This window comes from Mesorhizobium sp. M0848 (assembly GCF_040319805.1).
In the GTDB taxonomy this organism is placed as follows: domain Bacteria; phylum Pseudomonadota; class Alphaproteobacteria; order Rhizobiales; family Rhizobiaceae; genus Mesorhizobium.
On the sequence record NZ_JAMYOM010000012.1, the window covers coordinates 1 to 113314 of the forward strand.

At 62.9% G+C, this 113314-nt stretch carries 111 protein-coding genes, 1 tRNA gene and 1 pseudogene (1 of these 113 cut by a window edge); 47 read left to right on the top strand and 66 right to left on the bottom strand.

Going from position 1 to position 113314, the window contains the following annotated elements:
- Window positions 1–146: 146 nt before the first annotated feature.
- The 3 genes from NKH95_RS15300 to NKH95_RS15310 all read right to left on the bottom strand — a co-directional run bounded on the left by NKH95_RS15300 (window position 147) and on the right by NKH95_RS15310 (window position 2618).
- A complete protein-coding gene (locus NKH95_RS15300) occupies window positions 147–1580 on the bottom strand; it encodes an aldehyde dehydrogenase family protein (RefSeq protein WP_023809331.1) in 1434 nt (477 codons plus the stop codon).
- Between the two features lie 159 nt (window positions 1581–1739).
- The gene (locus tag NKH95_RS15305) at window positions 1740–2123 is read right to left on the bottom strand and encodes an ACT domain-containing protein (RefSeq protein ID WP_023809332.1); all 384 of its coding nucleotides are present in this window, start codon (window positions 2121–2123) and stop codon (window positions 1740–1742) included.
- Window positions 2124–2138: 15 nt separating this feature from the next.
- Complete coding sequence (locus NKH95_RS15310; protein WP_023809333.1) at window positions 2139–2618, bottom strand: GNAT family N-acetyltransferase; 480 nt, start codon at window positions 2616–2618, stop codon at window positions 2139–2141.
- A gap of 313 nt (window positions 2619–2931) precedes the next feature.
- Here NKH95_RS15310 and NKH95_RS15315 point away from each other — a divergent pair.
- The 3 genes and pseudogenes from NKH95_RS15315 to NKH95_RS15325 form a co-directional block, all read left to right on the top strand.
- Window positions 2932–3048, top strand: a pseudogene (locus NKH95_RS15315) (cation transporter); the annotation flags it as partial.
- A 394-nt stretch (window positions 3049–3442) separates the two neighbouring features.
- Window positions 3443–3820, top strand: coding sequence for an ester cyclase (locus tag NKH95_RS15320; RefSeq protein ID WP_023809335.1), 378 nt, complete (start codon window positions 3443–3445; stop codon window positions 3818–3820).
- A gap of 139 nt (window positions 3821–3959) precedes the next feature.
- A complete protein-coding gene (locus NKH95_RS15325) occupies window positions 3960–5015 on the top strand; it encodes a YeiH family protein (RefSeq protein ID WP_023809336.1) in 1056 nt (351 codons plus the stop codon).
- 12 nt (window positions 5016–5027) lie between these two features.
- Here NKH95_RS15325 and msrC read toward each other — a convergent pair whose 3' ends face one another.
- From msrC to NKH95_RS15340, 3 genes are all read right to left on the bottom strand, one after another.
- Window positions 5028–5525, bottom strand: coding sequence for a free L-methionine (R)-S-oxide reductase MsrC (gene msrC / locus NKH95_RS15330; RefSeq protein WP_023809337.1), 498 nt, complete (start codon window positions 5523–5525; stop codon window positions 5028–5030).
- 256 nt (window positions 5526–5781) lie between these two features.
- Complete coding sequence (gene groL, locus NKH95_RS15335) at window positions 5782–7407, bottom strand: chaperonin GroEL (RefSeq protein WP_023809339.1); 1626 nt, start codon at window positions 7405–7407, stop codon at window positions 5782–5784.
- A gap of 33 nt (window positions 7408–7440) precedes the next feature.
- A complete protein-coding gene (locus NKH95_RS15340) occupies window positions 7441–7803 on the bottom strand; it encodes a co-chaperone GroES (protein ID WP_023809340.1) in 363 nt (120 codons plus the stop codon).
- 250 nt (window positions 7804–8053) lie between these two features.
- Between NKH95_RS15340 and NKH95_RS15345 the strand changes: the two genes are divergently transcribed.
- Together NKH95_RS15345 and NKH95_RS15350 are read left to right on the top strand one after the other, a co-directional pair.
- Window positions 8054–8302: a hypothetical protein gene (locus NKH95_RS15345; protein ID WP_352891937.1), complete on the top strand. Its 249-nt coding sequence runs from the start codon at window positions 8054–8056 to the stop codon at window positions 8300–8302.
- Window positions 8299–8565, top strand: coding sequence for a DUF1488 family protein (locus NKH95_RS15350; RefSeq protein WP_023809341.1), 267 nt, complete (start codon window positions 8299–8301; stop codon window positions 8563–8565). The genes NKH95_RS15345 and NKH95_RS15350 overlap by 4 nt, the downstream gene beginning before the upstream one ends.
- Before the next feature lie 28 nt (window positions 8566–8593).
- On the opposite strand, the gene NKH95_RS15355 is transcribed toward NKH95_RS15350, so the two are convergent.
- From NKH95_RS15355 to NKH95_RS15365, 3 genes are all read right to left on the bottom strand, one after another.
- The gene (locus NKH95_RS15355) at window positions 8594–8785 is read right to left on the bottom strand and encodes a hypothetical protein (protein WP_024503908.1); all 192 of its coding nucleotides are present in this window, start codon (window positions 8783–8785) and stop codon (window positions 8594–8596) included.
- Between the two features lie 5 nt (window positions 8786–8790).
- Window positions 8791–8994 (bottom strand): hypothetical protein, encoded by a 204-nt coding sequence (locus NKH95_RS15360; RefSeq protein ID WP_023809343.1) that lies wholly within the window; start codon window positions 8992–8994, stop codon window positions 8791–8793.
- A gap of 190 nt (window positions 8995–9184) precedes the next feature.
- Window positions 9185–9260: transfer RNA gene (locus NKH95_RS15365), tRNA-Cys, on the bottom strand.
- Window positions 9261–9683: 423 nt separating this feature from the next.
- Here NKH95_RS15365 and NKH95_RS15370 point away from each other — a divergent pair.
- From NKH95_RS15370 to NKH95_RS15390, 5 genes are all read left to right on the top strand, one after another.
- Window positions 9684–10727, top strand: coding sequence for a LacI family DNA-binding transcriptional regulator (locus NKH95_RS15370; RefSeq protein WP_127414486.1), 1044 nt, complete (start codon window positions 9684–9686; stop codon window positions 10725–10727).
- Window positions 10728–10790: 63 nt separating this feature from the next.
- Window positions 10791–12038, top strand: a complete 1248-nt coding sequence (locus NKH95_RS15375; protein WP_352891941.1) for an ABC transporter substrate-binding protein — start codon at window positions 10791–10793, stop codon at window positions 12036–12038.
- 176 nt (window positions 12039–12214) lie between these two features.
- Entirely contained in the window at window positions 12215–13138 is a 924-nt protein-coding gene (locus tag NKH95_RS15380; RefSeq protein ID WP_352891943.1) for a carbohydrate ABC transporter permease, read from the top strand.
- Window positions 13138–13995 carry a carbohydrate ABC transporter permease gene (locus NKH95_RS15385; RefSeq protein WP_352891944.1) on the top strand — a complete coding sequence of 286 codons (858 nt, stop codon included), beginning with the start codon at window positions 13138–13140 and terminating at the stop codon, window positions 13993–13995. The genes NKH95_RS15380 and NKH95_RS15385 overlap by 1 nt, the downstream gene beginning before the upstream one ends.
- Window positions 13996–14018: 23 nt before the next feature.
- Window positions 14019–15998, top strand: a complete 1980-nt coding sequence (locus NKH95_RS15390; RefSeq protein WP_023809348.1) for a glycoside hydrolase family 127 protein — start codon at window positions 14019–14021, stop codon at window positions 15996–15998.
- On the opposite strand, the gene NKH95_RS15395 is transcribed toward NKH95_RS15390, so the two are convergent.
- Together NKH95_RS15395 and NKH95_RS15400 are read right to left on the bottom strand one after the other, a co-directional pair.
- Window positions 15985–17136: an acyltransferase family protein gene (locus tag NKH95_RS15395; protein WP_352891945.1), complete on the bottom strand. Its 1152-nt coding sequence runs from the start codon at window positions 17134–17136 to the stop codon at window positions 15985–15987. The genes NKH95_RS15390 and NKH95_RS15395 overlap by 14 nt on opposite strands.
- 196 nt (window positions 17137–17332) lie before the next feature.
- Complete coding sequence (locus tag NKH95_RS15400; protein ID WP_352441773.1) at window positions 17333–18061, bottom strand: gamma-glutamylcyclotransferase; 729 nt, start codon at window positions 18059–18061, stop codon at window positions 17333–17335.
- A gap of 117 nt (window positions 18062–18178) precedes the next feature.
- On the opposite strand from NKH95_RS15400, the gene NKH95_RS15405 reads away from it, so the two are divergent.
- Window positions 18179–18871 carry a DUF2270 domain-containing protein gene (locus tag NKH95_RS15405; protein ID WP_023809351.1) on the top strand — a complete coding sequence of 231 codons (693 nt, stop codon included), beginning with the start codon at window positions 18179–18181 and terminating at the stop codon, window positions 18869–18871.
- A 105-nt stretch (window positions 18872–18976) separates the two neighbouring features.
- On the opposite strand, the gene NKH95_RS15410 is transcribed toward NKH95_RS15405, so the two are convergent.
- Window positions 18977–19120: a hypothetical protein gene (locus tag NKH95_RS15410; protein ID WP_023809352.1), complete on the bottom strand. Its 144-nt coding sequence runs from the start codon at window positions 19118–19120 to the stop codon at window positions 18977–18979.
- Between the two features lie 439 nt (window positions 19121–19559).
- On the opposite strand from NKH95_RS15410, the gene NKH95_RS15415 reads away from it, so the two are divergent.
- From NKH95_RS15415 to NKH95_RS15425, 3 genes are all read left to right on the top strand, one after another.
- Window positions 19560–20003, top strand: coding sequence for an SRPBCC family protein (locus tag NKH95_RS15415; RefSeq protein ID WP_023809353.1), 444 nt, complete (start codon window positions 19560–19562; stop codon window positions 20001–20003).
- Between the two features lie 163 nt (window positions 20004–20166).
- Window positions 20167–21315 (top strand): amidohydrolase, encoded by a 1149-nt coding sequence (locus NKH95_RS15420; RefSeq protein WP_352891946.1) that lies wholly within the window; start codon window positions 20167–20169, stop codon window positions 21313–21315.
- Window positions 21316–21358: 43 nt separating this feature from the next.
- The gene (locus tag NKH95_RS15425) at window positions 21359–21832 is read left to right on the top strand and encodes a VOC family protein (RefSeq protein WP_174800353.1); all 474 of its coding nucleotides are present in this window, start codon (window positions 21359–21361) and stop codon (window positions 21830–21832) included.
- A gap of 20 nt (window positions 21833–21852) precedes the next feature.
- Here the strand turns inward: NKH95_RS15425 and NKH95_RS15430 are convergent, their stop codons facing one another.
- Together NKH95_RS15430 and NKH95_RS15435 are read right to left on the bottom strand one after the other, a co-directional pair.
- Entirely contained in the window at window positions 21853–22854 is a 1002-nt protein-coding gene (locus tag NKH95_RS15430; RefSeq protein ID WP_023809356.1) for an NADP-dependent oxidoreductase, read from the bottom strand.
- A 66-nt stretch (window positions 22855–22920) separates the two neighbouring features.
- Complete coding sequence (locus NKH95_RS15435; RefSeq protein WP_023809358.1) at window positions 22921–23736, bottom strand: oxidoreductase; 816 nt, start codon at window positions 23734–23736, stop codon at window positions 22921–22923.
- A 103-nt stretch (window positions 23737–23839) separates the two neighbouring features.
- On the opposite strand from NKH95_RS15435, the gene NKH95_RS15440 reads away from it, so the two are divergent.
- A complete protein-coding gene (locus tag NKH95_RS15440) occupies window positions 23840–24403 on the top strand; it encodes a TetR/AcrR family transcriptional regulator (RefSeq protein WP_352891947.1) in 564 nt (187 codons plus the stop codon).
- A 110-nt stretch (window positions 24404–24513) separates the two neighbouring features.
- Here the strand turns inward: NKH95_RS15440 and NKH95_RS15445 are convergent, their stop codons facing one another.
- The 6 genes from NKH95_RS15445 to NKH95_RS15470 all read right to left on the bottom strand — a co-directional run bounded on the left by NKH95_RS15445 (window position 24514) and on the right by NKH95_RS15470 (window position 31327).
- Complete coding sequence (locus NKH95_RS15445; protein WP_352773593.1) at window positions 24514–26145, bottom strand: ABC transporter ATP-binding protein; 1632 nt, start codon at window positions 26143–26145, stop codon at window positions 24514–24516.
- Entirely contained in the window at window positions 26135–27019 is an 885-nt protein-coding gene (locus tag NKH95_RS15450) for an ABC transporter permease (protein WP_128306093.1), read from the bottom strand. Before NKH95_RS15450 ends, NKH95_RS15445 begins: the two co-directional genes overlap by 11 nt.
- Window positions 27016–28062 (bottom strand): ABC transporter permease, encoded by a 1047-nt coding sequence (locus NKH95_RS15455; protein WP_128306095.1) that lies wholly within the window; start codon window positions 28060–28062, stop codon window positions 27016–27018. The genes NKH95_RS15450 and NKH95_RS15455 overlap by 4 nt, the downstream gene beginning before the upstream one ends.
- Window positions 28063–28150: 88 nt before the next feature.
- Window positions 28151–29758: an ABC transporter substrate-binding protein gene (locus NKH95_RS15460; protein WP_352891948.1), complete on the bottom strand. Its 1608-nt coding sequence runs from the start codon at window positions 29756–29758 to the stop codon at window positions 28151–28153.
- Between the two features lie 121 nt (window positions 29759–29879).
- Window positions 29880–30233 carry a Rieske (2Fe-2S) protein gene (locus tag NKH95_RS15465; RefSeq protein ID WP_023809364.1) on the bottom strand — a complete coding sequence of 118 codons (354 nt, stop codon included), beginning with the start codon at window positions 30231–30233 and terminating at the stop codon, window positions 29880–29882.
- An 11-nt stretch (window positions 30234–30244) separates the two neighbouring features.
- Window positions 30245–31327 (bottom strand): amidohydrolase family protein, encoded by a 1083-nt coding sequence (locus tag NKH95_RS15470; protein WP_023809365.1) that lies wholly within the window; start codon window positions 31325–31327, stop codon window positions 30245–30247.
- 134 nt (window positions 31328–31461) lie between these two features.
- Here NKH95_RS15470 and NKH95_RS15475 point away from each other — a divergent pair, with 134 nt between their 5' ends.
- Together NKH95_RS15475 and NKH95_RS15480 are read left to right on the top strand one after the other, a co-directional pair.
- Window positions 31462–32319: a LysR family transcriptional regulator gene (locus NKH95_RS15475; protein WP_023809366.1), complete on the top strand. Its 858-nt coding sequence runs from the start codon at window positions 31462–31464 to the stop codon at window positions 32317–32319.
- 211 nt (window positions 32320–32530) lie between these two features.
- On the top strand, window positions 32531–33487 hold the full coding sequence (locus tag NKH95_RS15480) for an FAD-binding oxidoreductase (RefSeq protein WP_352891949.1): 957 nt from the start codon (window positions 32531–32533) through the stop codon (window positions 33485–33487).
- A gap of 107 nt (window positions 33488–33594) precedes the next feature.
- On the opposite strand, the gene NKH95_RS15485 is transcribed toward NKH95_RS15480, so the two are convergent.
- Window positions 33595–33792 (bottom strand): hypothetical protein, encoded by a 198-nt coding sequence (locus tag NKH95_RS15485; RefSeq protein WP_023809368.1) that lies wholly within the window; start codon window positions 33790–33792, stop codon window positions 33595–33597.
- A 120-nt stretch (window positions 33793–33912) separates the two neighbouring features.
- Window positions 33913–34146, bottom strand: coding sequence for a hypothetical protein (locus tag NKH95_RS15490; protein ID WP_352891951.1), 234 nt, complete (start codon window positions 34144–34146; stop codon window positions 33913–33915).
- A gap of 405 nt (window positions 34147–34551) precedes the next feature.
- On the opposite strand from NKH95_RS15490, the gene NKH95_RS15495 reads away from it, so the two are divergent.
- The 4 genes from NKH95_RS15495 to NKH95_RS15510 are packed head-to-tail and all read left to right on the top strand — an operon-like array spanning window position 34552 to window position 38440.
- Window positions 34552–35556 (top strand): sugar ABC transporter substrate-binding protein, encoded by a 1005-nt coding sequence (locus NKH95_RS15495; RefSeq protein WP_352551472.1) that lies wholly within the window; start codon window positions 34552–34554, stop codon window positions 35554–35556.
- Window positions 35553–36554 (top strand): ABC transporter permease, encoded by a 1002-nt coding sequence (locus NKH95_RS15500; RefSeq protein ID WP_023809371.1) that lies wholly within the window; start codon window positions 35553–35555, stop codon window positions 36552–36554. The genes NKH95_RS15495 and NKH95_RS15500 overlap by 4 nt, the downstream gene beginning before the upstream one ends.
- On the top strand, window positions 36551–37315 hold the full coding sequence (locus NKH95_RS15505; RefSeq protein ID WP_352891953.1) for an ATP-binding cassette domain-containing protein: 765 nt from the start codon (window positions 36551–36553) through the stop codon (window positions 37313–37315). Before NKH95_RS15500 ends, NKH95_RS15505 begins: the two co-directional genes overlap by 4 nt.
- 39 nt (window positions 37316–37354) lie before the next feature.
- Window positions 37355–38440 carry a Gfo/Idh/MocA family protein gene (locus tag NKH95_RS15510; protein WP_352441781.1) on the top strand — a complete coding sequence of 362 codons (1086 nt, stop codon included), beginning with the start codon at window positions 37355–37357 and terminating at the stop codon, window positions 38438–38440.
- A 15-nt stretch (window positions 38441–38455) separates the two neighbouring features.
- Here NKH95_RS15510 and NKH95_RS15515 read toward each other — a convergent pair whose 3' ends face one another.
- A complete protein-coding gene (locus NKH95_RS15515; RefSeq protein WP_023809374.1) occupies window positions 38456–38731 on the bottom strand; it encodes a hypothetical protein in 276 nt (91 codons plus the stop codon).
- A gap of 146 nt (window positions 38732–38877) precedes the next feature.
- On the opposite strand from NKH95_RS15515, the gene NKH95_RS15520 reads away from it, so the two are divergent.
- Window positions 38878–40899: an amidase gene (locus tag NKH95_RS15520; RefSeq protein WP_352891954.1), complete on the top strand. Its 2022-nt coding sequence runs from the start codon at window positions 38878–38880 to the stop codon at window positions 40897–40899.
- Between the two features lie 341 nt (window positions 40900–41240).
- Here NKH95_RS15520 and frp read toward each other — a convergent pair whose 3' ends face one another.
- The 8 genes from frp to NKH95_RS15560 all read right to left on the bottom strand — a co-directional run bounded on the left by frp (window position 41241) and on the right by NKH95_RS15560 (window position 49109).
- Window positions 41241–41585 carry a fluorescence recovery protein gene (gene frp, locus NKH95_RS15525; protein WP_023809376.1) on the bottom strand — a complete coding sequence of 115 codons (345 nt, stop codon included), beginning with the start codon at window positions 41583–41585 and terminating at the stop codon, window positions 41241–41243.
- A 61-nt stretch (window positions 41586–41646) separates the two neighbouring features.
- Window positions 41647–42294 (bottom strand): ThuA domain-containing protein, encoded by a 648-nt coding sequence (locus tag NKH95_RS15530; RefSeq protein ID WP_023809377.1) that lies wholly within the window; start codon window positions 42292–42294, stop codon window positions 41647–41649.
- A gap of 42 nt (window positions 42295–42336) precedes the next feature.
- Complete coding sequence (locus NKH95_RS15535; protein WP_023809378.1) at window positions 42337–43359, bottom strand: LLM class flavin-dependent oxidoreductase; 1023 nt, start codon at window positions 43357–43359, stop codon at window positions 42337–42339.
- Between the two features lie 70 nt (window positions 43360–43429).
- Complete coding sequence (locus NKH95_RS15540; protein WP_023809379.1) at window positions 43430–44317, bottom strand: ABC transporter permease; 888 nt, start codon at window positions 44315–44317, stop codon at window positions 43430–43432.
- On the bottom strand, window positions 44314–45273 hold the full coding sequence (locus NKH95_RS15545) for an ABC transporter permease (protein WP_023809380.1): 960 nt from the start codon (window positions 45271–45273) through the stop codon (window positions 44314–44316). Before NKH95_RS15545 ends, NKH95_RS15540 begins: the two co-directional genes overlap by 4 nt.
- 7 nt (window positions 45274–45280) lie before the next feature.
- Entirely contained in the window at window positions 45281–46918 is a 1638-nt protein-coding gene (locus NKH95_RS15550) for an ABC transporter substrate-binding protein (RefSeq protein WP_023809381.1), read from the bottom strand.
- Between the two features lie 34 nt (window positions 46919–46952).
- Entirely contained in the window at window positions 46953–47729 is a 777-nt protein-coding gene (locus tag NKH95_RS15555) for a DUF427 domain-containing protein (protein WP_023809382.1), read from the bottom strand.
- A gap of 21 nt (window positions 47730–47750) precedes the next feature.
- The gene (locus tag NKH95_RS15560; RefSeq protein WP_023809383.1) at window positions 47751–49109 is read right to left on the bottom strand and encodes an LLM class flavin-dependent oxidoreductase; all 1359 of its coding nucleotides are present in this window, start codon (window positions 49107–49109) and stop codon (window positions 47751–47753) included.
- A 190-nt stretch (window positions 49110–49299) separates the two neighbouring features.
- Here NKH95_RS15560 and NKH95_RS15565 point away from each other — a divergent pair, with 190 nt between their 5' ends.
- The 5 genes from NKH95_RS15565 to NKH95_RS15585 all read left to right on the top strand — a co-directional run bounded on the left by NKH95_RS15565 (window position 49300) and on the right by NKH95_RS15585 (window position 54293).
- On the top strand, window positions 49300–51108 hold the full coding sequence (locus tag NKH95_RS15565) for a dipeptide ABC transporter ATP-binding protein (RefSeq protein WP_352441998.1): 1809 nt from the start codon (window positions 49300–49302) through the stop codon (window positions 51106–51108).
- A 163-nt stretch (window positions 51109–51271) separates the two neighbouring features.
- Entirely contained in the window at window positions 51272–51634 is a 363-nt protein-coding gene (locus NKH95_RS15570; protein WP_245273081.1) for a hypothetical protein, read from the top strand.
- Between the two features lie 222 nt (window positions 51635–51856).
- Window positions 51857–53203, top strand: coding sequence for a multicopper oxidase family protein (locus NKH95_RS15575; protein WP_245273082.1), 1347 nt, complete (start codon window positions 51857–51859; stop codon window positions 53201–53203).
- 41 nt (window positions 53204–53244) lie between these two features.
- Window positions 53245–53685 carry a DUF411 domain-containing protein gene (locus NKH95_RS15580; protein WP_023809387.1) on the top strand — a complete coding sequence of 147 codons (441 nt, stop codon included), beginning with the start codon at window positions 53245–53247 and terminating at the stop codon, window positions 53683–53685.
- 161 nt (window positions 53686–53846) lie between these two features.
- Window positions 53847–54293: a hypothetical protein gene (locus tag NKH95_RS15585; protein WP_245273084.1), complete on the top strand. Its 447-nt coding sequence runs from the start codon at window positions 53847–53849 to the stop codon at window positions 54291–54293.
- 105 nt (window positions 54294–54398) lie between these two features.
- Here NKH95_RS15585 and NKH95_RS15590 read toward each other — a convergent pair whose 3' ends face one another.
- The 8 genes from NKH95_RS15590 to NKH95_RS15625 form a co-directional block, all read right to left on the bottom strand.
- Entirely contained in the window at window positions 54399–55181 is a 783-nt protein-coding gene (locus NKH95_RS15590; RefSeq protein ID WP_023809389.1) for an ABC transporter ATP-binding protein, read from the bottom strand.
- Between the two features lie 10 nt (window positions 55182–55191).
- Complete coding sequence (locus NKH95_RS15595; RefSeq protein WP_031212557.1) at window positions 55192–55959, bottom strand: ABC transporter permease; 768 nt, start codon at window positions 55957–55959, stop codon at window positions 55192–55194.
- 100 nt (window positions 55960–56059) lie between these two features.
- Complete coding sequence (locus NKH95_RS15600) at window positions 56060–57067, bottom strand: ABC transporter substrate-binding protein (protein ID WP_031212560.1); 1008 nt, start codon at window positions 57065–57067, stop codon at window positions 56060–56062.
- Window positions 57068–57267: 200 nt separating this feature from the next.
- On the bottom strand, window positions 57268–58566 hold the full coding sequence (locus NKH95_RS15605) for a hypothetical protein (protein ID WP_352891956.1): 1299 nt from the start codon (window positions 58564–58566) through the stop codon (window positions 57268–57270).
- Between the two features lie 109 nt (window positions 58567–58675).
- Entirely contained in the window at window positions 58676–59407 is a 732-nt protein-coding gene (gene hutC / locus NKH95_RS15610; RefSeq protein ID WP_023809393.1) for a histidine utilization transcriptional repressor HutC, read from the bottom strand.
- A gap of 32 nt (window positions 59408–59439) precedes the next feature.
- Complete coding sequence (locus tag NKH95_RS15615; RefSeq protein ID WP_023809394.1) at window positions 59440–60465, bottom strand: zinc-dependent alcohol dehydrogenase; 1026 nt, start codon at window positions 60463–60465, stop codon at window positions 59440–59442.
- 15 nt (window positions 60466–60480) lie between these two features.
- Window positions 60481–61803 (bottom strand): histidinol dehydrogenase, encoded by a 1323-nt coding sequence (gene hisD / locus NKH95_RS15620; RefSeq protein WP_023809395.1) that lies wholly within the window; start codon window positions 61801–61803, stop codon window positions 60481–60483.
- 207 nt (window positions 61804–62010) lie between these two features.
- Window positions 62011–62784, bottom strand: a complete 774-nt coding sequence (locus NKH95_RS15625) for an SDR family NAD(P)-dependent oxidoreductase (protein WP_023809396.1) — start codon at window positions 62782–62784, stop codon at window positions 62011–62013.
- 130 nt (window positions 62785–62914) lie between these two features.
- Here NKH95_RS15625 and NKH95_RS15630 point away from each other — a divergent pair, with 130 nt between their 5' ends.
- Window positions 62915–64018, top strand: coding sequence for a histidinol-phosphate transaminase (locus NKH95_RS15630; RefSeq protein ID WP_352891959.1), 1104 nt, complete (start codon window positions 62915–62917; stop codon window positions 64016–64018).
- Window positions 64019–64126: 108 nt separating this feature from the next.
- Complete coding sequence (locus NKH95_RS15635) at window positions 64127–64498, top strand: hypothetical protein (RefSeq protein WP_245273087.1); 372 nt, start codon at window positions 64127–64129, stop codon at window positions 64496–64498.
- Window positions 64499–64645: 147 nt separating this feature from the next.
- Here the strand turns inward: NKH95_RS15635 and NKH95_RS15640 are convergent, their stop codons facing one another.
- The 5 genes from NKH95_RS15640 to NKH95_RS15660 all read right to left on the bottom strand — a co-directional run bounded on the left by NKH95_RS15640 (window position 64646) and on the right by NKH95_RS15660 (window position 69996).
- Complete coding sequence (locus NKH95_RS15640) at window positions 64646–65329, bottom strand: SGNH/GDSL hydrolase family protein (RefSeq protein ID WP_023809399.1); 684 nt, start codon at window positions 65327–65329, stop codon at window positions 64646–64648.
- Between the two features lie 64 nt (window positions 65330–65393).
- Window positions 65394–66347 carry an ABC transporter permease gene (locus NKH95_RS15645; RefSeq protein ID WP_352891961.1) on the bottom strand — a complete coding sequence of 318 codons (954 nt, stop codon included), beginning with the start codon at window positions 66345–66347 and terminating at the stop codon, window positions 65394–65396.
- 3 nt (window positions 66348–66350) lie between these two features.
- Window positions 66351–67313 (bottom strand): ABC transporter permease, encoded by a 963-nt coding sequence (locus NKH95_RS15650; protein ID WP_023809401.1) that lies wholly within the window; start codon window positions 67311–67313, stop codon window positions 66351–66353.
- 10 nt (window positions 67314–67323) lie between these two features.
- Window positions 67324–68835 (bottom strand): sugar ABC transporter ATP-binding protein, encoded by a 1512-nt coding sequence (locus tag NKH95_RS15655; RefSeq protein WP_352891963.1) that lies wholly within the window; start codon window positions 68833–68835, stop codon window positions 67324–67326.
- 81 nt (window positions 68836–68916) lie between these two features.
- A complete protein-coding gene (locus NKH95_RS15660; RefSeq protein ID WP_023809403.1) occupies window positions 68917–69996 on the bottom strand; it encodes a substrate-binding domain-containing protein in 1080 nt (359 codons plus the stop codon).
- Window positions 69997–70338: 342 nt separating this feature from the next.
- Between NKH95_RS15660 and NKH95_RS15665 the strand changes: the two genes are divergently transcribed.
- The 9 genes from NKH95_RS15665 to NKH95_RS15705 all read left to right on the top strand — a co-directional run bounded on the left by NKH95_RS15665 (window position 70339) and on the right by NKH95_RS15705 (window position 78659).
- Window positions 70339–70989 carry an SGNH/GDSL hydrolase family protein gene (locus tag NKH95_RS15665; RefSeq protein ID WP_023809404.1) on the top strand — a complete coding sequence of 217 codons (651 nt, stop codon included), beginning with the start codon at window positions 70339–70341 and terminating at the stop codon, window positions 70987–70989.
- A 57-nt stretch (window positions 70990–71046) separates the two neighbouring features.
- Window positions 71047–72141 carry an ROK family transcriptional regulator gene (locus NKH95_RS15670; RefSeq protein ID WP_352441996.1) on the top strand — a complete coding sequence of 365 codons (1095 nt, stop codon included), beginning with the start codon at window positions 71047–71049 and terminating at the stop codon, window positions 72139–72141.
- A 135-nt stretch (window positions 72142–72276) separates the two neighbouring features.
- Window positions 72277–72969 (top strand): helix-turn-helix domain-containing protein, encoded by a 693-nt coding sequence (locus NKH95_RS15675; protein ID WP_352732807.1) that lies wholly within the window; start codon window positions 72277–72279, stop codon window positions 72967–72969.
- Window positions 72970–72972: 3 nt separating this feature from the next.
- Window positions 72973–74052, top strand: a complete 1080-nt coding sequence (locus tag NKH95_RS15680) for an extracellular solute-binding protein (RefSeq protein ID WP_023809407.1) — start codon at window positions 72973–72975, stop codon at window positions 74050–74052.
- A gap of 24 nt (window positions 74053–74076) precedes the next feature.
- A complete protein-coding gene (locus NKH95_RS15685) occupies window positions 74077–74985 on the top strand; it encodes an ABC transporter permease (protein WP_352441994.1) in 909 nt (302 codons plus the stop codon).
- The gene (locus NKH95_RS15690) at window positions 74982–75770 is read left to right on the top strand and encodes an ABC transporter permease (RefSeq protein ID WP_023809409.1); all 789 of its coding nucleotides are present in this window, start codon (window positions 74982–74984) and stop codon (window positions 75768–75770) included. Before NKH95_RS15685 ends, NKH95_RS15690 begins: the two co-directional genes overlap by 4 nt.
- Before the next feature lies 1 nt (window position 75771).
- Window positions 75772–76881, top strand: coding sequence for an ABC transporter ATP-binding protein (locus NKH95_RS15695; RefSeq protein WP_023809410.1), 1110 nt, complete (start codon window positions 75772–75774; stop codon window positions 76879–76881).
- A 29-nt stretch (window positions 76882–76910) separates the two neighbouring features.
- Window positions 76911–78293, top strand: coding sequence for an NAD(P)/FAD-dependent oxidoreductase (locus NKH95_RS15700; RefSeq protein ID WP_352441993.1), 1383 nt, complete (start codon window positions 76911–76913; stop codon window positions 78291–78293).
- Window positions 78294–78302: 9 nt separating this feature from the next.
- Window positions 78303–78659 carry a cupin domain-containing protein gene (locus NKH95_RS15705; protein WP_023809412.1) on the top strand — a complete coding sequence of 119 codons (357 nt, stop codon included), beginning with the start codon at window positions 78303–78305 and terminating at the stop codon, window positions 78657–78659.
- A 17-nt stretch (window positions 78660–78676) separates the two neighbouring features.
- On the opposite strand, the gene NKH95_RS15710 is transcribed toward NKH95_RS15705, so the two are convergent.
- From NKH95_RS15710 to NKH95_RS15755, 10 genes are all read right to left on the bottom strand, one after another.
- Window positions 78677–78943: a BrnA antitoxin family protein gene (locus NKH95_RS15710; protein ID WP_023809413.1), complete on the bottom strand. Its 267-nt coding sequence runs from the start codon at window positions 78941–78943 to the stop codon at window positions 78677–78679.
- A gap of 99 nt (window positions 78944–79042) precedes the next feature.
- A complete protein-coding gene (locus tag NKH95_RS15715; RefSeq protein WP_352891966.1) occupies window positions 79043–81919 on the bottom strand; it encodes a nitrate reductase in 2877 nt (958 codons plus the stop codon).
- A 4-nt stretch (window positions 81920–81923) separates the two neighbouring features.
- Window positions 81924–82253 carry a nitrite reductase small subunit NirD gene (nirD, locus tag NKH95_RS15720; protein ID WP_023809415.1) on the bottom strand — a complete coding sequence of 110 codons (330 nt, stop codon included), beginning with the start codon at window positions 82251–82253 and terminating at the stop codon, window positions 81924–81926.
- Between the two features lie 62 nt (window positions 82254–82315).
- A complete protein-coding gene (nirB, locus tag NKH95_RS15725) occupies window positions 82316–84766 on the bottom strand; it encodes a nitrite reductase large subunit NirB (RefSeq protein ID WP_023809416.1) in 2451 nt (816 codons plus the stop codon).
- A 4-nt stretch (window positions 84767–84770) separates the two neighbouring features.
- On the bottom strand, window positions 84771–85568 hold the full coding sequence (locus NKH95_RS15730) for an ABC transporter ATP-binding protein (RefSeq protein WP_023809417.1): 798 nt from the start codon (window positions 85566–85568) through the stop codon (window positions 84771–84773).
- 10 nt (window positions 85569–85578) lie between these two features.
- On the bottom strand, window positions 85579–86469 hold the full coding sequence (ntrB, locus tag NKH95_RS15735; protein ID WP_352610876.1) for a nitrate ABC transporter permease: 891 nt from the start codon (window positions 86467–86469) through the stop codon (window positions 85579–85581).
- A gap of 67 nt (window positions 86470–86536) precedes the next feature.
- Window positions 86537–87853, bottom strand: a complete 1317-nt coding sequence (locus NKH95_RS15740; protein WP_023809419.1) for a CmpA/NrtA family ABC transporter substrate-binding protein — start codon at window positions 87851–87853, stop codon at window positions 86537–86539.
- 356 nt (window positions 87854–88209) lie between these two features.
- The gene (locus NKH95_RS15745) at window positions 88210–89448 is read right to left on the bottom strand and encodes a CmpA/NrtA family ABC transporter substrate-binding protein (protein ID WP_352721191.1); all 1239 of its coding nucleotides are present in this window, start codon (window positions 89446–89448) and stop codon (window positions 88210–88212) included.
- Between the two features lie 2 nt (window positions 89449–89450).
- Entirely contained in the window at window positions 89451–90053 is a 603-nt protein-coding gene (locus NKH95_RS15750; protein WP_013530455.1) for an ANTAR domain-containing response regulator, read from the bottom strand.
- A gap of 82 nt (window positions 90054–90135) precedes the next feature.
- Entirely contained in the window at window positions 90136–92205 is a 2070-nt protein-coding gene (locus tag NKH95_RS15755; RefSeq protein ID WP_023809421.1) for an oxidoreductase, read from the bottom strand.
- Window positions 92206–92485: 280 nt separating this feature from the next.
- Here NKH95_RS15755 and argE point away from each other — a divergent pair, with 280 nt between their 5' ends.
- Window positions 92486–93646 carry an acetylornithine deacetylase gene (gene argE, locus NKH95_RS15760; protein WP_352891968.1) on the top strand — a complete coding sequence of 387 codons (1161 nt, stop codon included), beginning with the start codon at window positions 92486–92488 and terminating at the stop codon, window positions 93644–93646.
- Between the two features lie 6 nt (window positions 93647–93652).
- Here argE and NKH95_RS15765 read toward each other — a convergent pair whose 3' ends face one another.
- The 9 genes from NKH95_RS15765 to NKH95_RS15805 all read right to left on the bottom strand — a co-directional run bounded on the left by NKH95_RS15765 (window position 93653) and on the right by NKH95_RS15805 (window position 102466).
- On the bottom strand, window positions 93653–94609 hold the full coding sequence (locus NKH95_RS15765) for a LysR family transcriptional regulator (RefSeq protein WP_023809423.1): 957 nt from the start codon (window positions 94607–94609) through the stop codon (window positions 93653–93655).
- Window positions 94610–94760: 151 nt separating this feature from the next.
- Window positions 94761–96251: an aldehyde dehydrogenase gene (locus NKH95_RS15770; RefSeq protein ID WP_352891970.1), complete on the bottom strand. Its 1491-nt coding sequence runs from the start codon at window positions 96249–96251 to the stop codon at window positions 94761–94763.
- Window positions 96252–96272: 21 nt separating this feature from the next.
- Window positions 96273–96947, bottom strand: a complete 675-nt coding sequence (locus NKH95_RS15775; RefSeq protein WP_352794379.1) for a DUF1028 domain-containing protein — start codon at window positions 96945–96947, stop codon at window positions 96273–96275.
- A 5-nt stretch (window positions 96948–96952) separates the two neighbouring features.
- Window positions 96953–97369 carry a RidA family protein gene (locus NKH95_RS15780; RefSeq protein ID WP_352794381.1) on the bottom strand — a complete coding sequence of 139 codons (417 nt, stop codon included), beginning with the start codon at window positions 97367–97369 and terminating at the stop codon, window positions 96953–96955.
- A 49-nt stretch (window positions 97370–97418) separates the two neighbouring features.
- Window positions 97419–98693, bottom strand: a complete 1275-nt coding sequence (locus NKH95_RS15785; RefSeq protein WP_352794383.1) for a flavin-containing monooxygenase — start codon at window positions 98691–98693, stop codon at window positions 97419–97421.
- A 202-nt stretch (window positions 98694–98895) separates the two neighbouring features.
- On the bottom strand, window positions 98896–99597 hold the full coding sequence (locus tag NKH95_RS15790; RefSeq protein ID WP_352794384.1) for an ABC transporter ATP-binding protein: 702 nt from the start codon (window positions 99595–99597) through the stop codon (window positions 98896–98898).
- Window positions 99590–100375: an ABC transporter ATP-binding protein gene (locus NKH95_RS15795; protein WP_236382713.1), complete on the bottom strand. Its 786-nt coding sequence runs from the start codon at window positions 100373–100375 to the stop codon at window positions 99590–99592. The genes NKH95_RS15790 and NKH95_RS15795 overlap by 8 nt, the downstream gene beginning before the upstream one ends.
- Window positions 100372–101547 carry a branched-chain amino acid ABC transporter permease gene (locus NKH95_RS15800; RefSeq protein WP_023809430.1) on the bottom strand — a complete coding sequence of 392 codons (1176 nt, stop codon included), beginning with the start codon at window positions 101545–101547 and terminating at the stop codon, window positions 100372–100374. Before NKH95_RS15800 ends, NKH95_RS15795 begins: the two co-directional genes overlap by 4 nt.
- A 1-nt stretch (window position 101548) precedes the next feature.
- Window positions 101549–102466, bottom strand: a complete 918-nt coding sequence (locus NKH95_RS15805) for a branched-chain amino acid ABC transporter permease (RefSeq protein WP_023809431.1) — start codon at window positions 102464–102466, stop codon at window positions 101549–101551.
- Between the two features lie 193 nt (window positions 102467–102659).
- On the opposite strand from NKH95_RS15805, the gene NKH95_RS15810 reads away from it, so the two are divergent.
- From NKH95_RS15810 to NKH95_RS15845, 8 genes are all read left to right on the top strand, one after another.
- Complete coding sequence (locus NKH95_RS15810) at window positions 102660–103790, top strand: branched-chain amino acid ABC transporter substrate-binding protein (protein ID WP_352891974.1); 1131 nt, start codon at window positions 102660–102662, stop codon at window positions 103788–103790.
- A gap of 93 nt (window positions 103791–103883) precedes the next feature.
- A complete protein-coding gene (locus tag NKH95_RS15815; RefSeq protein WP_352610894.1) occupies window positions 103884–104978 on the top strand; it encodes an ABC transporter ATP-binding protein in 1095 nt (364 codons plus the stop codon).
- Window positions 104975–105874 carry an ABC transporter permease gene (locus NKH95_RS15820; RefSeq protein ID WP_031212568.1) on the top strand — a complete coding sequence of 300 codons (900 nt, stop codon included), beginning with the start codon at window positions 104975–104977 and terminating at the stop codon, window positions 105872–105874. The genes NKH95_RS15815 and NKH95_RS15820 overlap by 4 nt, the downstream gene beginning before the upstream one ends.
- Window positions 105871–106659 (top strand): ABC transporter permease, encoded by a 789-nt coding sequence (locus NKH95_RS15825; RefSeq protein WP_352610896.1) that lies wholly within the window; start codon window positions 105871–105873, stop codon window positions 106657–106659. The genes NKH95_RS15820 and NKH95_RS15825 overlap by 4 nt, the downstream gene beginning before the upstream one ends.
- A gap of 104 nt (window positions 106660–106763) precedes the next feature.
- On the top strand, window positions 106764–107795 hold the full coding sequence (locus NKH95_RS15830; RefSeq protein WP_352610898.1) for an extracellular solute-binding protein: 1032 nt from the start codon (window positions 106764–106766) through the stop codon (window positions 107793–107795).
- Between the two features lie 56 nt (window positions 107796–107851).
- A complete protein-coding gene (locus tag NKH95_RS15835) occupies window positions 107852–109462 on the top strand; it encodes a GMC family oxidoreductase (protein WP_352610900.1) in 1611 nt (536 codons plus the stop codon).
- Window positions 109463–109543: 81 nt separating this feature from the next.
- Complete coding sequence (locus NKH95_RS15840) at window positions 109544–109933, top strand: hypothetical protein (protein ID WP_155930552.1); 390 nt, start codon at window positions 109544–109546, stop codon at window positions 109931–109933.
- A gap of 176 nt (window positions 109934–110109) precedes the next feature.
- A complete protein-coding gene (locus NKH95_RS15845; protein ID WP_128303908.1) occupies window positions 110110–111237 on the top strand; it encodes an NAD(P)/FAD-dependent oxidoreductase in 1128 nt (375 codons plus the stop codon).
- Here the strand turns inward: NKH95_RS15845 and NKH95_RS15850 are convergent.
- The 3 genes in view from NKH95_RS15850 to NKH95_RS15860 are tightly spaced (at most 56 nt apart) and all read right to left on the bottom strand, a layout consistent with a single transcriptional unit that may run on beyond the window.
- Window positions 111227–112048, bottom strand: coding sequence for a carbohydrate ABC transporter permease (locus tag NKH95_RS15850; protein WP_023809440.1), 822 nt, complete (start codon window positions 112046–112048; stop codon window positions 111227–111229). The two genes, NKH95_RS15845 and NKH95_RS15850, sit on opposite strands and share 11 nt — an antisense overlap.
- 2 nt (window positions 112049–112050) lie before the next feature.
- A complete protein-coding gene (locus tag NKH95_RS15855) occupies window positions 112051–112917 on the bottom strand; it encodes a carbohydrate ABC transporter permease (RefSeq protein ID WP_023809441.1) in 867 nt (288 codons plus the stop codon).
- A gap of 56 nt (window positions 112918–112973) precedes the next feature.
- A protein-coding gene (locus tag NKH95_RS15860; RefSeq protein WP_245273091.1) for an ABC transporter substrate-binding protein crosses the window boundary here: on the bottom strand, window positions 112974–113314 show its 3' portion. It continues 955 nt past the right edge of the window; the window shows 341 of its 1296 coding nt (coding positions 956–1296); its start codon lies off the right edge, out of view; the stop codon is at window positions 112974–112976.

A 113314-nucleotide genomic window follows, 5' to 3' on the forward strand; every position in this document is an offset into this window, starting at 1 on the left:
ACTTTTTTTTTGCCAATTTCCAAATATATCCCCACCCCCTTGTTGTGGGCATCGGGGGGGGGGCCGGGGCGGGGGGGGGGGCCCCCCCCCCCCCGTTAGGGGGGGGGGAGGAACCCAAGTCCTGAAAGTCGCCGCCAGTACCCCGTCTACTCTGCCGCCTCATACCCTGCGATGCCCTTGATCTCGAGGAAATCCTCGAGCCCGTATTCGGCATATTCGCGGCCATTGCCCGACTGCTTGTAGCCGCCGAACGGCAGGCCGGCGTCCCACTGCGGATAATTGATGTAGACATTGCCGGTGCGCATGCGCGCCGCGACTTCGCGCGCCTTCTTCATGTCCTTGGCCTGGATGTAGGAGGCAAGGCCATAGACGGTGTCGTTGGCGGTCTCGACCACCTCGTCGACGCTGTCGTAGGGCATGATCGCCAGCACCGGCCCAAAGATCTCCTCGCGCGCGATGCGCATGTCGTGGGTGACGTCGGCGAACACCGTCGGCCTGACATAGTAGCCGCGGTTAAGCTCGGCCGGCCGGCCTGGGCCGCCCGCCACCAGCGTCGCACCTTCATCGATGCCGGCCTGGATCAGGTCCTGGATCTTGTCGAACTGGACCTGGCTGACGACCGGGCCAAGCTTGGTGCCGGCGGCGTCAGCGGGGCCGACGGTGAACTTTTCCGCCGCGGCCTTGGCATAGCCGGCCGCCTCTTCATGGCGGTCGCGCGGCACGAACATGCGCGTCGGCGCGTTGCAGGACTGGCCGCTGTTGCTGAAGCAGCCGGCGACGCCCTTGCTGACGGCGCTTGCGAGGTCGACATCCCCGAACAGGATGTTGGCCGACTTGCCGCCAAGCTCCTGATGCACGCGCTTGACCGTGTCGGCGGCGGCCTTGGCCACCAGGATGCCGGCACGGGTCGAGCCGGTGAACGACACCATGTCGATGTCGGGATGGCTGGACAGCGCCTGGCCGACGCCGGGACCGTCGCCATTGACGAGGTTGAAGACGCCCTTCGGCACGCCGGCCTCGTCCAGGATTTCGGCGAAGATGATGGCGTCGAGCGGCGCGATCTCGGAGGGCTTCAGCACCATCGTGCAGCCAGCAGCAAGCGCCGGACCGACCTTGCAGGTGATCTGGTTGAGCGGCCAGTTCCACGGCGTGATCAGCCCGACGACGCCGATCGGCTCCTTGACCACCAGATGGTTGCCCTTCACGTGGCGGAATTCGAAAGTCTTCAGCGTCTCGGCCATTTTGGTCAGATGCGCCAGCCCAATGCCGACCTGGCTGTCCAACGCCATCTGGCGCGGCGCGCCCATCTCGCGTGACACAGCGACGGCAAGATCGCCACTGCGCTTCTTGTAGACCGCGATGATGCGGTTCAGCAGGTCGAGCCGCTCACCAACCTCTGTAAAACCAAAGCTGTTGAAGGCGCGCTTGGCGGCAGCCACCGCCTTGTCGACATCGGCCTTGGAGCCTAGCGAAATCTGCGCAAAGGCGTCCTCATTCGAGGGATCTATGACGTCCAATGTGTTGGGCACAACAGGATCGACCCACGCGCCATCGATATAGAATTGCAGATTGTGTGACATGGTTTTCTCCTTGGCCGCATGGCCGCGCCGGGCCGTCATATCTGGCTGGAGATAACGATGCACAAACGCCGCTGTCAAACGCAACCCCCGAAGTCGTTGAGCCAGTGCGGCAGTGATTGAGCCAGAGCGGTTGGGCCAGCGAGTAGTGGTGAGGATGGACTACAGCAAGATATGCCCGGCCTCGACCAGAAACCGCCTCGCGGCGGCCTGATCCGTCGCTTTCACCAACAGATGGTCACCATCGAAAGTGGACACCAGGAAGATGCCCAACCCGTTTTCCGACAACGGCCTGATAACCGACAGCACGATACCGGTTTCATCGAAGGCAAACGGGCCCTCGAGTTTGAAGGCCACCCAGTCGATATCCTGCTTGACGGCATGCGGCACGCGGTCCTGCAAGCAAACGATCGAAAGCTCGTCGTCAGTCCTTGTGATGCTGACGAAGCCTGGCCCGTCCGCCCAACCGGGAATGATCTCGCCCGCCTCCAGCCGGGAAACCGCGTAAAGCCCTAGGAGTTGCTTAAGCCTGACCCTGGCAGCCATTATCGAACTCCTTCGTCAGATTGCCGGTAATCCCGCGAGCCTCTTGCTCATATAGACCGTCATGCCGCCCATGAACGGCTCTTCCCGATCGATGACATAGCCCTGCCTCTTGTAGAGCGACACATTCGCCTCGAAGGCGCCATTGGTCAGCAGGCGAAGCTCGGCACGTCCTGCTTCGATTGCCTTGCGCTCGGCCAGCTCCAGCAACAGCCGGCCAATCCCTCTCCCCTGCGCATCCGGTGCCACGCAGACATTCTCGATCCAGAGGTGATCTGCGGCCAGGATGGTTTCGATCATCCCGACAATGCCGCCATCCTCGACGGCGAGATCGAACGGATGCTCGGCAACAGCCTTGTCGTAGTCGGCGCGCATAGGCAGCGGCTCGCGGCCGATCACCGGCACCCATTTGACATAGGCGGCACGAACGATATCCCGGATCGCGGTGGCGTCAGCGGGCTCGGCGGGCCGAAGCCGGATAGAAGAATTGGTGGTCATCAAAGTGCTCCAGATATGAAAAACCCCGCCGGCGGTGTCGCGGGCGGGGCTGGAAACGAACGAACCGGATCTATCCTGCCGGTCTTTGTCGTCGCGCAATCAGTCTGCCGCTCCGCACTGTGCAGGTGCGGCGTCGCTTGGTGTTGGTGGGCGCGAGGACGAACATGGCGCCAAGCTGGAACATGATGCGTGGCGCTGTCAAGGCGGCTGCTCGATCGGTAATGTCTCATGTCATGGAATCGCTGCGGGCCTTGCGATAAACGGCAATTGATCGATGGACAAAATATGACCGGAACGCTGAACAAGGGTGCGGATGGTTGCCATCCTGAACCTGGCCTATTTCGGGATCGAGTTTGCCGTAGCCGTCTGGATCGGATCGGCATCGCTGTTCGCGGACAGCATCGATTTTCTGGAGGACGCATCCGACAATCACCGCCGCCGACGGCCGGCTTTCGCCGTCGAGATGCAGGGACGCGCGGCAAGCAACAATTACTGGGCCAGTTTCTCCCTCCCCGCGCAACACAGCCTGACCGCGCCTTCGGGAATCGTTGCCCCCGGCGGCCGGTGGCGGCGCAATGCCCGGCCAATGGAACACCCTCCATCCCCGTCGCCGATATCCACACAAATCCGGCGGACCCGGCCCGGCCTTGGCGGCGGACGGCGCGGACGGGAATCTATCAGCCGCATCTGGTGGACGACGACCAGCGGAGCAACGACCGCGGCATGTTCTAGGCGGCGCGCCGGCAGGCGATGTCGCATCTGGACTGCACCCGCAGTCGTTCTATCTTTTTGCTCGACCCAGACCAAGCACCGGAGCCATCGCCGTGACCGTTACCGACCTCTATCGAGGCTACATCGCCTGCCTCAACAATCAGGATTGGCAAAATCTGCATCGCTTCGTCCATGACGAGGTCCACTACAATGGCGACCGCGTCAGGCTGGCGGGGTACCGCGAAATGCTGGAGCGCGATTTTCGGGAGATCCCAGACCTCTATTTCGACATCCAACTGCAAATCGCCGAACCGCCGTTCATAGCCAGCCGGCTCCAGTTCAACTGCACGCCGAAGGGAACCTTCTTCGGCCTGCCCATCAACGGCCGGAAGATCTCCTTCAGTGAGAACGTCTTCTATGAATTCCTCGACGACACAATCAGGAACGTCTGGTCGGTGATCGACAAGGCGGCGATCGAAGCGCAGCTTTAATCCAGGTCGGCCAGAAGATGACGCACAGCCAATGCCCGACCGATCGTTCGTAAAAACCGATCATTATGACGAAAATAATTCGTTGGAAAGATTATTTGAGGAATGACATTCTCCCCGCGTACTCGCCTGGAGCATTGCATTGTCTTCCGTTTCCCACTTCGCGAACGATATTCCGAAAAGCGCTTTTCCTGCTGATCTGACACCAAGGCGGAAATCCCTCAACTGGAATGGCATCGTCCCCGGCGTCGTCCTTGTCACGATGATCACGGCTGTTGCCTTCTCGGCCCGCAATGTCTCCGGCGTCGCCTTGTTCAGCCCGATGATCCTGGCCGTCGTTGCCGGCATGATCCACTCCAACGTGCTCGGCACACCGGTGCACGCCAAAGCCGGTATCGCATTCTCGCAAAAGCGCCTGTTGCGCTTCGCCATCGTGCTGCTCGGCTTCCAGCTGACGCTGGGCCAAGTCGTCTCGATCGGCGCCGGCGGCGTCGGCATTGTCGCGGCCACGCTTGGTGCCACCTTCGTTTTCACCATCACGCTCGGTCGGCTGATCGGCGTCGACGCCAAGCTGGCGCAGCTGATCGCCGCCGGCACCTCGATCTGCGGCGCCTCGGCTATCGTCGCCACCAACATCGTCACCGATGCGCGCGACGAGGACGTCACCTACGCCGTCGCCTCGATCACCTTGTTCGGCACCGTCGCCATGCTCGGCTTCCCGCTCATGGCGCCCATGCTCGGCCTCGACCAGCACGCTTTCGGCCTGTGGGCAGGCGCCTCGATCCATGAAGTGGCGCAAGTCATCGGCGCCGGCTTCCAGAACGGCACCCAGTCCGGCGAGATCGCCACCGTCGCCAAGCTGACCCGCGTCGCCATGCTGGCGCCGATGGTCGTCGCGCTCGGCCTGATGGCGCGCCGCAGGAGCAGCAGTGAGGTGGCGGCGCGGCCGCCCATGCCGTGGTTCGTCGCCGCCTTCGTCGCCATCGTGGCGCTGAACAGCCTCGTCACCGTGCCGGCCGAGGTGAAATCGGCAATGGCGCTCGCCACCACCATCATGCTGACCATGGGGCTGGCCGCCATGGGCCTGCAGGCCGACATCTCGCAGTTGCGCTCACGCGGCCTGCGCCCCTTGGCGCTCGCCTTCTCGGCCTTCCTGTTCATCGGCTGCTTCAGCCTGCTGCTGGTGAAATTCGCCTAGTCTAAACCGGGCCTAGTCCTCGAACGAACTCGCCGCGGCATAGATCGCCGCCAGCGTCTCGATGCCGGCCTGGTCGGCCTTGTCGAAGCGGCCGGGCAGCGGGCTGTCGAGATCGAGCACGCCGAAGACGCCTTCATCGTCCTCGAGCAGCACCACCAGTTCCGAGCGCGAGTCGGCATCGCAGGCGATGTGGCCGGGAAAATCATGCACGTCCTTGATCAGCATCGAGGTGCCGAGTTCGACCGCCGTTCCGCACACGCCCTTGCCGACGGCGATGCGCATACAGGCCGGCTTGCCCTGGAACGGCCCGAGCACCATTTCCTCGTCCGACTGCAGGAAATAGAACCCGGCCCAGTTGAGGTCCGGCACCATCTGGAAGATGAGTGCTGCGGTGTTGGCGGCGTTGGCGATCGAATCGCGCTCGCCGTCGAGCAGCGCCTTAAGCTGAGTGGCGAGGTCGCGGTAGAACGCGGCCTTGTCTGAGGTGTCGATGGCCTTGGCCGCAAACATGAACGTGTCTCCGTATCGAGGATAGCTGTTCGTCCGATCGCTTGCCAAAGTCGGCGAGCTCCGCGACCAGACGGCCGCCCGCACAGTCTAGCGTGGATTGCGTCCCCTCCGAAAGCCGCAAGATCAGGGGTGCCTCCCGGCGCTGAGCCGGACGGCAAGGCAGCTATGCGTAAACTTTGCGATCATCTTGAGAATCATGACGGCCCCGATCGGGGCCGTCATTCACCTCTCAAAGAGATCGGACAAGTCCCGGGTTTTAGTAGCCGCCCATACCGCCGCCGCCCGCCGGGGCAGCGTCTTTCGGCGGGATGTCGGTGATCATCGCTTCGGCGGTGATCAGAAGGGCTGCGATCGAACCGGCATCCTGCAGTGCGGTGCGCACCACTTTCGCCGGATCGACGATGCCTGCCTTGATCATGTCGACATAGACCTCGTTCTGGGCGTCAAAACCCTGATTGTGGTCCTTGCTGTCGGTGAGCTTGCCGACGACGATCGAGCCTTCAACGCCGGAATTCTCGGCGATCTGGCGGATCGGCGCTTCGAGCGCCCGCAGCACGATCGTGATGCCGGCCGTGACATCGGCATTGGCGCCGGTCAGGCCGCCAAGCACCGAGCGGGCACGCAGCAGAGCCACGCCGCCGCCGGGCACGATGCCTTCTTCAACCGCCGCGCGGGTGGCGTTCAGCGCATCGTCGATGCGGTCCTTCTTTTCCTTGACTTCCGACTCGGTGACGCCGCCGACGCGGATGACGGCAACGCCGCCGGCGAGCTTGGCCAGTCGCTCCTGCAGCTTCTCCTTGTCGTAGTCGGAGGTCGTCTCTTCGATCTGGCCCTTGATCTGGGCGACACGCGCCTGGATCGTCGCCTTGGTGCCGGCACCGTCGATGATCGTGGTGGTGTCTTTCTCGATCAGCACACGCTTGGCGCGGCCGAGCATCTCGATGGTGACGTTTTCAAGCTTGATGCCGAGGTCCTCGGAGATCATCTGGCCTGATGTCAGCACGGCGATGTCTTCCAGCATCGCCTTGCGGCGATCGCCGAAGCCCGGCGCCTTGACGGCCGCGACCTTGAGGCCGCCGCGCAGCTTGTTGACGACCAGCGTCGCCAGAGCCTCGCCCTCGACGTCCTCGGAGATGATCAGCAGCGGCCTGCCGCTCTGCACCACCGCTTCGAGGATCGGCAGCATCGCCTGCAGATTGCCGAGCTTCTTCTCGTGGATGAGGATGTAGGGCTCTTCCAGCTCGACGCGCATCTTGTCGGCATTGGTGACGAAATAGGGCGAGAGATAGCCGCGGTCGAACTGCATGCCTTCGACGACGTCGAGTTCGGTCTCTGCGGTCTTGGCTTCCTCGACTGTGATGACGCCGTCATTGCCGACCTTGTCCATCGCCTTGGCGATCATCTCGCCGACGCTGGCATCGCCATTGGCGGCGATGGTGCCGACCTGTGCGATCTCGGCCGACGACTTGACCTTCTTGGCGCGCGCCTGGATTTCCTTGACCACGGCGGAAACCGCCTGGTCGATGCCGCGCTTCAAATCCATGGGGTTCATGCCGGCGGCGACCAGCTTGGCGCCTTCGCGCAGGATCGAGGCGGCCAGCACCGTGGCGGTGGTGGTGCCGTCACCGGCGAGGTCGTTGGTCTTCGAGGCCACTTCGCGCACCATCTGGGCGCCCATGTTCTCGAACTTGTCGGCAAGCTCGATTTCCTTGGCGACGGTGACGCCGTCCTTGGTGATGCGCGGCGCGCCATAGGCCTTGTCGATGATGACGTTGCGGCCCTTGGGGCCGAGCGTGACCTTCACCGCATTGGTGAGGATCTCGACGCCGCGCAGCATGCGGTCGCGCGCATCGGTGGAGAATTTGATTTCCTTGGCAGACATGATTTTTATCCAGTTCGTTCGGAGAAAATGAGGTCAGGCAGCTTTCTTGGCGGCCACGGTCTTGTCGGTTGCAGCCGTCTCGCCCTTGTCGATGATCCCGGTCTCGCTCTTGTCGATGACGCCCATGATGTCGGCTTCCTTCATGATCAGAAGGTCCTCGCCGTCGATCTTGACCTCGGTGCCCGACCATTTGCCGAACAGGATGAAGTCGCCGGCCTTGACGTCGAGCGGAACAAGCGCGCCGTTTTCGTCGCGTGCGCCAGGGCCGACGGCGATGACTTCGCCCTCTTGCGGCTTTTCCTTGGCAGTGTCGGGGATGATGATCCCGCCCTTGGATTTGATATCGCCTTCGGCGCGACGAATGACGACGCGGTCGTGGAGTGGCCGAAATTTCATGGGAACTTTCTTTCTGGGGCCGGCACAGGCGGCCACGCCCCTCCTCTATAGACGCGTTGGCACTCGATAGATAGGAGTGCCAAAAATTATTCGCGGACCACATTAAATATTCAAAAGTATTATTTCAGCTGGCCGTTTCGTGATATCCGCAGAATGTCAAATAATTCAAAAGATTGAATTTTGCCGATCGAGTGCCTATTTATCGGACAAGTTCACTTTCACGATTTCAGGCACAAGGGAGATTTCTTCGATGGCCGAAGGCAATCAGACGATCATGGAAAAAGCTGAAGCCCGCTTTGTCGACAAGCAGAAGAAGACAGCGGAGAAAAACAAGGCGACCGCCGAATATATGTCCGAGGCAAGAGCCAGGGAGATCAAGACGGCAAGGCTGAGGGAGCTTCGGCTGGCCAAGGAAGAGGCCGATCGTGTCGCCGAGGCCCTCAATCCGACGCCGAAGAAGAAGCGGGTAACCAAGAAAGCCACGGAGGCCAAGGCATGAGCCTCACCTTTCCCAACCGCAGCCGCAGCTATGACGAAGCGGGCCAGCGCATTCGTTTCGTTGGCCATGACGGCATGTTCCAGATCTCGTTTTCCGTCGCTGCCGACGCCATGGCCAAGATGCGGCCGGGCACTGCTGCCGATGAAGCCGGTTATCTCCAGACATTCGACACCGAGAGCAGCGCCATCCGCGAGGTGGCGTCGAAGGCCTATGACCGCACCCGCAAGAGCATGTATGTGCTGACGGCGGCCGATTTCGGCTGAAATGGCGGCGAGTTGGCGCTGACCGCGATCAGGTCTTGCGCTCGGCCCTTTCGCGGCGTTTGACGTCGCGGACATTCATCTGCACGACCATGTCCTCGGCCTCGCGCGGCCCCATCCCGACCATCACCTTTTGCCGGACAACCGCAGGCTGGCCGGTGAAGACATCGATGATGCTCCAGCTCTGGGGAAGCTCCATGCGCAGCGTGTAGCGGTTGGCCATGGCGGTCAGCCTTGCATCGTGAAAAACACGGCGCCCAGGATCAGCACCGTCCAGGCGACGACCGACAGTTTCAGCACCATGCCGCCATGCACGGCCAGAAGCTTCCGCAGGTGCGGCACACCTGCCGACGAGACCGGTGCCGCCGCCAAGGCGACAGGGGCCTTGAGGCCAAGTTTTCCAAAGACGGGCAGCAGCGACGGTTCACGCACGAAAGGCCTCGAATGTCAGGGAAAAGCGAAGCAACTACGCTCGCACCCCTTCCATAGCACTCTTTTCGCGAGCGCCTGCATGCCAAATTCAAGACAGGACTGCTTTGACGGCCAGTCCGTACTGCCTTCGCAACACACAATCTATTCGTGGGAATTGACTGCGCCCGGGGCAGATTGGGACGCCAAATTTTGGAGGCCTCGCCTCGGGATCGAACCGAGGCTTCAGAGATTTGCCGTCTCCAGCGTAGCCGCTCCGCCACGAGGCCATGGCTGTGAAGTAGCGGCCAAATATTTACGGAAAGGTTAATCCCGAGGGATTGTTCAGAATTTTCGGGGTCGAGTTTCAGAGCGTTCGCCAGCCAACCTTGCCGGGTCTCGCTTCCGGCGCAGAGTTGCGATCCTTCACGCCCCAAGCGGCAGCCCGCCCCGTCTCGACCGAGGGCCTCCAGCACTGCGACTGACGTTCTTCCCCTGAGCTACGCGCTTCCGAGGCTGCTTTTACCCCGCGTTGCACTTCGGAGGAGAGGAGCGGAGGCCAACCAACTTTTTCCCTTGAACAGCGATTCGATCTGGCTTAGCTTCATCTGAGAAAAGGTTTTCCCAAGCAATCGTCGTCGGGCTCGGCCACCTGCCGGGCCTTATCCGGCTCGGTAAGAGAAAACCTTTTCCCAACCAAGGATCTCGGCGCGATGCCATCGGACGATCTGCCTGTTCCGGTCTTTTCCAAGCCAGTCACCTTGCGTGACGTGGCCGCCCAGGCCGGAGTCAGCGTCGCCACCGCATCCAAGGCACTCAACGGCCAGGGCCGGATGACAGCCGAGACGCGCGAACGCATTCGCGAGACCGCCCGGCGGCTCGGTTTCCGGCCCAACAGCCTGGCGCAAAGCCTGCTCCGGCGCCGCAGCTTCACCGTCGGCCTGCTCACCAACGATACCTATGGCCGCTTCTCGCTGCCGTTGATGTCGGGCATTTCGGACGCGCTGGTCGACAATGGCGTCTCGGTGTTCCTGTGCAATGTCGAGGAGGATCCGCGGCTGGGCCAGATGCATGTCGACGCCATGCTCGACAAGCGCGTGGACGGCATCATCGCCACCGGCAAGCGCATCGATCGCCATCTGCCCGTCGACCTCTCCAATCTGCGCGTCCCGGTGATCTATGCCTTCACGCAGCCAGATCCCGACGCCGTCGCCTTCGTCTCGGACGATGTTGGCGGCGCCCGGCTGGCCGTCGAGCATTTCTGCCGGCTTGGCCGCAAGCGCATCGCCCACGTCACCGGGCCAGCGAGCTTTGCCGTGGTGCACGCGCGCGTCCAGGCTTACCGCGACGTGCTCGTCGAAAACGGCCTCCCGGTCAGCGAGCCGCTGCTCGGCTCCTGGTCGGAAGCCTGGGGTCACCAGGCGGTTGCGCAACTGTTCGACGGCAAAAGCGAAAGGCCGGACGCGGTCTTCTGCGGCAACGACCAGATCGCGCGCGGCGTCATCGATGCTCTGCGCGAACGCGGGCTCGACGTCCCCAGTGATGTCGGCGTCATCGGTTTCGACAATTGGGAGATCGTGGCCGAGGCGACGCGCCCGCCGCTGACCTCTGTCGACATGAACCTGGTCGCGCTCGGGCGCGAGGCCGGGTTGACCCTGCTTTCGCTGGTCGGCGGCAAGCCCGCCGCGCCAGGCATTCGAAAACTGCCGTGCCGGCTGGTGGTGCGGCAGTCATGCGGCCATCCGCCGGGTGGCTGAAAGCGAAGCGCCGCGCAATCGGCGCCGAGCCGCGGACCGCGGCCAACCTTGGAGGAGGAGAACATGAGGAACCTGATTGCCAAACTGACTCTGGCCGCTGCCGTTTTGGGTGGCGGTCTCGGCACTGCCGCCGCCGAGACGGCCAACATTTGGGTGCGCGCCGACGGCTCGAATTTCATGCCGAGGATCGTCGATGCCTACAACAAGGCGCACACCAACCAGATCAAGCTCGACATCATTCCCAATGCCGAGATCATCCCGAAATACGGTGCCGCGGCCGCCGGCGGCACGGCGCCCGACGCCCTGTCGCTCGACCTGATCTACACGCCGTCCTTCGCCGCAGCCGGCCAATTGGAGGACATCACCGACTGGGCAAAGTCCCTGCCCTATTTTGCCAGCCTGTCGCCGGCGCATGTGAAGACCGGCACCTACAAGGATCACATCTATGGCCTGCCCTTCTCCGCCGACGCCTCGGTGCTGATCTGGAACAAGAAGCTGTTCAAGCAGGCCGGCCTCGACCCCGAAAAAGGTCCGGCCAACTGGGCCGAGATCGCGGCCGATGCCGAGAAGGTCAATGCGCTCGGCGGCAACATCAAGGGCTTCTACTTCTCCGGCAATTGCGGCGGCTGCAACATCTTCACCTTCACACCGCTGATCTGGGCGTCTGGCGGCGACATCCTGAGCGAAGACGGCTCTAAAGCGACGCTGGACAGCCCGCAGCTGCGCGGCGCCATCGATCTCTACCGCTCGATGGTCAAGAAGGATCTGGTGCCGGCGGGCGCGCAGACCGATACCGGCGCCAACTTCTTTGCGGCATTTGCCGCCGGCAATATCGGCATCTCGCCGTCCGGCGCCTTCGCCATTGGCGCGCTCAACACCCAGTATCCCGATATCGACTACGGCGTCACCTTCCTGCCGGGCAAGGACAGCGGCTGGTCGTCCTTTGCCGGCGGCGACAATTTCGTCGTCACCAAGGGCACCACCAAACTGCCCGTGGTGAAGGAGTTCCTCGACTTCGCCTATTCGCTCGAAGGCCAGACAATCCTTGCCAAATACGGCAGCCTGCCGGTGCGCGGCGACATCGCCAAGGAGGCACTGAAGGACCTCGATCCACGCTATCAGATCGCCGCCGAGGCCATGGCCAAGGGCAAGACGCCCTATTCGGTGGTGTTCAACGACCTGATCAACTCCGCCAACGGGCCGTGGACGCAGATGATCAACGAGGTCTTCTTCGGCGACGATGTCGATGGCGCCATCGCCAATGCGCAGGAGACGATGCAGTCGATCATCGACCAGGCGCCGCAGAAGTAGCGCCAACCCCACCTCCCCCTCGAGGGGAGGTCGGACCGCAGGTCCGGGTGGGGTCGCCTCGGCAGTGCTCGACGTTCCTTTTTGGTCGGCGCGCTCCGCGGAGGACCCCACCCCCGGCCTACGGCCGGACCCTCCCCTCGAGGGGAGGGGGACGCAGCGCTAGCGGAAGAGCAGCCATGGCTATCATCACAGCAGCAACCACAGCGCCGCCCAGCGCCCGCAAACGCGCCAGCCGCCGGCAGTGGATCGGCCTGCTCTATGTCGCGCCGGCTGTCGCGCTGGTCGTCGTCTTCTTCCTGATCCCGCTCGGCATGACGGCGTGGATGTCGCTGCACAACTGGCCGCTGATGGGCGAGCACAGCTTTATCGGCCTCGGCAATTACGTCGCCATCCTGCGCGACACCAGGTTCTGGAACGCGCTGCGCTTCACCGCCTTCTACACGGTGATCGTCACCATCGCGATCTTCGTGGTGGCCTTTCCGCTGGCGCTGTTCGTCGAAAGGCCGCGGCCGCTGACCAATCTCTACCGCACCATGTTCTTCATGCCGGCGGTTGTCGGCTTCGCCTCGGCCAGCCTGCTCTGGTCATGGCTCTTGAACGTCGATTCCGGCCTGTTCAGCCCGGCCGCCTACGACCTTGGCCTGATCGATAGGAAATTCAACCTCTTGGCCACCTTCCAGCCAGCCTTCTGGTCGATCATCGCCATGGTCGTCTGGAAGGTCGCCGGCTTCACCGTGATTATCCTGATGGCCGGCCTGCAATCGATCCCGCAGGACCTGCAGGAGGCGGCCGTCATCGACGGTGCCGGGCCTTTCGCCAGGTTCAGGGCGATCACCTTGCCGCTGATGCGCCGCACGCTGGCGCTGGCGCTGATCCTGTCAGTCGCCGGCTCGATCCTCGCCTTCGACCAATTCTACATCATCCTGCGCGGCGGCCCGCGCAACCAGACGCTGACGGCGGTCTACTGGATCTTCAACCAGTCCTTCGTGTCGTTCAAGCTCGGCTATGGCGCGGCACTTTCCATGGTGCTGCTGGTTATCCTGGTGGCGCTCAGCCTCGTCCAGCTGTGGCTGCTGCGCAAACCCGAGGGGCTCGACTGATGGCGCAGGCCGCCTCTCGTAGCCGCCGGCTCCTGAGCCGCGTCGCAGAGCATTCGACCGGCATCATCGCCTCGGTGCTGTTTGCCGCGCCGATTGTTTGGGCGGTGCTGTCGGCGTTCAAGCCGGCGGCCGAAGCACGCCTGCCGCCGCTGCCGCCCTGGCCGACGTCGGGGTTCTCGCTGGAGAACTATGCCACGCTCAACAGCTTCGGTGACGGGCTGTGGGCTTCGGCGCAAAACAGCATCTATGTCTCGGTGATGACCGTCGTGCTCTCGGTCGCCGTCAGCGTGCTGGCCGGCTACGGTTTTTCGCGCTTCCGGTTTCCGTTCAAGAACCTGTTCTTCATCCTCATCCTGTCGACGATCATGATCCCGTTCCAGTCGATCCTGACGCCGATCTTCTTGGTGCTGACCAAGCTTGGCCTGCACAACACCCTGACCGGCCTGGTCGGCGTCTATGTGACGCTGCAACTGCCGTTCTCGATCTTCATGATGCGCAACGCCTTCGACGCCGTGCCGCGCGAAATCGAGGAGGCCGCCCGCATGGACGGTGCCAGCAATCTCACAATGCTTTTGAAGGTGATGCTGCCGCTGGTCTGGCCGGGCGTCGTCACCATCGCCCTGTTTGCCTTCCTCGGCGCCTGGAACGAATTCCTCGCCGCCCTCGTGCTGATGACCGACCAATCCAAGTTCACGCTGCCGGTGATGATGACCGCACTGCAGTCGGGCCGCTTCGGCGCCATCGACTGGGGCGCGGTGCAGGCTGGCGTCACCGTGATGATGGTGCCGTGCCTGATCCTGTTCCTGGCGCTGCAGCGCTTCTACATCCGCGGCCTGATGGCCGGGGCCGTCAAATAGACAGACCGAATGGAGTAAGTTTCATGACCGCATCGCCATCCGCAAAAACCGGAAAACCGAAGCTCGCCTTCCGCCCGCTGCCGGTGCCGCAGGTCGACGTGCACGGCTTCTGGGGCGACCGCGCCGACGCTGTCGCCACACGCACCGCCGACATCCTCTACGAGCGCTGCGTCGAGGCCCGCATGCTGGAGCAGATCGATCCGGACCGCCCCTCGCCCGGCATAGTCATCCCCTTTCACTCGCCCTCTCCCGACGAAGCCGATCGCCAGGGCGCGGAATTCACCGGATCGACGGTGACCACGCAGATGTTCTGGGATTCCGATCTCGGCAAGACGATCGAGACCGCGGCCTATTCGCTTTACCGGCGCAAGAACCCCGAACTGGAGAAGAAGATCGATGCCGTCATCGACATGTATGGCAAGCTGCAGCAGGAGGACGGCTATCTCTCGAGCTGGTATCAGCGCATCCAGCCCGGCAAGCGCTGGACCAATCTGCGCGACTGCCACGAGCTCTATTGCGCCGGCCACCTGATCGAGGGCGCGGTCGCCTATTACCAGGCGACGGGAAAACGCAAGCTGCTCGACATCATGTGCCGCTATGCCGACCATATCGCGTCGGTGCTCGGCCCCGAGCCCGGCAAGAAGAAGGGCTATTGCGGTCATGAGGAGATCGAGCTGGCACTGGTCAAGCTGGCGCGGGTGACCGGCGAGCGGAAATACATGGAGCTGGCCAAATACTTCATCGACCAGCGCGGGCAGCAGCCACATTATTTCGACGAGGAGGCCCGCGCCCGCGGCGCCGACCCGAAGGCCTATCATTTCAAGACCTATGAATACAGCCAGTCACACATCCCGGTGCGCGAACAGGACAAGGTCGTCGGCCATGCGGTCAGAGCGATGTACCTCTATTCGGGCATGGCCGACATCGCCACCGAATATGGCGACGACACGCTGCGGTCGACACTCGACCTTCTGTGGGACGATCTCACCACCAAGAGCCTCTATATCACTGGCGGACTGGGACCATCGGCGCACAATGAGGGGTTCACCAGCGACTACGACCTGCCCAACGAGAGCGCCTATGCCGAGACCTGTGCAGCGGTGGGCCTGGTGTTCTGGGCCAGCCGCATGCTTGGCATGGGGCCGAACGCGCGCTACGCCGACATGATGGAACGCGCCCTCTACAACGGTTCGATCTCGGGCCTGTCGCTCGACGGCTCGCTGTTTTTCTACGAGAATCCATTGGAAAGCCGGGGCAAGCACAACAGGTGGAAATGGCACCGCTGCCCGTGCTGCCCACCCAATATCGGGCGCATGGTCGCCTCGATCGGCAGCTATTTCTACAGCCTGGCCGACGATGCGTTGGCCATCCACCTCTATGGCGACTCGACCGCCCGTTTCGACATATCGGGCGTCCCGGTCAGCCTGACGCAGACGAGCAGGTATCCCTGGGACGGCGCCGTCGAGATCGCGCTCGAACCGCAGGCGCCGGTCGAATTCACCTTGCACCTGCGCATTCCCGCCTGGAGCGCCAGTGCCCAGTTGAAGGTGAACCGCGAAGCCATCAAGCTGGCTGAAATCACCAGCGACGGCTACGCCGCGATCAAGCGGACATGGAAAAAGGGCGACAATGTCCGGCTCGATCTCGAAATGCCGATCGAGCGGCTCTATGCCAACCCGCAGGTGCGCCAGGATGCGGGCCGCGTCGCGCTGTCGCGCGGTCCGCTGATTTATTGCGTCGAGGCATCAGACAATGACAGCCAGCCGCATCGCCTGACGCTGCCGCGGACGGCCACCATCGAAGCGCAGCACCGGCCGGAACTTCTCGGCGGTGTGGTGACGCTGTCGACCGCGGCACTTGCCGATGTCCCCGACGGCTGGCAGGACGGGCTCTACAGGCCCGAGCCGCCGACCACCGCCGAGACGCGCCTGACCGCCATTCCCTATTTCGCCTGGGACAACCGCGAGCCCGGCGAAATGCTGGTGTGGCTCAGGGACGGCTGAACGAGGTCGGTCTATGGGCGATGACCGATCCAAGCTCAGCCGCGGTCGATGCCGCAGTTTCGGGCTTTCGGTCCATATAGCGCAGACGCAGGCGCAGGAATGGCGCCTCGACGCAGGTGTAGCTGAGATAGCCGATCGGGATCGTCGCCACGAAGCACAATGCGGACCAGAGGCATGCGACGTAGAAATTGCTGATGCTCATGACATTCGTGTCTATGAACGCCGCCAATTGCATGACGAAGAACAGGTGCAGAAGATAGATCGAATAGCTGTAGGCCCCCGTCTTCTCCAGTATCCTGAACGGCGGGCTTGTTCGCTTTTTCGAAAAGCTCGTGTCGTAGTAGGCGATGCCGAATGAATAGGCTGCCGCCTCCAGGGTCGGCAGGATGATCCATATCCAATGAGGCGACGGATAGCGGCCCAGTTGGTAAAATCCGCCGGCTGCATCGAACCACCAGAAGAACCCCGAAAAAGCCATGAGAACGGCCAGCGCCAGCCAGTGTTGGTTCTTCGCGTGGGCACGCAGGTGGAAGGCAAGAATGCCGGCCAGGAACTGATCCGCATGGCCTATGATGGTTACGGACGCCGCCGACTGCACTTCGCCGATCTGCACATACAGGACGGACCTCAGCACAATGGCTGCCGCGATGAACAGCAAGGGCGCGAACACAAACCGCCTGGATGCCATCAGCAAGAACGGCAGCAACAGGTAGAAGTGCGCTTCGATCGTTACCGACCAGCCGCCATTCGGGAGGGTGGGAAAAAGAAACCCCAATCCGACGCCCGTGAAATACCCGTCGAGAGACTGGCCGGCCAGGTACCTGCGGCAAGCCTCGATACATATCACGACCAGGAGAAGTGGAAGCAGCCTGAGGGCCCTGTTGGCAAAGAAGGGCAGATAGCTGATCTGTTTTCCATCGAGCAGCTTGGCGAACAGGTACCCGGAAAGCGCCATGAACAGGGAAACGCCAGTATGCCCTTCATCCAGAACGCTGAAGAGGGGAAGAGCCGGCACGAAGTCATAAGGCACCGGGCCTTCAGGAGACGCATGAAGGAAATGCCAGGTAAAGACAAGAAAGGCCGCCAGGCCACGAACATGATCCAGCGCTGGATAATGCTCTCCGGTCGAGGATTTCATGATTTGCCCACGCGCACCGTTTCCTGCGCCGGTGTTCAGGTCATCGTTGGGCCAGAACAGTTTTCAATTCATTAAATCCTCACTGCGGAGACTTCCGAAATCAGAGATTTGCTTCGCAAGGTGCTGTGGCCTGCAAGCATCCGGGGCCAAACACGACTGAAGCGTGCCGCGTCTGAGCGCATCACTTCTGGGCGGATCACTTCTGGGCGACGGTCAGCCCGATCTCCACGGCCACCAGTTCCTGCAACGCCCAAAGATTGCGGTCGCGGATACCGCAGGCTTCGAGGTGGCGGATGGTCTCGAACAGATATTCCGCACCCGAGCCCCAATGACCGGCGGCTGTCACCAGCGTCGCCGCGATCGCCTGCTTGTCGAGCTTGCCGGCATAACGCGGATTGGCGGGATCGACGACGAAGCCAAGCGCGCGACATGGGCCGCCTTCGGTCCTGACCTGCAGCCAGCGCGGCACGTTGACGGCGGGCAGGATGGTCATTTCGCGGCGCAGCAGCGCTTCGAGGTTAGCCGCCACCGGCTCCGCGATCTCGAACACCATGCCCTGGCACTGGCCGCCGCGATCGAGCGCCATCATCAGGCCGGGCTGCTCGACCGTGCCGCGAAAACGCTGCACCGTGAAGCAGAACGAACGATGCCAGCCGCTGGCCACCGCGCGTTCTCCGCCCCTCACCTCGCCGGCGGGCTTCCACAACAGCGAGCCATAGGCAAATAGTTTCAGCGGCCCGGCCGGAGCGCCGGCCAGCACCTCGTCGCGGATGCGCGCATAGTCGGCATCGGTCATGTGAACCATGCCCGGCGTCGGCCCGGCATCCTCGACAGCACGCATGGTGCGCGCGATGAGATCCTCGGTCAGCGCCATCGGCGTGTTGCGCGGGACCCTCGATGATGCGGTGGAAATAGCCTTGCTCATCTTCGCGCTCCCAGCCCTACCGCCATGTTGCCGAAGGCTGAAGGATTCTCAAGGGCCGTGCAGCCGTCTTGGAACGATGTTGCCGGCAAACTGTTCTGTTCCTTGCCGGAGGATGCCATGAACGACGCGTCGGCAAAGCCCGCTGGCCCCGTCCTTTCATCGGCGGAGCGCGTCAACACGCTGTCCCATTTCCACCGCGCCGAGATCGCTCGCATGGCGGGATGGCGCGACCGGCTGGACAGGACAACCAACTGGGCAATCACGGTGGTGGCGGCGCTGCTTTCGGTATCGCTGTCGACGGCCAGTGCGCATCACGGCGTGCTGCTGTTCGCCATGCTGCTGATCCTGCTGTTGCTGTGGATCGAGGCGCGCCGCTATCGGTTCTTCGATTTCTATCGGGCGCGCGTACGCCAGTTCGAACGCCACTATTTCGCCCAGATCTTTTCCCCACAGCCCGACTTCGCCTCGGACTGGCTGCTCATCGTCGGCGAAGGCCTGCGCGCGCCGAAATTCCTGCTGTCGCAACGTGTCGCGCTGGCGCGCCGCCTGCGGCGAAATTATCTCTATCTCTTCCTGATCCTGCTACTGGCCTGGGTGCTGAAGATATCGACCCCCAGCCTTCAGTCCGCAGGTGTCAGGACCGGCTTTGTCGGCTCGCTTCGCGAGGCCGTAGACAGCGCCGCCCTTGGCCCGATTCCCGGTGTGGCGATCGTGGTCTTTGTGGCGGCTTTCTATGTCGGGCTGCTCGCCTTCGCCTTCTTCGCGGCCGGCGACGACGGCGAACTTTCCTTCGGCGACGTCCATGTTTGACGTTGATGTCCGGCGACACGCCGCTGCAATGTCAACGGCGCCCCGCGGCGTTGACATGGTTGGTCCGCCGGGACGTTTGGGGAACGGAAGACCCTGTCTTCGCGGCTAGATGCCGAAGAACTGCTTGCCAATCATGTAGCCCAGTGCCGCCACGACCAGCGGAAAAAGTGCCGGCGCGGCTTTGCCTAGAAGGGAGACCTGCTGGTCCTTCGCTGGCGTATGACGTGCATTGCCGAGATTCTTGGTCATTGCTTGCCTCAGGTTCGGAGGATTTATTAGCAAATGCTTATTAAAAGCATGGCCGCATTAACGGCCTGATAGGAAATCAACTCTGATCAGATGCAAATTCTAATGATCGGCACATGGACGGCAAAGACGCGCTGCCCTATTTAGCGCGTTCGAAGCATTGGCCGGGACGCGCGGCCGTTCGCGCCAATCGGCAAAACCGCGCCTGAACAACAAGATGGCTCAGGAACCCGATTTAGCAGGTGAACGCCAGCTCCAGAGCCGGTGCAGTTCGTCCGCCGCCTCGCCCGACAGGCGCGGGGTCGAACGGCATGCCTGTGGGTACGCAGGCCGTGCGCCTCAAAAAATTCGCAAACCCAAAAAATTCGCAAACCAATGTCGGACTGGCTAGCCTTCGTCCGTCCTTGGGGTATCGAACAGGCATTCATGAAAGGATCCAGCAATGCCCGGCACCGTACGTTTGCACCGCGTTCTGACGACCAGCCCGGAAAAGGTCTATCGCGCCTTCGTTGAAGCGGACGCGCTGGCCAAGTGGCTTCCGCCAAACGGCTTCACCTGCACGGTCCATAATTTCGAGGCAAAGGTCGGAGGCACGTTCAAGATGTCGTTCCGCAATTTCACCACCGGCGACAGCCACTCCTTCGGCGGCGAATATCTCGAACTCGTTCCGGGCGAGCGCCTGCTTTACACCGACAGGTTCGACGATCCCAACCTGCCCGGCGAGATACGAGTGACCGTGGTCTTGAAAAAAGTGTCGGTCGGCACTGAAATCGACATCACCCAGGCGGGCATTCCGGACGTCATTCCGGTCGAGGCCTGCTATCTCGGCTGGCAGGAGTCGCTCAGAAATCTGGCAAAGCTCGTCGAGCCCGAGATCAATCAATAGGCTGAGAGTGGCTGGGAGAACGGTCGTTTCTGGCCTGCCGAAGCCCGAAACTTGGACTGTGGCGGGAACTGCCCTTTATCGCTAGCAATTCAACATTGCGTTTGACACCCCCTGAGACTGGACGTGTCAATGAAATGAAGAGTGCAGCGGAGGCTGAAAAAGCATGACTTTGACCAATCGAGACATTGTCGAACTAACCGAATGGCGGCGCAAGCTGCATCAGCAACCGGAAATCTCGAATGAAGAGGAGAAGACCGCAAAAGAGGTCGTCGCCTTCCTCGCCGATACGGGGCCGGACAAGGTGCTGACACAGCTCGGCGGGCACGGCGTCGCGGCCATATATGACAGCGGCAAAGCGGGGCCGACGGTGCTGTTCCGTTCGGAACTCGATGCCTTGCCTATCGAAGAACTTTCAGGCGTGCCGCATTCGTCGCGCGTGCCGGGCAAGTCGCATATGTGCGGCCATGACGGACACACCGCGATCCTGGCATCCCTCGGCCGTCAGTTGGGGCGCGAGAGGCCTGCAAGCGGCCGCGTCGTGCTGATGTTCCAGCCGGCGGAGGAAACCGGCAATGGCGCGGCCGGCGTCGTCGCCGATCCGCGCTTCGGCGAGATCGTGCCGGATTTCGCTTTCTCATTGCACAACCTGCCCGGCGTGCCGTTCGGCGAGGTGCGGCTCAAAGCCGGCGTGGTCAACTGTGCATCACGCGGCATGCGCATCGTGCTGGAAGGCAAGACCGCCCATTCGTCCATGCCGGAGACCGGCATCTCGCCGATGCTGGCGATCAGTGAGCTGATGCCGGCGCTGCCGGCGCTCGGGCGCGGGACCTTCGCCGATGACGACTTCTCCATGCTGACGGTCACCCATGCCGCGATGGGCGAAGCCGTGTTCGGCATCGCGCCGGCTCACGCCGAGGTGTGGGCAACGCTGCGCACCCGGCGTGACGAGCGCATGGCAAACCTGTGCGCTGCTGCCGAAGCACTGGTCGCCAAGATCGCGGGCGAGCATCGCCTTTCCGTCCGCTGGGACTATCACGAGATCTTCGTCGCCAGCGTCAACGCGCCGGACGCGGTGGAGCATCTGCGGCGCGCGCTCGATGAAGAGGGCGTCGCGCACGGCGAAGAAGCCCTGCCGATGCGCGCCTCTGAAGATTTCGGCCTGTTCGGCCATAGTGCCAAGTCGGCGATGTTCTTCCTCGGTGCAGGCGAGCGGCACCCTGCCTTGCACAATCCCGACTATGACTTTCCCGACGACCTGATCCCGATCGGGTCAAGGATCTTCATGCGCACGGCACGTAATTTGCTGGGCTGACCTCCGCCAACTCTAACACCGAAAGGAACACGCAATGCCAACGATGCCAAAGAACACGATTTGCCTCTGGTTCGACAAGGACGCCGAGGCTGCGGCTCGCTTCTACGCGGAGACCTTTCCCGACACCAGGGTGGGCGCCGTTCACCGTGCGCCGAGCGACTTTCCGTCCGGCAAGAAAGGCGACGTGTTGACGGTCGAATTTACCGTTGCCGGCATTCCCTGCATCGGATTGAACGGCGGCTCCACATTCAAGCAGAGCGAGGCCTTCTCGTTCCAGATCGCCACCGACGATCAGCAGGAAACCGACCGCTACTGGAATGCCATCGTCGGCAATGGCGGCCAGGAGAGCGCGTGCGGCTGGTGCAAGGACAAATGGGGCGTGTCCTGGCAAATCACGCCGCGCACGTTGACCGAGGCCATGGCGGCCGGCGGCGAGGAAGCCAAACGCGCCTTTGATGCGATGATGGAGATGACGAAGATCGACGTCGCGGCGATCGATGCAGCCCGGCGCGGCTGACCTCGATCGCAGCTGAGTTGCTATCGGACCTTGATGACGACCTTGCCCTTGGCGCGTCCTGTTTCGACATAGGCCAGCGCCTCGTTGGCGGCTTCGAAGGGAAAGACCCGGTCGACAACCGGGCGGATCGCACCGGCTTCGATGAGCGATGCGATCTTGCTCAATTGCTCGCCCTGCGCCCACATGAAGAGAAACGAGAACGTCACGCCACGGCGCTTGGCTCTCGCTCGAATACCGCGGCTCAGCAGGCGAAGCACCAGCTTCAGCACCATGTTCAGTCCCTTTTCCCTGGCGAAGTCGGGATCCGGTGGGCCGGAGATGGAGATGAGCTTGCCTCCCGGTTTCAGCACATTCAGTGACTTTTCAAGTGTCTTTGTGTCCTGGCTGTTCAAGACGACGTCGTAGCCCGACAGCACTTTTTCGAAATCGTCTTTCTTGTAGTCGACGACGACATCGGCGCCGAGCCCCTTGACCAGACCGGCACTCGCCGCGCTGGCGGTGGTCGCAACGGTCGCGCCGAGATGCTTTGCCAGTTGGATGGCGAATGTCCCCACGCCGCCGGATCCGGCTTGAATGAAGACCTTCTGTCCCCTCTTCAGGTTGGCCCTTTCGATGAGCGCCTGCCAGGCGGTCAGGCCGACCAGCGGAATCGAGGCCGCCTCTTCCATGCTGAGGTTCCCGGGCTTCAGCGCCACATCCGCCTCATCCATGGCTATGAACTCGGCAAATGTCCCGATCCGGCCATCGCGCGGCCGCGCATAGACGTCGTCGCCGAGTTTGAACTTGCGGACTTTCGATCCCACGCGGACAACCCTCCCGGCCACGTCGTGACCCAGGATGAACGGTCGGCGATAGGGCAGGATCAGCTTGAACTCTCCGGTTTTGACCTTGGAATCCAGCAGGTTCACCGCCGCGGCGTGGACCTCGACAAGGACATCGCTGTCCCCGAGTTTCGGCTCCGGCATTTCGGCCAGCCGCAGCGTGCCGTTCTTACTATACTTGTCGACGACGAATGCCTTCATGGCAGTGACTTTCTGAGAGTATTTTTGGCTAGTCGCATGTGCGTGAAATCCTCTGCTCGCTGTCGTTCAGACCGGCAGGCGGAACTGTTTGCGCAGGCTCTTGTCGAATATCCCTGCGGGAGCAAAGCGACGCAGCAGGCTGACTTGGCGCGCTGCCTTGCCGGCGGTGTAGCGCCGTTGCGGACGGGCATCGGTCGCTGCTTTGACGACCACCTGCGCCACCACTTCGGGCCGATCGGCGACAGGCATCACATCGCGAAGCAGCGCTTCCAGCGTAGCTCGAGCCTGATCGTATTCCTGCAAAGGCGAATCCGGCTGGAGCCCGTTCTGGTCGAAGACAGTACGAACGAATGCCGGCTCGATGACCGAGACACGGATATTGAAGGCACGAACCTCATGGTCGAGCGATTCAGAATAGCCCTCGAGCGCGTGCTTGACTGCCGAATAATGCGCTGAATACGGCGCCGGCACCAGTCCCAGCACAGAGCCGATATTGACAATGCGCCCTTCGCCACGCCGCCGCATCGACGGCAGCACCGCATTGGTCACGCGGATGACGCCGAACAGATTGACGTCGAACAAGGCCTGCACCTGTGCAATCGAGAATTCCTCGGCGCCTCCAAGCTGGCCGACGCCGGCATTGTTGACCAAGAGGTCGATCCGGCCGGTTTGCGACAGCACCGTCGAAACGAGTGCGGCAACGGCTTCACCGTCGGTCACGTCGCAAACCAGCATGGTCACCCCGTCCGGGCCGTCGTCGGCCTTGCGCCGGCTGGTTCCGAAAACCGTGAACCCCGCCCTTGCCAGAGCCTCGGCACTGGCGCGGCCAATGCCCGAAGAGGCTCCCGTCACAACAGCGGTTTTTCCGGAATTCGCATTCATTTCGTGCTCCAAAATCATGAGGGCTAGCTTTTTTGCGCCCGTTGAATTACAGTCGTAATATCAGATTACGCTCATAATGCAATAGCAGAAAGGAATAGCAGCCATGCGCTACGAAAAGGGCCGGAAGGACACCTCGCGCGGACGGATCATGGAGGTCGCAGCGGAACGCTTTCGCGGCGACGGCATAGCTGCGTCCGGACTGGCGACCATCATGAGCGACGCCGGGCTGACGAACGGCGCCTTCTATCCACACTTTCAATCCAAGGCGCAGCTTGTCCGCGAAAGCGTGGCGGCGGCGATGGAGCTTCAGGCGCAGCAACTGGCGGAAGCATTGGCTTCGGGCGTGGAGATGGCCATCGACACGTATCTGTCGGCCGAGCACCGGGACAATCCCGGAAAGGGCTGCGCGTCAGCTGCGCTGCTGCCGGAGCTCGCCCGTCAGCCGCCTGAAACGCGTGAAGCCTATACAGACCACCTGCTGGCCTTGGTGCGCCACTTGGCGCAAGCGCTACCGCAGGCCAAGGATCCGGAGGGCGTGGCGCTGGCTGTCTTCGCAACGCTCCTCGGCACGCTGCAAATGGCCCGCGCCGTGGGCGGAACGGAATTGTCCGATCGCATCCTCGCGGTGGGGAAAGACGCGGCAAAGACGCTGATCGAGCAGCGTTAGCGCTCCAGGAAAGATCGTAACGGCGTTGCCGGCCATATGGCTGACATCGGGTGATCGCGAAGGAAGCTGATCGTGAGGAATATGCCGGGCGTTGACGGATAGCCGATCCGTCAGATCTTCCGGCTGGCCAGCAGCCTTGTCAGCCAGTCCGGATTCATTTCCGGAACAGAGGACAATAGCCGTTCGGTATAGGCCGCGTGCGGTGGCGTGAGAACTTCGCTCTTCAATCCTTGCTCGACGACTTTGCCGCGGTGCATGACGACGATTTCGTCGGCTATCGCGCGCACGGTAGCAATGTCATGGGTAATGAAGATGTAGCTCATTCCGAGTTCACGTTGGAGACGTATGAGAAGCTTGAGAATTTCCTCTTGGACGATCTGGTCGAGCGCGGACGTGATCTCGTCGCAGATGATAAGCTCCGGATCGGCAGCCAACGCGCGGGCAATGCAGACGCGCTGTTTTTGGCCACCCGACAGCTCGCCAGGCAGGCGTTCCAGAAAATCTTCGCTCATCTCGACCATGTGCATAAGTTCGCCGATCCGGCGATCCCTCCGCGCGCCCCGAAGGCCGAGGTAGAATTCGAGCGGCCGCGCTATGACCTCTTCGACCGTTTGGCGCGGATTCAGGGCGTTGTCGGGCATTTGATAAATCATCTGTATGCGGCGCAGGACCTCCTTCGGCCGCGTCTTCAGGCCCGTGGAAAGAAGCTGGCCGGCAAAAGAAATCGAACCTGAAATTGGCGGCAAAAGGCCGGTGACGACTCGAGCGAGCGTCGATTTCCCCGAACCGGATTCGCCAACCACAGCCACGGTTCTTCCGCGCGGAACCTTGATGGAGACATCCTGGAGCACCTTGACCTTTCCTGCATAGGCCGCGGTAACGTTGTCTATCGTCAGCAGATTGTCATCGGCTGGAACTTCGGGCTTGGCGAGCTTGCGTACGGCCCAGAGCGTTTTTGTATATTCCTGGCTGGGCGAGGCCAGCATCTGGCGTGTATCAGCCTCCTCCACGGTACGTCCGTGGCGCAGAACCATGATACGATCCGCCATTTGCGCCACCACCGCTAGGTCATGCGTCACGTAGATTGCAGCGGTGCTGAATTCCTCCACGATGTTGCGAATGGAAGCTAGAACTTCAACCTGCGTGGTCACGTCGAGCGCCGTTGTTGGCTCGTCGAATATTATGAGGTCCGGACGACAAGCCATTGCCATCGCTGTCATTGCCCGTTGCAACTGCCCGCCGGAGACCTGATGAGGATAGCGAAAGCCTATGGTCTCCGGTTCTGGGAGTTGAAGGCGTCGATAAAGATCGACGGCGCTCCGGTTCGCCTCTTCCCGGCCGGCAATTCCATGCGCCACCGCGGTTTCGACGGTTTGTTCCAAGAGCCGATGTGCCGGATTGAAAGAGGCAGCCGCGCTTTGCGCGACATAGGCAATGCGGGAGCCCCTGAGGCGACGGCGCCCTTTTTCATTGACTGCCAGAAGATCAATCCCGTCGAACAGGACCGAGCCTTGCGTGATCCGGCAGCCCGGCTTGGCATAACCCATTGCGGCAAGGCCAATGGTGGACTTGCCGGCGCCTGACTCTCCGATCAGCCCAAGAACCTGGCCCCGCTTCAGCGTCAGATCGACCCCGTGGACAATGGGATGCCACCGCTCATCCGAAAACCCCTCCACATGCAGATTGCGGATTTGAAGCAGATCCTTTCCTTTTTCGCGTGGGCCTGGGCCGCTACTTTTCATCCCGCAACCCGCTTGTTGCTTGCAGGAACCAGTCCACCACGAAATTCACGGACACGGTAAGGAGAGCAATCGCGCCGGCCGGAAGTAGCGGCGTGACATCGCCATAGGTGATCAGGGTCGCGTTCTCGCGCACCATTGATCCCCAATCGGCCGTCGGCGGCTGAATACCGACGCCGAGAAACGACAGCGCCGCAACTGTCAGGAACACGAAGCAGAATCGCAAGCCGAACTCGGCGACCAGTGGCGGCATGACATTGGGAAGGATTTCCTTGGCGATGATCCATTTCGGTCCCTCGCCGCGTAATCGTGCCACCTCGACATATTCCATCACCGCCACGTTAAGCCCGACGGCGCGAGAAAGCCGAAAGACCCGGGTGGAATCCAGAAGCGCAATGATGACAATCAGGCTGGTGATCGACGAGCCGAAGATCGTCAGCAGCACCAGCGCGAAGATCAGACTCGGGATCGACATCAGCACGTCCACCGCACGCGACAAGATCTGGTCGAGCCACCCCCTGTACAATGCGGCAAGAAGGCCGAGCGAGACGCCGACCGCGAAGGACAGCAACGTGGTCGCGACCGCGATAGCGATGGTGTTGCGCGCACCGTAGATCAAGCGGGTAAGCATGTCGCGGCCGAGCTGATCGGTTCCCAGTTTGAACTCCTGGCTCCACGGCGCGAAGGCTTCGCTGAAAACCTGCGTCTCGCCATATGGGGCTATCCAGTGCGCGAAGACCGCAACAAAAACGTAGCCGAGGATCACGACGATGCCGAACCATGCGCTGAACGGTGCCTTCTTCAGCGCAGTTTTCGCCCGGGTCGCACGCGAGCGCCTCAGCCTCCGAACCGCCGCGACAGATTCGGATCTGGTCATCGCGGGTGCAAGAGCCTGGGATTGGTGGCGATGGAAATAACGTCGGCTAGCAAGTTGAGAAGGATGTAAGTCGCGGCGAAAATCAGGGCGCAGGCCTGGACAACCGGAACATCCCTGGATTTCACCGCGTCAACCATCAGCTGGCCGATGCCGGGGTAGACGAACACGACCTCGACCACGACCACTCCGACGATGAGATACGCCAGGTTGAATGCTACCACAGTGACGATCGGAGCCCAGGCATTGGGCAGGGCATGCCTCAGCACGATCACCATCGGGGACATTCCCTTGAGGCGCGCCATATCGATGTAGGGGCTTGCCAGCATGTTGATGATGGCCGCTCGGGTCATGCGCATCATGTGGGCCACGATTACGAGCGTAAGGGTGATTGCCGGCAGGGCCACTTTCCAGAGATGCTCCCAAAATGGCGTCTGATCGTTCACATTCGACAATGTCGGAAATTTGGGAACCGCATTGAGCGCCCAGTTCAGCGAGACAGTGAGCCAATGAGGCAGCGTTTGAGCGAAATCGGATCCGATGAACGTGTCGCGCGAGATCACCAGGTAGGCGAGCATATAGGCGACGAAAAATTCCGGGAATGAAATGGTTGTCAGTGTCGCGACATTCACCAGCCGGTCGAACCAACCGTTGCGGTACAGCGCAGCCAGAATGCCAAGCCCCAAGGCCAGAGGAACAGCTATCAGCGCAGTCACCGCTGCAAGGAACATCGTGTTGTAGAGGCGTGGTGCGATGATCTCGGCCACGGTACGCCGATATCCGGTGCGGCTCGCAAACGAAGAGCCGAAATCGCCATGGAGCATCTGGGCGACCCAAACGAAGTAGCGCTCGACAGGCGGACGATCGATGCCGATTTCCCGCTGGAACGCGGCGACCGTTTCGGGCGTCGCCGATTGCCCTAGCGTGGCCTTGGCGAAGTCGCCTGGAAGCATCGCGATCGCAGAGAAGATGATGATGGACACGATGAACAAAGTGACCAGGCCGAGGCCAAGGCGCTGCAGGACCGTTCTTGCGACGGGGTTCATGTGCGTGGCGTTTCCCTTTGGGCGGCAGCCCTGCACTCGGAGTAAGCCGGCCGGAGCCTCAAAACCATCGCGGCTCCGGCCCGCCATCTCATGCCGTGGCGATCCACCAGCGTTCGGCCATTTTCAGTCCATCGTTCTCCCAGTTGGGCGCCACATCACCGTGTGCGAGCTTTTTGGATTGCGCGCTTACGAAATTGTTGAAGACCAGCACGATGCTGCCGCCGTCATCGTGGGTTAACTGCTGCATCTCGGCATACATCGCCGCTCGCTTGGCCTCGTCCGTCTCGGCGCGCGCCTGGACAAGCAATTCGTTGAAGTGGGGATTTTTCCAGAAAGACTCATTCCAACTGGAGTCGGCGGCGAAGGCTTGCGTGAACATCCAGTCGGCCGTGGCCCGACCGCTCCAATAGGAAGCGCACCAGGGTTTCTTCAGCCAGACATTGTCCCAATAAGCGTCCTCGGCCTCACGCACGACATTGACGTCGATGCCGCATTGGGCTGCCGTTTCGCGAATGAGCGAAGCCGCGTCCACCGCGCCCGCAAAAGCGGCATCGGCGACCGAGAGATCCACTTTCAGGTTCTCCATTCCGGCCTTTTTCAGGTAGTGCTTGGCTTTTTCCGGATCGAAGCTGTGTCGCGGTTCTGGATCCTTGGCGAATTTGATGGCCGGCGCGATCGGGTTGTCGTTGGCCACAGTGGCGTGGCCAAGAAAGATCTTGTCGACGATTTCTTGTCGATTGATCGCCCATTTCAATGCCATTCGCACGTCCGGATTATCAAACGGCGCCATCGTGACATTCATCGGCAAGGTATAGTGCCCGTACCCAGTGACTTCGACGATTTCCACCTTGGGATTGCGTTTCAACATGCCGAGGGTCTTCAGGTCGGCGCGGCCGATATAGTCCACCTCCCCCGTGGACAGCGCCGCCATGCGGGCGGCAAGATCCGTGATGGCGATGAACTCCACCTCGTCGAGGTAGGGCTTGCCATTCTTGAAGTAGTTTGGATTGCGCTTGAGTTTGGCCGAAACACCGGGCTGGAAATTCTCGAGGACGAAAGCACCGGTGCGAACGCCTGAAGCCCAATCCGCCTTGCCGTCCTTGGCCGGCATGATGACCAGATGGTAGTCACTCATGATGTAAGGGAAATCGGCGTTGCCGTCCTTGAGCGTGAAGACCACCGTTTCCGGGCCGTCCGCCTTGACGTCGGCGACGGAGTCCAACAGCGATTTCGCCGCCGATTTGGTGTCCTTGCCCATGTGATATTGCAAGGAGGTCACGACGTCATCCGCCGTCACGGTCTTGCCGTTATGAAAGGTTGCGCCTTTGCGCAGCTTGAAGGCCCAGGTTTTGGCCCCATCCGAAGTTTCAAAGCTCTCGGCGAGGTCCGGTTGGACATTGCCTTTGGCGTCGACCTCGGTGAGGCTGTTGGACAGCGAGCCCGAAAATGCGGTTTGTGTGAACGTGTCGGGGTAGCCGGCCGGATCGATCGAATCCGTCGTCGCGCCATGAGCCATGCCGAGCTTGGCGAAGCCGCCCTGCATCGGTTCGGCCCGCGCCGTGCTCACGAACAGCCGGTCGGCGGCGGCAACGGTCAGGCCCGCGGCCAGCCCAAGATGAATGAAGTCGCGGCGGGAAACCTTGCCGCCTCCGATCAGGCTTTGCGCGATACCAAGCTTGTATTCAGATTCTGACATTTGACTCTCCCATTGCGGAGTTCTCCGCGTTATTTCTCGTCAAGCACCGGCGAACAAATCTGCTTATTGGCTCCCGCCACCTTTCCTTCGAATTTTTCCAATCCCAATCGGCTTGCGCCAATCAGGCCGTCACGTAGATGCCGCCGGCTTCGACGGTGACTGGAAATGTGCGCGCGCGAACGGAGGGATCGACCAAGGCCGCGCCTGACTTGATGTCGAACTCCCAGCCGTGCCAGGCGCATCGAACGATCTCGTTTTCGCGATGATAGATGAATTGCGCCTGTTCAACGGGCGCGGTTGTGCCGCATTGCGGCCCCTCGCAAAGCGGAGCGCCGCGGTGCGGACAGACATTGAGCAGCGCGTGGAATGAATCTCCGATGCGGAAAATCCCGACCGAAAGGCTGCGGATCTTGGCGATGAACGGAGACCCTGTTTCGATCTCGTCGACGCGGCAGATATAGGTCTTCTCGGGCATCGTATGCTTCCTCAGGCGGCATTCGCGGCTTGCGCGCGGGGGATGCGTTTGTAGACTTCCAGCGCGTTCAGTCCCATGATCTTGCTCTTCCAGGCAGGAGGGATTTGCAGCGTGTTGGCATCGTCGTAATCCCAGTGCGGATAGTCCGATGCAAACATCAGCGTGTTTTCGCCGTCCATCGCTTCGAGCGTGGACCAGAGATGTTGGATGTTTGCAGGCTGCTCCAGCGGCTGCGTGGAAAAGCGGATGTTGCGCCGGCAATATTCAGACGGCAGCATCTTCAGCCATGGCGTCTCCTTGCGCAGCGCTTTGTAGTCGGCGTCCAAGCGCCAAAGGACCGACGGAACCCAGGCGACGCCGCACTCGATGATCACGAAGTAGAGGTCCGGCCATTTCTCGAAGACGCCATGGGCGATCATGCTTGCCACGTGCGACATCGCCGACATGTGCAGAATGGCATGCGTTTCCCAGAAGAATGTCGTCGGGGCAGGAGCAATGGCAGTTGAATTCACGCCCCCATGCCCGCCCAGATGAATGGCGAATGGCAACCCCACTTCCGCGCAGGCTTCGTAGATCGGGTGGTAAAACGGGTCGCCATACGGCTTGACGGACCCCTGGGAGGCGAGAACCTGGACCATGCGCGGATGACTGCCAAGACGGCGTATCTCGGCGGCAGCGAGCTTCGGATCCTGTGGCGCGATGATGATCGAGCCCATGAAACGATCGTCTTTCGGCAACCACTGATCGATCTGATAATCGTTGTAGGCGCTGACCAGAGCGCTGGCATAGTAAGGGTTAGCCAGGGTCGACGCCTCGATAGGCTCATCGCCGGTCAGGATCGCCACGTCGACTTTGTATTTGTCGAGGTGCTTCTCTTTCATGATGAGATAGTTGTCGGCTTCCGTTTTCGGACGGATGTCCTTGCGGGAAAAGTCCTGCGGGTGGAACCAGGGCCGATGACCATGCGGAAAGGCGCCAACGGGACCTGTTTTCTCGCCCTCGATGAACATGTCTTTCCACAAGCCGGAGAGATAGGGCTCCAACACGGTGGCGCTTGACCAGTAATTATGACAGTCGCAGTCGACTATGAACACTTCTTCCGCTCCGTATCCGTGTCTCGTCCCGGCGGCGCTGCCGGCCGCTGATCTGCTGCAGCTTCCGCCTTGAGTATTGTTTGATCAAGCTTATGATACGTGGAATATGATCGAGTTTTTCGATTGGATATTTCATGCAACTTGATCACATCGAGACCTTTCTCGACATTATCGAATCGAGAAACTTCAATCGCACCGCGGATCGGCTAGGGTTGACCCAGTCGACGATCAGCACCCGCATTAAGAACCTCGAGAGCGCAATCGGGTCCGAACTGTTCCAGCGCGGACGCGCCGGGGCGGAGCCGACCGCCGCAGGGCGCCGGTTCGAAGCTTATGCAAGATCCTTGCTGTCCACATGGTCGCAGGCTCGCCACGATGTCCGGGCGTTCAATCGTTTCGAAGGCACCTTGCGCGTCGCCGCGCAGGTCGGGATGACCCGCTCGGTTTTGCCGGGTTGGGTGGAGACGCTGTGTCAGGCTCTTCCCAAATCGTCGATCCATGTCGAGTCGGATTATTCAAACCAGATGGTCAGCGACCTAAGCATGGGAAATCTCGACATCGCAGTGCTTTACGCTCCGCGATACCTACCCGAAATCTCCTATGAGCATTTGATGGTTGAGGAATATGTGATGGTTTCCACGGTGGCCAGAACCCTCTCCGAGGTCGATCCCGAAACCTACATTCGTCCGGGCTATACGGTCCTGCTGGAGAAGGCCCATGCCGAATTGCTCGGCGAGTTGGCGATCTGTCGCCTTTCCATGGGATCGGAAACCTTGGCGGAGATGATGCTACGGCGCACGGGCGGCACCTGCTATATGAGAAGTGACGATGCGCGCAGGTTCGCCCTCGAACGCCCATCGTTCATCGTCGAAGGCGCTCCGACGCTGCATCAGCCGGTACACACGGCCATCCTGGCGCGCCGCAAACACGAACCGATCATCCGCAAGGGAATCCGCGCCCTTCACGTTGCCGTGATGTCACTGGATATGTAATCGAAATACTCGATCATAACTCGGCAGGGATGCTTCTGTTGCGGGGGGCCTGGAACTGACATCTTGGCTCGACTTCAAACCGAGATGAATGATGAACGCACACGTTTCCTTTGGGGCCCCCGACCTCCTCCCGATGAGGCGCCATCGGCAATGGGCACAAACCACATCGCAGCTTGTACTCTGCCGTCGTGTCATCGAGGAAACGCCCGATGTGAAAACCTTCGTTTTCACATCCCCGACGGATCGGATGTTCTGCTTCAGCGCGGGCCAGTATGTGCTCGTGCACCTCAAGATCGAGGGTGCCGCGGTGACGCGCTCCTACTCTGTTTCGTCACCACCGACGCGACCGCTCGACCTGCAGATCACGGTGAAGCGAACACCGGGCGGCCTGGTTTCGAATTGGCTCCACGACAATTTGGGGGCGGGCGACGAGATCGAGATCGAAGGGCCGCTCGGCTCATTCAGTCTCGATGACCTGCCCTATGAAAAGCCGCTCTTCCTTTCGGGCGGCAGCGGGATAACGCCGGTGATGTCCATGCTGCGTGCGCTTACCGACCGCGCGGCCGACCAGGATATCTCATTCGTTCATAGTGCCAGAACGCCTGGTGACATAATCTTTCGACGGGAATTGGACGCACTTGCCTCTCGCTTTCCCAACGTAAAAGTAACGTGCGTTTGTAGCCAGGAAGATCCCACCTGGAGGGGGCCGACTGGCAGAATAGACAGTCAGATGCTGCTGACCCTCGTTCCCGATCTCCACAACCGCACTATCTTTGCCTGTGGCCCTGAAGCGTACATGAAAGCCGCACGTGCCTGCCTGGATGCGATTGGCGTGGCTCCGTCGCGGTACCACCAGGAGAGCTTCGGCGGCGTCAGCAGCCCTCAGTTGGAACCGGCCTCGACAATACCATCTTCGGTCCGTTTCGTCCGCTCCGGGATCGTGCATAACTGCTTGCCCGGAGAGACGCTGCTGGAGGCGGCACGCCAATGTGGCGTCTACGTCCCAACCGCCTGCCAGCAGGGAGTTTGCGGCACTTGCCGCATCGCCAAGTTGTCCGGCGAAGTCGCCATGGAGGATCTCGGCGGTCTGGCCCCTGAAGAGAAGTCGGCCGGCTATGTCCTGGCATGTTGCAGCCGCCCGCAAGGAACGGTTTTGCTCGATCTTTAACCCCGGGTGCTTGGTTCAGCATTGAAGCCGGCGCAGTAGTGTTGAACTGCCGGTGAAGGCGTTGCCGGCGTAGCGGACTGATGCCCATCGACCCCAGCCGATATTGCTCAGAAGTCGAGAGCGACCATCATGCCGCGGACTTCGGCCATTTCCAGCAGCAGGTCTTGCAGTCTTTCGTCCAGCGCGGCACCGGTCAGCGCCAGAAGCTCGGTGATGCTCTCTCTCATCGATATGACGGCAGCGCCTGTCTTCTCGGCGAGCAGCCGACCGATGGCAGCTCGGATCAGGTCGTCCTGATCAGACATCGCTTCACCTCCCGACGCACTGCAACCTCCCCTTGCTTTCCATGCCTCACCGCCGCTTTCGACAACAGGGCGTGATTTCCCATACGGTATGATTTTCGATGCGACATCAGGCACCTTTGCTCATGCCAGCAGACCGTCTCGATGGGCCCGCCAGTCGTTCAACACCGACAATGAGGGCAGCAGCGAAAAAGGGCCGGGCTGGACCGTTTCAACCGCTGCAAGCAGCGCCAGCGGCACTTCGTGCCGATAAAGCCCAATGCACACGCCCCCCTCGACCGCTGCCGGCAATTCCGTGATTGTGTCGAAAATCGAAAACGTACCCGTTGGCTCTTCCACGATTTCGAAACGCCCCACCCGAAACCTCCCTCTGCACAAAAGTAGCGACCAACGCGGACATCCCCCAACTGGTTCCCTGAGGCCGGCACTTTTTTCGCGCCTTGGTTGTAGCGCATGCCAGCAGGACAGTCATGCCCCAAGGGCGCACAGTCAAAATCGCTACGCACATTTTAAATCTTGACGCGTGTCAATTTTTTATAAAACATGCGCAAACGCCGGCATGGCATCGACCGGCGCTCTGGGAGGAGCAATGCCTGACGTCGAAAGTGCCCGAACCTGGGCTGCAGTCCGCACATCCCAAGCGGGCAGCATTCTGTTGCGAGACCATCGCGCGGGGCGCCGGGCTCGCGCCCCGTCGGACATTGCAGTCGCCGGCCAGCGACATTGATGCAGCCCATAAAACAATCAGGAGGAGGAAAAACCATGCGTATGTTCAATTGCCTGAAGCTTGGCACGAACCTGCTTGGCGCAGGCATGCTTGCAGCCATCATCGCAGCGCCCGCCCATGCCGAGGATGCGGCGAAAGTCGCGGCCATCGTCAAAGGCCTCGACAATCCGTTCTTCCAGACCATGCAGAAGGGCATCGAGGAGCAGGCCAAGGCAAACGGCGTGAATGTCAGCGTCCAGGCCGCCGCCAACATGGGTGACGCCACCGGCCAGGCCGACCGCCTGACCGCCATGGCCATGCAGGATTTCGATTGCTACCTGGTCAACCCGATCAGCGTCTCCAATCTCGTCCAGGCGCTGGTGCCGGTCGCCCAGAAGAAGAAGCCGATCGTCAACATCGACTCGACCATCGACCCCGAGCAGGCCAAGGCCGCCGGCTTTGCCGTCTCGACCTATATCGGCACCGACAATGTCGCCGCCGGCGCGCTGGCCGGCGAAGAGATGCTGAAGCTGGTGCCGAAGGGCTCCAAGGTCGCGCTGGTCGCCGGCATCGTCGGCGATGTCGGCTCCAACGCCCGCATCAAGGGCTTCAAGCAGGCGGTGGAAGGTAAACTCGACATCGTGGTGATGGTCAGCGCCGACTGGGATCGCGAAAAGGCGCTGACCGCCGCAACCGATATCCTCGCTGCCCATCCGGACCTCGCCGGCTTCTTCGCCGCCAACGACATCATGGCACTCGGCGTCGAGCGCGCCGTGCGGACCTCGGGCAAGGACGTCAAGGTGATCGGCCTCGACGGCATCGTCGACGCGCTGAAGTCGATCGCATCAGGCGAACTCACCGCCACCGTCGCCCAATATCCCTATGTCGTCGGCGCCATGGGCCTCGAGGCCTGTGCAGTGGCCGCCAAGGGCAAGGAACTGCCGGCCAACGTGCCAGCACCGGTGCTGTTGATCAACAAGGACAATGCCGAAGCCTCGCTGAAGAATTTTCCGCGTCCGGGCGGCGACTATCCCGATCCCTTCCGCGAGATGCTGAAGTGAGCACACCTGCAGACAACGCGCCCGCCGCCCATTCGGCGGGTGCGGAGGAGAGCCGTCCCTCCCTGGCGGCTCTCCTCCTCGATCCCTCCTTCTGGGCCGACTGGGCATCCGTCGTCGGCCTGGTCGGCCTCGTCATCGTCTTCGGCATCGCCCAGCCGGTCTTTCTCAGCGTCGCCAATCTGCAGGCGCTGTTGCTGGCGGCTGCGATCCTGGTCGTGCTGTCGATCGGCCAGACCTTCGTCATCGCCACCTCGGGCATCGACCTGTCGCTGGCGGCCGCCGTCATGCTCGGCGCCATCATCCTCGGCCTCGTCAATGCCGCCGACTACGGCATCTTCATCGCCTGCATGCTCGCGGTTCTCGCCACCAGCGCCGTCGGCTTCCTCAACGGGCTGATCATTACGGCAGGCAAGATCCCCGACTTCGTGGTGACGCTCGGCACGCTGTCGGGCATCACCGGGCTTGGGCTCATCCTGTCGGGCGGCGAACCGACCATGGTCGGCTCGACCTTCCTGCTCAGGCTCGCCTCGGGCTCGTTCGGACCGTTCGGCTATCCGGTCTGGGTAGCGATCGCAGCCGTCATCGTCGCCCATATCGCGCTCTACCACACGCGCTTCGGCGTACATCTGCTGGCGACCGGCGGCCAGGCTGAAAGTGCCGGCGCGCTGGGCATCCGCACCAACCGGGTCAAGATCGCCGCCTATACGATTTCCGGTCTCTGCGCCGGCATCGCGGCCATTCTCCTGGTCGCCCGCATCGGCTCGGCCGAACCGCAGATCAACACCAGCCTGCTCTTGAATTCGGTGGCGGCGGTGGTGCTGGGCGGCGTCAGCCTGTTCGGCGGCCGCGCCAGCATTCTGGGACCGGCGATCGGCGCGCTGATGCTCACAGCACTCGTCAACGGCCTGACCTTGCTCAACGTCTCGGCTTTCTACCAACCGCTTGCCGTGGGGGCCATCGTGGTGCTGGCGGCGCTGATCATGCGGTATCAGAAATGAGCGCTCCCCATCATATCCCCGCCACTGAGGCGATCATCGCCTGCGAAGGGCTGAGCAAGCATTTCGGCGGCATCCGCGCCTTCACCGACGTCGCCTTCCAGGCCCGTCGCGGCGAGGTCACCGCCGTCATCGGCGACAATGGCGCCGGCAAGTCGACGCTGATCCGCAGCCTGGTCGGCGTGCATCAGCCGGACACCGGCAATTTGTTCTTCGACGGACGGGCGCGGCCCTTCGCCAATCCCGACGAGGCACGCAAGGCCGGCATTGAGACCGTGCACCAGAACCTGGCGCTGATCGACGAACTGACGGTCGCGCAGAACCTGTTCCTCAACCGCGAGATCGTGCGCCGCATCGGCCCGTTCGCCTTCCTCGACCGCAAGGCGATGAAGCGCGAGGCCCGCTCAATGCTGTCGCGGCTGTCGATCAACGTGCCGTCGATCAACCAGCGCGTGCGACGCCTGTCGGGCGGCCAGCGGCAGGCGATCTCGATCTGCCGCGCTGTCGGCTCCGGCGCCAAGCTGGTGGTGATGGACGAACCGACGGCGGCGCTCGGCGTGCAGGAGACGGCCAATGTCGAGGCGCTGATCCGGCGCCTGCGCGAGCAATCCGTCAGCGTCATCCTGGTCAGCCACAATTTCGATCAGGTCCGCCGCCTGTCCGACCAGATCTGGGTGATGCGGGCGGGAAAGATGGCGGCGACCGTACGCGCTTCCGAAACGTCCGGAAACGAGCTCGTCGCGCTGGTAACCGGCGCGGCATAGTCCTGCAGCATCAGACTTGAAATCAAAGGGAGTTCGCCTGTGGCACCAATTCGTGTCGGACTGATAGGTCTTGGAGAGGTCGCGCAGTCGATCCATCTGCCTGTGCTGGGCGATCAGCGCGACCGCTGGGTGATCGCGGGCGTGTACGACGTGTCGCCCAGCCTGGTGTCACTCGTCACCTCCGAATTTGCGACGGCAAAGGCCTTCGACACGGCCGAGGCGCTGATTAATTCGCCCGACATCGACGCTGTGTTCGTGCTGTCATCCGACGATACCCACAGCCGCTTCGTGCGGGCGGCGATTGCTGCCAACAAACATATCCTGCTGGAAAAGCCCGCTTGCCTCACGGTGCGCGAAATCGACGATCTGCTGGCGCTGATGCCGGGCTACGACAAGACCCTGTTCGTCGGCTATATGCGCCGCTATGCGCCCGCCTATCTGGCCGCCAGGGACGAGCTGCCCGCCTTCGCCGACATCACCCATGTCCGCATCTTCGACCTGATCTCGGAGGGCCGGCATTTCCTCAAGAAGAGCCAGAACGTCCTTTACCCCCAGGACATCGACCCTGCCCTGCTGGCGCGTGGCGCAAGCGAACGCGACGCGCTGATCCGCGAAGTGGTGGGCGCCGACGCGCCGGCCGATCTGGTGCGCGCCTATCGCGGGCTGACGGCACTTTCCTCGCACCACATTTCGGCGATGCGTGGGCTGATCGGCGAGCCGACGCGCGTGCTGGCCGCGCACCGCACCAATGGCGGCGCCAACACATCAGTCACCTTCGACTACGGCCATTTCGCCTGTCTCTACGACGCGGTGGTCGACGATCTCGGTCTGTTCGACGCCATGATCGAGGTGCGCTCGAACAACAGGCGGGTGCGCATCATCTACGACACGCCCTACATCCGCAGCCTGCCGACGCGGCTGGAGGTCACCGATGCCGGCCCGTTCGGCCCGGTGACGAAAACCCTCGGGCCTCTCTACGGCGATGCTTTCTCGAAAGAACTCGAGACTTTCCACCGCCACATCACCGAAGGCACAAAGCCGCTGACCGACCTCGCCGATTCCCGCCGCGACCTGGCGCTGATGGCCGAGATCATCGAGCGGATGAAGGAGAGTGGCGGGCGCTGAGGCGCTGCCTGCCGCCTACTTCCCACAGTGATGATCGTTGATCTTGTTCAACGCATTCGCGTCGGGTCCGACGCGATGATAGGAGCACGCGCCGGCTGCTGTCGTGACCAACTGCTGATCGTAGTAGCGCGGGCCGCCGAACAGGATGTCGATGAGATCGCCTTCGGCGGGAACGTAGCGTTCGGAGTGGACCCGGCGGTCGTGATACCGGTCGCCAGCGAAGGCCGGGGCGCAAACGCTTGAGCCCATGGCGACAGCGAGAGCTAGGATCGCAACGCATTTCGTGGTCATCGCCAATACCCTCCTGGCCATTTCCGGAATCACACCATACATCCAAAACCGCCAGCCGGACAAAAGTTCCGGAGATGACCGCGATAGGCTCTTGCCGAAGCCAGCTGCCTCGCTCATCCATGGTGCGTGGAAATGTGGGACCCGTGATGACCGATGCCGGCTTTCATCTCGTCGAAGCGACGATCGACCAATTGCGCCGCGCGCTCGATGACGGCACCGTCACCAGCGTCGAACTGGTCGGGGCGTATCTCAGGCGCATCGCGCATTTCGACCGGCACGGCATCAGCCTCAATGCCGTCCCGTTGCTCAACCCTGGCATGTTCGAGGAGGCTGCCGCCTCCGACCAGCGCCGCCGCAACGGCGCCGTGCTCGGGCCACTCGACGGCATCCCCTACACCGCCAAGGACAGCTACAAGGTATCAGGCCTGACGGTCGCCGCCGGCTCGCCGGCCTTCGAGCATCTCATTGCCAATGAGGACGCCTTCACCATCGCCCGGCTGCGGGCCGGTGGCGCGGTGCTGATGGGGCTGACCAACATGCCGCCGATGGCCAATGGCGGCATGCAGCGCGGCGTCTATGGCCGCGCCGAAAGTCCGTACAATGGCGACTATCTCACCGCCGCCTTCGCATCGGGCTCATCCAATGGCTCCGGCACAGCGACAGCGGCCAGCTTCTGCGCCTTCGGGCTTGGCGAGGAAACCTGGTCGTCCGGCCGCGCGCCGGCCACCAACAATGCGCTGGTCGCCTATACGCCGTCGCGCGGTGTCATTTCGGTGCGCGGCAACTGGCCGCTGGTCCCGACCATGGATGTCGTCGCGCCGCACACGCGCAGCGTCCCCGACATGCTCGAACTGCTCGACGTGATTGTCGCCGACGACCCCGAGACGCACGGCGATTTCTGGCGCGCGCAGCCCTGGGTCAAGCTGCCGAAAAGCTCCGACGTGCGGCCGCCGCGCTATACCGACCTCACACTGGCGGGGTCGTTGAAAGGCATGCGGCTTGGCGTGCCCAGAATGTATATCGGCCGCGACACCGAGGCCGACAAGCCGATCGAAACCCGCGCCTCGGTACTTGCCCTGTGGGAGCAGGCGGCGGCCGATCTGAGGCGGCTTGGCGCCGAGGTGATCGAGGTCGATTTTCCCGTCGTCTCCAACTATGAACGCGACCGTCCCGGCGCGCGCAGCATGGTCGAGCGCGGGCTGGTGCCCCCAGAGTTCGCCGAGCGCGAGCTCTGGGACCTCTGCATCTGGGGCTGGGACGACTTTTTGCGCGCCAATGCCGATCCGGCGCTTCCCGATCTCGTCTCGGTCGATGGCCCAAAGATCTTCCCGCAACCGCCCGGCACGCTGTCCGACCGATACGAAGGCGGCTTCGACCTGAGGGTATATGTCGAGCGGGCACGGTCCGGCGTCACGCCCCTCGTGGACATTCCAACGCTGGAAGAGGGACTGAAGGGACTGGAAGCGACAAGGCGGATCGATTTCGAGGACTGGCTGGACGCGCAAGGCATCGACGCCGTGGTGCTGCCCGCCGCTGCCGATGTCGGGCCGGCCGATGCAGACATCGACGAGGCGTCCGCCGCCTTTGCCTGGCGCAATGGCACCTGGGTCGCCAACGGCAATCTGGTCTGGCGCCATTTCGGCATCCCCACCGTCACCGTGCCGATGGGTACGATGGCCGATATCGGTATGCCGGTCGGCCTGACTTTCGCCGGCAAGGCCTATGACGACGAAAGGCTGCTGCGCATGGCCGGCGATTTCGAACGCTCCACGCAGCGCCGCACCCGCCCGCCGCGCACGCCAGAACTTGCCGCCGATGTGTTTTCAGGCCGCCCCGCCCGAGCCGACGACAGCAAGGCGTCAGCGTTCGCCATCACGCTTGCCGCCGAGACGCGGCCTTTCGGCGATCAGGACGAGATCGTCATCACGCTCGACCTGCCAAATGAGGTGTCTGGGACGGCCTGCCTCAAGGTACATGTCAACGGAGAGGCCGTCGCGCTGCAGCGAAGCGGTGCGCGCTTCAGCGGGCACGCGCTCATTCCGGCCGCCGAGCATCAGCGCTTCCACAGCGTCTGGCGTGGCTCCTACGGTTCGATCGTCACAGCGGTGGTGTGGCTGGAGGATGGGCGCAGCGCCGGCGCCTATCTGGTTACGGGCGGGATTGGGTGAGGTTGCGCAATTCGTGCCTTAAGCCTCCCCGAATTCGTCATCCTAGGGCGGAGCAAGGAGCGAAGCGACGCGGCGCAGACCCTAGGATCCATGCCAGGACTGTGACCGAAGAATGCATCGGTCCAGAGCAATTGAGGTCAACTTTTCTTTCCAGATGCAGCGATTGCGACTGAAAGTTCTCCACCGTCGCACCGCACGGAAGTCGCGGCATGGATCCTAGGGTCTTCGCCACGTCGCTTCGCGACTGCTACGCCCTAGGATGACGAAGCGTGGGGTTCGCAAAAGTGTCGTCAATCAACGATCGCCAACCTCTCGCAGTTCTGGCAGCGCCGTTCCCCTCGTCATCCACTTGCAAAGCGACTCTCGACATAGGCCAGGTCCCGCTGAATGACATCCCGCTTGTCTTGCGACAGACCGCCAAGCAGCTTTTCATCGAGATATCCTGCTCGAATAAGCTGCGCGAACACGAAGAGAAGCTGCGAATAGCGATAGTCGAACGTGCGATCGATTTCCCGTCGCTGTTCACGCAAATAGCCTTCGAGCTCCCACATCTCGGAGGGCTGCGTCACCGCACTCGCCTTGCTTTTGAAGTCGGCCATCGTCTTTGCGAGCGCCGCCTCAAGAGCGGTATCGAAGGCATGGCGCGCGAGCTTCTTTTCGGATCCGGACCACTCGAAATCACTCATTTGATATCTCCATGGATGCCCTGTGAATTCAACCCAGGTTTTCACGAAAACGTGCCTGCTGCTACCCCCGCGCCGCCCAAAGCAAACCCCGCTCCACCATCAGCGCCATTTCCGGCACCGCGAACTCATCCGCCGTGTGACCAAGGGAACTGTAGAAAACCTTCCCCGCCCCATAGCGCCGTTTCCAGACGACCGGCATGACGACGCCGCCTATCCCCGGAAAATGCGCGTCGGTGAAGGTGGTGGTCGCCAGCACCTCGTTGCTTGGGTCGACATGCATGTAATATTGCTCCGACCGGTAGGCGAAATCGCTGATACCTTTTGTGATCGGATCGTCCGGCCGGGTGATGGCGACGTGATAGTCGATGATGTTGCCGGGATGCGCGACCCATTGACCGCCGGTCATGAACTGATAGTCGGGCTCGTTGCGGAAACTGTCGCCCATCGTCCCGTGGAAACCGCCGAGTCCGCTCCCCCCGAGAACCGCATGCGTCAGGTTCTGCAGTTCGGTCTTCTCGATCGTCGACATGGTGATGACGGGCACGATGAGATCGAATGACGACAGCTCCGGATCGGCGAACATCGCCGTGCCCTCGCCCAACGTGACGTCGAAGCCGTTTCGCTCAAGCAAGGTGCGAACGATCTTCGCGCTCTGCTCCGGCGTATGGCCCTCCCAGCCGCCCCAGGCGATCAAGGCCTTCTTTGGCATGGTGTACCTCCCTTGGAGCACTCCGCTTCGATCGATCCGGCGTCAGCGCCAGCCCAGAGCCGGCGCGACATGGGTCAGGATCGCCTCGATGACATGCGCATTATAGTCGACGCCGAGCTGGTTCGGAACGGTGAGCAGCAGCGTGTCGGCCTCGGCGATCGCCTCGTCCTGCGCCAATTCCTTGATCAGCACATCCGGCTCAGCCGCATAGCTGCGCCCGAAGATCGCCTTGGTGTTCTCCTCGATGAAGCCGATCTGGTCGCGGCTTTCGTTGCCGCGGCCGAAATAGGCACGGTCGTGATCGTCGACCAGCGCGAAGATGCTGCGGCTGACCGAGACGCGCGGCTCGCGCTTGTGGCCGGCCGCCTTCCAGGCCTCGCGATAGATGCGGATCTGCTCGGCCTGCTGGATGTGGAACGGCTTGCCGCTCTCGTCGAATTTGAGCGTCGAGCTCTGCAGGTTCATGCCGAGCTTGGCCGCCCATTCCGACGTGGCGTTGGTAGCCGCACCCCACCAGATCCGCTCGCGCAAACCCTCCGAATGCGGCTCGAGGCGCAAGAGGCCGGGCGGATTGGGGAACATCGGCCGCGGATTGGGCTGGGCGAACCCCTCGCCCCGCAGCGTCTCGAGGAATACCTCGGCATGATGCCGCGCCATGTCGGCGTCGCTTTTGCCTTCCGGTGGCGCGTAGCCAAAATGGCGCCAGCCATCGATCACCTGCTCGGGCGAGCCACGGCTGATGCCAAGCTGCAGGCGGCCGCCGGCGATGATGTCGGCGGCACCGGCATCTTCCGCCATGTAGAGCGGATTCTCATAGCGCATGTCGATTACTGCAGTGCCAATCTCGATGCGGCTGGTCTTGGCGCCAACGGCGGCCAGCAGCGGGAACGGCGAAGCGAGTTGGCGGGCGAAATGATGCACGCGGAAATACGCCCCATCCGCGCCAAGCTGTTCGGCGGCGACGGCGAGGTCGATGGATTGCAAAAGCGCGTCCGATGCCGAGCGCACTTGCGATTGCGACGAGGGCGTCCAGTGCCCGAACGACAGGAAACCGATTTTCTTCATAGCCATGCGATATAAGGATGCGCGTCAGGCTTCAATGCCAAAGAGATTTTTCGACGCACCCGATCAAGGCTCATGCATCGCTGTTTTCGAAGGCGCCGATGCCTTGTGCGATAAGGTTGGTCGCCATGACCAATGAGACGATTGCCGCGGAATTGAAGACGACGACCCACCATTTGCCGCCGGTCAGGAAGCCGTAGCCGTCGGCGACGGCCAGTCCCCAGTCGGCCGATGGCGGCTGGATGCCGAGGCCGAGAAAGCTCAGCGTCGCGATCGAAAAGAACGCGTAGCCCAGCCTTGTGACCAGCTCGATCAAGATCGTTTCCCTGATGTTGGGCAGTATCTCCAGAAACATGATGGCGAGCGGGCCCTCGCCGCCAAGCCGCGCAGCGCTGACATAGTCGCGCTCCTTCTGCTCGCGCACGGCGGCGCGGACGGTGCGAGCCACCAGCGGCGCGTAGGCGATGCCGATCACCAGGATGACGGTCAGGTTCGACGGGCCGATCGCCACCAGCGTCATGGTGACGAGAACAATGAACGGAAACGCCATCAGCGTATCGAGCAGCCGCGCGCCGATGGCATCGACCAGGCCGTCGAAATAGCCGAGCACCAGACCGATGATGCTGCCGGCGGCAACGCCGGCCAGCGTCGCCAGCGGCGCAACCAGCAGGATATCGCGCGATCCGACGACTATGCGGGACAGCACGTCGCGGCCGAGATGATCGGTGCCGAACCAGTGCAGCGCATCGGGCGGCGTCAGCATCGCCAGAAAATCCTCGGCATAGGGATCGTAGGGAACGAAGAGGTTGCCGAACAGTGCGCAAACGACCCAGAACAGAAGCAGCAGCGATCCGACCACGACCGACGGGGCCAGTCCGGAGAAAACACTGCGGATCCTGCGCACTGCCGGAAAGCCGGCCACCGCGCGCCGTGGTGCGGGAAACTCCGCCAGATCCGTCATGGCGAGGTCCGGCGGCGTTGCCGCGGATCGAGCAGCGCCAGCACGAGGTCGCCGGCCGCCGCCGACAGCACGAAGATTGCCGCCATCACCAGCACGCCGGCCTCGAGCATCGGGAAATCGCGTGCCTTGGCCGCATTCAGAACCAGATTGCCAAGCCCCTGGATGCCGAACAGCGCCTCGATCACCACCAGCCCGCCAAGCATGTAGCCGGTCTGCGTCGCCAGCACCGCGATGGTCGGCGTCAGCGCGTTGCGCAGCACGTGCCGAAAGATGATCTCGCGCCGCTCCAGCCCTTTCAGGACGGCGGTGCGCGTATAGTCGGCGGCCATTGCCTCGATCACCCCTGCCCGCGTCATCCGGGCGATGTAGCCGGCAAGGTTCAGCACCAGCGGCAGCGCCGGCAGGATCAGATAATAGCCATGCGTCCAGAAGCCCGCGCCATCGGGCGCAACGCCGGAGATCGGGAACCAGTTCAGCCACAGGCCGAAGAGGATAAGGAGCATCAGCCCGGAAACGAAATCAGGCACGATGCCGAAGGAAACGCCCGCCATCACGATCAGCCGGTCGATCAGGCGGCCGGCATTGAGACCCGCGATGACGCCGGCCCCTACACCAAGCGGCACGAGAAAAATCAGAATAATGCCGGCAAGGGCAGCAGAGCGCTTGAGGCTTTCGAGCACGAACGGCGCCACCGGCCCGCGCATAGACAACGAGGTGCCGAAGTCACCGGTCACGGCCTTGCTGAACCATAGCCAGTACTGGACGAGAATCGGCTGGTCGGCGCCGAGCCGCTTGTTCAGTTCCGCCACCGCCTGCGCGTCGGCAAACGGACCGAGCATCACGCGGCCGACATCGCCGGGCAGGACCTGCCCGGCGAAGAACACCAGGATGCTGACCAGCCACAGCGTGAGGACAAGTGTGCCCACACGCGTTGACAAAGTGCGGCCCGTCAGCATGTCTCGATCATGCCTGGACGAAGGAAACGCGGTCGAGCAGCAGATGCGAGATCGCCGTGAAGCGCACGCCCTCGACCTTGGAGCTGACGATTCGGCTGTATTGCGAGAAGTAGCTGATGATCGCCGGCGTTTCGTCGAGCAGCAAGGTCTGGATCTTGCCGGCAACGAGGCGCTGTGCCTGCAGATCACGCGCCTTCGAGTAATCGAGCAGCAGCGCATCATAGGCCGGGTTGTTGAAATGCGCCGCGTTCCAGGCTCCCGAACTCTTCAGCGTGGCGTTGAGGAAGATGTCGGGAGTGCCGCGATGGCCGTAGTCGGTGATGCCGAGCACCGAATCCAGCCATGGTGAGCTGCCGAAGGTCGCCGAGCCGTAATAGGCGTCCTGCGGCAGGACATTGAGCTTGATGTCGATGCCGGCCTTCCTGGCGAAGTTCTGGATGATCACCGCATAGTCGGGAATGTCATAGGCGCGTTCGGTGGTCAGCGTCACCTCGAAGCCGTTGGGCACGCCCGCCTCGCCAAGCAGGCGCTTGGCCTCGGCAATGTCTTGCTTGCGCTGCGGCACCGATGGATCGGCCGATGGGAAGATCGGCGCGAACGGGGTGTCGTTGCCGACGATGGCGCGGCCCTTCAGCAGGCCCTTGACGATCGCCTCGCGATCGAGCGTGAGCGCCAGCGCGCGGCGGACCCGCTTGTCGGTGAACGGAGCCTGGTCGGTTCTGAGATGCACCTGGTCATGCGAGCTTGCCTGCACGCTGAGCAGCTTGAAGTTGGGATTGCCTTCGATCGCGAGTTCCAGGCGCGTCGTGCTCGGGATGACGTCGAGCTGGCCGGCCTGCAGCGCCAGCACCTGCGCCTGCTCGTCGTCGAAAAACTTGATCTCGACCCGGTCGGGCAGCGCCTTGTCGCCCCAGTAGTCCTCATTGCGCACGAAGCTGGCGCCTTGCTTGGGACGGAAGGATTCCAGCTTGAACGGACCCGTGCCGTTGAAATTCTTCTCGAAATCGCCGGCATAGTCGGCCGGCAGGATCACGGCATTGTAGACGTCTGAGGAGACATAGAAGGGGAAGTTGCTGTTTGGGCCGTCGAGATCGAAGGCGACGGTTTCGTCGTCGACCAGCTTGGCGCCGCCCTTGGACAGGATGCCCTTGTAGGCCGACAGGGCCGACGAGCCGCTGGCCGGATCGACCAGCCGCTCGAAGCTCGCCACAACATCCCTAGCGGTGACCGCGCGACCATCGTGGAATTTCACCCCTGGCCGCAATTTGAAGGTCCAGCGACTGGCCGTCTCGTTTGCCTCCCAGGACAGAGCGAGCTTCGGCTGCAGACCATCCTTCGGATCGTCGAGGATCAGATACTCGCCGACCTGGCTGATCACCCCGATGCTGGCCGGATCGGTCACCGAAACCGGATCGATCGCCTTGGTCGGCTGGCCGAGCCCGACGCGAACCGTGCCGCCGGCAGCAGTCGCGGCGCGTGCGCCTCCAAGCCCCTGCGAGGCGGCAAAGCCGGTCAGGCCGAGCAGTGCGGCGTATTTCAGGAGATCGCGGCGCTTGAGAAAGCCGCCCTGATATTCGTCGACGGCGACATTCCAGATGTCCCCCGACAGGTTGCGAACTGCGTCGATATCTCTGCGTTTGGTCATGTTAAACCCCTGCTCTGAAATGAAGATTGAAAAGCTATGCGACGGGTTCGCCGTCGAGATGGATGCGGTCGACGGCCTGCGGATAGAAGGCGATGAGCCCTTTGATCTTCGGCATTTCCTCTATCGGATCCCGGTAGCTCCAGGCGATGTCCGGGCGCACCGTTCCGTCGCTCAGCAGGCCGGACCAGTAGGAGGCGATGCCCTTGTAAGGACATCGCGTCGTTGTGACGGACGCCGTCAGCCGCTCCAGCCGGATGTCTTCCGCCGGCAGATAGAAACGCGTCGGCAGATGCGTCTCGAACAGCAGAACCGGACGGTGGCTGTCGGCGATTGGCTCGCCGTCGAACCAGATTTGCACATGGCTGGAGCTCTGCAGCACATCGATGCGCGCATACGGGTCTCGAGCGTGGACGAAGACTTCTTCATCCTCCTCGAACCACTGGTCGACGGCCTTCCAGGTGAAGGCGATGCGGCCAGCCAGCGGCGACAGGTTTTCATCCGGCGGCGAAACGAACGCCCAGGCCGCGTTGGCGCTGCGCCTGTCACCGGTATCAATATCCCAATAGGCTGTCTCGCCACCGACCGGATGCGGTTCGCGATGCAATGAGGGTCTCAGCACCGACGGGTCGACCGCTGACGGCGGGAAGAAATAGATCGGCAGGAAATGGTTGGAGCGCAACACCAGCACGTTGCGGCTGTCGGCGATGGTGCGGCCGCCGAATTTGACACGCACGCGCTTGGGGCTGTGCAGGACATTGACGAGCTGCGGCGCGGTGGCTTCGCGGGGCTGCAATCTTGGTGCAACGGTCATGATCGTTCTCCCGGCCTGACGTCAGGACACCGCGCGCGCATTGTCGCGCTGTTCGGCGAAGCGATTGGCTGGTCGCGCCAGGCCGAAGCGGTCGCGCAACGTTCCCGGCGCGTATTCGAGGGGGAATACGCCGCGCCGCTGCAGCTCCGGAACCACCTGTTCGGCGAAATTCACCCAGTCCTCGGGCAGCAGCGGGAACATCAGGTTGAAGCCATCGGCGGCACCCGAAACGAACCAGTCCTGCAATTGGTCGGCGATCTGTACCGGCGTGCCGGCGACGGTCGGCACCGAACCGCTGTTGGCAAGCTTGCGGGCGATCTCGCGCAGGCTGAGATTCTGCTTCGCCCACTGCTTGACCCGGTTGAGCGACGTGCGTCCGCCATTGAACGTGCTCTCGTCCGGCAGAGGCGGCAATGGCCCGTCCGGCGGGAACAGCGACAGGTCCAACCCGCTCCAGCTGGACAGAAGGTCGATGCCGACCTGATCGGGAAGCAAGGTCTGCAGATATTCCTGCTTTTCCCGGCCTTCCGCCTCGGAGGCGGCGACAACAGGCAGGATGCCGGGCAGGATCTTGAAGCTCTCCGGCCGCCTGCCGTGGCGGGCCAGCCGCTCGTTGATATCCTGACGGTATTTGATGCCATCCTCCTTGGTGCTGTAGATGGCGAAGTGCGCATCGGCCTGGGCGGTGGCGAAGTTCTTGCCGTCTTCGGAGGATCCGGCCTGGACGATCAGCGGATGACCTTGCGGCGGCCGCGAGACGTTGAGCGGCCCGCGCACCTTGAAATGCTTGCCCTTATGGTCGATGGGGTGGACCTTGTCGGGATCGGCGAAATAGCCCGACGCCTTGTCGATCAGCAGCGCCTCGTCTTCCCAACTGTCCCACAGCGCTTTGACGATATCGAGGAATTCGGCCGCGCGCTCATAGCGGAATGCATGTTCGATATTGCCGTCGCGGCCGAAATTGCGCGCCTCCTCGTCCATAGCCGAGGTGACGACGTTCCAAGACGCCCTGCCCTTGCTGATATGGTCGAGCGACGCGAACATGCGCGCCACATTGTAGGGCTCGCTGTAGGAGCTCGACGCCGTGGTGATCAGGCCGATATGCTTGGTCACGCCGGCTAGCGCCGACAACAGCGTCAGCGGTTCGAGGCGGGCATTGGCATAGTGGGCAACGCCGCTCTTGACCGAATCCCAGATCGACACGTGGTCGGCGACGAAGATGGTGTCGATCCTGGCGCGCTCGGCCGCCTGCACGAGATCGCGGTAGAACTCGAAGTCCAGCACTTCCCGGCCCGGTGCCCGCGGATGGCGCCACGACATTCGATGATCGCCCTGCGGGTTGAAGAAGAATGCGCTGAGGATCATGTGGTCTCGAGCCATGCCGGCCTCCTTCCAGATCTGCTCCGGAGACCGTCGCGCTGCTTCGGCAGGCGGCGACAATCTCTGCTGATCCGAGAAAGGTAGATTGCGCTCCGGCTTAATCCGAGTAATTTTATAGAGATAATGCGTTGCGAAAGCGGAAGCGATTGCCCTCGATCGCAGCCCGCGAAGAAAGTGGTTTCAAGTCCCCATGTCCTCCTCGGTTCTGAACGTCGACCAGCTGTCCATCGCCTATGACGGGCACAAGGGATCGCATCCCGCCGTCAGCGGCGTGTCGCTGCATATAGGCGAAGGCGAAGCGCTCGGCCTGGTCGGCGAGTCGGGATCTGGGAAAAGCTCGGTGGCGCTCGCCATCCTGCGCTATCTGCCGAAGAATGCCCGCATGGCGGTGTCAGCGCTCGAATTCCAGGGCCGGGAAATCCGCGACCTCTCCGCCGAGCAGCTGCGCCAGCTCCGGGGAAATCACATCGCCGCCGTCTACCAGCATCCGGGCGCGGCCCTCAATCCGAGCATGACGATCGGCCGGCAGATCACCGAAACGATCATGCGGCACCGCCCGGTTCGCCCCGACGAGGCGCGCGAGCGTGCCGCGGAACTGCTCGGACGGGTCCGCGTCAGCCATCCGGAGCGTGTGCTGGATCTCTATCCGCACGAATTGTCCGGTGGCATGCAGCAGCGCGCCAACATCGCCATTGCGATTGCGCTCGATCCGTCGCTGCTGGTGCTGGACGAGCCAACGACGGCGCTCGATGCCAGCGTCCAGTCCGAGATCATCGCCATCCTGCATGACCTTCGCAAGGATCACAAAACCAGCATCCTGCTGATCAGCCACGACATCCATATGATCCGCTGCTCCTGCGACCGTGTGGCGGTAATGCAGGAGGGCACGGTGGTCGAGAGCGGCGCCGTCGGCGATGTATTCGACAACCCCTCTCATGCCTACACAAAGGCGCTCATCGCCTCGATCCCGGCGCTCAACTACACCAAGCGGGACGGAAGACTGGCGGAGACGGACGGCATGCCAGCGCACCCCACAGCCCAAGGCGAAGACGCCGGCTTGCCAAAAGAACGCCGGATCGCGATCGCCTGCAAAGGCATCAGTCATGCCTTCGGCAGCCAGCCAGTGCTGCACGGCATCGATCTCGACATCGGCCAAGGCGAAACCTTCGGGCTGATCGGCGAGTCCGGTTCCGGCAAGTCGACCCTGGCACGCATCGTCACCGGCCTGCAGACGCCCAGCGCCGGATCGGTCGAGCTGTTCGGCAGAACGGTCGCGCCGCGCGTCGAGAAGAGAAACCTTGCCGAACGCCGCGACGTGCAGATGGTCTTCCAGTCGCCGGATCGCACGCTCAACCCGCGCCAGCGGATCGGCAGGATCCTTGGCCGCCCGTTGCGGCGGCTCGCCGGGCTGCGCGGCAGTGAGGTGAGAGCGCGCGTCAGCGACCTGCTGCAATCGGTCCGCCTCGCCGGCGCCACGGCCGAGCAGAAATCGCGGTCGCTTTCCGGCGGACAACGGCAACGGGCGGCGATCGCGCGCGCCTTCGCCGGCGTGCCGAAGGTCGTCGTGCTCGACGAACCCACCTCCGCACTCGACGTCTCGGTCCAGGCGACAGTGCTCAACCTGCTCAACGACCTGCAGCGCGACAAGGACACCACCTATCTGTTCATCAGCCACGACCTCAGGGTGGTGCGCTACATGGCCGACAGAATTGGCGTGCTCTATCGCGGCCGCTTGGTCGAGACAGGCTCATCCGACCAGATCTTTCGCGGCCCGAACCACCCCTACACCGCACTGCTTCTGGCGGCATCTTCCGATGAGGCCGCGCCAAAGCTTTCCGCTTCGGTCGAGACAGAGGCCACCGGCATCCCGAACACGGGATGCTCCTTCGCCGACCGCTGCCCGCTGGTCCTGCCCGACTGCAGAAAGGCAGAGTCGCCCGCTAACGAGGTCGCGCACGGCCACCGGATCGCCTGCTGGCGGCACAGCCAGGGTTTTTGAGCGGCTCAACAGCAGCCCGAAGGCCCGCGGCAGCTCGGTTTTAGCGGCAGGCGCGATGCGATGCCGGGATTGTCGCAGCATTGGAATCCAGCTTGCAAAAGCCATCTTTTGAGGCCAGCCTAGACGGATGATGGCACGCCGGTCGCCAAAACATATTCTTGTCATGCTGCTCGCGGTATTCCTGACCGCCGGGTTCAGCCTGTCTGCCGCTCAGGCGAGCGTCATGTCGGCGAAGATGATGATGACGACTGGCAGCGGCATGCCTGCCGGCACCGGCATGGCCAGGATGGCCGACACCGCCATGAATGGCGATTGTAGCGCGTGCCTCAAGGGCGCCGCCGACAGTGGCAAATCGATGCATTGTCCGCCGACCTGCGTCGCACCGGTGCTCGCGGTGTTGCCGCTCGAGTTCGCGGCGATGACTTTGACCCGGGCATCGCTGCCGTCGGCACTGCCGACCCCGTTCCTTCATGGGCGAAGTTCCTTGCCCGACCCATTCCCTCCCAAATCCACCGATCTCGTCTGACGCAGTTTCAGCCGCCTCGCGGCTGACTTCTGGCGTTTGATTACCGCTGGCGCTTTGCGCCGGCGAGCACACGGCAACTCGACGTCGAGAGGCTCGCCGTCGATCGAGATCGCAAAGGGCTTGAGAGTGAGTATCGATTTCAGTCATTCCATTTCACGCCGCAGGTTTGTCCTCGCGGCGGCGGGCGTTGCGGCGGCCACCGTAGTGCGCCCCGTATCGTCGATGGCATCCGCCGTCGATGAGCGCCGCATAAGGATGGCGCCGGGCCAGGCCATGTTCACCGGCGCTAGCGGTCCGCTTACGCCTGTCTGGACCTATGATGGGACGGTCCCAGGCCCGGTGCTGCGCTTACGCCAAGGCCAGCCCGCCCGTATCGTCGTCGAGAACGGATTGAACGAGGACACGACAGTCCACTGGCATGGCATCCGCCTGCAAAACGCCATGGACGGCGTGCCCGGCCTGACACAGCCGCCGATCAAGCCGGGGACAGATTGCGTCTATGAATTCACGCCGCCCGACGCCGGCACCTTCTGGTACCATCCGCATGCCAACAGCCTCGTGCAGCTCGGCCGCGGGCTGGCCGGCGTCCTCGTTGTCGAGGAGACCGAACCTGTCGCCGTCGACCGCGACCTCCTGTGGTTGCTGCAGGACTGGCGGCTTGCCGACGACGGGCAGATGGCCCTCGGCTTCGGCAGCGCGATGGACGCGGCGATGTCCGGCCGCGTCGGCAACGTCGTCACCATCAACGGCACGGCGCCGGCCGACCAGAGCGCAAGGGCGGGCGAACGCGTCAGGCTGCGGCTGGCCAATGCCTCGCTCGCCCGCATCATGGCGTTGCGCTTCGAAGGCCACCGCCCGGTCGTCGTGGCGATCGACGGCCAGCCCTGTGATCCGCACGAACCGGATGACGGCCGTCTTGTTCTGGCACCCGCCATGCGCATCGATGTCATGATCGACACGCAGGGCGACCCGGGCAAGCGTTACGCGGTGATCGACGACTTCTATGACGGTCTCGCCTATACGCTGACCACGCTTGCCTATGACAGCGCATCGCCGCTTCGGACCCATCCTCTCGACACGCCGCTTGGCCTGCCGCGCAACCCGTTGCAGCAACCCGATCTCGCAAGCGCCGAACGTCAGGAGATCGTCCTGCAGGGCGGCATGATGGGTGGCGGCAAGCTCGCCGGCGTCGGCGGCATGATGGGCATGGCGACACCCGGCATGAAGGGTGGCGCGGCCTGGGCGATCAACGGCATGTCGATGACCGGTGACGGCCACGCCGGCATGGCGCCGCAGTTCACCTTGCCGCGCGGCGCAACCTGTCATCTCACCATGCGCAACGAAACCGCCTGGTGGCACCCGATGCACATCCACGGCTTCAGCATGCTGGTGCTTGCGCGCAACGGTTCGCCGGTGACGCACCGGCAATGGCAGGACACGGTGCTGCTCGCCCCCAAGGACACGATCGAATGCGCTTTCGTCGCCGACAATCCAGGCGACTGGATGCTGCACTGCCATGTCGCCGACCACCAGATGGCCGGCCTCATGACGGTGTTTCGAGTGACCTGATTTTCTCGTCAAACAACGTCAAGACAACAAGGAGAACTGCGATGAAACTGACTTACTCCCTCGCCGCCTTAGCGGTCGCGATCGCCATGCCGCTGCCAGCTGTCGCGGCGACCATCAACGCGGTGATGTACAAGAACCCGCAATGCAGCTGCTGCGAATCCTATGCCAACTATCTGGAACACAACGGCTTCAAGGTCGACATCAAGCCGGTCAACAACCTGTCCCAGATCAGCAGCGATGCCGGCGTGCCGGCCGACCTCGAAGGCTGCCACACGCTGATGGTCGACGGCTATGTCGTCGATGGCTTGGTGCCGGTCGATATCGTCAAGAAACTGCTGACGGAGCGGCCCGCCATCACCGGCATCACGCTAGCCGGCATGCCGACCGGCGCTCCCGGCATGGGTGGCGAGAAGGCCGGCCCGTTCATCGTCTACGCCTTCACCAAGGACGGCAAGGCGCCCACCGTCTACGCGACGGACTGAAAGGCAACCGCGATGTCTGCCGATATGTCGGATTGCCCTGCCCGAACTTGGCTCGCCATGATGTTCCGGTCCTTCGCACGGCCTCGTGTCCTGCTTTTGCGCCATTTCGCATACAAGGACATGAGTTTGTGCTAATATACAATGGCCATGCACCTTCGTGCGTGACCAACCAATGGGAGGATGCAATGAAAACCATAAATCGCAGGTCTGCAATTGCTCTCGGTGTGACGGCCGCCGCGATTACGCCTCTGTTCACCCTGGCGGCATCCGCGAAGGTCAAGAAATACGGCCCGAAGGAAGGCAAGGAGATTGCGCCCGGTGTAAGGGTGGTGGAGGTCGGCACCGGCGACTCCGACATCGCCGCTTACAAGAGCATCGCGATCGTCGATGTGGTGTTTCAGCCCGGAGCGCACGCTTCCGCGATGATGATGGACAACGACATGGTATGCACCATCACTTCAGGCGCGTTCACCATCAAGAAGGCAGACAAGGAATTCAAGCTCAAGACGGGTGACATGTACACCTGCGCCAAGGGCAAGACCGACGAGGCGACGAATACAAGCAAAGAGGTCGGCGTGCATCGTATCGCCGTCCTGATACCTGCGTAGCAGTTGGAGTTCCGGCCGGACAGGCGGCTTGCATGCTGTCCGGCCGTCGTTTGCGTATCGCCGGGTGCTAGCCTCGTCCGGCATGATTGGGCCTACCACAAGCGCCTACGCCATTTCGGGGCGTTTTGAACCCTCGCGGATGGCCTTGTGCACGCCGCGCTGCAGATCCATGAATGCAGGGCTTTCCATCACCTCTTCGCGGCGCGGGCGCTCGATATCGACGTTGAAGGTCTGGGTGATGCGGCCCGGGCCGATGCCCATGACGACGATGCGGTCCGACAGATAGACGGCCTCCTCCACATCATGGGTGACAAACAGGACGGTCAACCTGTGTTCCTCCCAGATCTGGGTGAGCAGTTCCTGCATCTGGTGCCGGGTCAAGGCATCGAGCGCGCCGAAGGGCTCGTCCATCAACAGCATCTTGGGCCGGTAGGAAAGCGCGCGCGCAATGGCGACGCGCTGTTTCATGCCGCCCGAGAGTTCGGCCGGGTAGCGGTCGGCGCTGTCGGACAGCTTGACGAGTTCGAGATGCTCCAGCGCGATCCTGCGGCAGGTCGGGCGATCGTAGCCGGCGGCCTTGAGGGCAAACTCGATGTTCTGCCGCGCCGTCAGCCAGGGAAGCAGCGTGTAGGACTGGAAGACGACGCCACGGTCGAGACCCGGCTGCAGGATCGGCGCGCCGTCGATGCTGAGATCGCCCGCGTCGAAGTCCTGCAGTCCGGCAACGATCGACAGCAGCGTGCTCTTGCCGCAGCCCGACGTACCGACCAGGGACACAAACTCGTTGTCGGCAAGATCGAGGTTGATATCGCGCAGCACTTCCGTGCGCCGTTCGCCCGTGCCGAAGCTCTTGCGGAGGCCGGCGATCCGCAATTTGGGGAAACTCATCGGCTGGACCTCATTGCGAGCGGCCCTCTTGCTTGAACAGCACCTTCTCCAGCGCCTTCATCACCTGGTCGGTGATGAGGCCAAGCAGGCCAAGCAGCAGGATGTAGCCGATGATCGTGTTGGTCTGGAAATAGCGCTGCGACACGGTGATGCGATAGCCGAGCCCCGAAGTCGCGGCGACAAGTTCGGCCAGCACCAGCCAGGTCCATGCCCAGCCCAGGCTGATGCGCAGCGTATCCCAGATACCCGGCAAGGCGCTGGGGACGACGATGCGCGTCAGGATCTTGCGATCCGGCAGGCCGAGTGTGCGCCCAAGGCCGATGAAATCGGTGGGAACCCGTTTGACGTTGTCCATGATCATAAGGACCTGCTGGAAGAAGGTGCCGATGAAGATGATCAGGAACTTCTGCGAATCTCCGGTGCCGGCCCAAAGAATGGAGAGCGGCACGAAAGCGACGACCGGCATGTAGCGGATGAAATCAACCAGCGGCTCGATGGCCGCTTCCCAAGAACGGAAACTGCCAATCAGAACGCCGATCGGTATCGACAGTACCGAGGCGATGAGGAAGCCGATGGAGATGCGATACATCGAGGCTTTGAGGTCCAGCCACAACGTGCCGTCGGCAGCGAGCTTGGCGATCTGCGTCGCGACGCTGCCCGGCGAAGGCAGGAAGATCGGCTTTACCAACCCCAGTCCGGTCGCCGCCCACCAGGCAAGGCCCAGCCCAACGAACACGGCCACCGCGATGATCAGAAAGCGCGACCTGGCGATGGGCACGCCGATCCCGGAGGATCGGCGGCGCCTCGCCTGTTTCGCGATCGGTCCTGGCGCCGGTCGCTCCCCGGGCATCTGTGTCACCACCGCGATCCGGCCTTGATCATTCCGCCGCCTTGACGAAGGACGGGTCGATCATCTGCTCCGGCGTCACATCGGCCTGCAGCAGCTTGGCGTTCTTGGCGGCGGCTTCGACATCGGCGAAGGTCTTGGTGGTGAAGTCGCCGGTGAGCGCCGTCTTGTTTTCGGCCAGCGAGTAGTAGCGCACGCCGTCAAAGGCGGTGTTGAGGTCCTTGACGTCCGAACCGACAGCCTTGGCGATGATGGCGCGGCCGCCGGGCGTATCAGCATTGTAGTCCTTGAGCGCTGCGTCCCAGCTCTTGATCATGGCCAGCACCTGGCCGGGCCGCGACTTGATCACCTCGTCACGCACCACCAGCACGTCGCTGATCAGGCCGGGATCCTCGCCGGCGGTGAACAGAAGCTTGAGGTCCTTGTTCTGCGCCATGGCGACGGTGAGGTACGGTTCATAAGTCACCGCGACCGGCACCTGACCGGCGATCAAGGCGCTGCCGGCATCGGACGCCGGCATCGGGACCGGCTTCACATCGTCGATCGACATGCCGTTCCTGGCGAGCGCGTATTTGAGCAGGATGTCGCTCGTCGTGCCTTCCTCGAAGGCGACCTGCTTGCCCTTAAGGTCCGCGATGGAGGTGACGTCCTTGCCGGCGATGATGGCGTCGGCGGTCATGGAGACGTCGAGCAGCAGCACGATCTTCACCGGCAGGCCGGCCGCAACCATGCCCATCGCCGTGTGGGTGGCGATGTTGGCGGCGTCGAGCTGGCCGCTTGCAAGTGCTGCATTGATGTCCTTGTCCTCGGCGAAGTTGACGATCTGGACGTCGCTCAGCCCGTTTGTCTTGAACAGACCCTTGGCCTCGGCGACATGCCACTGGCCATAGCCGAGCCAGGGCTCGATGCCGATCTTGAACGCTCCTGCCTCGGGCGTGGTGGGAATGGCCGCATCGGCCGCGTAGGCTGCCGGGGCGGCGGCGAGTCCGATGGCGGCGGCCATCACGAGCGCGCGAAACTGTCCTGTTAGGTTACGCATCATCTTTGTTCCCCTTGATGATCAGACCGCTTTTTCTAGCTGAGGTAGCCGGTCTGGTGAGACTGCGGGTTTCTGCTCTTGCGGCACTGTGCCTCGGCGTCTTACCTGCCACTTCATGGTGAAGTGCGAGGATATTTCAGCGTCAGCGGGAGCGGATGTCAAGGCTAAAATACATACATGCATATACAAGTTGGAAAGACTCAATTTCCCACCTTGGCCGGATCGATCCGGTCGAGGAAACCTGTCACCCGATCGGCTCCGGCAACGGGTTCGCTGCCGACCATGACCGCGACTGAGAAGGCAATGAGGGAGGAGACCGGCGTGTGGCTGCGCGCGCCAGCCCGCAGGTTCATAACCAGCGTCGGCGACAGGAAAAGACCGGCTCGCAGCACCGCGCGCCAATCGGCCGGCAGCATGCCGCGCCGTTTGAGCTCCAGCAGCAATGGCCGCCACAGCGCTGTCGCCTTGACCTCCAGCAGGTCGCGGCGGACGAGGCTCAGGTCCCAGTCCGTGTCGACATGGAGCAGATTTCCGTCCAGCCGCGCCTGGGCGCGAAAAGCCTCTGTCGCGGTCGCCGGATCATAGAGCCAGAACGGGTGGGCGAAGATGTTGTGGAACGTCGCCTTCACCTCGGCCAGCAGCGTCGGGATGTGCGAGCCGGCAAAGGCGGGATCGAAGAAGGACAGCTCCGCCCTCCCCGCCTTCGCCGTGTACCAGACATTGGCGTTGTGGGCGTCGCCATGCGCGACCACGCCGCCGGCATCGGCAAGGCGGTCGGGCCGTAAGCGCACAGCCGCGGCATCGAAAAGCTCACCGATGCTGTCGGTGTACTGCTGGTCGTTGATGACGAATTTCAGCCGGGAAAACCGATCCCAATCCAGCTCGGCACCGGGAAAGACGAACGGCTTGCCGACATAGAAATCGGCCAGCCTTCCGCCTGGTGACAAGCGTGTCTCGGCATCGATCAGCCGCTCATGAAACAGCCTGTGGATCGGCTCCGCCGCCACGTCCTCGACAGTGACGGGATGCAGCGTCTCGAGATAGACCTTGAGCAGCCTGGCCGACAGGTCGCGCTCGGCAAGAACGGCTTCTTGCCGCTTGCAGGCATCGTCCTGCCCATCCAGCGCGAACAGCACATCCGAAAATCTTGGATCCGTGCGGCGGCGATAGACAAGGATCTGCTCGCCTGGTTGGGCAGACATATGCACGGGTTGGTCGACCGGCAGGCCGGCGCGCGACAGAATCTCGGCGCGGTAATACTCGCCCGTCATCGCCTCTTCCCGCTCCTCCTGATGGAACTTGAAGAAGTAGGCCTTGCCATCGTCCTCGAAGAAGCCGTTCAACGAATTGAGGCTGTACTTGTCGAAGTTGATGCGCACCTTGCGGGGGGTCATCGCGAACAGGTCGCCCAGCAATGCCGCCAGCGCGCTTTGTGCTTCGGCAACATCATGCTGCGCGAGTGCCCGGATCCGCGCCGTGCGGCTCAGTGCCGGCGTCATCTGTCGCTCCTTCCAGCCAGTTCGTTCGCCGAGGGCGAAACCGTTTTCATCGATACATGTATATACATTGGCAGCGGGGCCGCTCCGACTTGCATTCGACCTGCTTCCGTTAGCTGCTTTTTGAAGGTGAATAGCGGCTGCCGAGCGAGTAGCGGCTGCCGGCATAAGTCAGCTTGCTGATCGTCGCCACCACCGCGCCTGTCCATGTCCGGCGGTGCAGGAAGAGGCAGCAGGCGCCGACATCGATGCCCAGATGCCGCGCCGTCTCGGCATCCGCCGGGATGGCGGAAATGATATGCTCGACCTCGGTCACCGGGGTTTTCTGCATGAGGTAGTCATAGGTCGCCGTCTTCGAAAAATCCTGCTTGTCATAGTCGGGGATGAGGCTCGGATTGACGAAGCGCTCTTCCAGTTGCACCGGCAAATCATTCTCGAAATTGACGACGACAGAATGATAGATCGGGACGCGCTTTGCGAACTCGAACGACAGCGCCAGCTCCTTTGTCGGCATGATGGTTTCGAGGACGAGGACTTCGGAACGATGCCTGTTGCCGCGCTCGACGATCTCGGCTGCGATGTTGTTGATCTCGATCAGTGTCGATTGCGGCCGCGGTGGCGCGATGAAAGTTCCCACACCTTGCAGACGGATCAGGAACCCGGCCGAGGTCAACTCTCTGAGCGCCCGGTGAACCGTCATCCGCGACACGCCGAGTGAAGCCACCAACTCATTCTCGGACGGCAGCTTGCGATCCTTGCCCCACCGGCCCGTTCCGATGTTGGCCAGGATGTAGTCCTTCACCTTCTCGTAGAGAGGGCTGGCCGTGTCAGGCAAAGTGACCATTTCCAAAGTCCTTTCCGGCGATTCATCGGAAATCACGACCGCTCGACAGGTTGCCGCATGCGGATGATTGTTTTCAAGCCGTCGCTGTGTCCCGCCAACAGCCGCTCATAGGCAGCCGGAATGTCATCCAGGCCAATCTCCTGGTCGATCAGCGCCAACAGCGGTTCGCTGAGCTCACCTAGCATCCGCACGGCCTCGGGCAGCTCATCGGCAAAGGCGTGGCATCCCAGCAACCCGATTTCGCGTTCGACCAGCGTATTGGGATCAATGTTGAGGCGGCCGTGAAAGATGCCCACCATGGCGATCGTGCCGCCGGGATCGAGAACGCCAAGCAACTGGTTGAGCGCCGCGACGCTGCCGGTCGCCTCAATGGCCGCGAGCAGCGGGGCATTGGCGGTTGCGGCGGCAACGGCATCCCGGTTCAGATCGACCATCGTGGCACCCGTCACCCGCGCCACCCGGGCGCAGCGGCTCTGGTTGCGGTCGGCGACGAGCACGATGCCGGCGAAGGTCCGCGACAGCAGCAGCGCGGCAAGACCGCCGATGGGCCCGCAGCCGACGACCAGCACCGCGCCTGCCGTTTTCGGCAGCCGCCGCACCGCATGCAACGCCACCGCCAGCGGCTCGGCCATCGCCGCGACCCGCTCGTCGAGCCCGGCATCGATGATATGCAAGAGCCGTGCGGGCAGCACCGCCTGTTCGGCAAACCCACCGTCGCAGATCTCCCCCACAAAGCCCAGCGACGCACAGAGATGCCGCCTGCCGGCATGACATTGCGCGCAGTCTCCGCACCAGAACCGTGAATCGGCAACCACCCTGTCACCGACGGCGACGCTATCAACGCCTGCGCCGATGGCGGTCACCGTGCCGGCCAGTTCATGGCCGGCCGTCGACGGCGACCGGCTTATCCATTGCCCCGTGCGGAAATTGTGCAGATCAGAACCACAGATGCCGGCGGCATCGACCCTCAGCTTCACCCAGCCCGGATCCGGCGCGCCTGGCGGAGCGATGTCCTCGACACGCAGGTCACCAGGTTGATAAAGTCGAGCAGCCCTCATCGCGATCGTTTCCGCTCAGCCGGCGAGATAGCGGTCGCGGATTTCCGAGACCGCGTTCTCGTGCGAACTGAAGCCCTCATAGCGGGCAAGCCTGCGGGCATGCAGAGCGAGTTCCGGATAGGCCGCCGAGGTGACATAGCCGACCGACGAGCGCTTGACGAAATCCGTCACCGAAAGCGGGCCGTAGGTCCGCGCCCACCGGCTGGTCGGCAGCACTGCATTGGGTCCAAGGACGAAGTTGGCAAGGGTCACCGGCGTATGCGGTCCCATGAGGATTTCGGCCGCCTCGGTGATGCGTCCGAGATGGGCGAACGGCTCCGTCGACAGGATCTCGAGATGTTCGGGCGCATAGTCGTTGATGAAGCGGTAGCTGTCTTCCAGCGATGCGGTCAGCACGATGCCGCCGCGCTTGCCGGTCAGCACCGCGCGCGAAAACTCCACACGCTGCTCGGTCATCCGCGACCAGTGCTCGGGAAGTGCGGCGAGTGCTGCTTCTGCGATCTTGCGGCTGTGCGTCACCAGATAGGCCGAGGAATCTGGCCCGTGCTCGGCTTCGATCAACAGGTCGAGCGCGGCAAGCCCGCCGTCGACGCTGTCATCGGCAAAGATAATCGCTTCCGACGGGCCCGCCGGAAGGCCTGTGTTGATGACCGATGACAGCACGCTCTTGGCCGCCACCACCCACGGGCTGCCGGGACCGACGATCTTGAGTGCGGGCTTCACCGTCTCGGTGCCGTAAGCGACGGCGGCAACTGCCTGGGCGCCGCCGCATTTGTAGACCGTGCCCACGCCGGCGAGACGCGCGGCGACGAGCGTTGCCGCGTCCACCGAACCATCCGATGTCGGCGGCGTCACGATGGCAATCTGCGGCACGCCGGCAATCACCGCCGGCACCGACGTCATCATCGTCACCGACGGGAAAGCGCCCTTGCCGCGCGGCACGTAGAGCGCAACGGATGCGATGGGCGTGTACCTGTCCCCGGCATAGGCGCCCGGCCGGACTTCCTTGAGCCACATCGTCTCCGGCTTCTGCTCCTCATGGAAGCGCCTGATGTTGTCGATGCCGAACTGGATGCTCTCGACGACGTCCCTTTCCACCTTGTCGAACGCCGCATCGAACTCGGCTTCCGACACCTGCAGTTCGCCCTCGGCGACATTGGCCTTGTCGAGTTCCCCGGCGAAGCGGATCAAGGCGGCGTCGCCTTCGTCCTTGACGGCCTGGATGATCGGCCGGACCTTCTCAACGAAGACCGTCAGATCGGCCTCGGCGCGCTTCAGCAGACTGGCGCGCTGGTCGGCATCGATGGATGACAGATCGTGGAAGCTGATGTCGGACATGATTGCTCGTCTCCTGGAACTCTTGGAACGCAATGACGGTTGGCCCGTGGATGGCCATAGTTCTGCGGGTCGACAAGCCGACCGGGGCAAGGATCAAAGCCGTCGAGAGGCTTCACTCAGGCAAAAGTATATACATGTATGTATGATGGTCGCCAGCAATTTTTCCATCATCCTTCCCGTCGAAACTGCGGAGGCAAACCTGCCTCATCAGATCGAGGCGAGAAAGCCGCCATCGACCGGAATGGACTGGCCGGTTATGTAGGCAGCCGCATCCGAAGCGAGGAACACGGCGATGCCGTGCAAGTCGTGGAGATCACCGAAACGCCGCTGCGGGATCTTGGCCAGCATGGAGTGCTGCCATGCCTCGTCGCTGTAAAAAACGTCGGTCATCGCCGTCCTGAAATAGCCCGGCGCGATGGCGTTGACCCTTATGCCAAGCTCCGCCCACTCCGCCGCAAGGGCGCGGGTCATGCCGAGCAGGCCCGACTTCGACGAGCCATACGGCACCGCGGTGGGGATTCCGACTTCGGATGTCAGCGAGCACAGATTGATGATGGCACCAGGGCGTCCGGCGTCGCGCATCTGCCGCGCGGCGGCCTGGGCGCAGAAGAACGCTCCCTTGAGATTCGTGTCGACGATCCTGTCCCACAGCGCCTCGTCGACATCGAGCGAGGGCCGCACCTCCTCCACGCCGGCATTGTTGACGAGAATGTCGAGACCGCCAAGCAGGCTGGCAGCCTCTGCGGTTGCTGCCCGGCAGCGGCCGACATCGGTGACGTCGAGAGCGATGGCGTGCGCCACTCCGCCGGCGGCGCGGATGGCTGCCGTGGTGGCCTCCAGCGAGGCCAGGCTGCGCGCCGTGACCGCGACGTCTGCGCCGGCAGCACTCAGCGCCTCGGCGATGCTGCGCCCGATGCCCCGGCTTGCACCGGTGACAAGCGCCTTCCTGCCGGAGAGATCGAAGAGAGAAGCGTTGCGCATGTGATCCTCCTGATCGGTGTCGGTTTCCGCTTCAGCGTCGAGACTATCAGATCAAGTTGCATATACAAGCATATACAAACTGTTTGGGCTACGGTACGGATGACGAAATCCACCGCAGAGGAGCCCGCCCTTGTCGAAAGCCTCGGATATGGTCCGTACCGAAGTCAACCGCCTGTCGCCCTACAATTCCGGGCTGACAATTGACGAGGTCATGGAGCGATACGCACCGGCCAGAATCGCCAAACTGTGCTCGAACGAAAACCCGCTCGGGCCCAGCCCGACCCTCGCCACGACGATGCATGCCGGCTCCGAGATGTTCCGCCTCTATCCGGACCCTGCCGGGCGCAAGCTGCGCCAGGCGATCGGCGACAAATATGCCGTCACCGAGGACCAGATTATCCTCGGCAACGGTTCCGAAGACCTTCTCTCCGTCATCAGCCGTGCCGTGTTGCGGCCGGGCGACGCGGTCGTCACGCTCTATCCGTCGTTTCCGCTGCATGAGGACTACGCGACGTTGATGGGCGCTACCGTCAAGCGCGTTGTCGTCAACGACGATCTGACCATTAATGTCGATGCGCTGGTCGAGGCGGCGCGCGAGCGGCCGCGCATGCTGCTGTTCTCGAACCCGATGAACCCGGTCGGCAGCTGGCTCTCCGGCGGCGATCTGTCGAGGGTTCTGGATGCGACGAGCGACGAGACGCTGATCGTCATCGACGAAGCCTATGCCGAATATGCCGAGGGCGACGACTATGCGTCGTCCCTGCCCTATCTCGAAAAGCTGGACCGGCCCTGGATCGTGCTGCGGACCTTTTCCAAGGCGTTCAGTCTGGCCGGATTGCGGATCGGCTTCGGCATCGTCGGTGACCCGGAGCTGCGCGCGCTGCTCGACCGCGTCCGCACGCCTTTCAACGCCAACGGCATGGCCCAAGCCGCCGCACTCGCGGCGCTGGCCGACGACGAACACCTCGCCAGGGTCGTCGCGCTGGCCAGGGCGGAGAGAAAACGCGTCGAGACTTTTCTGGCGAGCAAGGGCCTCGACGTCGCCGCCTCCAGGGGCAACTTCCTGTTCTTCAACTGCCGGCGAGATGCTTCCGTGTTCGTCGAAAGCCTGTTGCGGCAAGGCGTCATCGTCAAGCCGTGGAAGCAGCAGGGTTTTGACACCTATGTGCGCGTCAGCATCGGCTCGGCTGCGGAGAACGACCACTTCATGGCCGTTCTGTCGGAGCTGTTGTGAATACACGCTTTGATCGGGATTCGGAACGGACCAGCCAAATTGACCTGCTCCTTGCGGCAGCGAGGTACCAGTTCGGGCACGATGTCACGCTGCGGCGCAATTCGTCGAATGAGGCAGCAGATTTTTTTGAGCTTCAGGCCGACAGCAGGCCTTAACTTTCGCGGCGTGGGTTTTTACATCTCTGGGGTCTGCAAACGATCGACGCTTGAGGAGGCTCCCTTGCAGCAACCAGATGACATCGCCGCCCGCCGATTGGGCATTCTCATCGAGCAATATGTGGAAGCGCGCAAAAAACGATACGGCTATGTGTCGACCGAGCAGGCCTATCGGGCCATCCGGCAGGTCCTCAAACCCGTCATTCCCGACCGCGAACTCGACGACATGGTCGCCTCGCTTGCCGTGAAGAACGGTCTGGCGGTCGTTTTCGACCGCCAAACCAAAGCGTCCGCCGATGACGTAGCTCCGAGGCCAAGCCCCTAGATCGACGCACATCTGCCGGCGCAGGGCGCCATATCAATACGGGGCCAAACGCATCGTTCGGCCCCGCATCGATGTGCATCGCCGGAGGAACCTGCGATACACCTGCGCCGTGGGCCTGTGTGCCGCAAGCCGACGGGCGTGGCGGCTTCAAGCGGCGGTGCTGACCTGGCCCGGCTCGAGGATCGACTTGACCTTGCCGGCCACCGCGCGTCCCAGATCGGCGTTGTTTGCGGCGGTGAAATGAATTCCGTCGACACCGTCCGTGGTGAGGTAATCGCCGGCATTGAGGAAGTCGATCTTCATGAAATCCGCCATCGCCTTGTACTGCCTGGCCAGATCCCTGGATTTTTCGTGCCCGCCGCCGAACATGCCCTCGAACCACGGATCGGGCATCGGGGTCAGCGGCGGCGGCGCAATGACCAGCGCCTTCGGCGCCGGATAAGGCGTGCCGATGCCGCCGGCACTGGTCAGGATCTGCCCGACCAGTTTCGCCATTCCATTGGCGATCTCATAAGGCGTCCGGCGGAAATAAGACTTGGTGTCGTTGGTGCCGAGCATGACAATGACCAGGTCCAGCGGCAGATGGCTGGCGATGGCCGAGGGCAGATAATTGGCCCCGTTCAGGCGCGGATCGTTGGGGTCGTCGAGACAGGTGGTGCGCGCGCTCAGGCCTTCTTCGATGATATGGTAGCCCGCCCCCAGCGCCGCCGACATCACACCGGTCCAGCGCTGGTCATAGGGGTAGCGGTAGGTCGGCGACCCCTCCTTGACCGGAACCCAGCCCCAGGTCAGCGAGTCGCCGTAGCACATGATGTTTTTTGGCGGTGACATCCATGTTTCTCCATCTGTTTGCAATTGTCTGAACGCCGGCGCACTTGCTTTTCGCCGTCTTAAGTCAGGGGTTTCGCACGCGCACTCCGTAGAAGATCGCCGCGCCGAGGATGATGACGCCCTGCGCGATGAGCTTGCCGGGCTCGTCGATGCCGAGCACCGTCATCACCACGAACAGCAGCGCAAAGCACAGCGCCCCGAAGAAGGGCCCCCAGACGCCGCCGTCGCCACGACCGAAGACGACGCCGCCGAGGATCGTTGCCGCGACCGCCAGGATCGGCAGGTCGAGGCCGACACGGACGCTGCCGACGGCGATCGAACCGGTCTGCACCAGGGCCGCGATCGCCGCGATCAGGCCGGCGAGCGTATGCGCCAGGATGACCGTGCGCTGGACCGGCACGCCGGAAAAATGCGCGGCTTCGGCATTCTCCCCGACCGAGGCGACGTAGCGGCCAAAGACGGTCCGCGACAGAAGCAGCCACACCGAAGCGGTCAGCAGGACCCAGAACAGCACCGGCGTCGGAACCGACAGGAATTTCGTGTTGTAGAGGTCGTTGAACAGCTTCGGCACATCGCCGGGCGGATTGCCGCTCGACAGGAACTGCACCAGCCCTACCAGGATGATGCTGACCGCCAGCGTGACGATGACAGCCGACACCCGCCGGCTCCCTATCATGAAGCCGTTGAACAGGCCGATGACGAGGCCGGGGGCGAGCGCCAGCACGACGAAGAAAGGCATCGACGCGCCGGGGAAAGTGCCCGACGAGATGAAATAGTTGATGAGCAGGATGATGCCGCCGCCGGAGAGGTCGATCGACTTCACCCGCATGACGACGAGCTGCCCCAGCACCAGGATGCCGAGCGGGACGATCTGCCTGACGAAGATACCCATGATGTTGAGGTTGAGCATGTTCGGTCGCGCGATCCACAGCGTCGCCAGCAGCACGAGAAAGACAAAATAGGACGGCGGTATGCGCAGCAGGCGCCGGGCGATCGGATTTGCGAGAACGGCAGCCATCTTTTAGAGCCCCATCTTCTTGCGGGATTGCAGCCCGACCACCGCCAGCAGGATGCCGCCCTTGATCGCGGTCTGGACAAAGGGGGAGACGTTGGCGAGGTTCATGCCATTGGCCAGCAGCGCCATGACCAGCGCGCCGATCACCGTGCCGTGCAGGCTGCCTATGCTGCCGGAGAGCTGGGTGCCTCCAAGGGCGACGGCGGTGACGGTGTCGAGTTCGAAAAGCAGCCCGACATTCGGATCGCCCGACACGATGCGCCCGGCCAGGAAGACACCGGCAACGGCCGCGAAACAGGAACAGACCACATAGGCGAGGATGATGTTGCGACGGTCGGAGACGCCGAAATTGCGGGCAGCACTTTCAGCGCCCGAAGCAATGCCGCCGCCAATCGCAAACAGATGCAGCCCGTATCGCGATCCGTAGAGCAGTTTCCACGCTGCCAGGATCACGACGATGCCCCAGAAAACCGGATAGGGAACGCCGAGGAAACTGCCTGAGACGGCATCGATGACGATCTCCGGCACCGTACCGCCGGACACAGGACGCAGGATGCGCGTGATGCCGAGCACGATGTACTGCGTCGACAGCGTCGCGATGATCGGATGGACGTTGAAACGGGTGATCGCCAGGCCGTTGATCAGCCCGATGAGTGCCGCCAGCACGAAGACCGCCGGGATCAGCACGACAGCCGGCTGATCGAGCGCCAGCACCGCCGTGGTGAAGCTGATGACGGAGCCGACCGACAGATCGAGCCCGCCGATGAGCACGACCACCAACTGTCCGATGGCCGCGATGATCAGCGGCATTGCCTGGGCCACCAGGTTGAAGAGGTTTTCGGCCGTGGCAAATTGTGTCGTCTCGACGGTCAGCCACAGCGAAATGAACAAGGCGACCAGCAGTGGCAGGCCCCACAGGCCTTGCCGCGTGTTCCGGCCACTCAGGATGTTGAACAGCGAGCGAACCATGGCAGCCCCCCTAGTGCTGGCGCGCGGAGCCGCCCGTCAGGGCCGCGTCGAGGATCTTGTGTTCCGTCGCCTGCGCCGCCGGCATTTCGGCAACGATGGTGTCGTCGTGGACGACGTAGATGCGATCGCAGAGCCCGATCAACTCGATCGTCTCGCGCGACAGCACCAGCACGGCGCCGCCCTTGGCGGTAAAGTCGCGCAGCAGGTGGTAGATCTCGGACTTGGCGCCGATGTCGACGCCGCGGGTCGGCTCCTCGACCAGCAGAAGATCGAGATCGGCGGCCAGGTAGCGGCCGAGGAGAACCTTTTGCTGGTTGCCGCCCGACAGGGAGCCGACCGGCGCGGACGGCCCTGCCGCCTTTATGTTCATGACCTCCATCATGTGGGCGATGACGTTTCGATACGGCTGCGCCGGCGCGAGTTCGAATCGCCTCGAATGCAATCCGATGGCGATGTTGTTGGCGATCGGCAAAGCGAGGAAGAGCCCCTCCTCCTTGCGGTCCTCGGGAACGAAGCCGACCCTCAGCTGCTGCAAATGGCGAACGCCTGATGATGCCGGGAGCGGCATTTTCAGCGCTTTGCCGTTGACGGAAATCGTCCCGGCGGAGGGATGATAGCGGCCGATCAGCGATCTCAGGAAGCGCTGCTGGCCCTGCCCCTCCAGTCCGGCCAGGGCTACGATCTCACCCTTGTGCAAAGACAGCGACAGCGGCCGCGATGTGTCGGTGATTCTGAGGTTCTCGACTCGCAGGATCTCATCACCCTTATCGCCCGTGCGATCGGGAAAAAGGTCCTGGAGTTCGCGTCCGACCATCATGGCGATGAGGTCGTCGGTGGTGATCTCGGACACCATCCTGGTGCCGACCAGTGCGCCGTCCTTCAGCACCGTCACCGTGTCGCACAGCTCGAAGATCTCCTCCATGCGATGCGAGATGTAGACGATGGCTTTTCCCTTATCGCGCAGCCGGCGGATGTTGCGGTTGAGCACATCGACATCGGCCGCGTTGAGAGCAGCCGTCGGCTCGTCGAGGATAAGCACGCTGGCGTCCGCCTGGATGCAATGCGCGATCTCGACGAATTGCCGCTCGGCTATGGTCAGGTTGGAAACGAGTTGCGACGGGTCGAGCGTGAGGCCGAGTTCGCCAAGCGCCTTGGCGGTCTGGCTTTTCATCGCCCGATAATCGATCGAGCCGAACCGGGTCGTCGGCTCCCGGCCCAGAAACATGTTTTCGGCGATCGACAGATTGGGCAGCAGCGAATGCTCCTGGAAAACGGTCGAAATGCCGGCATCGAGTGCGGCGCGCGGCGATTTCAGATCGAGCTTCTCCCCGTTCATGAAGATCTCGCCGGAATCGGGCTGATGCACGCCCGCCAGGATCTTCATCAACGTCGATTTGCCGGCGCCGTTCTCGCCCATCAGGGCGTGGACGCTGCCCGCCTTGAGATCGAGGGAAACGGAATGGAGCGCCTTGCTCCCTCCGAATGCCTTCGAAATGTGGGACATCTCGATAAGATTGGTCACGAAACCCTCGAACGAACCAAATTCAACACATGGAACGGCCTGCGGGGAATGCTTGTCCACTCCCCGCCAGCCACGGCGCCGTCACTTCTTGCCGTAATATTCCTTGAGCTTGTCCTCGGGCAGTTCGCTCGGCCACCAGACATTGGCGGTCAGGTCGTCGCGATAGTATTTTTTGGCCTTGTCCTGGTCCCATCCGTCGGGATTATAGACATAGCGTTTGTAGAGCTGCTTGCCTTCCAGAAGGGCAACAGCGGCGCGCACGCCGGCCGCACCTTGGGCGGGGCTGTATTCCGGCGAGATCGACTTGAACCCGTCCGTGATCCACTGGCCGAAATAGCCATTGTTGCCCTCGCCCGAAATCGGCGGAACGGGCGTGCCGAACTGCTTGAAGACATCGACGCAGGCGCGCGTCATGTCAGCGCCGGACGACCAGATGCCGTCAACCTGTGGGTTGTTCAGATAAAGCGTCTCGCACAGCTTCTTGGCCTTGTCGTACTGCCAGTCACCATGCTCCTCGGCGATGATCTGCACATGCGTGCCCTTGAGCGACTCCAGGAGTCCGTTGTAGCGGTTGGTGTCTTCCGGATGTCCGGCCAGGCCACGCAGGACCCAGATCTTGCCGTTGTCGCCGACGGTCTTGACCAGCCAGTCGCCCATCACCTTGCCGAAATGCTCGGCGCCGCCCTGGATTTCGGTGGTGTAGGCGTCGGAATCGATGCGACCGGTGTGGAGAATGACGGGAATGCCGGCGGCGACCGCCTTGGCGATGCTGGCATTCGCCGATGTGCTGGTCACCGGCTGCACGATGATCGCGTCGACATGCTGCGCAATCAGGTCCTCGATATCAGCCACCTGCTTCTTCTGGTCGAAGCCGGCATCGAGCAGGATGAATTTCGAGATGCGCTTGTCCTTGGCCGCGGCATTCTCCGCCTCATGCGCCACCTGTACCGTCCACGTGTTTGCGTTGACGCCGAAGTCGCTCATTCCGATGACCCAGGGCGGGTCCTTCTTAAACGCACCGGCCGCGGTCATGCGCGTGTCGTCGGGGCGCGGCGCGACGCCGTCCATCAGCTTGATGTCTTCCGCATGCGCCAGGGACGTCACGGCAAGCGTGGACGCAACTAGCATCCCCAGGCCGACGGTTTTCAGCAATCCTAACATTCAACTCTCCTCCTTGTGGTTGCCCCGGCCTACGAATTCGTATGGCCGGCCGTACGAATGTGTACTGCCGCGAGACGCTCTCCCGATGCATGCTCGTCGTCGCAAACCGACCGATGCACGCAATTCTCCCGTCCCCGAACACATGCGTGTCGAGGCCCAACCCGGGCTGGACGATGGTGACGGTTGAGAACTCCTCCGGCACTTTAGAAGCACAGCGGATTCGCCCTGTCAATAGTTAGTCATGTTGAATGACTATTCCCTTGCTTGCCTTTCACCGCTCCGCTATCCATCATGAATGGCGCTCGCCGGCTTCGGCGCGCTGTCAGTCCCGGCGGGAAAAACATGCGATCAGTCTTGTGCTACGGCGACTCCAACACGCACGGCCAGATCCCCGGCAGGGGGCCGCTCGAGCGCTATGGGCCGGGTGAACGCTGGCCGGGAATATTGCGTTCTCAGCTAGGCCCCGACTGGTATGTCATCGAGGAAGGATTGAGCGGCCGCACCACCGTCCACGACGACCCGATCGAGGGCGCCCACAAAAACGGCAGAACCTATCTTCGCCCCTGCCTGCAGAGCCATGCGACGCTCGACCTCGTCATCATCATGCTCGGCACCAACGACCTGAAGATCCGCTTCAACAAGCCGCCGTCGGAAGTGGCGATGGGGATCGGCTGCCTCGTCTATGACATCAAGGAGCTGGCGCCTGGGCCAGGCGGCTCGACGCCCGAGATCATGATCGTGGCGCCGCCGCCGATGCAGGACGACGTCAAGGAATGGAAGTCCATCTTCGCCGGTGCGCCGGAGAAATCGCGCCTGCTCGCGCTCGAGTTCGAGGTTCTGGCGGACTCGCTCGAACTCCACTTTTTCGATGCCGGCTCGGTGGTGTCGTGCAGCGAAGCGGACGGCTTTCACATCGATGCCGAGGCGCACAGATTGCTGGGCACCGCACTTGCCCGCGCGGTCGATGCCATCGGCTGGAGCCGCTCGACATGAGCAACACTAAAGCCACCGGGCAACGAGCTCCAACCGACGGGGCGACCCTTGCCTGACATGAGATTCGCACCACCCAACCCCTTGCGCATCGCCGATCGTGCGAGCGGGCTGAATGCGTTGAGCGTGCGCAGCTACAATGAGCGGCTGGTGCTGTCGCTGCTGCTTCAGAACGAAGGCATCTCGCGGATGGAAATCGGCGAAAAGACCGGCCTGTCGGCGCAGACGGCCTCGGTCATCGTCCGTTCGCTCGAGCAGGAAGGCCTGGTCTCGCAAGGCGAGGCGCAGCGCGGCCGCGTCGGGCCGCCCACCATCCCGCTTTCGCTCAACCCGGAGGGCGCCTATGCGGTTGGCGTCGGCTTCAGCCGGCGCAGGATCGACATCGCGCTCATCGACTTCATCGGCACGGTGCGCTTCCACACGCAGTTGCCGGCGGATGAAGCCAATCCCTTTCCGCAAAGTAGCGAGCTGTTCGGCGCGATCAGGCAAGCCATGACCAGCCTGCCGGTCGAGGTGCGCAGCCGGGTTGCCGGCATCGGCCTGGCCGTTCCCGACGATGTCGACACCATGGCTGCAACCCGCAGCGGATCGAGCACCTCGCTGAAGGCCTTGCAGGCCGAGATCGAGGAACAGATCAAGCTGCCGGTTTTCGTGCAGAACGACATCACCGCGGCAGCCGGCGGCGAGAGCATGTTCGGCGTCGCAAAGCCGCTCAACGACTATCTGTTCTTCTATCTGGGAGCACGGCTGCAGAGCAGGCTCATCCTCAACCACCAGATCTACAAGGGAAACTCCAGCGCCAGCTTCGATCATGGCCTGATGCGCCTGGAGAGCGAACTGGCCATGCGCGGGCGCCCGTCCGAAATCATCTGGAGCAGCAGCCCTGAGTGGCCTGACCTCGGCGAGGCCTACAGCGAATGGCTGGGGGAATGCTCCAACCGCCTGAAAGCCTCTATTTCCGCACTGACCCAGTTTGTCGAATTCAGGACGGTCGTCCTGTCCAGCTATGCGCCGCAGAAGATCGCCAAGACCTTGTGCGCCGACATCAGCCGGGAATTCCCCGGCATCGAAGCGCTGCCCGCGCGGGTCAGCATCAGCCCGAAGGCCGTCGGCGCGGCAAGCCTGCCGTTCAGTTCGCGCTTCATGATCCAGTGATCGAGCCGAACCGGCGTTGCCGGTCTGCCGATCATGCACCCTCCGCAGGTCCATCGATGACTTTCAGGTGACCAAGCGAATCTACTTGCCAGGACGCCTCACTTAATAGCATGTTAAGTGAACCCTGAGATCACCATGAAAATCGCTGCGGATCACGCACTCAATGACAATGCCGCAACCAGCGCCGAAGCGCGCCGCTCGACGGTATTGGGCGATCGCATCAAGGCCTATCGCACCACGCGGCGCCTGACGCTGCGCCAGCTCGGCGACATGATCGGCACCACCGCCAGCTTCCTGAGCCAGCTCGAGCGCGGCCTTTCTGGCGCCAACACCAGCACGCTGATGCTGATAGCCAACGCGCTCGGCATCAGCCTCGCCGATCTTTTCGACGAATGCGAAGTCTCGCCGCACGCGGTGCTGACACGCGCCGAGCGGCCGGCGCTGCCGACCAGCGAGGGCTACCGCAAGACGCTGCTGTCGCGCCGGCCGATCCGCGAGATGGAAGTCTATTGCGGCGAGTTCGCCGTCGGCGGCTCCACCGGCGACGTGCCCTACACCCATGGCAACGCGAGCGAGATGTTCCTCGTGCTGCGCGGACGCGTGCAACTGACGCTCGGCGACGAGAGCTTCACCCTCGAAGAGGGCGACAGCATCGAATATTCGACCTCGACGCCGCACCGGACGATCAATGTCGGCGATACGGTGGCCGAAGTGCTGTGGATCATCGCACCGCCGACAAGCGGCGCTGTCGACCTCGATCAATATGTAGCCCGGAAAACGCTCGCGCCCGGCCTGCCAAAATCAAACAGCGAGCCATCGGAGGGTTAGAAAATGGGAAGCAGATCAAGATTGGCCGGATTTGTCGGCGCCGCCGCACTGGCCTTGCTCGCAGCCGCCGCTCACGCGCAGAACGCGCCGCCGGCCGGAACCGTCGTCGACGGCTCGTTGAAGGGCAAGACGCTGACCTTCGTCTCCTATGGCGGCATCTACCAGGACGGCCAGGTCGCCGCACTCAAGGAATTCGTCGACAAGAGCGGCGTCAAGCTTTTGAACGACGGACCGACCGAAATCGCCAAGCTTCAGGCGCAGGTCGAATCAGGCAATGTGACCTGGGATGTCGTGGACACGGACGATTTTCCGCCCTTCGTGCATTGCGGAAAACTGTTCCAGAAACTCGATCTGACCAAGCTCGACATCTCGCACATCCCGCCCGGACAGGTCGGCGAATGCAGCGTGCCGGCGATGAACTACGGCATGGTCCTGATGTATAAGAACGACACGTACAAGGACAATCCGCCAAAGGACTGGAAGGATTTCTTCGACACCGCGAAATTCCCCGGCACCCGCGCCATCGACGGCAGTGGCAGCCCGCTCGGCGGCCTGATCGAACAGGCCATCCTGGCCGACGGCGGCAAGGTCGACGCCATGACGCCTGCCGATATCGACAAGGGCATCGCCAAGATAAAGGCGATCGGTCCCGACACCATCTTCTGGAAGACCGGCGCAGAATCCCAGCAGCTTGCCGAATCCGGCGAGGCCGACATGATCATCATGTGGACCGGCCGCGCCATGACGGCGGTCAAGAATGGCGCTGCCTATACGCCGGTGTGGAAGGACTGGCTGGTCGTCATGGATCAGCTGACCATCCCGGTCGGCGCCAAGGACACCGATGCCTCCTACGCGCTGATCAACGCCTATCTCGGCAAGAAGTCGCAGGAGATCCTGACCGAGCAGACCTCCTACTCGCCGATCAACAACGAGGCACAGCCAAAGGTCGACGCGTCCGTCGCCGCCTTCCTGACCAACACGCCGGACCACGCCAAGCTCGGCTATCAGCAGAACATCAAGTTCTGGGTCGCCAACTTCGCCGCCGCGTCCGACAAGTGGACGGCGCTGATGGCCGGCAACTGAGCCGGCTATCACTGAGGTGACGGCGTGAGCCAGACATCGCATACGCCGACGGCCGGGGGTGATCATTCCCGGCCGTCAGGTGCCGTGCAGGGGCCGCAGCGGCGCCTGCGCCTTGCCGCCTATCCGTCGCTGCTGGCGATGCCGGCCCTGGCTCTGCTCATCGCCGCTATGGGCTATCCCTTGCTGACCGTCACGCTGCGCAGTTTTTCGGATCCGGCCTGGGGCCTGCAGAACTACGTCTGGTTCTTTTCCACCCCGGTGAACGTCACCGTGCTGTGGCGCACCTTTTCCATCGCCGCCTGGGTCACCATCGTCTGCGTCATCGCCGCCTATCCCTATGCCTATCTCATGACGGCGGTCGGGCCGCGCCTGCGGCTGGTCCTCATCTTGTGCGTTTTGGTGCCGTTCTGGGTCAGCGGCGTGGTGCGCACCTTGGCCTGGGTCATCCTGCTGCAAGATTCCGGCATCATCAATTCGGTGATCAGGCTGCTCGGCTTTGACGGCGTGAAGCTGATCCGCACGCAGACCGGAGTCGTCATCGGCATGGCGCAGGTGTTGCTGCCGTTCATGATCCTGCCGCTCTATTCGGTCATGCGCGGCATCGATTTGCGCCTCGTGCAGGCGGCGCGCAGCCTTGGTGCGCGCCCGGCACGCGCCTTCCTGGAAATCTATCTGCCGTTGTCGCTGCCCGGCGTCTTCGCCGGCGCCATCATCGTCTTCATCCTGTCGCTCGGCTTCTACATCACGCCGGCCCTGCTCGGCGGCCCGCGCAGCACCATGCTGTCGACGCTGGTGCAGAGCCAGGTGCTCAGCCTGCTCAACTGGGGCCGAGGCGGCGCCATGGGCGTCGTCCTGCTGGTCGCGACCTTCGTGCTGCTGGCGCTCGCCGCACCGCTGATGCGCCAGCGCCACAAGCAGGCGTCCAGATCATGAGACAAACGCCGTTCCGCATTCTGCTCGGCCTGTTCTGCCTGCTGGTCGCCGTCTGGCTGGTGATGCCGACGCTGGTCATCATCCCGATGTCGTTCAACGAGAAGAAGTCGCTCGCTTTCCCGCCGTCCGGCTTCTCCTGGCAGTGGTACGCGAATTTCTTCACCAATCCCGATTGGCTGTCGAGCTTCTTCAATTCGCTCAGGGTCGCGGGCCTCGTCGCCGTTGCCGCCACGCTGATCGGCACGCTGGCGTCGCTTGGCCTCAGCCGCATGAAACATTCCGGCGCCGGCCTGCTGCGCGCCATCCTGATCACGCCGATGATCGTGCCCGGCGTGGTGCTGGCGATCGGCATCTATGCCGTTTACCTCGACTACCAGCTTGTCGGCACCACCACCGGCTTCGTCATCGCGCACACGATGCTGGCGATCCCCTTCGTCATCATCGCCGTATCGGCAAGCCTCGAAGTCTTCGACGTGCGGCTGGAAACGGCGGCGGCCAGCCTCGGCGCCAACCGCTTCACCACATTCCGCACCGTGACCTTGCCGCTGATCGCGCCCGGTATCCTGTCCGGGCTTTTGTTTGCCTTCGTCACCTCCTTCGATGAAATCATCGTCGCGCTGTTCATCACCAGTCCCTACCTCAAGACCTTGCCGGTGCAGATCTTCACCAGCATCACCCGCGACGCCGACCCGACGGTGACGGCCGTCGGAACCATCATCTTCATTGCCACGACGCTGATCATCAGCGCCGGGCTGATTATCAGCTCGAAATCGACGAGGAGTTGAGATGACTGCGAGGGAACGTGGCGCGGCCATCGACATCAAGGGCGCAACCAAGCGCTACGGCAATTTCACCGCGCTCGACGATGTCAGCCTGCATATCGAGCCCGGCGAGTTCATGACGCTGCTGGGGCCCAGCGGCTCGGGCAAGACGACCACGCTCAACGTCGTTGCGGGCTTCACCGACCTCACCGCAGGCGATCTTGCCGTCGGCGGCAACAGCATCGTCGCCCTGCCGGCGCACAAGCGCAACATCGGCGTCGTGTTCCAGCACTACGCGCTGTTTCCGCACATGACCGTCGGCAAGAACGTCGCCTATCCCCTCACCTTGCGCGGCATGGACAAGCAGGCGCGCGACCGTCTCGTCGTGCGAGCGCTGGACATGGTCAAGATGGCCGATTTCGCGCATCGCTATCCCTCAGAGCTTTCCGGCGGCCAGCAGCAGCGCGTGGCGCTGGCGCGCGCCATCGTCTTCGATCCGCCGCTGCTGTTGATGGACGAACCGCTCGGCGCGCTCGACAAGAAACTGCGCGAATGGCTGCAGCTGGAGATCAAGCGCATCCACCGCGAACTCGGCACCACCTTCGTCTATGTGACGCACGACCAGGAAGAAGCGCTGGTTCTGTCCGACCGCATCGCCGTGTTCAACCAGGGGCGCATCGAACAGGTCGGAACCGGCCGCCAGCTCTATGACGAGCCGACGACCTTGTTCGTGGCCAAGTTCATCGGCGAATCGACCAGTTTGCGTGGCACCGCCCAGACGTCAGGAAACGAGACCAGCCTGACGATCGCCGGCCAGAAGATCGTGGCCAACGGCAAGCTTGCCGGCGGAGGCAAACCGGTGGTCCTGCTGCGGCCGGAAAAGCTCTCGCTTGCCGGCACCAACACGCCTCCCGCCGCCGGGCAGAACAGCCTCACCGGTGAGGTCAGCGAGGCGATCTATCTGGGGTCGGGTTCGAAATACCAGGTGACGCTTCGCGATGGCTCGGTCGCCATCGTGCGCTCGTCGCTGGAAGCCACACCGTTCTCGATTGGTGACACGGTCGATCTGCGCTGGTCGGTAGTCGATGCAAAACTTCTTGCCGACGACGATCGCGCCGACATGACGATGACCTGATCGCTCTTTTCCCCGCAGGATTTTTAGACATGGACGCCAAAGTCAACGGCAACGTCTCGTTCTGGTATGCCGACATGGGGCTGCCGGCCTATCGCGCGCCGCTCCCGGGTGACCTCGAAGCCGATGTCTGCATCGTCGGCGCCGGCTACACCGGCTTGTGGACAGCTTACTATCTGAAGAAGGCCGATCCTTCGATCCGCATCGCCATCGTCGAAAGGGAGTTCGCCGGCTTCGGCGCGTCGGGCCGCAATGGCGGCTGGCTGTCCGGCGGCTTCAGCTGGTCGCGCGAGAAATATCTGCGGACCTCGACGCGCGGCGCCGTCATCGACATGGAAACCGCCATGCATGGCACGGTCGACGAAGTGATCGCGGTGACCGAGGCCGAAGGCATCGATGCCGACATCCGCCGCGTCGACAATCTGACGGTCGCCACCAACCCGCCGCAGCTCGAACGGATCAAGGCCGCCTATGCCGATGCGATCGGCTGGAGCGTGCCGCAGGACCGCGTCAGCCTGATTGGCCAGGCAGAGGCCAAGGCCCGCATCAACATCAAAAATGTGCTTGGCGGCTATGTCCACCACGGCACCGCGCGCGTGCAGCCGGCCAAGCTGGTGCGTGGGCTCTCCGAAGCCGTCGAGCGGCTTGGCGTGCCGATCTACGAGCAGACCACCGTGACCGGCATCGAGAAGGGCAAGGTCACGACGAACCGCGGCACCGTGCGCGCGCCGATCATCATCCGCGCCACGGAAGGGTTCACGGCCGGCATATCAGGCAATGAGCGGCTCTGGCTGCCGCTCAACAGCGCGCAGATCATCACCGAGCCGCTGCCTCAATCGCTATGGGACGAGATCGGCTGGGAGGGCCATGAGCTTCTCGGTGACGCCGCGCACGCCTATTGCTATGCGCAGCGCACCCGGGAAGGCCGCATCACCATGGGCGGGCGCGGCGTGCCCTATCGTTACGGCTCGCAAACGGATGTGCGCGGCCAGACGCAGCAGGCCACGATCGAAAGCCTGCACGCGATCCTCACCCGGCTTCTGCCGCAGACAGCCGGGCTTCGCATCGACCACGCCTGGTGCGGCGTTCTGGGCGTGCCGCGCGACTGGTGCACGACATCAGGCCTCGACCCTGAAACCGGCATCGGCTGGGCCGGCGGCTATGTCGGGCTCGGCGTCTCAAGTTCCAACCTTTCGGGCCGCACGCTGCGCGACCTTATCCTGCGCCGCGACACCGAACTGACCCGCCTGCCATGGGTCAACCGCCAGGTGAGCAAATGGGAGCCCGAGCCGATGCGCTGGCTCGGCGTCCACTCGATGTATCAGCTCTATCGCGTCGCCGACGAGCGCGAGGAAGCCGGCCTCCAGCATACGTCGAAACTGGCCGCAATCGCCGACCGCATCACAGGACATTGAGAGACCGCCATGACCGACTTCCAGACCTTCGCCCATCTCGCTTCCATCGACCTCGGCGAGCCTGAGCCCAAGCCGACCTCGATCAGCGGCGATCAGCTCGAAGCAGCGAAGACGCTGTGGACCTCGCCTGACGGCACACTGGAAGTCGGCGTCTGGGAGTGCACGCCGGGCCGCTTCACCGCATCGCGCGAGAGCAATTCCGAAACCTGCCACATCGTGTCAGGTCGGGTCTCGCTGCATGGTCCCGATGGCCGCAGCGAGGACGTCGGTCCGGGCGAAATGCTGGTGCTGCCGAAAGGCTGGAAAGGCGAATGGACGATCCACGAGAAGACGCGCAAGCTCTATATCCTGCACTTCGAGGCGTGAGCTGACTGGAACAGCCGCTACTCGTCGTCTGAACGATCATCCTCGGCAACAACAGGCTTGCCTTCTATCGCCTGCCGCAAGGCGTCGTTGATGCGGTCCTGCCAGCCCGGCCCATCCTCCTGGAAGTGGTCCAGCACGGCGCGATCGATCCGGATCGAAACAAGCTCCCTGACGCCTGGAGCGGCGGAGGGCTCACGAACCGGCGCGGCCGGCTTCTTCACCGGCTTGAAAGCCGCCTCGGCGGCCGTCATCGGATTTGTCGGTCGACGCGGGGGATTTGCCATCGGATGACCCTGACTGAAGACGATTCGTGCACGACGTGGCACGCTTGCGCCACCATAGCCCAACCAGCGCCGTCGCGCAGGCCCCTTTGGTCGGGACAATCACTCGGCTGCTTGAAGACTCTGCGCGTCGATGATGACCCTGATCTCGGCGCGGCAGGAGCCGCAATTCGTGCCGGCATGCAGGGCCGTGCCGATCGCCGCAACGCTGCCGCAGCCGCCGCGCACCGCTTCCGCGATCTGGTTGGCGCCGACGCCGAAACAGGAGCAGACGATGGCGCCGCGGTCGACGTCGATCCCGCCCGGTCGTCCGGCTACGATCGCCAACCTGCCGCGCCGGTCGACATGATCGGCACTCAACTGTTCCGCCGCCCAGCCGCGCGACACGGCGACCGGGCCGGGTGCGACGAACAAGGCGGCTGACAGTTGATCGCCGTCGAAGGCGGCGATGCGATGCTGGCCGGCGTCGCGGTCATGATAGGCGAGCATTTCCGCACCCGGTGACACGCCGAACAGTGACCCGGCAAAGCCAGCCCAATCGATGTCGTCTTCGGCAAAGGCAAGCTCGACCCGCCAGCCGCCCTTGCATTTGGCCACGGCCCAGTAGGCCGCGGTATCAGGCTCAGGCCTGCGCCGCGTCACCGCAAAGCCAAAGGCCTTTGCGGCGAATTTCTCGATGCGGGCGGCGACATGTTTCAGCGCCGGCTGGCCGGAAATGGGATCGGTCAGCGGCGCGGTCAGCGTGTCGAGCCGGCCCCTTGCCGCAAACTGATCGGTCCAGTGCATCGGCGCAAACAGGCTGCCCTGGCGCTGGCGCGCCGTCACCAGCGCGCGCACCAGCACGTCGCCGCGCGGGCTGGAAACCCGCGCGATGTCGGCGTCGCCGATGCCGAAGCGCTGCGCATCCGCCGGGTGGATTTCTACGAAGGGCTCGGCGATGTGCTGCGACAAACGCGGGCTTTTGCCGGTTCGCGTCATGGTGTGCCAATGGTCGCGGATACGGCCGGTATTGAGGATCAGCGGATAGTCCGGGCTGGTGCGGACTTCCGTGGTGGGGCGGATGGCGATGAAGCGCGCTTTGCGGTCGGGCGTGTAGAAATTGCCGTCGGCGAAGAAGCGGGTGGTGTTACCTTCCAGCCTCTGCCCGGCCCGAAGATGCTCGTCCGACTGATGTCGAGCTTGAGCACCCCCCTCTGTCCTGCCGGACATCTCCCCCGCAAGGAGGGAGATTGGCAGCTTTGATGCTCGCATATCTCCTGCATTGTTTGTAATTGGCGAAGGCCGTGGTGGCAGCCGATCTCCCCCCTTGCGGGGGAGATGGCCGGCAGGCCAGAGGCGGGTGGCTGGGCTCGGCGCCGGCCATTGGAACGGCTCCAGCGCCTCATACTCCTCCGCATCAACCCCGGCATAAGCACCAATATCGAAATCCCGCGCGCCATCATTCTCGAATCCTGACAGCGCGGCATGCTCGGCAAACACCTCCCCTGGCGTCGCATAGGAAAACGCCTCGCCAAACCCCATCCGCTTGCCGACCTCAGCGACAATCCGCCAGTCGGGCCTTGCCTCGCCGGGCACGGGCAAAAACGCGCGCTGGCGCGACACACGGCGCTCTGAATTGGTGACGGTGCCATCCTTCTCGCCCCAGGCGGCGGCGGGCAGCCGGACATGGGCGTGGCGGACGGTGTCGGTCTGGGCCAGCACGTCCGACACCACCACGAACGGGCACGCCTTGATCGCCGCCTCGACGGCATGGGCGTCCGGCATCGAATCGACCGGGTTGGTGGCCATGATCCACAGCGCCTTGATCCGCCCGTCGGCCAGCGCCTGGAACATCTCGACTGCCTTCAGGCCGGTTTTTTCGGCCACAGTCGGCGCGTTCCAGAAGCGCTGCACGCGGTCGCGATGGTCGGGGTTTTCGATCTCCATATGCGCGGCCAGCATGTTGGCCATGCCGCCGACCTCGCGGCCGCCCATCGCGTTGGGCTGGCCGGTCACGGAGAACGGCCCTGCCCCTGGTTTGCCGATACGGCCGGTGGCGAGATGGCAGTTGATGATGGCGTTGACCTTGTCGGTGCCGGATGACGACTGGTTCACACCCTGGCTGTAAACCGTCACCGTTTTCGCCGTTGCCGCAAACAGGCTGTAGAAACGGCCAAGCTCGTCCTCGCTCAGGCCCGTGGCGGCAGCGACGCCGGCCAGGTCGAGCGCGGAGGCCGCGAAAAGCGCTTGCCCGAAGCCGGTCGTGTGCGTCGTGATGTAGGCGCGGTCGAGCGCATTGTGCTGGCCGAGATAAGCGAGCAGCCCGTTGAACAAAGCGACGTCGCCATCCGGCGCGATCGCCAGATGCATGTCGGCGATGTCAGCGGTCATGGTGCGCCGCGGATCGACCAGGACGATCTTCATCTCCGGCCGCTTTTCCCGGGCAGCCGCGATGCGCTGGTAGAGCACCGGATGGCACCAGGCGAGATTGGAGCCGACCAGCACGATCAGGTCGGCCAATTCCAGATCCTCATAGGTTCCCGGCACGGTGTCGGAGCCGAAAGCGCGGCGGTGGCCGGCGACCGAGGAGGCCATGCACAGGCGCGAATTGGTGTCGATGTTGGCCGAGCCGACAAAACCCTTCATCAGCTTGTTGGCGACGTAATAGTCCTCGGTCAGCAACTGGCCCGAAACATAGAAGGCGACCGCATCCGGGCCATGCTCGGCGATGGTTTGCGAGAAGGTCGAGGCGACAAGGTCGAGCGCCTCGTCCCAGCCGGCGCGGCGGCCGTGGACCTCCGGATGCAGCAGCCTGCCGTCGAGGTCGATGGTCTCGGCGAGTGCCGAGCCCTTGGAGCAGAGCCGGCCGAAATTGGCCGGGTGGTCGGGGTCGCCGCGGACGGACACCTGCCCGTCCGCGGTGGCCTTCGCCAGCACGCCGCAGCCCACCCCGCAATAGGGGCAGGTGGTCCTCACCTCGCGCGCTTCGTCGATCTCCATGGGTTCAGGCCGCGCGGCTGGCCAGCGCTTCCAGCGCAATGAACAGACGCTCGCCTTCGACCCGCACCGGAATGGTGCGCACCGCGCCCTCGTCGGCGCCGAGCGCCTTGCCCGTCTCCAACGAAATCACCCAATTGTGCAAGGGACAGGTCACCGCCGCACCGTGCACGATGCCCTGGCTGAGCGGTCCGCCTCTGTGCGGGCAATGGTCGTCGATGGCATAGACCTGATCGTCCAGGGTGCGGAATACGGCGATTTTTCCCTCGGGCGTTGCGACGCAGCGCGCGCCGCGGCGAGGGATGTCGGAGATGGAGCCGATTGCTACCCAGTTCATCTAGATTTCCTCTTTGCGCGTGTTCTTGACCGAAAACCGGTTTCCACTTTTCGGGAACACGCTCACTCCGCCGCCTGCGCAAACCCGACCGAGGCCATCGGCCGGAATTCGTGCTTGTCCTTGCCGGAAACGCGTTCCGACCACGGGTCGACCTGGGCGAATTTCTGGCTGAAGACGAAACGGTCGTAATAGGCCTTGCGCTTGTCGCCATCGTCCATGATCTGACGCTTGATCTCGGGGATGCCGATGCGCTTGGCCCATTTGTAGATGCGCTCGAGATAGCGGCCCTGCTCGCGATACATCTGCGTCAGCGCCACGATATGCTCCAGCGCCTCGTCCTCGGTCCTGACCAGGCCGAGCACCTCGGTGCCCTTGATGTCGAGGCCGGCCGCCCCGGCAAAATGGATCTCATAACCACTGTCGACGCAGATCACGCCGACATCCTTGCAGGTCGCCTCGGCGCAGTTGCGCGGACAGCCCGACACCGCCATCTTGACCTTGGCCGGCGTCCACGAGCCCCACATGAATTTTTCGATGCGGACGCCGAAGCCCGTAGAATCCTGCGTGCCGAACCGGCACCAGTCTGAGCCGACGCAGGTCTTCACCGTGCGCAACCCCTTGGCATAGGCGTGGCCGGAGACGAAGCCGGCCTGACCGAGATCGGCCCACACTGCCGGCAGGTCCTCCTTGCGGATGCCGAGCATGTCGATGCGCTGGCCGCCGGTGACCTTGACCATCGGAATTTCGAACTTGTCGACGACGTCGGCGATGGCGCGCAGTTCGGCGGCATTGGTCACCCCACCCCACATGCGCGGCACCACCGAATAGGTCCCATCCTTCTGGATGTTGGCGTGGACGCGCTCGTTGATGAAGCGCGACTGGTAATCGTCGGCGTAGTCATCCGGCCAGTCGCAGACGAGGTAGTAGTTGAGCGCCGGCCGGCATTTGGCGCAGCCGCAGGAGGTCGTCCATTCCAGTTCCTGCATGACGGCGGGAATGGTCTTCAGGCTCTTGGCCTTGATCAGCCGGCGCACCTCGTCATGGCCGAGGGTGGTGCAGGAGCACATCGGCTGCACGGCGGCGGGGTTGTACGTGTCGCCGAGGGTCAGCACCATCAGCTTTTCAACCAGCCCGGTGCAGGAGCCGCAGGAGGCCGACGCCTTGGTGTGGGCGCGCACGTCGTCAAGCGAGGTCAGGCCCTTGGCCGTGATCGCGCCGGTGATCTTTCCCTTGCAAACGCCGTTGCAGCCGCAGATTTCCGCATCATCCGGCAAGGCTGCAACGGCCGCCATAGGGTCCAGCGGGGCACCCCCCTGGTAGGACTGGCCGAAGATGAGCGTGTCGCGCATTTCGGAAATGTCGGTCTGCTTCTTCTTGAGGTCGTTGAACCAGGCGCCGTCAGCCGTCTCGCCATAGAGCACGGTGCCGATGATGCGGTCATCCTTCAGCACCAGGCGCTTGTAGACGCCTGCGGCGGCGTCGCGCAGCACGATCTCCTGGCGATCCTCGCCCTCGGCGAAGTCGCCGAGCGAGAACAGCTCGATGCCGGTGACCTTGAGCTTGGTCGGCGTGTCCATATGGACGAAGGCCGCCGCCGCGTCGCCGGCAAGCTGGCTGGCGGTCACGCGCGCCATCTCGTAGAGCGGTGCGACGAGGCCGTAGACTTGGCCGTTGACCTCGGCACATTCGCCGAGCGCGTAGATGTCGGGATCGTTGCTGCGCATGCCGGCGTCGACGACGATGCCCCTGTTGACGGCGATGCCGGCCTGTTTCGCCAGCGCCGAATTCGGCCTGATGCCGACGGCCATCACCACAAGCGTTGCTGGGATAATGGTGCCGTCAGCGAGCTCCACCTGCCCGACCTTGCCGTTGCCTGTGATCGCCTGTGTGTTGGCCTTGGTGATGACCTTGATGCCGCGCTGTTCCACCGCACGCTGCAAGAGATAGCCGGCCGCGGGATCGAGCTGGCGCTCCATCAGCGTCGGCATGACATGCAGCACGGTGACGTCCATGCCTTGCGCGTTCAGCCCTGCTGCCGCCTCCAGCCCGAGCAGGCCGCCGCCGATGACCACCGCCTTGGCCCGCGACTGGGCGGCAAGCATCATCGCCTGCACGTCGTCGAGATCGCGATAGGTCAGCACGCCCGGCAGGTCATGGCCGGGCACCGGAATGATGAACGGCACCGAGCCGGTGGCGATGACGAGCTTGTCATAGGGTTCGGTGACGCCATGATCGGAGGTGACGGTCTTCGCCGCTCGGTCGATGGCGACGATCTTGTGGCCCTTGTAGAGGGTGATGTTGTTGGCGATGTACCAGCCGTCGCCGTGGATGATGATCTCCTCATAGGCTTTCTCGCCCGACAGCACCGGCGACAGCATGATGCGGTCGTAATTAACGCGCGGCTCGGCGTTGAAGATGGTGACGGTGTAGCGGCCCGGAGCCTGTTCCAGCAGGTGCTCCAGCATGCGCCCCGGGGCCATGCCATTGCCGATGATGACAAGTCTTTCGCTCATGGTGCTACTCCGCGGCTTCGACGAAGCGGTGGCGTTCGTAGAGGAACTTCAGCACCGCCTCGCGGCAGCGCAGGAAGGTCCGGTCGGAAGAGAGTTCGACGCGCCGGCGCGGCCGCGCCAGCGGCACGGCAAGCACTTCGCCGATGGTTGCCGCCGGGCCATTGGTCATCATGACGATGCGGTCGGAGAGCAGCACCGCCTCGTCGACATCATGGGTGATCATGATCGTCGTCGAGCCGAGCCTGGAATGGATGTCCATCACCGCGTCCTGCAGATGCGCGCGCGTCAGCGCGTCGAGCGCGCCGAACGGCTCGTCGAGCAGCAGGATCTTCGGCTCCATGGCCAGCGCCCGGGCGATGCCGACGCGCTGCTTCATGCCGCCCGATATCTCGGCCGGGCGCTTGTCCTTGGCATGCGCCATCTGCACGAGGTCGAGATTGCGCATGATCCAGTCATGCCGCTCGGCCTTGCTTTTCGAGCGACCGAAAACCTTCGACACCGCCAGGTTGATGTTTTCATAGACGGTCAGCCACGGCAGCAGCGAGTGGTTCTGGAACACCACGGCGCGTTCGGGACCGGGGCTGTCGACCTCCTTGTCCTCGAGCAGCACGGCGCCGGCGGACACCTTGGTCAGCCCGGCGATCAGATTGAGCAGGGTCGACTTGCCGCAGCCGGAATGGCCGATGATGGAGACGAATTCGCCCTTGTCGATGGTCAGCCTGATGTCCTTCAACACCTCGCTGACCTGGGCACCACGCGAGAAGGATTTGTCGATATGGTCGAGCTTCAGATAGGCCGTCATCGCCCTCTCCTCACTTTGCCGTTGTGCCGCGGGTGACGAAGGCGCCGACCGCCGCGACCAGACGGTCGAGGCAGAAGCCGGTGACGCCGATGTAGGCGAGCGCCACGATGATGTCGGGCAGCCGCGACGAGTTCCACGCGTCCCAGATGAAGAAGCCGATGCCGACGCCGCCGGTCAGCATTTCGGCGGCGACGATGGCGAGCCAGGACAGGCCGATGCCGATCCTCAGGCCGGTGAAGATGTAGGGCGCGGCGGCCGGTACCATGATCTTGACGAAGAATTCGAACTGGTTGAGCCGCAGGATGCGTGAGACGTTGCGGTAATCCTCGGGGATGTTGCGCACGCCGACGGCGGTGTTGATGATGATTGGCCAGATCGACGTGATGAAGATGACGAAGATCGCCGACGGGCTGGAATCGCGGAACGCCGCCAGCGACAGCGGCAGCCAGGCCAGCGGCGGCACCGTGCGCAGGATCTGGAACACCGGGTCGAGGCCGCGCATCGCCCAGATCGACTGGCCGACCAGCGCGCCGAGCGCGACGCCGACCACCGCCGCCAGGCCGAAACCGATGGCGACACGCTGCAGCGAGATCAGCACGCGCCATGCCAGGCCGATATCCTGCGGGCCATTGTCGAAGAACGGATGCGCGATCAAATCGTAGGCCTCGTTCCACACCTGGGTCGGCGGCGGCAGGCTTGATGTGGGCGACGAACAGGCGATCTGCCAGACGACCAGCATCAGCGCGATGACGATGATGGGCGGCACCAGCGCGCTCGCCAGTTTGCCGGCAATCGCCAGCGGATCGAAGCGGCGTCGTGCCTTGGCGGTGAAGGCGATGACCTCCGCCGGCTTCGGGGGGAACGCCTTCACCTTTGTGTCCTCGATAGTCTGGATCGACATGTCTGAGAAAAACTCCTTGGGGGCAGGTAGTGATCGCAAGCGGCGCAGGGCGCCGCTTGCGGTTGTGCTACGCCGATGCCTTGATCTTCAGGCTGTCGAGATAGGCCGACGGGTTGGCCGGATCGAAGATCTTGCCGTCGAAGAAGGTCTCGACGCCGCGCGACGACGACGCCGGAACGTCGGCTGCCGCGACGCCGAGATCCTTGGCCGCCTCGCGCCACAGATCCTCGCGGTTGACCTGATCGACCAGCGCCTTGATGTCGGTGGTCGGCGCGAATTTGCCCCAGCGGATGTTCTCGGCGAGGAACCACGCATCATGGCTCTTGAACGGATAGGAGACGCCACCTTTCCAGAACTTCATGTAGAGATCGGTGCCGTTGGCGACACGGCCATTGCCGTAGTTGATGTCGCCCTTGAGGCGGCCGATGATGTCGGCGACAGGCACGTTCATCCATTGCCGCTTGCCGATGATGGCGGCCATCTCGTCCTTGTTGTCGCTGGCCTCGCACCATTGCTGGGCTTCCATGACGGCCATCAGGATCGCCTTGGTGGCGTTCGGGTATTTCTCGATGAATTCGGCACGCAGGCCGAGCGCCTTTTCCGGATGGCCCTTCCACAATTCGCCCGTCGTGGCGGCGGTGAAGCCGACGCCCTGATGGACGAGCTGCTCGTTCCACGGCTCGCCGACGCAGAACACGTCCATGTTGCCAACCTTCATGTTGGCCACCATCTGCGGCGGCGGCACGACGATGGTCGAAACGTCCTTGTCGGGATCGATGCCGCCGGCGGCCAGCCAGTAGCGCAGCCAGAGATCATGGGTGCCGCCCGGGAAGGTCATGGCGGCCTTGATTTCCTTGCCGGCCGCCTTCTTGGCGGCAAAGGCGTCTTTCAGCTTCGAGGCATCGAGGCCGACGCCGGTGCCGGCATATTCCTGGGCGACCGAAATGCCTTGGCAGTCGTAGTTGAGCCGCGCCACGATCGCCATCGGCATCGGCTGGTTGTTCTGTGTCACCTTGCCGGTGTGCATGAGGTAAGGCAGCGGCGTCAGAATATGGGCACCGTCGATGCCGTTGGCGGCGCCGCCGAGCATCAGATTGTCGCGCGTCGCGCCCCAGGAGGCCTGCTTGAGCACCTCGACATCGGGCATGCCGAACTTGGCGAACAGCCCCTTCTCCTTGGCGATCATCAGCGGTGCCGCATCGGTGAGGGCAATGAAGCCGAGCTTGGCGCCGGTGACCTCCGGAGTGGCGGTCGCAGCATAGGCGCCGGAAGGGAAGAGCTTGCGGGCCGCCACGAACAGGCCGGCCGTCATTGCACTGCTGACCAGAAAATCGCGGCGCGTCATGTCTTTGAGGGTCGTTCCAGTCCTGATCCGTTTCGTCATCGTCGTCTCCGGTTGGGCGCGGCTTGGGATCCGCGTCGTCGATTGTGTGTTGATCAAAACAAAAAAGCCGCCAGCCAGGTCTTTGCGTCCGGGTGACCGGGAGCGCGTATTAACCTGAGCGGCAGCTTTGCCTGTGGCGCCCGCCATTGGGCGCCTGTTCCGTGACCCGCGAAGGGCCTGTCTATTTCAAAGCAGGAACCGTGCCAGTTTTGAGAGAGGCGAAAAAGATCAATTAAATCAGTAACCAGCGCCGATCGCGGACGCGCCGGGTCCTATGGCCGGAAGGTCAAAGATTGCTCATTCGGGCAATCGCGCGCACAATTTTTGTGCAATGCACAAGAATGACGCGGAAATGATCAGGCTTCCGCGCGAGCCGATTTCTGGCCGGTAATGTACGCGTCGACCTCGTCCGGATCGAAGATCTGGCCGTCGAAGAAACCGTCCGGACCGAGCACAAGGCCGGCGCCTGTCGCGCCGACCGCGGTTGCAACTTGGAGCGCGCCCTCGACCTTCGAATTGGCGCCGGGAAGTGCGATGCCGAGCGGCTTCAGCGCCGAACGATAGAGATCGGGACGATAGCAATCCCGCGCGATGGCGAGGTCTTCAGGCGTATGCGCCACATGCCCCCAACGCACCATCTGCGTGTAGAACCACAGCGCATGGCTCTTCCACGGAAAGTTCGCCGCCTTGTCGAAGGGGAGGAAGAAGTCGTCGATGCTCCGCTCCGCGCCGCCGCCCAGTCGGAGATGGCCGGTCAGGATCGGCATCTGCACGGCCGGCGGCAGGCCGAGAAAGCCGGCCTGCGCCATGACGGCAGCCAATTCGCCATGGTTGGCCGGATCCTGGCACCAGCGTGCCGAGTGATGCAGCGCGCGCAGCAGCGCCGCCAAGGCCTCGGGGTTTTCGTCTGCCCAGGCCTTGCGCACGCCGATCACCTTCTCCGGGCTGTTACGCCATATCCGCGCCTTGACGGTGACGATATGCCCGGTGCCGGCGGCAACCGCAGCACTGTTCCAGGGTTCGCCTACGCAGTAGCCGTCGATGCGGCCGGCGGCCAGTGCATCGGCCATGAAGGGCGGCGGCACGATGACGATCTCGATTTCGCGCGTCGGATCGATGCCGCAGGCGGCGAGCCAATAGCGCAATTCGTAATTGTGCCCGGAATGCGGATGCACCACGGCGAAGCGCAGCGGGTCGCCACCGGCCGCAGCGCGCTCGCGAATGAGCGCGCGCAGCGCCGCACCGGCGCGCGCGGGGTCGAGATCGGCTTCGGCGCTGTGCGCCACCATTCCGGCCCACACAGTGTTGGAGACGGTGACGCAATTGCCTCCGAGTCCGAGCGAGAACGGCACGATGGTTTCCGAAGCGAGCGGCGTCAGCCCGAGATTGCAGGCGAGCGGCATCGGTCCCAGCATATGCGCCAGATGGAAGTGACCGATGGCGATGCGGTCGCGGATGTTAGCCCAGGACGTCTCGCGGTGCAGGGTGAGGTCGATGCCTTCTCGTGCGGCAAAGCCAAGCTCACCGGCCGCGACCAGCACGGCGCTGTCGAAAAGCGGCATGAAGCCAGCGGTGATCTGGTGCGCGGCGTCCATGCTCATTCGTCCTCCGCCGGTCCCAGCAACCCGGCGGCAGTCACCAGGCTCTGGGCGATGTCGCCGATCTTGCGGTTCTGGTTCATCGCCGTCTTGCGCAGCAGCGTGTAGGCGGCCTCTTCGGAGAGGCCGCGCGACTTCATCAATATGCCCTTGGCACGATCGATCACCTTACGGCTCTCGAGCTCGCCGCGAACCTCTTCCAGTTCGCGCGCCATGCGCGAAAAAGCGTTGAAGCGGCTGACCGCCATGTCGAGAATGGGTTTGACGCGCTCTTGCCGCAGACCGTCGACGACATAGGCCGAAACGCCGGCATCGACCGCCGCCTCGATCGAGGCCTGGTCCGAGCGGTCGACGAACATGGCGATCGGCCGTTTTACGGCACGCGAAAGCTGGAACATGTTTTCCAGCATGTCGCGATTCGGGTTTTCGAGATCGATGACGATGACATCGGGCTCGATCTCGGCGATCCGCCGCGCAATGCCGGTCACATCATGGATGACGGTGACCCGCTCATGGCCGGCCTCGCGCAACCCCGCCTCGATGATCGCGGCGCGGATGCGGTTTTCGTCGATCACCAGGACGGCGAGTGCGGTTCGAACCATGCCTGCATTGTGACCAAGCGAAGGAATTGTGCAATGCGGTATGGTTGAACAACCCGAGATTCGCTAACCGCGCCGCAGGCGCCTAATCCGCCGCCAGCGCCGTGACCTCGCGGCGGAAGGGCAGTGCGTCGCCGATATCGGCTTCGTCCAGCTCGCGCGCGAAGCGGTGGCCGGCGTAGGTTGCCCAGGCGATCGGACCCGGCGCCTCGGCATCGCCGATGATTTTGATCGAGCGGATGCCGCTGTCGGCCCACTCGTCGCGCCGCGCCTTCAGCTCGTGCCAGACGCTATCGTCCTGCTGGCGCGATGTCACCAGCACTACTGCGTCCACGGCGATGTCAAATTGGCTGCCCGTATAGGCGCAGGCCGTGGCAACACCGCCCGGTACGATGCGCGTCACGATCCGGTTCAACACGATCTCGACGCCGAGTTCGGCCAGCCGGCGGTGGATGGCGCCCTGCTCCAGCGTGTTGCGGGTCCAGTCGGACACATAGGCGGACGGCGTCACCAGCGTCACCTTCGCGCCCTGGCGCGCCATCAGCTCGGCCAAAACGCCGCCCATGTAATAGTGATCGTCATCGAACAGCACGACAGTGCCGGTCGGCACATTGCCGCCCATCAGATCGTCCGGCGTATAGACCGGCATGGCCGGGTCCGCCGGCATCGGCACGACATGCGCGCGCGCCACGCCGTCACGGCGCCATGTCGAGCCGGTGGCAAGCGCAATGTTCTGAAAGCCGAAGTCCAGTATCTCCTGCGCCGACAATCGGCTTTCGAAATAGACATCGACATTGGACATCTGGCTGATCTGGTACTGGCGGTAGTCGCGCACGCGTCCCCATGCCGAGAGACCGGGCAAGCGGCATTCGCGCGCCACGCGGCCGCCGAGCTCGGTGCCGGCTTCGGCGATGGCCACCTGATAGCCGCGCAGGCCGAGCGCACGCGCCGCCTCCAGCCCGGCCGGGCCGGCGCCGACGATCAGCACGCTGTCGCTATCGCCCTTGGCCTGCATGCGTTCGGGATGCCAGCCCTTGCGCCATTCCTCCATGAAGGTCGGGTTCTGCGTGCAGCGCGAGATCGACATGGTCATGTCGCCGGTGATGCAGATGTTGCAGCCGATGCATTCGCGAATGTCCTCGATTCGCCCCTCCTCCACCTTCTTCGGCAGGAAGGGATCGGCGATCGATGGCCGCGCGCAGCCGATGAAATCCAGCGTGCCGGACTTGATCATCTTCACCATCACATCCGGCGAGGTGAAGCGACCGACGCCGACGACCGGCTTCGAGGTCAGTTTCTTGATGCCGGACACCAGGCTCTCCTGCGCGCCCTCCTCCTTGAACCGCGACGGCCCCGAACAATCCTCCCAGGCGCCATGTGCCAGGTCCCAGAGGTCTGGCAGGTCGGCGTGCATCTCGATCATGTCGCGCACTTCGGAGTTGGCGAAGCCAAGCTCGCCGATCATCTCGTCCAGCGACAGCCGCAGCGTCAGGCCGCAAGTGCCGCCGATGGCATCCCTGCCCTCTTCGATCAACTCACGCATCAACCGCGAGCGGTTTTCCAGCGAGCCGCCATATTCGTCGCTGCGCTGGTTGGTGGCGGTGGACAGGAAGTGCTGGATGATGCCGAAGCCATGCGCGCCGTAGAGGCAGACCAGGTCGAAGCCCGCAAGCCTGGCACGCTTGAATGCATTGCGGTGCCAGCGGCGCAGGTCGCGTATATCTTGCTTGTCCATGGCGCGCGCCTGAACCGGATCGTTGGTGAAGGTACGGATCGGCAAGGCCGACGGCCCGCGCGGCACTTCCTTGGTGTAGAGGTTGGGACCGTTGATGCCTGAATAGGCCAGCTGGATACCGGCCAGCGCGCCATGCTGGTGCATGGCCTTGGCCATCTTCGCCAGTGCCGGGATATCGGCATCGTCCCACAGCCTGAGCTCGATGAAGGGCGTGATCTCCGAAGTATGGTGCATCTCGGTCTGCTCGGTGAAGATGACGCCCCAGCCGCCTTCCGACTTGATGCGGCGCATCTCGGCTGCGGCCGAAGGGTCGCGGTAGCCGCCGCCATTGCAATGCGGAACCTGGTAGAAGCGGTTCTTGGCGGTCACCGGACCGATCTTCACGGGCTCGAACAGAATGTCGTAGCGCGGATCGCGCATGGAACGTGCCTTCCTGCCAGCGTCGCCTTGCACATGCCCGATCATGGTTTCGAGCCAAGGTGCAAGCCGGCCAGCCCAGTGGGTTGATGCCGTGAGACCATTCATAAATTGCGACAAGCGCCGGGAAACAACAGATTTCTTCTGTGCCGGTTAGGACGCGCCTAATCGATCAGCACTGCCTGGATTAGCATCCGCTGAATCCTGGCTGAGCCAAATGCGACTTCAAGGCCGCCGCCGCGCGATGTTAGATAGCGCGCACGCCCAATGAGACACAAGACGCATGGACAGCATCCGTATCCTTGAAAAGCTCATCGCATTCCCGACGGTGAGCCGCGATTCGAACCTCGCCCTCGTCGGCTACGTGGCGGAGCTGCTGGACGCGCATGGCATTGCCAGCCAGATCATCCACAGCGAGGACGGCCACAAGGCCAACCTCTTTGCCACCATCGGACCGGCCGACGCTTCCGGCATCATGCTGTCCGGTCACACCGACGTCGTCCCCGTCGACGGCCAAGCCTGGACGCTGCCGCCCTTCGAGATGACGAGCCGAGACGGCAAGCTTTACGGACGTGGCACAGCCGACATGAAGGGTTTTGTGGCCTGCGCGCTCGCGGCGTGCCTTAAAGCCTCGAAAATGACGCTGCGCACGCCGCTGCATTTGGCACTCTCCTACGACGAGGAGATCGGCTGCATTGGTGTGCGCAGCCTGATCGACATGCTGCAAGCAGCCCCGCAGCGGCCCTTGCTGTGCATCGTCGGCGAGCCCACCGATATGCAGGTGGCGACGGGCCACAAGGGCAAGCTTGCCGCACGCGCGCTCTGCAAAGGCCGCGAAGGCCATTCGGCGCTGGCCCCGTTGGCGCTCAATGCCATCCATCTCGGCTGCGACTTCGTCGCCGCCTTGCGCCGCGAGCAGGATCGGCTGGTGCGCGATGGCGCCCGCGACGGCGACTACGACATTGCCTACACGACCGTCCATGTCGGCAAGATCAACGCCGGCGTGGCGCTGAACATCGTGCCGAACCTCTGCCAGGTCGACTTCGAGATCCGCAATGTCGCGGCCGACGATCCGCACGAGATTCTCGACCGTCTGCGCAAGGAGGCTGCTCATATTGCATCCGAAGCCTCGGCCACCGCCCCCGAGGAGGCGATCGACATAGACATCACCAACACCTATCCCGGCCTGGACACGCCGGCCAGTTCGCAAGCCGTCGCTTTCATCAAATCGCTGACCGGCGCCAACAACACCATCAAGGTTGCCTACGGCACGGAGGGCGGCCTGTTCAGCCGCGATCTCGGCACGCCGACGGTCGTGTGCGGACCGGGATCGATGGCGCAGGGACACAAGTCGGATGAGTTCGTCAGCGTCGAGCAGATGCGCCGCTGCGACGGCATGCTGGAAAAATTGCTGCAGCGGCTTGCCGACCAGAAGTTGGCTTAACCGGGGCTACTTCTGTGGAAGTGCTGCCTGGCCGACAGCCCGCTCGGCGCCGAACACGCCTTGCTCGACGACGAAATGCCGGCAGTGGTCGATGAACGCCTGGACGGTTTGCGTGCGGTGTTCGGAACTGGGCAAGGCGACGCCCATGGTCAGCGGCCGCAGATCGCCGTCCAACGGCACGAAGACCAGCGGCTTGCCGTCCGGCGCCAGCGTGTTGAGCGGCCGCATATTGGCGATGCCGTAGCCGAAGCCGTTGGCCACCATGGAACGCATGACGGCGATGTCGCCGGTGCGCTCGGCAATGTTGGGGCGGATCCCGCGCTGGTGGAATGCAGAAAGGAAATATTCGCGGCTGAACGGCAGGTCGAGCAGCACCATCGGCTCATCGGCCAATTCCTCCGTCGTGATCGACGCCTTTGCCGCGAAGCGATGCCCCGCCGGCAGCATGACATAGGCCGGCACCAGCATCAGCGGCTCGAAGGTCATGTCCTGCGACAGTTCGAGATCGTAGGTCAGTGCAAGATCGATTTCACCGCGCTGCAGCATCTCGAGCAATTGCCCCTGATTGCGCTCGAACTGGCGCACGCGCACATCGGGATAGGCGCGCTCGAACCGCATGCGCAGCGCCGGCAGCACGATCTGCGCAAACGTCAGCAGGCATCCTACCGCCAGCGGACCACGCACCTTTTCGGCAAAGTCGCCGGCGACGTCGTGCAAGGCGTCGGCATCGTTGAGCAGCCGGGCGGCTTCCTTGAGGAAGACGCGGCCGCCGGCCGTGAGCGAGAGACCGTGCGAATGCTTGCGGACAAAAAGCTGGACGCCGAACTCGGTTTCCAGTTGGGCGATGGAAGCCGAAATCGACGGCGGCGAGACATTGACCTGTTCGGCCGCCTTGGCGATGGAGCCGGCTTCGCCCACGGCGACGAAATATTCCAGCTGTCTGAGCGTGAAGCGTAGCGGCATGGCTGGCTATGTTGCCGGTTTGAGGGCTTCGATCAAGCCTAATGCATGTCGCGCAAAAGTGGCCCCGGTTTTGCGCAAACGACATGCATAGAGCAAAGGCCTAAAGCGCATCGCGTGAATCCGTTCAATCGCGATGCGCTTTAGGCGCCCATCAGTACTTGATCCATGTCGTTTTGAGCGCGGTGTATTTGTCGAGCGCATGCAGCGACAGGTCGCGGCCGAAGCCGGATTGCTTGAAACCGCCGAACGGCGTCATCGGGCTCAGCGCGTCGACCGTGTTGACGGAAACCGTGCCGGCATGCAGCCGGCCCGCGATACGATGCGCGCGCGACAGGCTGTCGGTCCACAGCGATGCGGCCAGCCCATAAGGGCTGTCATTGGCGATGCGGATCGCGTCGGCCTCGTCGTCGAAGGCGATGACCGAAAGCACCGGCCCGAAGATCTCGTCGCGGGCAATCGGATCGGCAGGCGCGACATCGTCGAAGATGGTCGGCTGGACAAAGCTGCCGCGCCCGTTGACCGTGACCAGGTCGCCGCCCGCGACCAGGCGCGCGGTTTTCTTGCCGGCCTCGACGAAGCGCATGACGTTGGCGGCGTGGCGACTATCGACCATCGCGCCCATTTTCGAAGCCGGATCGAGCGGATCGCCGGGCTGCGTGACCGCCGCACGTTGCGCCAGTTTCTCCACCAGAGCATCCTTGATGCCGCGCTGGACGAGCAGGCGTGAATTGGCGGAACAGACCTCGCCCTGGTTGAAGAAGATGCCGAAGGCCGCCATGTCGGCTGCCGCGTCGAGATCGCCGCAATCGGCAAAAATGAGGTTCGGGCTCTTGCCACCGGTCTCCAGCCAGACCTGCTTCATGTTCGACTGGCCGGAATACTGCAGGAACATCTTGCCCACGGCGGTCGAACCGGTGAAGGCGAGGCAATCCACATCCATATGGCGGCCAAGCGCCTGGCCGGCGGTTTCGCCAAGGCCGGGCACGACATTGAGCACGCCTGCAGGCAGGCCCGCTTCCATTGCCAGTTCCGCCAGAAGCAGGGCCGACAAAGGCGACTGCTCGGCGGGTTTGAGCACCACCGAATTGCCTGCCGCCAGTGCCGGCGCGCATTTCCACGTCGCCATATCGAGCGGGAAATTCCAAGGCACCACCGCGCCGACCACGCCAAGCGGTTCGCGCCGCACCAGCACCAGATCACCTTCGCCGGTCGGCGCCACTTCGCCATAGATCTTGTCGATGGCCTCGCCATACCATTGAAAGATCGCTGCCGAGCCGGGGACGTCGACCGCGGCCGCATCCCTGACCAGTTTGCCCATGTCGAGCGATTCCAGCAGGGCCAGCTCATGCAGGTTGTCGCGCAGCAACTGCGCCAGCCGCAGCAGAACCTCCTTACGGTGCGCCGAGCTGGTCCGCGACCAGACGCCGGTGTTGAAGCTGCGCCGCGCTGCGGCAACCGCCAGATCGATGTCTTCCTCGCCGCAGGACGCCACTTCGGCCAGCACCTCGCCGGTCGCCGGATTGACGCTGGCGAAGGTCCGGCCCGAACGCGCCGCGACCGTCTTGCCGTCGATGAACGCCTTGTCGCGAAAACGGATCGCGGACGCCTTGCCGATCCAGTCCTTGTGGCTGAGCTCGCTCATCGCAGGTGGCCCCTGTCTTGACTATTCGTCGCCCGGCACGCCGTAGCTCGGCGCATCGGATGGGTTTATCGCGCGGGTCACATAGGCATCGAGCTGCGGCTTGTAGAGTTCCCACAGTGTCGCCAGCTGCTCGATCGGGCAATCGTCGGTCCAGTCGCAGCGCAAGTCGGCGACCGGCCACGCAACCTCGCGCACCAGCTTCATGCCGGCGGAATGGACAGGACCAGCCTCGCCGCCGGCTTTCAGCGCGGCGCGCATGGTCGCGATGAGGCGGCCGCCCAAATGCCCTTCCGACGCCAGGAAGGCCTCGACCATGGCTTGCGGAACGCCGTCATGGGCCAGCATGTTGCCGCCGCAGGCGACATTGTCCGCACGCGCCTCCGCCCAGATGCCAAGCGCCTTGGGACCCGAATGGATCGCGGTCGTCCCGGCGACATCGACAGCCAGCACCTGCCGGTATTCGGGATAGGCGCCGGTGCGCTTCAATATGGCAATCGCCTCGGCGGCCGAAGCGCCGCGCGCCAGCAATTCGAGGCCTCGCAGCCCCAGCATTGGATCGGTGACGTTCTGGCTGGCAATGGCGCCGACGCCTGCCTGCGCATAGGCGCAGCGCGCGGCGACAGCAGGCGACGAGGAGGATACTGCGACTCCGAACATGCCGGTGTGGCTGCACCGCGCGACAATGGAAAAGGTCATCGCCGTCAGTCCGGGATAACTGCGGTGCCGTCGATCTCGACCAGCCAGTCCGGCCGCGCCAAGGCCTGTACGACAAGGCCGGTCGAAACCGGATGCACGCCTTTGATGTACTCGCCCATGGTGCGGTAGACGGCCTCGCGATGGCGCAGATCGGTGATGTAGACCACCACCTTGACCAGGTGCTCCATGGTGCCGCCGCACTCCTCGATCAGCTGGCGGATGTTCTGCATGACCTTGTGCGTCTGCTCGACCGGATCGTGGCTTTCGATATTCTTGGCCGTGTCGAGATCCTGCGGGCATTGGCCGCGCAGATAGACGGTCCTGCCGCCCCGCGTAACGACCGCCTGGCACAGATCATTGTCGAGCTTCTGCTCGGGATAGGTGTCCTTGGTGTTGAACTTGCGAATTCTTGTATGCGCCATCTTGGTCTCCGTCAGATCAGGCTCGAGGACATCCGGCTCAGTTGCCGTTCTATGCCACCTTGGTCTCGCGCTTCGCGGACGCATGGTAGGCGAGATACTTGCGCTGCGTGGAGATATGGTCGGCCACATGCTGGGCGTCGTGCCAGACGCCCCAGATGAAGCTCGACCCCCTGCGCGATTGCCACGGCAGTCCGAGGAAATAGATACCGGGCTCGGTCGACACGCCGCGCTGGTGCCTGGGCTTGCCCTTTTCGTCGAACACATCGACCTTCAGCCAGTTGTAGTCGACGGTGAATCCCGTTGCCCAGATGATCGAACCTATCCCGGCTTCCGCCAGGTTCAGCTCGAGCGTGGGATCGGTCATGCATTGCGGGTCCGGTCCGATCTCGCGGGCCGCGGGCTCCTCGGGAAGGTCGAGGCCGTTGCGGGCGACATAGGCGTCGGCCTCGTCCAGCACCGACATGTAGTTCGCATCACCGCGCGCGATATTTTTAGCCAAATCCGGAGCGAAGGTCATGACCCCTTCCTTGTAGGATTCCGTCCGGCCAACCAGCGTCATCCCTTGCGCGGCAAGACGCCGGAAGTCGACCGTCTGGCCGCCGCGCGCGCCGCTGACCGCGATGGTGACATGTTCCGTGCCGGGCGCCGGCGCCTGGGCGTCCCACTTGCCCAGAACCCCCAGCCACCAGCAGAAGTCACGCTCGCGATAGGCCCGCGGAGGCCGATCATGGGGACCGACAGAGAGATAGACGCGCCTTCCCGCGCGATGGAGTTCGTCGGCGATCTGCACTCCTGAAGATCCTGAGCCGACCACCAGAACCGCCCCTTCGGGCATCTGATCCGGATTGCGATAGGCGCTGGAATGTATCTGCATCGCTCCGGCATCCCCGGGGACAACCGCCGGAATGACCGGATGCTGGAAAGCCCCGGTAGCGGCAACCACGCTCCTGGCCTCGATCACGCCATCCGAGGTTTCGACCCGGAAGCCGGGACGGCCGACGAGTCTTTGTACTTTCCTGACCTCCACGCCGCAGCGGATGGGGGCAGCAATCATGTCGGCGTAAGCGACAAAATAATCCGCGACCTTCTCCTTGCCGACAAAGGCGTCGGGACCGGCATCCGGAAATTCCATGCCGGGAAAACGATCATGCCAGGCGGGACCATTGGCAACCAGCGAGTCCCATCTTTCGGTACGCCAGCGTTCGGCGATGCGGCTCCGCTCGAGCACGAGATGCGGCACCCCGCACTTGCTCAGATGCTCGCTCATGGCCAGCCCCGCCTGGCCGCCGCCAACAACAAGCGTGTCTACCGTTTCGACTGGCATTTCAGCGGCCCTTTCTGGCTCTCCCCGGGAGTGTCTGCGGATGCGGCGGAGATCTGATCGTTGGTTTACTGGAGGCACCGGGCAGCGAAAATTATGATTTCATGTGGCAGTGGTTAGCTTGTCCCTAAATGCCGGGAAGCATGGCCGAAGATGTGGAGCGCGGGGCGTGGATCATCACTGTTGAGTCAAAGAAACGGACGGCTCAGAGATAAAGGCTTCTGGCCGCTTTGGACGAGAGCAACTCCTTTGCCGGTCCCTCCTGGGCGACCTTACCCTTGACCAGCACATAGCCGCGATCGGCGATGCCCAGCCCCATTTCGGCATTCTGTTCGATCAACAGGATGGTCGTGCCTTGGCGATGGATCTCCCTTGTGATCTCGAAATACTCGCCGATGAGTTTCGGCGCGAGACCGAGCGACGGCTCGTCCATGATCACCAGTCTGGGTTCGCCGATCAGGGCGCGCGCCAGCGCCACCATCGCCTGTTCGCCGCCGGACAGCGTGCCGGCGACTTGGCGCAAACGCTCATGGATGCGCGGAAACAGCTTGCACATCTTGTCCAGTTGCACCCCGAAATTGGGTCCCCTGCCCGACACCGCATCATAGCCCAGGCGCAAATTCTCCATCACGGTCAGGCCGGGGAACAGCCGGCGCCCTTCGGGAACGAGCCCGACGCCGAGCGACGCGAGGTTTTCCGTGCCGAGCGTCGCCATGTCCCTGCCCATCACCTCGACCTTGCCACGCTGCGCTCGCACGACGCCGCAGACTGTCATGAAGGTTGTCGTCTTGCCGGCGCCGTTCGGCCCCAGCAGGCAGACCAGTTCGCCGGGGCGCACGCTCATCGCCACGCCGCGCAGCATCGGCACCGCGCCATAGGAAGTATCGACATCCCTGAGTTCAAGCATGGGCGACCGCCTTCCCGAGATAGGCTTCCTGGACGCGCGGGTCGGCGCGCACCGCCGCGAAGTCGCCCTCGGCGATCTTGCTGCCATAGTCGATGCAAGTGACATGCTGCGGGAACGCTTCGACCACCCGCATGTCGTGCTCGATCAGGACCACCGACAGAGCAGGGTTTTGTACGCGCAGCCGCGTGATGTCGGCCACCAGTGCGTCGGTTTCCGTGTCGTCCATGCCGACCGAAGGTTCGTCGAGCAGCAAGAGCTTGGGCTGCGATGCGAGCGCGCGGGCAATTTCCAGCCGCCGCCTGTCGGCTTGGGCCAGCGTGCCCGCTGGCCGGTAGCGTTGTTCGAACAGGTCGCCGGAGCCGAGCTTGAGCAGGGTTTCGGCCTTTTCCACGCAGGCCGCCATCTCGCGGCGCGATGCGCCAGGCCTAAACAGCGCGGTCAGCACGCCGGTCCTGGTGCGGGTGTGCATGCCGATGATCACATTGTCGAGGACGCTGAGGTCGGAGAACAGTCGCGACGACTGGAATGTGCGGGCGATGCCGCGGTCGACAACTTCGTAGGACGGGCGGCCGGTGATCTCGGCGCCGTCGAAGGTCACGCGACCGGAGGTCGGCCGGTAGACGCCGGTCACGACATTGAACAGCGTCGACTTGCCGGCGCCGTTCGGGCCGATGACGGCGAGCACCGCGCCCTTGTCGATCGACAGGCTGACATCATTGAGCGCGACCAGACCGCCGAAGCGCATCGTCAAATTCTCGACCTTGAGAAGCGCGCTCACGGCTCGCCTCCGTAGCGCCGCATGCGTTGCGGGAACAGACCTTGCGGCCGGATCATCAGGAAGCCGATGATGACGACGCCGAAGAACAGCAGGCGGTAGTCGGCGAACGCGCGCAATTTCTCCGGCAGGATGGTCAGCAGGAACGCACCGACGATGACACCGAAAATATTGTCCATGCCGCCGACGATGACCATGGTCATGATGGTGACGGAGACCAGGAAGGTGAAATTGTCGGGAGAAATGTAGGACACGTAGAAGGCGTAGATCGTGCCGGCAAAAGCGGCGAGAAAGGCATCGACCGCGAAGGCCAGCACCTTGAACCACGCCACGTTGATGCCTTGCGCCTTGGCGGCGATCTCGTCGGCGCGCAGCGCGTTCCAGGCCAACCCGATGCGCGAGCCGTGCAGCCGGTGCGCGGTGACGATGGCGACGACGACCAATGCAGCCGACAGATAATAGAAGTTCGCCTGGCTCGGCAGCTTCCAGCCGAAGATCACCAGCGGATCGGCAAAGGAATGGCCGAACAGGCTGGGCGCCGGAATGCCGACCAGTCCGTTCGGTCCGCCGGTCCAACTGAAATTGTTTAGCAATTGCTGGACCACGACACCGAAGGCGATGGTGACAAGCGCCAGATAAGTGTCGCGCGTGCGCATCGACGGGATGCCGATGATGAAACCGAACAAGGTCGCGGCCAGCGCCGCGACCGGCAGCGTCAGCCAGAAGCTGACGCCGAAATTGATCGCCAGCAGCGCCGACACGTAGGCGCCGATGCCGTAGGAAGCGCCGGTGGCGAAGTTCGGGATGTTGGCGCTGCCGAGCTGGAAATTGAGCGCCAGCGCCAGCACGGCATAGAGCTCGGCGACGATCAGCAGATGAAGGATATAGGTGTTCGAACCGACGAAGAACGGAAAGGCCAGGACGATGACCGCCGCAGTGATCATCGCCACGAGCGGAACCCGGGCAAAGCTCGCCAACGCATAGTCGGCGATCCACGGCAGCCTCTCCAGCAGATAGAAACCGAGGCCGAGCAAGGCCAGCAGGCCGACTACCTGCCAGCCGCCGTCGACTCTGAGGATGAGGTACAGGAACGCTGCCCCGATGATTTGCGAGGCGATGGCGAAGACCGTGGCCGCGGCTATGCCCGGCACGTCGGGTGAAGCACGACCCTGCATGCTAGACTTTCTCCATGACGGTGCGCCCAAGCAGGCCGGCGGGGCGGAAGATGAGCACGGCGATGACCAGCAGGAAGACGAAGACCAGCCGGTAGGAAGCGCCGTCCGGCACGAATGTCTGCGCCAGCACTTCGATGCCGGCAATGATCAGTCCGCCCAATATGGCGCCCGGCATCGAGCCGAGGCCGCCGATCACCGCGGCGGAAAAGCCGAGCAGGCCGGCCATGACGCCGAAGTCGAACCGTGTCACGCCGGCATAGCTTGCGAACAGAAGTCCGGCGATGGCGCCGATAGCCGAGGCAATGAAGAATGTCGCACGGAAGACGCGTGCATCGCGGATGCCCATCATGCGCGCTACGACCCGGTCCTCCGAGGCCGCCCGGATGCGCAGTCCGAGCGGGGTCATGCGCAGGAAGACAAACAGCATGGCAACCAGCGCGACGGTCAGCACCACCACCAGCAGCGCGAACCAACTGATGGCAACGCCGGAGATTTCGAAAGCCATGCCCGACACCAGGCGCGGGAAGGCATGCGGGTTCGATCCCTGCGGATAGAGATGGCGGATCAGCTCGCGGATGACGATGCCGAGCGCCACCGTCGCCACCAGCGCCATCATGGCGGGCGCATCGCGGAAGCGCCTGATGACCACCTTGTCGAGCAGGACGCCGATTAAACCGACGGCGAGCACGGCGACCGGAACCGCAAGCACCAGCCAGGCGGGCCCCGAGGCGCCAAGAGCGGTCGCCAGCGCCTGGGCAAGCGCCAGCGTGATGAACGGCGCCGTCATCGCGACATCGCCATGCGAGAAATGAATGACGTTCAAGACACCGAAGATCAGGCTGAATCCGATCGCCAGCAAGGCATAGATGCAGCCAAGGGTTATCCAGTTCACCAGTTGCTGGACAAGCAGTTCCGCCATGCGGTCCGTCTCTCGATTGAAGCCGACAGGTATCAACCGCCATCCCGGGCGGACAGAACGAATCTCCGAACTCACGAGTCACAATTTCCGAATTTCGTCACTGAATACGCGCCCGTACACTGATGATCAGCCGACGATCACGATCGGCCGGGTCGCTACGACGGCGGCAGATAATTCTGTTTGAGGTGGAACCATGCAAAACAGGCGCAGTGCGCTTATCCGCGTATCGTCAATTCTGGCCGGCTCTCTGTTTGCCATCGCCCTGGGCGCCGCCCAGGCGCAGGCCGACCAGATCAAGCTCGGCTTCATCGGGCCGCTCTCCGGCGGCAACGCCCAGCAGGGCCTCGGCGCCCGCAACGGCTTCCTGCTCGCCATCGAGCAGGCCAATGCCAGCGGCTACCCGCACCAGGTGGAAGGCGTCGTGCTCGATGACGCCTCCGATCCGGCCGTCGGCGTTTCGGCGGCGCAGAAGCTGGTCAACGATCCCGCAGTGGTCGCGGCAACGGGGCATTGGAACAGCTCGGTCGCGCTGGCGACGATCCCGGTCTTCAACCGCTCGCAGATGCCGTTCATCGTCTGGGGCGCGGTCAGCCCGAAGATCACCGAACAGAACTTCCCGAACGTGACCCGCGTGACGCCGACGCTGGTCAACGAGAACAAGCCGCTGGCCGAAGCCATCGCCAAGCAAGGCAAGATCAAGAAGATCGCCATCATCTCCGACACCACCGACTACGGTGCGGCCAACACCAAATGGTTCGGCGATTTCTTCAAAGCGGCCGGCGGCGAGGTCGTTTCTTCGGATGCCGCGGCTGTCGGCACGACCGATTTCCGCGCCATGCTGACTACCGCGAAGGCAGCGTCGCCCGACGCGGTCTATTTCGGCGGCGTCGTCACCGAAGCAGCGCTGGTGCGCAGCCAGATGGCCGACCTCGGCATGGGCAATCTGCCGATGTACGGAATTTCAGGCATCTACGACCCTAAATTCATCGAGATCGCGGGAGCTGCCGCCGAGGGCACTATCGCCGGAACTCCGGCCGTCCAGTCGAACCCCAAGCTCGAGGAATTCAACAAGGCCTATGAAACCAAGGCTTATCCCGATCCTGCCGGCTCCTATGCGAAATATGCCTACGAGGCGACGCAGATCCTGCTTCAGGTCATCAAGGAAAAAGGCTTCGACGACAAGGAGGCGCTGAGCAAGGCCATTCGTGACATCCACCAAGACGGCATTCTGGGAGACGTCTCGTTCGATGCCAACGGACAGACCAACATGGCCATCGACATCGACATGTTCGTCGTCCGCAGCGGCAAATGGGAGAAGATGTAACTATCTGATCGACGCCGCGCCCGTTCTCAGTGGCGCGGCGTCGATCACCTTCATCGCCGAGCTCGCAAAAAGTCCTGACCGGAGCGCCTGACCATGAATGACGAGGCCGGCCACGGCGCACCTCGAAAGGCCGTCGAGATCAAGGGCGTCTCCAAGGTGTTTGGCACCTATCAGGCGCTGAAGCCTGTTTCCTTCGACATCTACGACAACGAGTTCTTCACGCTGCTCGGCCCGAGCGGCTGCGGCAAGACCACCCTGCTGCGCATGATCGCCGGTTTCGAGCGGCCGACGGCGGGGCAGATTTTCCTGCACGGCTCGGACATACAGGGACTTCCCCCTCATAAGCGGCGGGTCAACACCGTCTTCCAGAGCTACGCCCTGTTTCCGCATATGAGCGTCGAACAGAACATCGGCTTCGGGCTCGAAAACCTCGGCTGGTCAAAGGACCGCCGCGATACGCGCGTCGCCGATATGCTTCGTCTCGTCCATATGGAGGCCTTTGCCGGGCGCAAGCCGCAGCAATTGTCGGGCGGCCAGCGCCAGCGCGTCGCGCTCGCCCGCGCTCTGGCGCCGGAACCGGAAGTGCTGCTGCTCGACGAACCGCTCTCGGCACTCGACCTGAAGCTGCGCCAGGCCATGCGCGACGAACTGCGCATCCTGCAGCGCAAGACCGGCATCACCTTCGTCTTCGTCACCCACGACCAGGAAGAAGCGCTCGACATGTCGGATCGCATCTGCGTTCTCGGCGATGGCGAGATCCAGCAGCTTGGCACACCCGCGGCGATCTACGAGGAGCCGTCGAACCGCTTCGTCGCCGATTTCATCGGCGAGACCAACTTCCTCGATGCTGACGTGATTGCCGTGGACGGCGAGCAGGCAACCGTGAAAACGCAGCTCGGCATGACCTTGACGGCCTCTCACAAGAAAGCGGTCGCCGGGCAGAAGGCCTTCATCTCGATACGTCCGGAGAAAATCAGCCTGCCCGCTCAGGACAACCCGATCGCTATCGACGGCACGATCATGAGCACCAACTATCTCGGCGGCTACACATACTATCTGATTGAAGCGGGCGGCACCAAGCTGCGCATCTCCAAGCGCAACAGCGTCAGCCGCGGCCAGATGTTCGAAATCGGGCAATCGGTAAAAGTTGGCTTTGCCGCCGAATCCGTGCGGATCCTCGGCGCATGAAGGCACCCACAAAAACTCCTGACTGGAATGTCCTCGGCCTGCTGCCGGCCCATCTCATCATGCTGCTGACGCTGATCATCCCGATCGGTATCATCATCGTGGTGTCGTTCTCGACGCGCGGACCTTACGGCGGGTTCGAATATGTGTTCACCACCGCGCCCTACAAGCAGCTGCTGTTCAACGAAGGCTGGACCGGCGAGCTGGAGTTCAATCCGCAATATCTCATCGTCGTTGCCAGGACGCTGGTCCTGTCGGCCGTGACAACATCGATCTGCCTGCTTCTGAGCTTCCCGGTCGCCTATTTCATCGCGCTGCAGCGGCCGGCGATCAAAGTGCTGCTGATCTATCTCGTCACGCTGCCATTCTGGGTTTCAATGATCGTGCGCGTCTATTCCTGGATCATCATCCTTGGCAAGGATGGTGTCGTCGAAAAGACCCTTCGCGGTCTCGGCCTCGTCGACAACATGGACTCGCTGCTGTTCGGCAACACCGCCATGCTGCTCGGTCTCGTCTACAGCTACATTCCGCTGATGATCCTGCCGATCTTCGCCTCGATCGAAAAGCTCGACCCTGCGCTCATCGAGGCGTCGCATGATCTCTATGGCAACCGCCTCACCACATTGCGCCGCGTTATCCTACCCCTCACCCGGCCCGGCATGATCGCCGGCGCGATCCTGGTGTTCGTTCCAAGCCTCGGCGCGGTCCTGGAGCCGACCCTGCTCGGCGGCGGCAAGACCATGATGATGGGCAATCTTATCCAGCTGCAGTTCGGTGGCGCCCGCAACTGGCCGCTCGGCGCCGCCATCGCCATCGTGCTGATGGCCGCGGTCATGGTCTTCCTGATTTTCCAGGGTCTGCGCTCGATGCGCACCGAAGGCCTGGAGCGTGCGGCATGAACGCGGACGATGATGTCAGGCGCTATCCGGGCTTCGGTCTCTTCAGCGCGATCTTCTTCGCCTATCTCTATTTGCCCATCGCCGTCGTGGTGTTCTACTCTTTCAATGCGAACCGGATCGTCTCCAATTGGGGCGGCTTCTCATTGCACTGGTACGCCACCGCTTTGTCCAACGCGAACCTGATGACGGCGGTGAAGACCTCCCTGCTCGTTGCCGCGGTCGCTACAGTCGCCTCGACGCTTGTCGCGTTGATGGCGGCATTGGTACTGGTGCGCGGTCGCGCTGTCCGGTTCCGCCGGATCTCCGAAGCGGTGGTGAACCTGCCGCTGCTCCTGCCCGAAATCGTCGTTGCTGTCGCCGTCCTGATCCTCTTCTCCGAGATCGGGCTCGCCAACGGAATGGTGAAGCTGATGATCGCCCACACCACTTTCTGCATCCCGTTCGCCTTCCTGCCGATACGCGCCCGCCTACAAGGGATGGACCTCGATCTGGAGGAAGCGGCCCGCGATCTCTATGCCACCGGCTGGGTCGCCTTTCGTCGCGTCACGCTGCCGCTCATCCTGCCCGGTGTGTTCGCCGGCGCCATGCTCGCCTTCGTCATCTCGATGGATGATTTCATCACCAGCAACCTGTTGAATTCCGGCGGCGCCACCACGCTGCCGGTCTACATTTTCTCGCTGATCAAGCAGGGCGTGTCGCCGCAGCTCAACGCAATCTCGACCTTGATCATGATTGTTTCGGTGGTGCTGGCGACCGTGGCCTTCCTGCTTCAGCGACGGCAGTAGCAGCGGCGTAGTTTTTCCTAATCAAGGCGTCGGGCAAATCGAATTTATCGAACCCGACGGTTTGTTATCGTCGCCCTTGGGAGAACAACAAACAGGGGAATGACATGACGACTAAAATTGCAGCGCTCGCCATGGCCGGTGCCATGAGCCTCGCCTTTAGCGTGCCCGCTCTCGCCGAGGGCAGCCTGGCCATCTACGCATGGGCGGATTCCATCTCGCCCGAGATGGTCACGAAATTCGAGAAGGAAACCGGCATAAAGGTCACGGTCGACGCCTTCTCATCCAACGAGGACCTGCTGACCAAGCTGCAGGCCGGCTCGTCGGGCTACGACATCGTCACGCCTTCGCAGCACTTCGTGAAGATCATGATCGATAGTGGGCTGCTCGAGGATTTCGGCGCCAGCTCGATGGCGGCCTACAGCCAAGTCCTGCCGGACTGGCAGAAACCGTGGTGGGATGCGACAGGCAATCATTCGATCCCGCTCGCCTTCGGCAATGCCGGCTACACCGTCAACCGCGACCTCTACAAAGGCCCGGTCGACAGCTGGAAGACCTATTTCGAGCCACCGGCGGAGCTGCGCGGCAAGATCGCCAGCCTGGCGCAGCCCGACGAAGTCATTCCGGCAGCGGAAAACTATCTCGGCATCAAATATTGCAGCGAAGACCCGCAGCAGATGAAGCGCGTGCTCGACCTCTTGCTGGCGCAGAAGCCATTCGTGGCGGCCTATTCCAGCGACAACATCGAAAACCGCATCGGCAGCGGCGAGGTTGCCGCCCATTTCTGGTGGGACGGCAACACCATGAGGCTTCGCCGCAACGACAAGGCCAATGTCGAATACGCGATGCCGAAAGAAGGTCTGGTCGGCTGGCTGGATTCCTATGTCGTGCCGAAGGGCGCGGCCAATATCGAGAACGCCAAGAAGTTCATCGATTTCATGACCCAGATCGACAACGCGACGGCGCAGTACAATTATTACGGCCACTCTTCGCCGGTGAAGATCGACGAGAGCAAGGCGCTCTACAACAAGGAGAACGCTCCGGAGCTGTTCCCGACCGTTCCCGTCAAGATGGGCCAGGCCTGCTCGCCGGCGGCGCAGGAACTCGTCACCAAGGTCTGGACGCAGCTTCTGCAATGAGCCGCTCAGCCGGGGCGCGCGCCGCCCCGGCATCTCCATTCTCAAAGGGGCTGGCCATGCAGACCGAAAATCTTGACTACGACTACATCGTCATCGGCGCAGGCTCGGCCGGTTGCGTCCTTGCCAATCGCCTGAGCGCCAACCCGTCCCACAAAGTGTGCCTGATCGAAGCCGGCGGCAGCGACAGCGGCCTGCGGGTCAAGGTGCCTGCCGGCATCCTCTCGCTCTACGGCAATCCGAACTATGACTACTGCTATGTCGGCGTGCCTCAGCCCAACCTCAAGGGCCGCAGGATTCCGGTCAATCGCGGCAAGGCATTGGGCGGCTCCAGTTCGATCAACTCGATGGTCTACATCAGGGGCGCCGCGCAGGACTATGACGAGTGGTCGCGACTCGGCTGCACAGGCTGGGCATTCAGCGACGTGCTTCCCGTCTTCAAGAAGCTCGAGCGCAACCTGCTTGGCCAAGACCCGCACTACCACGGTACAGGCGGGGAACTGCTGGTCGACAAGCCGCGCGATCCGAATGTGCTGTCGTCGATGTTCGTCAAGGCCGGCAACAATGCCGGTCTTCCGGCCAACAGCGACTTCAATGCCGAAAGCCAGTTCGGCCTCGGCATCTACAATGTCACCCAGGATCGCGGCCAGCGCTTCAGCAGTTTCACCGCCTTCATGCGCCCGGTGCTCGATCGCAAGAATCTCACAATCCTCAGCGAATGCGAAGTGATCGACCTCGATATAGCCCAGGGGCGCGCGACAGGGGTACGGGTGCGGCACAAGGGCGAGCAGAAGACGCTGTCGGCCCGCCGCGAAATCGTGCTTTCGGCCGGGGCCATCAATTCACCGAAGATCCTGCTGGCGTCTGGCATCGGCGCAGCCGCCGAGTTGCAGGCGATCGGCATAAAGCCGGTTGTCGATCTGCCGGGCGTGGGCAAGAACCTTCAGGACCATATCGACGGCATGATCACGGTCCGCTCCTCGAGCACGAAGACGCTCGGCCTGTCGCTGCCCAACTTGCCCCGCGTGCTGGCTGCGCCTTTCCGGTACTTTGCCGGCCGCAAGGGCATGCTCACCACCAACTATGTCGAAGCCGGCGGCTTTGCCCGGACGAAATATGCGAACGGCATTCCCGACATCCAGTTCCACTTCGTGCCCGGCTATCGCAGCCATCGCGGCAAGCTGGTGGAGTACGGCCATGGCTACGCAATCCACACCTGCGTGCTCAGGCCCAAAAGCGTCGGCGAACTCAAACTGTCAGGCCAGGCATCGAAGCGGGATGTGCTGATCGATCATCGCTTCTTCTCGAACGACGAGGATGCCAGGGTGTTGGTCGAAGGCATCAAGATCGCGCGTCAAATCTTTGCCGCATCCGAGTTCGACCCGATCAGGGGGACGGAGATGCTGCCGGGCAAGGATGTTCGCAGCGATGACGAGATCCTCGCCTATTTGCGTGCCGAAGCGCTCACCGTCTATCATCCGGTGGGGACGTGCAAGATGGGGACCGACGCGATGGCCGTCGTCGACCCGGCAACGCTCAAGGTGCGCGGCATCGGTGGCTTGCGGGTCGCGGATGCGTCCGTGATGCCGAAGCTGATCGGCGGCAACACCAATGCCCCCAGCATGATGATCGGGCAGCGGGCAGCGGAGATGATCCTGGGCCGGGGATAATTTCTGTAGCGCAACTCCAGGAAAGGCGTACAGCGGCCTTCCTTCAGTAGCCGCGCAAAAACAATAAGTTGGAGCGGTTCAGTGAATCAAACATTGAACCGCTACCTTTTGCAGCTGGGCTGCGGCGGGCACGCGCCATCGAATTCAAGCGGCTTGATCGTCCCGCTCATCCGCCTCGCCGTTGATCTCGCGCAGCAGCCTTTCGATGTCGGCCTTCGCGAACCGCTGGCGAAACCGACGGTCGAAGGTCGTGAAGATGCCGACGAAGGAGTTGGCGCAGTGCTCCAGCATCGTATCCGCCTCCTGCGCGGAGATGCCGAGTTGCCCTTGCAGAAAGACGATGAACTTTCGCCGCGCGTCTGGGTTCTGAAGCACGACCTTGGCAGGGCCGCCGAGATCGCGGTTGGCATCAATGCAACGGGACGCAAACAAATTGCGCTGCGTGCGCCACACAACGCAAGTTTGAATTGAACCCAGCAGCCGATGAACGGCATCGGTCTGGACATCTCGTTCTATTTGCTCGGCGGTGGAGTGACATGTCATGCTTGTGGTGACATCTCATGCTGGCGGCGCCTTCGGTGGGTCCGCAATTCTGGTGAGGCCTGCTTGCACGTCCTGCATTGTTCCCTAGGGTCTGGCGACTGACGATGGAGGTCCCCGACGAGAAAGTCGATTGCATCGTCATCGGCGCCGGCGTCGTCGGCCTGGCGATTGCGCGGCAGCTGGCGCTCGATGGACGCGAAGTTCTTGTCGTGGAGGCCGAGGACAGCCCCGGGCTGGGCACGTCGAGCCGCAACAGCGAGGTCATCCATGCCGGCATCTACTATCCGAAGGGCAGCCTGAAAGCGCAGCTATGCGTCGAAGGAAAGAACGCGCTTTACCGCTATTGCGAAGCGCGCGGGATTCCGCACAAACGCATCGGCAAGCTGATCGTCGCCGCCAGCGACGCGGAATTGCCGATTCTGGAGGGGATCCGGACCAAGGCTGCGGACAATGGTGTTGCGGACCTGGAGATGCTCAGCCGCTCGGATGTGGAACGCCTTGAGCCTGAACTGGACGTTGCCGGCGCGCTTTTGTCCCCAAGCACGGGGATCGTCGACAGCCGCGCGCTGATGCTGGGGCTACAGGGCGATGCCGAGAATGCCGGTGCCACCTTTGCGTTTCGCGCGCCGGTTCTCGGCGGGAGCGTCGACGAAACGGGCTGCGAGCTCCAGTTTGGCGGCGATATGGAAGGCTATAGGATCGCCGCAAATCTGGTCATCAATGCGGCCGGATTGTCAGCCCATCTCGTTGCCCGAAGCCTCGCGGGCGGGCATGGCGGCAAAATCCCAGATGTCACCTACGTCAAAGGCAATTATTTTGCGCTTGGACGCCGCCCGTCCTTCAACCATCTTGTTTATCCGGTTCCGGAACCAGGCGGCCTCGGAGTTCACCTGACGCTGGATATGGGCGGATCGGTTCGTTTCGGGCCGGACGTCGAGCCCGTCGATGAGGTCGGCTACGCGGTCGACCCAACTCGGGCCACGCCATTTTACGCGGCCATCCGACGCTATTGGCCGGGGCTGAGGGACGGGGAACTGGAGCCGAGCTATTGCGGGCTGCGGCCTAAAACGAACGGGTTGCAGTTCGGCGATTTCGACATTCTGGCAGATTCGTCCGGACGGCTGATCAGTCTTTTCGGAATCGAGTCACCTGGCCTGACAAGTGCGCTCGCCCTGTCGGATAGGGTTGTCCAACTAGTCAGAACGACGAACTCGTCTTGCCTTAGCCTTTGACCGCTCCAGCGGTCATGGATCCTGATATCTGCCGATACATCACAAGACCCAGCAAGGCCGGCGGCAAGGCGCCCAGCATCATGACCGCGGAAGCGGTTCCCCATTTTACGCCGCCGCCGCTTGCGGCGAAAAAAAACGATGCGCCGACCGTCATCGGGACGGCACGGCTGGTTGTCAGCATGAGGCCGAAGAGGAACTCGTTCCAGGCAGTGATGAAGCCGAAAATGAAGGTTGTGACGAGCGCCGGTCGGATGACGGGCCGGACGATCATCATCATCACCTGCAAGGAACTTGCGCCATCGACTTTCGCCGCCTCGTCGAGTTCGACCGGTACATCTGAAATCGCGTTCACCAGGATGACGAGCGCAAGCGGCGCGTTGACGATGGTCAGGATGAGCCCGAGCCCGATCCGCGTATCGAGCAGGCCCAGCCACTGGTACATCATGTAAAGCGGGATCGCGAAGATGATCAGCGGCACGGCGCGAAGGTTGATGACGATCGGCAGGACCAAGCGCTTTCCCGCCTCGCTACGCGCGATCGCATAGGCAGCCGGGAACGCGAGCGCGATCGCAAGGCCGGTTCCAATCAGCGCCGCCACGGTGCTGTTCAGCAGATAGGCATAGATGTTGAAGCGGCTGGTCTGCGTCAGGACCTCCAGATAGTTGTCGAGCGTCGGCTGGCTGATCCACAAACCGGGGTTCGTCGAAAGCTCGCGCTGGCTTTTGAGCGATGTGATCAGCGTCACGATAATGGGGAAATTCATCGCCAGCACGGCGATGGCAAAAACGATCCAGCGCAGTGCCCTGACCATCGTCAAAGCTTCCTGCGGCCGGCAAGCCGGTTAAGGCCGTGGAGAACGATGAACGAAGCCAGGAACAGCACAACCGAGGCGGCGACCGCCTTGCCGATAGCCCCTTCCTTGAAGAAAGCCTGATAGATGTAGATCGACAAGGACGTCGTTGAACCGCCAGCGCCACTGCCGGTCAGTGCGTAGACATTGTCGAACACCCTGAAACCGTCGATGAAACGGATGAAAAACGCGATGACCAGCGTCGGCTTCATCAACGGCAGGTCGATCCAGCGGACGATCTCAAACGGTGATGCGCCATCGAGCGAGGAGGCTTCGCGCACGTCGAGCGGTATGGCCGAATAGGCCATGTAGAAGAGCAGGAAGGCGAAAGGCGTCCATTGCAGCGTCTCCACGACGACAAGGGTGCGGAAGGCATTGTCGATGTCGAGGAAGGCCGGGCTGTCGCCGAACCATTCGAAGAGATAGTAGGGGACGGGGCCCGCGAATTCATGCAGCACCAGCCGGTACATGAGACCGACCATGGCCGGCGCGACCATCAGCGGCAGCATCAACGGCGCCATCAGGACTGGACGCTTGCTCAGAAGCGGCGCCAGGAAGATGGCAAGGAAAAGGCCGATCAGACATTCCGCCGATGCGGTAAGAATACCGAAGCGCAGAGAGAACCAGGCCGAGCTCCAGAATTCGCGGTCGTTCAACACCGCGACATAGTTACCGAAACCGCTCAACACCGGACTGCGCAACGTCTCGAATGTGACGGTCGAAACGGAATAGATCAGATTGACGATCGCCGGAAAGCCGAGAAACAGAAGCAGGAAGCCGACCAGCGGCGTCAGATACTTCCTGCCTTCGGCACGTGTCACAAGGGCCATGTCGATCCGCCAAACGCGCCGGATACCGGGCCTCGGCCCGGCGTCCGGCCAATAATTTATTTCTTCAGAAGGTCCTGCATGCCCGCCTTGGTGTGGGCGAGCGCATCCTCGAGGCTCTGCTGGCCGGACCAGTAGCCGGTGAACTCCTTTGCCTGCAGCTCATAAACCGGGAGCGCACTCGCGGACGTCGCTCCGGTCATGACATAGCCGTACTTGCTGGCGAATTCGCCGAGCTTGACGAGGTCGGGACGTTCCTTCGCAACCTTGCCGACGACATCGGGAGACAATGCCGGCGAACCGCCGCTGCGCGCATAGAGCAAGGCCGCATCCTCGGTGGCGAGCCACTTCAGGAACTTGACGGCGCCTTCCTTGTTCTTGGCGTTCTTGTTGAGGCCCA

Excerpts from the sequence above, each read along its gene's own strand:
- NKH95_RS15300 (WP_023809331.1), bottom strand. The coding sequence starts at position 1,580 with ATGTCACACAATCTGCAATTCTATATCGATGGCGCGTGGGTCGATCCT.
- NKH95_RS15305 (WP_023809332.1), bottom strand. The coding sequence starts at position 2,123 with ATGGCTGCCAGGGTCAGGCTTAAGCAACTCCTAGGGCTTTACGCGGTT.
- NKH95_RS15310 (WP_023809333.1), bottom strand. The coding sequence starts at position 2,618 with ATGACCACCAATTCTTCTATCCGGCTTCGGCCCGCCGAGCCCGCTGAC.
- msrC (WP_023809337.1), bottom strand. The coding sequence starts at position 5,525 with ATGTTTGCGGCCAAGGCCATCGACACCTCAGACAAGGCCGCGTTCTAC.
- groL (WP_023809339.1), bottom strand. The coding sequence starts at position 7,407 with ATGTCTGCCAAGGAAATCAAATTCTCCACCGATGCGCGCGACCGCATG.
- NKH95_RS15340 (WP_023809340.1), bottom strand. The coding sequence starts at position 7,803 with ATGAAATTTCGGCCACTCCACGACCGCGTCGTCATTCGTCGCGCCGAA.
- NKH95_RS15345 (WP_352891937.1), top strand. The coding sequence starts at position 8,054 with ATGGCCGAAGGCAATCAGACGATCATGGAAAAAGCTGAAGCCCGCTTT.
- NKH95_RS15350 (WP_023809341.1), top strand. The coding sequence starts at position 8,299 with ATGAGCCTCACCTTTCCCAACCGCAGCCGCAGCTATGACGAAGCGGGC.
- NKH95_RS15355 (WP_024503908.1), bottom strand. The coding sequence starts at position 8,785 with ATGGCCAACCGCTACACGCTGCGCATGGAGCTTCCCCAGAGCTGGAGC.
- NKH95_RS15370 (WP_127414486.1), top strand. The coding sequence starts at position 9,684 with ATGCCATCGGACGATCTGCCTGTTCCGGTCTTTTCCAAGCCAGTCACC.
- NKH95_RS15375 (WP_352891941.1), top strand. The coding sequence starts at position 10,791 with ATGAGGAACCTGATTGCCAAACTGACTCTGGCCGCTGCCGTTTTGGGT.
- NKH95_RS15380 (WP_352891943.1), top strand. The coding sequence starts at position 12,215 with ATGGCTATCATCACAGCAGCAACCACAGCGCCGCCCAGCGCCCGCAAA.
- NKH95_RS15385 (WP_352891944.1), top strand. The coding sequence starts at position 13,138 with ATGGCGCAGGCCGCCTCTCGTAGCCGCCGGCTCCTGAGCCGCGTCGCA.
- NKH95_RS15390 (WP_023809348.1), top strand. The coding sequence starts at position 14,019 with ATGACCGCATCGCCATCCGCAAAAACCGGAAAACCGAAGCTCGCCTTC.
- NKH95_RS15395 (WP_352891945.1), bottom strand. The coding sequence starts at position 17,136 with ATGAAATCCTCGACCGGAGAGCATTATCCAGCGCTGGATCATGTTCGT.
- NKH95_RS15400 (WP_352441773.1), bottom strand. The coding sequence starts at position 18,061 with ATGAGCAAGGCTATTTCCACCGCATCATCGAGGGTCCCGCGCAACACG.
- NKH95_RS15405 (WP_023809351.1), top strand. The coding sequence starts at position 18,179 with ATGAACGACGCGTCGGCAAAGCCCGCTGGCCCCGTCCTTTCATCGGCG.
- NKH95_RS15410 (WP_023809352.1), bottom strand. The coding sequence starts at position 19,120 with ATGACCAAGAATCTCGGCAATGCACGTCATACGCCAGCGAAGGACCAG.
- NKH95_RS15415 (WP_023809353.1), top strand. The coding sequence starts at position 19,560 with ATGCCCGGCACCGTACGTTTGCACCGCGTTCTGACGACCAGCCCGGAA.
- NKH95_RS15420 (WP_352891946.1), top strand. The coding sequence starts at position 20,167 with ATGACTTTGACCAATCGAGACATTGTCGAACTAACCGAATGGCGGCGC.
- NKH95_RS15425 (WP_174800353.1), top strand. The coding sequence starts at position 21,359 with ATGCCAAAGAACACGATTTGCCTCTGGTTCGACAAGGACGCCGAGGCT.
- NKH95_RS15430 (WP_023809356.1), bottom strand. The coding sequence starts at position 22,854 with ATGAAGGCATTCGTCGTCGACAAGTATAGTAAGAACGGCACGCTGCGG.
- NKH95_RS15435 (WP_023809358.1), bottom strand. The coding sequence starts at position 23,736 with ATGAATGCGAATTCCGGAAAAACCGCTGTTGTGACGGGAGCCTCTTCG.
- NKH95_RS15440 (WP_352891947.1), top strand. The coding sequence starts at position 23,840 with ATGCGCTACGAAAAGGGCCGGAAGGACACCTCGCGCGGACGGATCATG.
- NKH95_RS15445 (WP_352773593.1), bottom strand. The coding sequence starts at position 26,145 with ATGAAAAGTAGCGGCCCAGGCCCACGCGAAAAAGGAAAGGATCTGCTT.
- NKH95_RS15450 (WP_128306093.1), bottom strand. The coding sequence starts at position 27,019 with ATGACCAGATCCGAATCTGTCGCGGCGGTTCGGAGGCTGAGGCGCTCG.
- NKH95_RS15455 (WP_128306095.1), bottom strand. The coding sequence starts at position 28,062 with ATGAACCCCGTCGCAAGAACGGTCCTGCAGCGCCTTGGCCTCGGCCTG.
- NKH95_RS15460 (WP_352891948.1), bottom strand. The coding sequence starts at position 29,758 with ATGTCAGAATCTGAATACAAGCTTGGTATCGCGCAAAGCCTGATCGGA.
- NKH95_RS15465 (WP_023809364.1), bottom strand. The coding sequence starts at position 30,233 with ATGCCCGAGAAGACCTATATCTGCCGCGTCGACGAGATCGAAACAGGG.
- NKH95_RS15475 (WP_023809366.1), top strand. The coding sequence starts at position 31,462 with ATGCAACTTGATCACATCGAGACCTTTCTCGACATTATCGAATCGAGA.
- NKH95_RS15485 (WP_023809368.1), bottom strand. The coding sequence starts at position 33,792 with ATGTCTGATCAGGACGACCTGATCCGAGCTGCCATCGGTCGGCTGCTC.
- NKH95_RS15495 (WP_352551472.1), top strand. The coding sequence starts at position 34,552 with ATGCGTATGTTCAATTGCCTGAAGCTTGGCACGAACCTGCTTGGCGCA.
- NKH95_RS15505 (WP_352891953.1), top strand. The coding sequence starts at position 36,551 with ATGAGCGCTCCCCATCATATCCCCGCCACTGAGGCGATCATCGCCTGC.
- NKH95_RS15515 (WP_023809374.1), bottom strand. The coding sequence starts at position 38,731 with ATGACCACGAAATGCGTTGCGATCCTAGCTCTCGCTGTCGCCATGGGC.
- NKH95_RS15520 (WP_352891954.1), top strand. The coding sequence starts at position 38,878 with ATGACCGATGCCGGCTTTCATCTCGTCGAAGCGACGATCGACCAATTG.
- frp (WP_023809376.1), bottom strand. The coding sequence starts at position 41,585 with ATGAGTGATTTCGAGTGGTCCGGATCCGAAAAGAAGCTCGCGCGCCAT.
- NKH95_RS15530 (WP_023809377.1), bottom strand. The coding sequence starts at position 42,294 with ATGCCAAAGAAGGCCTTGATCGCCTGGGGCGGCTGGGAGGGCCATACG.
- NKH95_RS15535 (WP_023809378.1), bottom strand. The coding sequence starts at position 43,359 with ATGAAGAAAATCGGTTTCCTGTCGTTCGGGCACTGGACGCCCTCGTCG.
- NKH95_RS15540 (WP_023809379.1), bottom strand. The coding sequence starts at position 44,317 with ATGACGGATCTGGCGGAGTTTCCCGCACCACGGCGCGCGGTGGCCGGC.
- NKH95_RS15545 (WP_023809380.1), bottom strand. The coding sequence starts at position 45,273 with ATGCTGACGGGCCGCACTTTGTCAACGCGTGTGGGCACACTTGTCCTC.
- NKH95_RS15550 (WP_023809381.1), bottom strand. The coding sequence starts at position 46,918 with ATGACCAAACGCAGAGATATCGACGCAGTTCGCAACCTGTCGGGGGAC.
- NKH95_RS15555 (WP_023809382.1), bottom strand. The coding sequence starts at position 47,729 with ATGACCGTTGCACCAAGATTGCAGCCCCGCGAAGCCACCGCGCCGCAG.
- NKH95_RS15560 (WP_023809383.1), bottom strand. The coding sequence starts at position 49,109 with ATGGCTCGAGACCACATGATCCTCAGCGCATTCTTCTTCAACCCGCAG.
- NKH95_RS15565 (WP_352441998.1), top strand. The coding sequence starts at position 49,300 with ATGTCCTCCTCGGTTCTGAACGTCGACCAGCTGTCCATCGCCTATGAC.
- NKH95_RS15570 (WP_245273081.1), top strand. The coding sequence starts at position 51,272 with ATGCTGCTCGCGGTATTCCTGACCGCCGGGTTCAGCCTGTCTGCCGCT.
- NKH95_RS15575 (WP_245273082.1), top strand. The coding sequence starts at position 51,857 with ATGGCATCCGCCGTCGATGAGCGCCGCATAAGGATGGCGCCGGGCCAG.
- NKH95_RS15580 (WP_023809387.1), top strand. The coding sequence starts at position 53,245 with ATGAAACTGACTTACTCCCTCGCCGCCTTAGCGGTCGCGATCGCCATG.
- NKH95_RS15590 (WP_023809389.1), bottom strand. The coding sequence starts at position 55,181 with ATGAGTTTCCCCAAATTGCGGATCGCCGGCCTCCGCAAGAGCTTCGGC.
- NKH95_RS15600 (WP_031212560.1), bottom strand. The coding sequence starts at position 57,067 with ATGCGTAACCTAACAGGACAGTTTCGCGCGCTCGTGATGGCCGCCGCC.
- NKH95_RS15605 (WP_352891956.1), bottom strand. The coding sequence starts at position 58,566 with ATGACGCCGGCACTGAGCCGCACGGCGCGGATCCGGGCACTCGCGCAG.
- hutC (WP_023809393.1), bottom strand. The coding sequence starts at position 59,407 with ATGGTCACTTTGCCTGACACGGCCAGCCCTCTCTACGAGAAGGTGAAG.
- NKH95_RS15615 (WP_023809394.1), bottom strand. The coding sequence starts at position 60,465 with ATGAGGGCTGCTCGACTTTATCAACCTGGTGACCTGCGTGTCGAGGAC.
- hisD (WP_023809395.1), bottom strand. The coding sequence starts at position 61,803 with ATGTCCGACATCAGCTTCCACGATCTGTCATCCATCGATGCCGACCAG.
- NKH95_RS15625 (WP_023809396.1), bottom strand. The coding sequence starts at position 62,784 with ATGCGCAACGCTTCTCTCTTCGATCTCTCCGGCAGGAAGGCGCTTGTC.
- NKH95_RS15635 (WP_245273087.1), top strand. The coding sequence starts at position 64,127 with ATGAGGCAGCAGATTTTTTTGAGCTTCAGGCCGACAGCAGGCCTTAAC.
- NKH95_RS15640 (WP_023809399.1), bottom strand. The coding sequence starts at position 65,329 with ATGTCACCGCCAAAAAACATCATGTGCTACGGCGACTCGCTGACCTGG.
- NKH95_RS15645 (WP_352891961.1), bottom strand. The coding sequence starts at position 66,347 with ATGGCTGCCGTTCTCGCAAATCCGATCGCCCGGCGCCTGCTGCGCATA.
- NKH95_RS15650 (WP_023809401.1), bottom strand. The coding sequence starts at position 67,313 with ATGGTTCGCTCGCTGTTCAACATCCTGAGTGGCCGGAACACGCGGCAA.
- NKH95_RS15660 (WP_023809403.1), bottom strand. The coding sequence starts at position 69,996 with ATGTTAGGATTGCTGAAAACCGTCGGCCTGGGGATGCTAGTTGCGTCC.
- NKH95_RS15665 (WP_023809404.1), top strand. The coding sequence starts at position 70,339 with ATGCGATCAGTCTTGTGCTACGGCGACTCCAACACGCACGGCCAGATC.
- NKH95_RS15670 (WP_352441996.1), top strand. The coding sequence starts at position 71,047 with ATGAGATTCGCACCACCCAACCCCTTGCGCATCGCCGATCGTGCGAGC.
- NKH95_RS15675 (WP_352732807.1), top strand. The coding sequence starts at position 72,277 with ATGAAAATCGCTGCGGATCACGCACTCAATGACAATGCCGCAACCAGC.
- NKH95_RS15680 (WP_023809407.1), top strand. The coding sequence starts at position 72,973 with ATGGGAAGCAGATCAAGATTGGCCGGATTTGTCGGCGCCGCCGCACTG.
- NKH95_RS15690 (WP_023809409.1), top strand. The coding sequence starts at position 74,982 with ATGAGACAAACGCCGTTCCGCATTCTGCTCGGCCTGTTCTGCCTGCTG.
- NKH95_RS15695 (WP_023809410.1), top strand. The coding sequence starts at position 75,772 with ATGACTGCGAGGGAACGTGGCGCGGCCATCGACATCAAGGGCGCAACC.
- NKH95_RS15700 (WP_352441993.1), top strand. The coding sequence starts at position 76,911 with ATGGACGCCAAAGTCAACGGCAACGTCTCGTTCTGGTATGCCGACATG.
- NKH95_RS15705 (WP_023809412.1), top strand. The coding sequence starts at position 78,303 with ATGACCGACTTCCAGACCTTCGCCCATCTCGCTTCCATCGACCTCGGC.
- NKH95_RS15710 (WP_023809413.1), bottom strand. The coding sequence starts at position 78,943 with ATGGCAAATCCCCCGCGTCGACCGACAAATCCGATGACGGCCGCCGAG.
- NKH95_RS15715 (WP_352891966.1), bottom strand. The coding sequence starts at position 81,919 with ATGGAGATCGACGAAGCGCGCGAGGTGAGGACCACCTGCCCCTATTGC.
- nirD (WP_023809415.1), bottom strand. The coding sequence starts at position 82,253 with ATGAACTGGGTAGCAATCGGCTCCATCTCCGACATCCCTCGCCGCGGC.
- nirB (WP_023809416.1), bottom strand. The coding sequence starts at position 84,766 with ATGAGCGAAAGACTTGTCATCATCGGCAATGGCATGGCCCCGGGGCGC.
- NKH95_RS15730 (WP_023809417.1), bottom strand. The coding sequence starts at position 85,568 with ATGACGGCCTATCTGAAGCTCGACCATATCGACAAATCCTTCTCGCGT.
- ntrB (WP_352610876.1), bottom strand. The coding sequence starts at position 86,469 with ATGTCGATCCAGACTATCGAGGACACAAAGGTGAAGGCGTTCCCCCCG.
- NKH95_RS15740 (WP_023809419.1), bottom strand. The coding sequence starts at position 87,853 with ATGACGAAACGGATCAGGACTGGAACGACCCTCAAAGACATGACGCGC.
- NKH95_RS15745 (WP_352721191.1), bottom strand. The coding sequence starts at position 89,448 with ATGGACGCCGCGCACCAGATCACCGCTGGCTTCATGCCGCTTTTCGAC.
- NKH95_RS15750 (WP_013530455.1), bottom strand. The coding sequence starts at position 90,053 with ATGGTTCGAACCGCACTCGCCGTCCTGGTGATCGACGAAAACCGCATC.
- NKH95_RS15755 (WP_023809421.1), bottom strand. The coding sequence starts at position 92,205 with ATGCGCGATCCGCGCTACGACATTCTGTTCGAGCCCGTGAAGATCGGT.
- argE (WP_352891968.1), top strand. The coding sequence starts at position 92,486 with ATGGACAGCATCCGTATCCTTGAAAAGCTCATCGCATTCCCGACGGTG.
- NKH95_RS15765 (WP_023809423.1), bottom strand. The coding sequence starts at position 94,609 with ATGCCGCTACGCTTCACGCTCAGACAGCTGGAATATTTCGTCGCCGTG.
- NKH95_RS15770 (WP_352891970.1), bottom strand. The coding sequence starts at position 96,251 with ATGAGCGAGCTCAGCCACAAGGACTGGATCGGCAAGGCGTCCGCGATC.
- NKH95_RS15775 (WP_352794379.1), bottom strand. The coding sequence starts at position 96,947 with ATGACCTTTTCCATTGTCGCGCGGTGCAGCCACACCGGCATGTTCGGA.
- NKH95_RS15780 (WP_352794381.1), bottom strand. The coding sequence starts at position 97,369 with ATGGCGCATACAAGAATTCGCAAGTTCAACACCAAGGACACCTATCCC.
- NKH95_RS15785 (WP_352794383.1), bottom strand. The coding sequence starts at position 98,693 with ATGCCAGTCGAAACGGTAGACACGCTTGTTGTTGGCGGCGGCCAGGCG.
- NKH95_RS15790 (WP_352794384.1), bottom strand. The coding sequence starts at position 99,597 with ATGCTTGAACTCAGGGATGTCGATACTTCCTATGGCGCGGTGCCGATG.
- NKH95_RS15800 (WP_023809430.1), bottom strand. The coding sequence starts at position 101,547 with ATGCAGGGTCGTGCTTCACCCGACGTGCCGGGCATAGCCGCGGCCACG.
- NKH95_RS15805 (WP_023809431.1), bottom strand. The coding sequence starts at position 102,466 with ATGGCGGAACTGCTTGTCCAGCAACTGGTGAACTGGATAACCCTTGGC.
- NKH95_RS15810 (WP_352891974.1), top strand. The coding sequence starts at position 102,660 with ATGCAAAACAGGCGCAGTGCGCTTATCCGCGTATCGTCAATTCTGGCC.
- NKH95_RS15815 (WP_352610894.1), top strand. The coding sequence starts at position 103,884 with ATGAATGACGAGGCCGGCCACGGCGCACCTCGAAAGGCCGTCGAGATC.
- NKH95_RS15820 (WP_031212568.1), top strand. The coding sequence starts at position 104,975 with ATGAAGGCACCCACAAAAACTCCTGACTGGAATGTCCTCGGCCTGCTG.
- NKH95_RS15825 (WP_352610896.1), top strand. The coding sequence starts at position 105,871 with ATGAACGCGGACGATGATGTCAGGCGCTATCCGGGCTTCGGTCTCTTC.
- NKH95_RS15830 (WP_352610898.1), top strand. The coding sequence starts at position 106,764 with ATGACGACTAAAATTGCAGCGCTCGCCATGGCCGGTGCCATGAGCCTC.
- NKH95_RS15835 (WP_352610900.1), top strand. The coding sequence starts at position 107,852 with ATGCAGACCGAAAATCTTGACTACGACTACATCGTCATCGGCGCAGGC.
- NKH95_RS15845 (WP_128303908.1), top strand. The coding sequence starts at position 110,110 with ATGGAGGTCCCCGACGAGAAAGTCGATTGCATCGTCATCGGCGCCGGC.
- NKH95_RS15850 (WP_023809440.1), bottom strand. The coding sequence starts at position 112,048 with ATGGTCAGGGCACTGCGCTGGATCGTTTTTGCCATCGCCGTGCTGGCG.
- NKH95_RS15855 (WP_023809441.1), bottom strand. The coding sequence starts at position 112,917 with ATGGCCCTTGTGACACGTGCCGAAGGCAGGAAGTATCTGACGCCGCTG.